Below are 115343 nucleotides of genomic sequence, written 5' to 3' on the forward strand. Positions count from 1 at the left end.
GTAAGAATTTAGAGAACCATATTGACGAACTCGGGCTGGTGAAAACCACAGACCCAGAGAATGAAAAGCCCGTCTTTCGACGCGAAGGGCTCAGCGGGACATCAAATTTTGAGGAGCTTGACGCTAAGTTGGGCGACGAGCTGCGCAAGTGTCGCCAGGCAAAAGGTCTGAGCAGGGCGGACGTCGCAACGCTTGTGGGGCTGAGCGAGCAGGTATATGGCCGCTATGAGCGGAGTTCCTCCAAAATGCAGGTGAGCAGGTTGATTCACCTGAGTGAGATTCTCGGGGTCTCGCCAATCGGAATGCTCTTCGCCGCCGCTCCACACCTATGGGGCAAGACTCAAGAGGAGTCGGAAGCCAGATTCCGCATGATTAAAATGTTAGACGAAATGCCGGCCCCGACGATGGCATCTATTGCCGCCCTGCTTCAGGCGATCTCCGTCCTCCAAGTCGGTGCTGGCAATTCAACACCGCCAGTCGAGTGATCCATTCGCTCAATGCACTGGAGATAAGTCCGGCTTTACCGAAGATGCTCAATTGAAGTCATCATCGTAGCCATCTCTTGTCCGTCTAATGAAATCTGCGCATTGGCGATGAAGTGCGCCATGTAGAGAAACTTGGTTTGCGCTTCGATCGCCGAATTTGGTCTCCAGCATATGACCGCGGAGCGCGCGATGCCTTCTTCGGCTTCCGCCTGATCGATTGCCGCGCAGACCTCTTGGTCGCCGCCGTCAACCATCTGGCGTACGCTTCTGACAGTGGAGACGGCCTTTGCGTGGGACTCAGCCAGATGCAAGAAATGAGTAAGAGAGTATTTATCCATCGCCTGTTTTCACTACGTTTTACGCTCGGGGATACCGGGATCCGGCGCCCCAAGCTTGAGCAATATTAGCGCCCCCGGGAAATGAGGCCGTTTAACGTCGGGGTGCTCGTATCTACGTTTCAATCAAACGTGGATGAGTTCACCGGCTACGGCTCGTCCGATTGCTTGGGGTGTCGTGGACACGCCAAGCTTTCGCTTCGCTGTTCGCATGTAGAGCCGAACGGCGCTTTCAGAAAGTTGGAGTTCCGCGGCGATTTGTTTTGGCAGTCGCCCGTTCGCGATCATGTTGATGCACTGGAGTTCGCGCCTTGACAATCTCTTCCCAGCTCGATCATCGCGCAACCCTGAGGTCGCAAGCGCTTTCTCATGCAGGTGGTGGGAGAGGATTTGCAGATCAACCATGCAATCCGCACACAGGTGGCGCCACTCGGTTTCACGCAAGTTGGAAGTTGCCGAAAACAACGAGCGCTCTCCTTGCGGACCGCGGACGGGAATCGTCAGGCCAAATCTGCCAACTCCGAACGAATGGGCCTGCCGGAAGAAACGGCTGGTCTCCCGGGAGGCGTGATCGAAAAGCGACCAGTCCACAGGCAAGAACCCGGTTCGGCTCAACTTCACAACCGGGTCAAGATCGAAGAAATTCTCGTGGTTATAGAAAGCCACCCACTCCTGAGAATATGTCAATAGGATCATTGGGTGCTTGGCCTTACCAGCCCCTAAGCCGACCACATGAAAGACAAGATGTGACAGGCGATAACAATCCCTGATGTGAGAAACAGCTTCCTCCAACTCGACCATGCTTGACGCCTCATCAAGGACGCTCTTCGCGTGGGTCAGTAAAGAACGCTTGGCCATTCCACGATCTCCTCCGTGCTCCGAACGCCTCCGTAGATGCTACCATAAGTGGAGTGATTACAAAAGCTCGCGATCATGCCTTATCGAGCACAATTTGCTTTCGGGTAGATGCGAACTGATTTGTTGTTGTGCAGAGACTGAAACTCGAGAGTTTCGAGGCCGAATTGTCTCACCTGATTGCGCAAGCGATCGCGGATCGTCGGAGTTACGTCCCACACGCCGTAGCAGATTTTACCAAATTGCGGCCAAGAAACGGAGAGCAAGCTGGGCGACCAACCGAGCCGCCTATAGACAGCCTGCATTGGCAGGTCATAGACGCCAATAATAGCCCCGATGTTAAACTCTAGCGCTAAGTCACACAAACCACATAAAAGTTGGACGGCGACATTCCTCGATTTCAGTATTTTGTTATCGGAACCGATGTGAACGCAAAATCGTGTGCATTCCCACACGGTGGGGCTCTCTCTGTTCACCGGTTCCTGAAACATGAACCCAAAGTCGCTCTTGAGCATCGTCGGGCCGGTAGTCGGAAGCACTCTCAATGACCCAACCACTTTTCCAGTATGGTCGAGGGATATCAGATAGATAGGATTTTCGTTTCGATCGTAAAAATCGAATTCCTTACCGTCAACAACCTCAACATTCCAGTTCAGCCTGTCACGGAAAACCGTGGCTCTCCCGCGCAGCATTTCTTCGTAGGCCGGATCGTGCCGATCACGCTTAGTCAATATTTTTAACATCGTGCCCCTCACCTTCAGCGGAGAGCGGCAAGGATGCCGATGTCTGTCACAATCGGCAATCTGACAACTTTGATAGATTGACTACGGGATTTCGGATTGACGCCCACGACGCTTAAAAACGTCCGTTTTTGCCCTCTTCTCAGTTTTTCAAGCACGAATTTATTGATCCAACGCGACCATTTCATCGTTGAACGTCAGGGCTGTGGTGTCAGGATTTCAGGTCAGTTCTTGCATATGATAACAATTTGCGTTCCTCAGCGAAGGGTTGTTGGGCCAACGGTGCAGAGTGGCCGATCGTTGCGCCGCATGGTTTCGGCGTTCACTGCCGCACTCTCAAGCTCCTTCTCAGTAGAGTGCGGCAATTGCGCTCGTAGACAACCTGGCAGTCGTCCCAAGCGTGAGAGCCGCCGCCCGGCTTCAGGCCGTCACACAGGGCATGCCATGAAGTTTTAAGCCGTCGATTTCCGCGCAGTGCAGCCCGCCTACATCTTCAGAAAGCCTGTGCTGTCGGATATCTGGATTTCCGTACCAAGTTTCGCCGATTGCTCTTGAAAACGCTGCAATATCCTCTCGGCATCGCCATCACGGGCAAGTTCCGGCGCGAGGCGTTGTTCTAACGCGTCAGACTTTGACGGTTCGGTGCCGCCAATAACGATCGGATGGAAGGACATCCCAACAAGCTTGCCATCCTCGCCGAACGAGCATAGGCCGATCACGCTCTCCCAGACCTCCCGAGCCATCCAAGGCGATTTCTCGGATTTTACGTGGAAGATGAAATTTCCAAGGCTATAGAAGATTGGCCGTTGACGGTATATTTCGACCGGCTGCAGAACGGGAGCGCCGTGGCTGACGAACATGGCCGCGCCTGCATCAATGCACTTTTTGGCAACTGCGCCTACCCAATCAGGAACCTGATACCAGTCCGAGGACCAATGGTGGTGATGCAGGTAGGCGATGACCAGGTACCCATCTTCGCCTGCAGACGTTATTGCGGCGAGGTTTCGTGCTATATCAACCTCGTCGACAGTGACGTTTCGGCGGACGCTATCAGAGCGCCGGAAAATGGCGCGGGAGAGACTGATCTCGGCTTCGAGCTCGACGTGGGGAGCGTCGTCTGGTTGGCTATCGTTGCCGAGATCCATCCTCGTGTAGCCGACCTTGTCACGGACCTTTCGCAACTCTTCAAAAGCGTTGTCGTCGACGTCGATAACCTTGGTCACCCTCAGCCGATTGACACCCGGACGCTCGGGACGACCTGAGGCGGCATCTCCAGCATACATGAAATCCGGTCCTGGTCCTCCATCCATGGCCACGAGCGCCACCTTTCTGCCGCCAAACGCGCCTTTGCCAGCACGGGCTGCTGCTGTGTGGTTGCGTCCGATACCAGCGTGCAGGAAGCCGCGCCTCTCTACTTCCTCACAGGTTGAGAGGATCCCTGAAGGTCCCAGGTCGAAAGCGTGATTGTTCGACAGCGAAAGTGCCTGAAATCCCAGAGCTTGAAGGGTGTCAAGGACAACCGGTTGGCTGCATCCGAAGAACGATCCTTTCATCGGCCATCCCCCATGGCTTCCAAGGATGGTGCTTTCGAAGTTGGTGAACGAGAGATCCGCTCGACCAAGGACGTCTCGCGCTCCTCTGAACCCTGGTGTCTCAACACCGCGAATGTCGTGTTTGATAAGAGATTGTCCGGTTACTGCGATCGTGAATGTGTTCGTCATGACAGACCTTTCCTTCGCAGCGGACAGCCGCCGCGCCAATTTGGATGAGTGCGTGGATTTCGACAGGCGGTCGGTTCGGCGACCCATGGTATTTGCCGTCGTCAGTGGGTAAATCGCCTGGGGCGAGCGTCAATCAGGCTTCGTGTGTATGGGTTCTGCGACTGTTTGAAGATGAACTCCGACGGGCCCGCGTCTTCGACCCTGCCGTCCTTGAAAATGTAGATCGAACTGCAGAGGTCCTGCACGAGGGCGAGATCGTGCGAGATGAAGAGCATGGAAATCCCCTGCTCCGTCACGTTCTCCTTCAAAAGCTGGACGATCTCTGCCTGTACCGACACGTCAAGGGCTGAGGTGGGTTCGTCGGCAACGATGATTCTCGGGCCTGCGAGAAGCGCACGCGCGATGCATATTCTCTGCTTCTGTCCGCCAGAGAGTTGGTGGGGATACCGGGGGAGGAGGCTTTGCGCCAACCCCAGCCGATCCATCATTGTCGCCACAACCGATAATTCGTCATCCTTGATGGCTCCGCCGAACCGTACACTTTCTCGCAATGTTTCGCCGACCGACATTCGCGGGTTCAACGACATCGCCGGATCCTGGAAGATCATCTGGACTCTTCCGAGCAGGCCGCTGCGCGCGCCGGACCGGGTAGGGTCGAAACAAATGCCATCGATGTCGAGCTTGCCCCCGCCTGCGGTTTCCAAACCCGCGATAATTCTTCCGATCGTGCTCTTGCCGCTGCCACTTTCGCCAACAATTCCGGTAATCGTCCCACGGTTCAATTGAACGCAAACATCTTGCAAGGCAGGTGTCTGGGAATTCTTGCGCAAGATCGCGAAGCCGCTTCCGAAGAAGCACTTCGTTATTCCTTGGGCGACGAGGATTGGCCAGCTGCCGGATTCAGCAGAACAAGGCTGCAAGCGCGGGTTTTCAACAGAGGCCTTTTCCTGTTCAGCGCCGGACACGCGAAGTCTCGGGACGGCGGCGAGAAGGCTTCGGGTATATTTCCGTTGAGGCGCGTCCAGGAGCGATGATGTGTCGCCCTGTTCCACGACCTCGCCATGTCTCATCACAACCACCCTGTCCGTGATTTCCGAGACGACGCCCATGTCATGTGTCACGAGGATGATCGATACATTGGTTTGATCCACGAGTTCGCGCAGGAGGGCGAGGATTTGCTTTTGAACGGTTGCGTCAAGCGCAGAGGTCGGCTCATCCGCGATGATGATATCGGGTGTCCCGGCAAGCGCGATAGCAATGACGGCGCGTTGGCGCTGCCCTCCGGAAAACTGGTGAGGGTAACTGTGATATCGTTCGCGAGCGCCCGAAATACCGACGCGGGTCAGCAATTGGATGGTACGGTCGCGTGCTTGCTGGCGTGAGACGCTGTCGTTCGTGGCGAGGATTGCCTCTTCGATTTGCGGACCTATCGCCATCAGCGGGTCAAGCGATGCGGTGTGATCTTGAAAGATCGCGGATATGCGGCGCCCTCGGATCGCGTCCCATTGCCGCGTGTTGCTAGCATCGAGCGGTTTGCCATCGAAGACGATAGTGCCGGCGGTCCTTTCGAAGTCGGGTGCGAGCAGGCCGAGAATGGCATTGCCGAGGGTCGACTTTCCAGCTCCGGATTCGCCGATCAGTCCAAGGACTTCACCGCGCTGCAGGTTCAGACTAACATCGCGCAGGATTGGGGTGCAGCCGGTCGTTGCGCGATGCATCAAGGTGAGATTTCTCACCGCCAGCAAGGGGGTGTTTGGGCTATCATGCTTCATGGGATCGGCTCCTTGGATCAAGGCTGCGTCGGACGCCTTCACCGACGAAATTGATGCTTGCGATGAGGCCAAACAGGGCGAGGCCGGGGAACAAGCTGATCCAATATTGACCGGTCATCAGGTACTGGAAGCCGTTTGCGACAGTTGAGCCAAGCGAAGGTTTGTCGACTGGCACGCCGAGCCCTAGAAATGACAGGGTTGCCTCGAGCGCCACGGCATGTCCCAATTCTATCGGGATCAAAGTAATGGCCGGCGCAACGCTGTTGGGAAGAAGATGCCGAAAGATAACCCTTCTCGCGGGTAGCCGCAGGAGGCGCGCTGCATCCAGATAGGGTTTGCCGATTTCGCTCAGCGCAACGCTTCGAATGACCCTGGCGTAGGTTGCCCACTGCACGATGATGATCGCCAGTATGATGCGATCGATCCCCGGTCCGAGTGTGACAATGGCGATCAGGGCCACCAGTATGGTTGGAAGGCTGAGCTGGAGGTCGACGATGCGCATAATGATGACATCGACCCACCCGCCGAAATACGCTGCACTGACCCCTGCTGTAAGTCCGATCAACGCCGCAAAGACGGTGCTGGTCATGGCGACGAAGAGGCTGATGCGCAGGCCGTAGAGAATGGTGCTCAATATATCGCGCCCCAGACCGTCGGTCCCGAGCAGATAAAAGTATCCGGCACCTCCCATGGTCGAAGGAGGCGACGACGCCTCCCATCCGTAGATCTGTAATGGATCGTACGGATTCTGGGTCGCGATGAATGGTGCGACCAACGCCAGCAGAACATAGGCTGCAAGGAGCAGCCCTGGCAGGTTAATACTGTTTCCTCTGTGGCGCTTCCAAAGCGTACGGATAGTTTTGGCGTTCATGGAATTTCCTTTCATGTGGAAAGGCGCACGCGCGGATCGAGCATGGCGTAGAACAGATCGACGAGCGCATTGAGCCCGACGAAGGTGAGGGAAACGAAGGTCAAGGTTGCCATCACGACTGGCCGGTCGAGCAGTTGGATGGAGTCGATCAACAGCTTGCCTATTCCCGGCCATGCGAAGATGGATTCCACCACGACGGCGAACGCAAGCATTCCGCCAAACTGCATCCCGACGATCGTTACGATGGGAATACTGATGTTCGGAAGTGTATGCCTGAACAGGATGCGCCTCGGTGAGAGGCCTTTTGCCCGGCAGAACCGGACGAAATCCTGGCTTTCCACCTCGATCGTTCCCGCACGTGCAAGCCGTGCGATAAGCGCGATGTTGGGAATGGCAAGCGCCAATGCCGGCAGTGTTAGCCGCCGCAGGCCCTCCGCCGTAAGAAAACTCCATCCCTGTCCGCCGAGTGATAAGGTTGGTCCGCGACCGCCTGACGGAAACCAGCCTAAAGTGATTGCGCCGGCCAGGATCAGCATCATGCTCAGCCAGAATGATGGAATGCTGAGAGCAAATACGCTCATCTTGAGAATGACGCGGTCGATGGAACCACCCTGTTTTCGGCCTGCCAGCAGCCCGAGCAAGATGCCGCACGGAGCTGCTATTAACATGGCAATCGAAGCCAGCTCCAGCGTAGCAGGAAGCTTGCTCATCACCAGACCAAAGGCTGGCAGATGGTAGATGTACGACGTTCCGAAATTTCCGGTGACGACATTGCCCAGGAAGAGGAGATACTGTCGCCAGAGCGGTTGATCCAAGCCGAGGGCGATCGTTGCGTTGCGAATATCCTCAACGGTGGCTGTTTCGATATTGACGATATTATAGACAGGGTTGCCGACGCTGTGGATGCCGGCAAACCCAATCAACGACATGACGAGGAGGAGGAGAAGCGCTTGTGAAAGCCTTCCAACGATTGTGGTCATCATCGCAGCGCCCTCACTCTTCCGAGGGAACGGCCTGCATGGCCGTCGTCCATCCGCGCGGGTGAACCGCGTAGGAACCCACCTTTTGCCCGTGCCCGACGATCAGATGAAAATGATAAAGCGGAAGCATCGGATAGTCGGCCATAGCCAGTTCCGTTGTTCGTGCGACCGCCTCGTTCCGATCGGGACCGTCTTCCATTGACATTGCCGTCTCCAGCATCGCGTCGAAGGACTGGTTCTCGTATTTTCCATAGTTGAGCGAACCGGCCCCGGATTCCGCATTCGGAGAGCCGAGAACCGCTCTGAGGCAGAAGGTCACAGCCTCGCCTGAGCAGCCGCCGTACCACACCGGGAAGGCGCCATTCGATCTCTGCGTGGCGAAGACCGAAAAAGGTGCGACGACAGGCTGGGCGCGAACACCAATTCTCGCCCAGTTCTGCGCGATCGCCTGCAACGATTCACTATCGCCGGGGTATCGGCCGGCTGGCCCGGCGAGCACGACATTGAAGCCGTCTGGAAAACCCGCCTCTGCGAGAAGGGCTTTTGCACCGTCATAGTCCGGCGGCGTTACCTTGAGATTCGCCGACGTGCCTGACAAACCGGGAGGAAAGAGCTGCGCTGCGGGCGTTCCGTACCCGAGGAGGATCTTGTCGGCGAGGAAGGCGCGGTCTGTCGCCATCGTCAAAGCCTGACGCACGCGCTTGTCCCGGAAGGGGTTATGGATAGCATTTCCCGATTTGTCGGTTACACCCGGCGGCATCTCGCGGCCGATATCAAACTGCAGGAAATTGGAACGGGCAGCGCTTGTATTTTCAACTGCCAAGCCGCGCTGCTCAAGTCCTTCGACGTCACGCGCCGGAATATAATCAGCAAGATCGACATCACCCGTGGTCAGCGCGGCAACACGCGCCGCAGGGTTTTCTATGACCTGGAAAGCAACCCCCGACCAGGCAGGTGCGCTGCCCCAATAGGCATCGTTGCGCACCAGATTGAGAACTTCACCCGATTGCCAGCTCTGAAATGTGTAAGGTCCGGTCCCGAAAGACTGTTTTCCGGAGTTGATATCCTGCGTGGTCGCAAAGTCTCCCGCTTTGTGCGCCATGATAAATATGGAGGTCAGCGAAAGCGGGAGCGTCGGGACATCGCTGATCGTCTCGATGACCACAGTCATTGGATCAGGAGCCGTTACGGATTTGATCGCCTGCGTATATGTCTGGAAACCCCCGCTTGGTGGTTTCAGAAAGTCCCGGATGCGCTTGATAGAGTAGATGACGTCCTGGGCAGTGAAGGGCGAGCCATCGTGAAATCGGACGCCATCGCGCAGCTTGAATTCCCATTGCGTCGTTGACAGCCGTTTCCAGGAGACTGCAAGACCGGGTCGGGGAGTTAACTGCGCGTCCTGGATAACGAGACGCTCGTAGATATGGGATAGCAGCGAGTTGTTCTCATTGAGATCCGCGTAGTGCGGATCGAGCGTCATCAGCTTGAGCTGGGTCCCGATGCGCAGATCCTCCGCCATGGCCGAGGTCCCGAGAAACCCCGCGGACACTGCCGTAGCGAGGCTCGCTACGAGTATGGACGTGCGGAGTCGATGCAGTGATTGCATTATGATGTTCCCTTCTTGTTTTTGTGAGCACGGCGCGGGGATAAACTCTTCACCTCGCACGATTTCGTGCCCGCGAAGAGATGGATCTATCGCTCAGACGGTGAGGTCTGCCCTACTCGGAAGTTGGGAAGAGTTTCTATGGATGATTGCAGGCAAAGTTCTGCTATTCTCAGAATCAGCCATGATCCGAGCTCCCAACAGCTTGATTGTGGTTAGGTCGAGCGGGTGTTTCCATCACCTACTCGGCCGCAGCATCAATGTTTCCTACAGAATGATAGAAGTCAATCAGAAAGTTTGCCTTGAGTAAAGATCATCTTACCGTTGAGCAGTGCCGCGGGGCACGGGCTATGTTGGGCTGGAGCCAGGCCCAGCTTGCGGAAGCAGCAAATGTGTCTCGCCAGACAATTGCTGACTTTGAACGCGGAGCGCACAAACCCATTGGCAATAATCTGGCAAGTATAATCGCAGCGTTTGTGAAGGCCGGGATTGATATCATTCCGGAAAACGGCGGCGGCGCGGGCGTTCGCTTCAGGGAATCGAAATAGCGGATAGATGACTTTCGTTTCGGGCAATGCCTCGAGCCAGTCTTAAGTGAGCGTCTCACCGCTAGCTCTTCTCGAAATCTGGCCGCCGGAGCTTCATTGCCGACTCTTACCCGGACCGACGACGGCCTACCTTAATGAACAGAGCAACGAGAGGCGTTGCACTCGTCCCTCCCTGCTCAGGCGCCGGACCAACGCCACTCATCGGACGCACGAGTGATCGCGCCGGCGGCGATATGTCCTGACAACTTCCTCCAGATCGGATCCGTCGTAAAGCTGGCAAGGTCGCCACTGGCATGTAGCAACGGCATCTCCGCGTAAGTTGCTAAAAGGGGCAACACGCTATGAGCGCGCTCGATCTCGTGAAAGGGATAGCCTCCGGATGGCCTCAGGACGCGATGACCCCATAGTCCGGGTCGATCGTCTTCCGTGAGTGCTTTCACGAGACTGAGATCGCCTGATCGTTCAATGCCTATCGACGCCAGATACCGCATGAGTGGAAAATAGACCGTTTGGCGGCATCCCCCGAGTACCCTCACGCCCGGTAGGATCGAGGTTACCAAAAACGCCGTGAACAAGCTGGGCAGGATCGTGCGCTGCCGAAGAGCCGTCGCAAGGCTACCCGGGTTGAATCCAACTTCGAAGCTTGTTGAGGACCGATCAGTTCGCAGCATACCGGCTTGCAGGCGCAACGGGACAACTCTGTTTTTTTCCATGCGCCAGAAGAAGTCGGTTGTTCGGCGGATCCAGCCTCCCCAGGCGCCAGCGTTCAGTCGGTCGATCTCACTCGATATTGATTCAGCGATGGCGCCGTCGCCTATCATATGCGCCGATATCCATGATCCCTCATCGCTAAGATGGTCGGCAATCAGGTCGGCAATGTCGAGGTCATCGAGTTGAAGCAGTTTTACCGACGCGGGGAACTTGTGGCGCCAGAGAGTTTGATTGGCCGTCCTGATCGCTTCGGCTGCCGACGGAAATGCAGCGGACGGCAATTCTTCAAGCAGGCGAACAGCAGAGGCGTTGGGTGCGGCTTCGCCTGTGGAGTTCGAAAGTGCGAAACGGTAGGAGCCATTCGAGCACGCAATGCTGCTGCCGTCCATTCGGCTTCGCGGAAGGCCGAACAGGTTGAGCGGCTCACCTTCAAGCTGCAGCCAGCCTGGCCCCTTTTTTGCCCTCTCCTTGAACGCCGATGTCGAGACAAAGTAGGTGATGTGCCATTGACGGCCATGGGCCATCAAACCGAGCAGACTGAACAAATGTGTGTAAAACGCGTCGGGTTCAAGAACCAGCAGGCAATGAGGGCCAGTCTGCAATACGGGTGATGCAAGTAGCTCAAGACTGGCGCTTCGAGCCTCCTCATCGTTATAGCCCGACCTGCGCGCCGCTCTCTCGATACAATTGCGAAGGAGATCCATCGCATGGTTTCGCGCAGCACTATCGGATTGATGATGTTCAATCTCATAGACGGCCGAAGCGTAGGAGCGCAGCGGCCGAACCCAGTAGGGGGTAAGATGCGGCATGAGGTAGGATAATGAGCGCCGTATATCGGCGACGCCACAATGTTCGCCTGGTTCAGCCGGCTGGCCCGTGCTCATCTCAAGATGCCGCAGATGGTTTCGGAGCGAGTGATGTCATCGTATTGGCCTTGCGCCACGAGAGATCAGCGGCGAGGGGGTCCGAATCCGTATCGATAAGCGTAGCTGGGAGCCTTTCGTAGCAATAGGCGGGAGGGATCGCCGGCTTCACCATCAAAGATACGAACTGCAGCATAGACGCCCGAGAATTCGAAGAGACGATCGTGTAGAAATTGCCGCTGTTCCAGGTCAGCGCGGAATAGCGGAAAAACAATCGCAGAGCGGACACTGTGGTCTTCAGATCGACTTGGCAACCCGTCATGGTGCTGAGGATCTCAGCCTTCTTTTCGGAGATCTGACCGGTCGTAAAGTACCGGCTTTTGAACAGGTCATCCTTCTGGCGCTCGCGCTCCTCATAGACGTCCTGGTCTTCATTTGCGAGTTTTTGAACCTGCACGAGGATGCCGCCGTGCCGAATGCGGGGTGCGATGAATGCCAGTTGCTGCGCTCTATCTCGATCGTACATCTGAAAGGTCGTGTCCTCGAGCAAGACGTCGAACCCACTGCGGAATTGCAGAAGATCCGGATCGGTTGCGTAGCGATTGCTGTCCAGCTCGAAAAACGGACCAAGAAAGAAATGGGCATGTTCGCTTCCCCGTTTGGCAAAAAAAGCGTGCCGATTGGCGGGCGTCGGGCTGCAGGCGAGCGTCTCGATACGTCCGTCGCCAAGAGCCGCCACCGAGCGTGCGAGGCAGCCCGTGCCGGCGCCCAAGGTATAAACCGTTGCCGGGACGCCGGTTCGGGCCCAGACTTGGAGCGAGAAAGTGAAAATGGCAGCGCCGAGACGGCACGTCTCTTCAAGCCGATAGGGTATGCTGGCGTGATAGTGGTTGTCAAAGTTCCCAAAAAGGCGGGTGTGCGTGTCACCATAGGCAGCACAGTCGAGATCGAAATCGAGTAGACTAAGATCCGGTTCAGGTCGCCCAAGGTCCGGGGCGCCTCCCTGTCCGCTCGCAGTTCTTTCGAAGAACGTGGAGAAAGTTGTTAGGCGCGGGGCGTTACGCCAGCGTTCGATTATTTGCGGGTCAACCATAATAGCATCCTCCAAAGTCGGCTGGTGGCGCAGTTTGTCTGACGATTCATCGACATGTTTTTTTCAGATTTCGCCGGTCCTGCCGTTCCTAGGCTCCGGGTCAACATCTATGGACGCAGCCGATTGTTCCGACAATCTAGCGATTTTGGCAGCTTGACCCACCCGCTGAACGACGTACGAGATAGGAATAAGCGCGGCCAGAATGCGACCGCCACTCCAGATATCGATCAACTCGAGGAGGTTTGTGTGTTGACTGGCAGAGGCACTGAGCCCTCGTCTTGCCAGCCAGAGATGCAGCCGCTCAGTCGGCTTTTCTGTTCCGCAGGACCGATGATGCCGCAATCTGACCGACACTGTTAATTGCAACGAAAAGGCATGTGAAATGTCTTCGTTGGCGCCGCCCTAATACTTACTGAAGTTGTTCCGCGACGTTCTGCAAGGAAGGTAAGTGGCGAGATGGGCGACAAAAAAACCAACCCCCATGCTGCCGTGTTTCTCGTTATCGGGGCGGGCCTCGTCACGATTGCCCGTGCGATGACGTTATCTTTTCTCGCAATAAAACTGCAAGAGACCTTCGGCCTTGGCCCGGCAATGATCGGCTTTCTGTTGGGCCTTGGCCCTTTGATTGGAGCTGTGACAGCGCCACTGGCAGGATCGATTTCGGACAGAGTTGGGCGCAGGGTTGTGCTTTCGCTAACCTTAGTTTGGATGGCGTTTGCCATGATTGGCATGGGGCTGGCCGAAACGGTGTTCGCGTTTTGCCTCGCGCAAAGCGCAGCCTCTGTCGCGATCTCGATTTACGGACCGATCTCGCGGGCGCTGATGAGCGACATTTGCGCCAAACCCGAGCGACTTAAATACTTCTCCTGGCGTTATACAGCCTCGAATGTCGGATGGGCCATTGGTCCGTTGATCGGTGTTTTGGCTGGCATTGCCTCGACCGGCCTCTTCATAACTGCTGGAACGGTTTACGCGGCGCTTGCAATCGCGTTGCAGTTTTTGAAGCTACCGCCGCGCCAACACGCCGATTGTCGAGCATCAGAGCAAGCGTCTCTGATCAAAAGCCTCGTCGCCGCGATGAGTGACCCACAATTGATCTATTTCGTTGGTGCCAGCACGTTGCTGATTGCCGTGTATGGTCAATGGACCTCTACGCTAGCTCCCTACCTAACGCAATCTATAGCGGGGGGCGCGGAAATTTTCGCCTACCTCGTGTCGATAAACGGAGTTGTTGTCCTGACCGGAAACCCGATCGCGCGGCGGTTTATTGAAAGCGCCGGCCCATTGCGCGCGCTTTGGGTCGGCTGCGTTCTTCTCGGTTTTGGCCAAGTGGGTTTCATGGTGTCCACGGGATTGCCAGAGTTCGCCCTCTCGATGGTCGTCTTCACAGCGGGCGAGATCCTCGTCGTGCCTTCAGAATACACCCTGGTTGATCGCATCTCGAATGTGCAGAACCGGGGCAGCTATTTTGGTGCGCATTCGCTCTCGACAGTCGGCGGTTTCCTTGGGCCGACCGTTGGCGGCGTCACACTCGGCATTTTTGGTGGCCCCGCCATGTTTCTCATGTTTGCAGGCTCTGCGGCCTTCGGCGCGTTGCTCTTTATTTTGGGAACACAAATCCAACCGCCGGGCGCTAAGGGTCGCAATGTGTCGCGGTCAGGGACTCATGACTGTTGAAAGACTAGTGAGGACCGAACGACATTCATCCACCTTCCCAAATGTGACGGTTGATGCAAACTCCGCAAGCGTTCGCGAACGAAGTCCAAAGCATAATCGCGGACACGATCGGCATCAAGTAACTCACTTGAAGACAGAAACCGCAGGCAGGGGCCGGTCCGGCATTGGTTCGGCTGGCCGAAACGGACCCCACCCTTTGTTGCCCCTCAACATCTCAAGGTGGCGCGGTGTCCCCGCCCCAGTCGTTGGAAAGCGATTGCGTTGACCCTTTGCATTTCGTAGCAGCAACAACTTCTTGCTGATCACTGGACGATACCGAACTGCTGACCTATCTGGTGACCGTCCGCAATACCGCCGATCGGGGTCCCATCACCATCATGACTGTTGCATTCGAAGAAAAGCTCGCGCCATGGCTTTACGCCCTGCTGGCGATCCTGGTAGCCGCTCCTTTTGTAGCTGATCTGCTTTTACCACTTGGAACGGCCGTATGGGTCGTTTATCTCCTCGCCATCGCATGTTCCTATCTCGCCGCGCGGCCCGCTGTGCCGCTTGCGATTGCAGCCGTCGCAACTGTGCTGATCGTCATCGGCTATTTCTTCGCTCCGGCGGGTGTCAGCGAAGAGCTGGCGCGGATCAACCGGACCTTGTGTGTGATCACCGCATGGATCATTGCGACAACAGGGTATCTGTTCATTCAGAACAAGCTGGCGATCCGCCGGCAGGAATGGTTGCAACTCGGTGAGATGGGCCTCGCCGGGGAAGTTGCAGGCGACCAATCGGTCGAGCAGGTGACAGACAAGATTCTCATCTTCCTGACGCGGTATCTCGGCGCGGCCAGTGGTGCATTTTTTGTCAGTCGCGACGGAAAATTCGAGCGTGCCGCGTCCTACGGCATTCCGAATGATGCGCCAGTGCCTATGCAATTCACCATCGGCGACGGCCTTTTGGGCCAGGTTGCGAAAGATGGCAAACTGATCTCGCTAAGCGAGGTACCGGACGACTACATCTATGTCGGCTCATCGCTTGGCAAGGCACTGCCGCGGCACCTGGTCATGGCGGCAGCCGTCAATGACGGCGTCGTCCAGGGCGTTCTCGAACTCGGCTATCTGGCACCGGCTCATGCCGACCATTCCGAGTTGCTCGATAGGGTATCCGCCGCCATGGCGGTCGCCTTGCGCTCTGCCGATTACCGGCAAACGTTGCGGCGGTTGCTTGATGAGACACAACAACAGGCGGCGGAGCTGCAGGCGCAGAGCGATGAGCTGCATGCCTCCAATGACGAGCTTGCAGCGCAGAGCCAATCACTGCAGCTTTCGCAGGAAAGGCTTGAGCTGCAACAGGCAGAGCTTGAGCAGAACAATGCCCAGCTCGAGGCGCAGACCCAGGAGCTTGAAGCGCAACGCGACGATCTGACCCGCACGCAATTGACGCTGCAGCAACAGGCCCGGGACCTGGAGCAGGCGAGCCGCTACAAGTCGGAATTTCTGTCCAACATGTCGCATGAATTGAGGACGCCGCTCAATTCATTGCTGATCCTGTCGCAGCTTCTGGCTGAGAACAAGGGCGGCAACCTGAGCGCGGAGCAGGTGAAGTTTGCAAAAACCATCGGCTCTTCCGGCAATGATCTGCTGACCCTCATCAACGACATCCTGGACATCTCCAAAATCGAGGCTGGACAGGTCGAAGTGCAGTTTCAGACAACCGGCATCATGGACGTGATCGGCAAGCTGAAGAACACGTTCGAACCTGCGATCGAACAGAAAGGGCTCACGTTTCGGATCGAGACTGCTGGAGATCTTCCCGCTTCGATCGTCACCGATAGTCTTCGGCTGGAGCAGGTCCTCAAAAACTTCCTGTCGAATGCTGTCAAGTTTACCCATGCCGGCGAAATCGGCCTTATGGTGGAGCGAGCAGGCCAGACCCAGATCGTCTTTACGGTTCGTGACAGCGGTATCGGCATTTCGACAAGTCAACTGCAGGCTATCTTCGAACCGTTCCGGCAGGCCGATGGAACGATCAGCCGCAAATATGGCGGCACTGGGCTTGGGCTTTCGATTTCCCGCGAGCTGAGCGGACTGCTCGGCGGCGAGATCAAGGTTAGCAGCAAGGAAGGAGAGGGGAGCGCGTTCTCGGTCATCCTCCCACTCGCACACGATCCTGCAACCGTTGCCCCTGTGCGGACTTTTGACAGACAGGCAACGGTGAGCCTCAATCGGGCAACGGCCGCAAGGGCTCTCGAAAAGTCAGGTACAGCGCTATCAGCGCCCGTGCCGACCCCGATTATCCCTGATGATCGCACTATGCTCACCGCTGGCAGCAGGCTTCTGCTTGCCGTCGAGGATGACGTGCATTTCGCGCAAATTCTTCTCGATCTGGCGCATGAGCTTGGCTTGCAATGTATTATCGCTGGCACGGCGGACGATGGCGTCAGCATGGCCAGGCAATATCTGCCGAATGCAATCGTTCTCGATATAGGTCTTCCGGATCACACCGGGCTCTTCGTCCTCGACCGGCTGAAACACGATTTGCGCACGCGCCATATCCCGATCCATGTTGTCTCTGCCGGTGACTATGTGCGCAAGGCACGCGCACTGGGTGCCGCCGGCTTTACGCTGAAACCCGTCAAGCGCGAGGAGCTTGCCCATGCACTTGAGGGCTTGGAAAACAACCTGTCCGAGCCCGTCCGGCGCGTCCTCGTGGTGGAAGACGATGCCACCCAGCTGGAAAGTGTCCGGTTGTTGCTCGGGTCACGCAATGTCAGCACAGTGGGTGCAGCCACGGCTGCCGAATGTGTTGATCGGCTAAGACAGGAGGCTTTTGATTGCATGGTGCTCGACCTCACGCTGCCCGACGCCTCCGGCCTGGACGTGTTGGACCATCTGAGCCTGGACAGTTCCGTGGCCGTCCCTCCGGTGATCGTCTACACTGGACGGGATCTGTCGGCCGACGACGAATTGCGCCTGCGAAAATATGCCAAGTCGATCATCATCAAGGGTGCCAAATCGCCCGAAAGACTGCTGGACGAGGTGACCTTGTTCCTGCATCAGGTGGTTTCGACGCTGCCTGATCAACAGCAGGAAATGCTCGTCAAATCACTCAACCGGGATGAAGCTGTTCAGGGCAGGCGGATCCTGATCGTCGAAGACGATGTCCGCAACGTCTACGCGTTGACCAGCATATTCGAGACCCATGGCGCGCTTGTCACGATCGCCCGAAACGGCCTTGAGGCGCTGAAGATCATCGACCAGAGAATGGCCGATGGTCCCTCACTGCCCTTCGACCTCGTCCTGATGGATGTGATGATGCCGGAGATGGACGGATTGACAGCGACGCGCGAAATCCGCAACCGCGCAAGGCTCAACAGCTTGCCGATCATCATGCTAACGGCCAAGGCCATGCCGCAGGATCAGGAAAACTGCCTTGCCGCCGGGGCCAACGATTATCTCGCCAAACCACTTGATGTCGATAAGCTGCTTTCGCTGGTGCGCGTCTGGATGTCGCGATGAGCGATCTTCCTCCAGTGCACCGGCCAGTTGACGAGATCGAACTGAGCCTCCTGCTTGAAGCGGTCTATCAAAAAAGCCACTATGACTTCCGTGGCTATTCACAAGCATCCCTTGCCCGGCGCATGGAGCAGGCACGCCAGCATTTCGGCTGCGACAGTCTTTCGATGTTGCAGCATCTGGTTCTGCACCAGCCGGCGATATTTCGGGAATTGCTCAATTTTCTGACCATCCAGGTCAGCGAGCTGTTTCGCGACCCAACCTACTACAAGGCCCTGCGCGAACAGGTTGTGCCACATCTGAGGACGTATCCGTCGCTCAAGGTCTGGGTCGCGGGATGCAGCGACGGCGAGGAGCTCTATTCTCTTGCCATCCTTTTTCGCGAAGAAGGGCTTGAGGCACGAACGATATTCTACGCAACAGATATCAACCCGGCTGCCTTGCAAAAAGCCGAAGCCGGAATCTATTCGGTCGAGCGCCTGCCGCAATTCACGGCAAACCACCAAGCGTCGGGCGGACGCTCCTCGCTGTCCGATTACTATACGGCGGCCTATGGTTCTGCGATCTTCGATAAATCGCTCCGCGCCAGAACTGTTTTTTCGCAGCATAGTCTCGTTACGGACCAAGTTTTTGCCGAAATGCACCTGATCTCCTGCAGAAACGTGCTGATTTATTTCGACAGGGAGTTGCAGAATCGGGCAATCGGCCTATTTGAGCATTCGCTTGTTCGAGGCGGCTTTCTCGGACTTGGTCTTCAGGAAACAATCGATTTTTCCGCTCACAAAGAAGGTTTCGATGCATTCGTCAGAAGCGAGAGGGTCTATCGCAAGCTTACGCGCCCGGCCGGGACAGGAGCCGCCAATGGTCTCGCGTGACACTGTGAAGTTTCTGCTTGTCGATGACCTCGACGAGAACCTGGTGGCGCTCGAGGCGCTGCTTCGGCGCGATGGCCTGGAACTGATCAAGGCGAAATCCGGTGCTGAAGCACTGGAGATGCTGCTCGTCAACGACATCGCGCTGGCACTGCTCGACGTGCAAATGCCGGGAATGGACGGATTTGAGCTGGCAGAATTGATGCGCGGGCTTGAACGAACCCGCCGCGTCCCGATCATTTTCGTAACTGCCCTATCAGCTGACGAGACCCGCCGCTTTCGCGGCTACGAGACCGGAGCGGTCGACTATCTGCAAAAGCCGATCGATCCTCAGGTCCTGGCCAACAAGGCGGGTGTATTTTTCGAGTTGGCGCGCCAGCGCCAGGAGTTGCGTGACAATGCCGCCAAGCTGCAGGAAGCATTGGACCAGGCACAAGCACACGCCGATAATTCTCCCCTTGCCTTGGTGCAGTTCGATAGCGCCTTTAGGATCACATCCTGGTCAGACGGCGCCCGCAAGCTGTTCGGATGGCACCCCCACGAGGTTCTTGGGCGCAGTTACAAGGATATCGACTGGCTGCGCGATACGGAATCAGATCGCTTCGATGCGACGGCTGCACCGCTCCTTCAAGGACAAGGCGCTGGCCGGGATATATGCGAACTGACATCCTACGCGCAGGATGGCACGTGTGTCTTCGCAGAGTGGTATGTGTCCGCGTTGTTCGACAGGTTTGGAAAGCTCTCCTCCCTCAGCGCTCAGATACTCGATATCACCGAGCGCAAGCGCGCCGAGGAAACGCAGCGGCTTCTGGTCGGCGAACTCAACCATCGCGTCAAGAACACATTGGCGACCGTCCAGGCGGTAGCCACCCAGACACTCCGGCATTCATCCGATGCGGCTACATTCGCAAAGACTTTCGGGGGACGAATTCAGTCCCTGGCAAAGGCCCATTCACTGCTCAGCGACGCAACGTGGAGCGGAGCCTGCGTTGCAAAGATAATCTCCGATCAGCTTGAGCTCGGCACGCTCGATTGTTCCCGGTTTCGCGCATCCGGCCCGGCTATCCAACTGAAGCCACAATCCGCCTTGCATCTTGCAATGATCGTTCACGAACTTGCCACCAATGCCGGCAAATATGGTGCGCATTCGACGCCGAGCGGCTTCGTTGATGTCGAGTGGACCGTACACGGCACTGTTTTACAGCTCTGTTGGAAGGAGCTCGGCGGGCCTGCCATCGATCCGGAACGGCCGAGGGGCTTCGGAACGAGGATGATCGAGCAGAGCGCAAAAGCGGAGGGCGGGCAGGCCACGATGCACGCGGGTTCGGATGGCCTGGCGTGGACGATCACCATGGAAATGGGATCCGTGATAGCGTTCGATGTGGCCAAAGCCCGCAATGCATTGCCACGCTCGGCACTTAGGGCGCCTCCGGTGCTGCAGTACCGCAACAGCGTGACCAAGCGGTTGCTCATTATCGAAGACGAACCGCTGGTCGCACTCGACATTGCCGACGTGCTTGAGAATGCAAAATTTGAAGTGGTTGGTACGGCAACGAGCGTGGAAGAAGCAATCCACATGATAGCCAACAACCAGCTTGATTGTGTTTTACTGGACGGAAACCTGCGCGGCGAACCGGTCGATGCGGTTGCGGGACTGCTTGAGCAAAAGGGTGTGCCGTTCATGTTCGTCAGCGGTTATGGGAAGGACAGCTTGCCGGAGACATCTGGTAATGTTGCGGTCCTGATGAAGCCATTCAACCCGGACCAATTGATCGCCGCAGTAGAGGCGTTGATCTCATCACCGTGAGGTCTGTGGACCAAGAGCCATGAAAAACGTGGCGCGGAGACAAGCCTGATGTCCCGCCATTATCGCAAGCATCCATGTTTAGCAGGAAAAGAAGCGGTTCACTGCGAGCTTAAAGACCATCGCACCACGCCATACCAAAAGCCTCTCTGGACCCCCGGATCGGCAACGACGAAGGGCCAGCTTTGACGCTGGCCCTGGAGTTCAATGGATCAAAACGTTACTTTTTGAATTTGGAGTAATCGAGCTTAGGGGCATTGGACAGGTCGTCCTTTGTCGTGTCGACATAAGCCTTCCAGGTTCCGTCATCTTCTGCCAGTGCAATCGATGCGGGATCAAGAACGACGTAGCTGTCGCCCATTCCAAGGAAGCCGCCGACACTCGCAACGATGCCAATCACCGATTTTCCGTCGCCGATGACAACGTCGGCAATCTCGCCGATGTCTTCATCCTGCTTGTTATAAATGTCGATGCCAATAAGCTTCGACGTGACCAGATCATTGTCCTGGATGTTGACATACTTGAGTGGGATCGTCGCGACCTTACCCATCGTGATGCCCGGACCGGAGAGAGCCGCATCTGCCCCAGTTGCAGCGGCGGTCTGCGCAAAGGCCGCACCGGACATGAGCGACAGTGCCACACCGGCAATGATTGGATTGAATTTCATAATATTCTCCTGAATTGTATCCGGCGGTGGAAGGCGCCGCCGCAGTTGCGGACACATAACCCTCTCAGCGGCCAAAGGTTCCAGACCCGATTTGCGATACTGGAGCACGAGCCGGACGTGCCGCCGATGGATGACGCAAAAGTCCCGGCACATGCCGCAATACCGTCGGTGGGATTCTGGCGTAACCGTAATTGGCCTGAAAAGGCCGTCAAAACGAAGCACTCTTAGACATTTATGAAAATGAGAATCTGAATTCTTCTATCAAGAATGCGAGTGAAAGGAAGCGCTTGGAATGATTTCCTCGTTTTTTGGTTCAAAAGAAGAACGGCGACGAGACCGAACATCATCCTGAGAGTATTAGGTTCCTTGAACAGTCACGTTGAAGTCCGCGGCCGGGTGACGTTTTGCCGGGTGACGTCTTGCAAGAGACGCAGACGGGATAAACGCTGCGTCGCGCTTTTATTCGCGCCTCTCATTCCCACTGGGAATTTGTCGTGCACTTTGACAAATCGTTTGCTGTTTTCGACGGCCGGATTACGCCCGGCCGAGCTGTAAAAAAAAGCCCGGCACAATGGCCGGGCTTTAACTTTAGTGGTGATGCTCGGGCATCTCCTTCAGTTGATCCTTCGTCCAGGTCGTCACGGCATGGACGTCGCCGTCTTCGTCCCGCATGAATTCGAGGTCGGTGAGCGGCACGCCGACCGGCTTTGCTCCGATTCCGAGAAAACCGCCGACATCGATCACCGCTGTGCTGCCAGTACCTGCACCGTGAATATGATCCAGCTTGCCTACCTTGTGGTCATCTGCGCCATAAATCGTCGCCCCTTCCAGGACGGAAGGCGTGAGTTCGGAAGATTCAAGGCGAACGTGATTGGTATGATCCATTTTCTACTCCTCGGGTGGGTTGAACTCAACTAACCCGAATCCAGATTATTTGTTCCCGCGCCGTCGCCCTGATGAGGACATTTCCTGCGAGAAGCTTTGCAGTTCGGTGACCAGCACCGTTGGTGTCGGCCGGGTTGGACTGTGGCGCCTTATATCGGTGCGGTAGGGTCATCAGGCGAACGATCCAGCCGCAAGTATCTCAATCGACATGGCTTTTCGGAATTTTACATGAACGAGGGGTTCATATGGCGTTCATGGTGGAACGTGCAGGGTCCATCGAAACGTTAAAAGGATGGATCATGAATAGAATTGTTTCAGCATTGAGCGGAGCCGCCATAGCGGTGGTTGTTGGATTGACATCATTTAATCCGGCGTCCGCTGGGCCGGTGGCGCGGGCACAGGTCACCTCAGATGTGCAACTCGCTCAGTATCGTCACCGCGACGACGATCAGCCTCGTTGGCGGGACCGTCAATATGACCGCCAGGACCGCGCGGGGCGTCATAGTAATCGCTACGATCGCGATAGGAGGGATTACCGTCGGGATGACCGCCGCGGATACTGGAATGGTCATCGTGGCTACCGCGAGCATCGCCGTGGGTACCGGCGCCACAGCGACGGCTACTACTACGCTCCGTCCGTCTTTGAACTCTTCCTTCGATAACAACAAAAAGCCGTCACCCCTCGGTGACGGCTTTTTGCCAGGTTGTGCCTGTGGCGGTGATGTTGAGTGTACTGCGGTTTTTAAGCACTGCAGGCCGGCAAAGACGGATCGGTTGCAAGCCAACGCACAGCTCACCGGAGGACGGCGACAGTTGACGACGTTGTCGCAAGCTGGCGCGCCCTCCGGCCGGCGGGTTCGTCATTGCCTTCTCGAGCAAATATTCGACTATCAAATCTCGCGCGGGTTCGAGTCGGCGCGGGAAAGTTCTCGTAATCTCTGACATCATTTGGGAAAGAATAGCTTCACCCGTTGTCCCCGAAGCAAGCGAAGCGGACAGCCTGTCATCAGGAGACGTCGTTAACGTCCTGACGTCACTGGACACATCGACAAAGCCCGGCGCGTTCGGCGCGCGTTTCCTATATCTCTGCCAAAACAAGTTTTTTGGAAAGAACGGGACTGAACTTGACTGCTATGCCGAGATCGTCGATTTCGTCCGAGCATATGCGGCCGACCCGCAGGCAGATTTCAGGGAGCTCTTCCTGCGTCTGACCTCTACGAACCATGCCATTGGACCCTTATGTCGGTGCGGGTCGCGGGCGGTTGTCGCCGGTCTTCGACGTCAATCCTGCGCCTGATTGTCATCGTCATCTTGAAACTGCGATCATGTAGTGGCGGTCACGCGCGATCCATCAGTATGCCCCTTGAGGCGGGCGGGTTTTTCGAGATCGGCGCAGAGAAAGCCGGCATTCTGATCAGGCCAACATCGAACAGGATATCAAATGGCATTGAGCGTTCCGGTCCAGCGGTGTCACTGGCAATCTTGCGCGCAACGGCGAGCCTGTCTTCCTCAACGAGGAAACGGAGATCACACGTGGTCTTGAACAGGTCATAGGTGACGCGCAAATGGGGATGTTATCTCAAATATAGAGATATAGCGCTGCCAATTGCAGCGACGCGGTCCGTTTCGCAACCCTACAATTTATCCAAGCGTCTTGGCGAAAGCGGTGTTCCTCAGGCGCCATTTGGCTGCAGGAAATTGCAGCCCGCACAGGTTACAAAACAGACCATTGTGCCTACATAGTCCAATGCCCTCATCGAACAATTCGAGCTCCATCATGCTCTCCCTTCGAAACGTCAGCAAATCCTACATCACCGCCGAGGGGCGGCTTGAGATATTGAAGAGCATCGACTTTGACCTCGACGCTGGCGAAAGTGTCGCGCTGACCGGAGAATCTGGCAGCGGTAAGAGTACCCTGCTTCATCTCGCAGGCGGACTTGATGATCCCGATGCGGGTCAAATTCTTTGTGCCGGGGACGATATTGCTGCTCTTGATGACCGGGGAAGGGCAGAATATCGCCGCCTTTCCGTGGGACTGGTGTTCCAGCAGTTCAATCTGATCCCATCGCTCGACGTTGCGGCCAATATTTCTTTTCACGCCAAACTTGCCCGCCGCCACGACCGGGAATGGGAACGGCAACTGGTGGAGCGGCTTGGGATCGACATGCTCTTGGCCCGATATCCCGAGCAACTTTCGGGGGGCCAGCAGCAGAGGGTGGCAATCGGCAGAACACTGGCCGCGCGGCCAAAGCTCTTTCTTGCCGACGAGCCAACCGGTAATCTCGATGAGGAAACGGGGGACGCCGTGCTTGATATTATGCTGTCGCTGACCAAGACAGCGGGCGCTGCACTTTTGATGGTAACCCATTCCTCCCGCCTGGCGCGAAAGCTTGACCGGACTGTGCACTTACACGCGGGAAAGATCACCTGATGCTCTGGACCGCCGGACTGGCTCTCCTATCGCACTGGAGGCGGCGTCCTCTGCAACTCGCGACCCTCATTCTCGGCCTCTCCCTGGCAACGGCCCTTTTCTCGGGTGTCCAGGCAATCAATGCGGAGGCGCGCGCAAGTTACGCGCGTGCCGCCTCGGTGCTTGATCAGAGCGCGCTGACGCAATTGGTGTCGCGCAACGGCAGTTCAATTGAGCAAAGCAGCTATGCCAGATTGAGACGGGCAGGCTGGGATGTCTCGCCTGTCATCGAAGGCGATTATCGTTTCGGCAATACGCGGTTGCGCCTGATCGGTGTTGATCCCCTGACGATGCCGGCGAAGGGAAGTGGTGCTGGCTCCGTTGGCCCGAAGGATCTTGCCGCTTTCCTCTCGCGGCCGGGCGTCCTGATGGTCTCCCCAGCCACGGCCCTTAAGCTTGAGGGACATACCGTGATGCAGATCAAGATTTTGCCCGACATGCCGGACGGAGCAGCCTTTACCGATATCAGCATGGCAGACCATGTTCTGGAAAAGCATGGTGGACTGAGCCGGCTTGTGGTTGCGCAGGTCCAGCGGCCGGACCTCCCTTCGCTCGTCACGCTCGCGCCCGATCTCGTCGTCAAGCCGGCAGGCGAACAGACGGACATCGCCCAACTGACTGACAGCTTCCACTTGAACCTGAGCGCGTTTGGCTTCCTCGCCTTTGCCGTCGGCCTGTTCATCGTCTATGCCACTATTGGTCTTGCCTTCGAGCAGCGCAGGGCAACATTCAGGACATTGCGCTCGCTGGGCTTGTCGCTGTCCTCGCTGACGCTGCTTTTGATGACGGAATTGCTGGTCTTGTCCTTTCTCGCCGGGATTGTCGGGGTGGTGATTGGATATGGCGTCGCATCCCTGTTGCTGCCAGGTGTGGCAGCGACCCTGCAAGGCCTCTATGGGGCGAGTGTTCCGGGCACGCTGACCGTGCGACCAGAATGGTGGGCAACTGGTCTTGGTATCGCAATTGCCGGAACGATGGGTTCGTCGGCTCAAAGTCTATGGCGCGTCCGGAATATGCCGCTTTTGATGGCAGCACAGCCACGCGCCTGGGTGCGGGCGACGGCGACGGGCATCAGGTTGCAGCTCCTGGCCGGACTGGCGTTGCTGACCTTGTCGGGCGTGCTGGCCAGTTTTGGACATGGGCTGGTGGCCGGCTTGGCTGTTCTCGGTTCCTTACTGCTCGGGTCGGCGCTGCTGTTGCCGGGCGTCCTGTCGGCATGCCTGGCGTTCCTGCAGAAGCGCTCATCGCGCGCGCTCGCCGTCTGGTTCTGGGCCGATACGCGACAGCAGTTACCCGGGCTCAGCCTGGCCCTGATGGCGCTGCTTCTTGCACTGGCTGCCAATGTCGGTGTTGGTACAATGGTCTCAAGCTTCCGGCTGACATTTATCGGCTGGCTCGATCAGAGGCTTGCCGCTGAACTGTATGTCACCGCGCGCGACGAGAATGAAGCGTCAAGGCTGCGGGCATGGCTGCCGGCCCATTCCACCGCCGTGCTACCGATCTGGAGCGTCGAGGGCGATGTGCTCGGAGACAGGCTGCAGATATTTGGCGCTTCTGCCAAGGATCCGACCTATCGCGAACACTGGCCGCTCCTGTCTGGTACAGTTGACGTGTGGGATCGCGTTGCAGCCGGGCAGGGCGTGCTTATCAACGAACAGCTTTGGCGCCGCAAAGGCCTGAGCCTTGGAAGCGATCTTGCTTTGCCCGGCAATTGGGTCCTGCCGATCGTCGGTGTCTATTCCGATTATGGTAATCCCAAAAAACAAGTTATTGTCGGCATCGACGCGCTGACATCCCATTATCCGGACGTTGCGAAACTGCGATATGGCGTGCGCATTTCACCGGCCGATGCGCCGGGGCTCAAGGATCGCCTGAGCTCCGAATTTGGCCTGCCACTTGGAAACGTCATTGACCAGGCCTCGCTGAAACGGCAATCACGCGCGGTCTTCGACCAGACGTTTGCGGTGACGGGCGCGCTGAATATCTTCACGCTCGGTGTTGCGGGTTTTGCGATGTTCGCAAGCCTGTTGACCCTGTCTTCCGTCCGGCTGCCGCAACTCGCACCCGTATGGGCCATGGGCGTGAGGCGCCGTGATCTCGTCGTCCTGGAGGTGCTGCGAACGCTGGCGTTGTGGGTGGCAACCTTTGTCACTGCGGTCCCTGTCGGATTGGCGCTGGCCTGGGTGCTGTTATCGATCGTCAACGTCGCGGCTTTCGGGTGGCGCTTGCCGATGCGGATTTTTCCGATGGACTTGGCTGTTCTCGCCCTGGTGGCTCTTGCTGCATCTGGCGTATCTATCTTCATCCCGCTGCGAAGATTGGCGACACTTCGTCCGGCGGACCTTCTCGGGGTCTTTGCAAATGAACGTTAGATATGTGCTGGCCCTTCTCCTCAGTATCAGTTGGCCATGGGCTCATCCGGTAGAGGCCACCGCCCAAGGGTTCGCTGGGCTGGGCTCCACCGCAGATGGATTCGCGATCCCCTCTCGGGACGTGCAACTCCGGTTTCCCCTCGATCACGGCGCGCATCCTGATTTTCGGATCGAATGGTGGTACGTGACGGCAAACCTTCAAAGTGAGGCAGGAACAAAGTATGGCGTTCAGTGGACGCTCTTTCGCTCGGCTCTGGCACCAGGGACCGGGAGCGGCTGGTCTGATCCACAAATCTGGATGGGTCACGCCGGTCTCACCACGAAAGACCGGCAGTTCGTCGCGGAAAAGCTCTCACGCGACGGCGTTGGCCAGGCAGGTGCCATTGCTCAACCTTTCTCTGCGTGGATTGACGACTGGGAAATGAAGGGTATGGCCAAACCGGGAGCCGATCAACTGGATATTGTTAGCCTGCGCGCAACCGGAAGGGATTTCGGTTACGAGCTCGCGCTGAGCGCCAACGGCCCACTCGTTCTCCAGGGCGAACAAGGCTACTCCATCAAATCGGCGAGTGCACAGGCGAGCTTCTACTACTCGCAGCCCTTCTACGATGTCTCAGGCTCGATTGACGCTGATGGAAAGACCGTTCGTGTCACTGGCAAGGCATGGCTCGACCGGGAGTGGTCCTCGCAGCCCTTGGCCAGCGACCAAACCGGATGGGAGTGGTTTTCGCTCCATCTCGATTCGGGTGAGAAGGTCATGGCGTTTCGCCTCCGCAACAGCCAGAACGGATACACGTCGGTAAACTGGATTTCGGCGGATGGAACGCCAACCCCGTTGCCGCCCGGATCGCTGGAAATAACCCCTGTCCGCACGGCGCGTGTTGGAACTCGCGAGATTCCCGTCGCATGGCGCGTGCGTATTCCCCAACGCAGGTTCGATGTGACAACGGCGCCGTTGAACGACCAGGCCTGGATGGCCACCACGACACCCTATTGGGAAGGTCCGATTGCGTTCAAGGGAAGTGCCGCTGGCCGGGGATATCTTGAAATGACCGGCTATTGATAGCGCGCAAATACGGTCCATCAAATTTGGTGGACGCCGCGCTCGACACAGAACGTCCAAATGCTTCAGCGCAGAACGCTCACTCTCGAAATCTTCAGCGAAAAATGTGAATTCGTTGGTGTTGGCACCGAGGGATATACGCGGAGCTATCGTCGCTGAATCCAAAAATTGTGCCGTCAATGATCCCGGCTTGATCAAAGTCAGGTTGGGTGAACGCCGCCGACTGGTTGACGTCCGCAATTAGGGCCGAAGCGTTGATGTGACAGCAGTCTGTGTATCAATGGTCAAATCGCGATGGTCACCGCTGCCTGGCCATCATCGGCAGATGCCGTCATCATCACAATGCGGTCACCGTTCGGGTATCACTTATCTATCCCCGGTGTGAGACCCATCTTGGGCACGACGCAGAACGGTATCGGCCAATACATGCTGCAGATCGCATTAGTGGTCGCTTCGGGCCTAAGAAAACGTCGTGTCGGCTATTCTCCGGACTGCAGATTGCCGGCGCGCCACCTCACCCAATCAACAGTGCGGTGGCTGGGGCGGGATCACGGGTTCGTCGAAGGTGCGCTGCAGTTTTCCCCAGCCTGGCTCGTGCAGGTGAGCCTGCAGTCCGGCACGCGCTGCCAGTGCCAACGCTTCTTCCTGTCCAAAGGCGATGGCAGCGTCGACATCGGTTGTCAGCACCTTGCCCCCCTCCATCAGGATCTTGCCGTCGACGATGACGGTGTCGACATCGCTTCCCAAGACCTGATGAACAAGCCGGTGAACCGGCATCCACATGGGCATGAGGTGCGGTTTGCGCATGTCGATGATGGCGATGTCAGCCTTCTTGCCGGTTTCCAGGGACCCGATCTCATGTTGCATGCCGATGGCGCGGGCGGCGTCGATTGTGATCATCTCGAAGATTTTTCCCGGCGGCAGCAGGTAGCGGTCGTGATTGTGGATGAGGTGTTGCGTGAACTGGGCCAAACGCGCGGTCTGCAGCATGTCGAAATGCCGGCTCGGAGCTGCGCCATCGGTGGTGATTGCGACCTTTATACCCCTGGCCATCATTTCCATGATCGGCGTCGAGCGCCCCGGAGGCGCATGGGTGACGTGCGTGCCGGTTTCAGCAAGGATATCGATTTCCTCATGCGAGATACCCCAGCAGTGCTGCAGGTGGATATCTGGTCCAAGAAGCGCATTTTCCTTGTCCTGAAAGGCCATGCGAATCTGGCCGGCAAAGGCGTCTGAATGCAGCCTCACCCCCCATTTTCTGGCAGTTTCGCGCACACGGCGCGCCTGATACCGGTCGTTCTCGGTCAGTTTGACCGCCTGATCCGGGGACGACGCGTTCGACGGCTCAACCGATGGGACGATGGTGAAGGGGGTCAGGAAGACGTTGATACGGCCATCGGCACTGCCGTGCAGCGCCTCGATGACGGCTTCGCTGCCCTCGATCATTTCTTCGAAGTCAATGTGCCGGCGCTCGGGCTTGCCGCTTTCCCAGCGCGTCACCGGATGCGGCCAGGGCAGCCCGGAGGGGCCGACGCAAATGATTTCGCGCAGCCCGATCTCGCTATAGGCGCGGGCATGATTGATGGCGAAGATCGGATCATCGGCCCGTGGCATCGACGTAATGATGCTGGCGCCGGTCGTCACGCCGGCACGAAGCCTTTCAAGACCCGAGACAAGTCCGTCTGCATACCAGTAGTCGCGCGTGACATAATGGTAATAGGTCGGCGTGACGACGCGCATCCACATCGCATTGGTGTCGGCGGCGACACTGCGGATGAGGGCATGCCCCGCGTGACCATGGGCGTCGATCAGGCCCGGGATGATCAGCTTGCCGCGGCAGTCGATGATTGTCTTACCGGCGTGACGAGGCTCAAGTTCTTCGGCTGTGCCGATGTCGACGATCCTGTCGGCTTCAATGGCAAGGCCGCCGTCCTCGATGATGCGGCGCTCCTGATCGACCGTGACAATCGTGCCATGAAGCAGCAGATAATTTCCCATCCCGTTTTCTCCCATTTTTCACAGTCCTGCGCGGCTGTCGAAGCAGCGTGAATTTTGGCTACGATAATTGTCAACAATATCATTGACAATAGAGAGGCGTAAAACAATACTCCCTTCTGCCTGAGGGCCTGGCCATGCAGGCTCGTAAACAATCAATAAGGGGGGAAACATGTCCCGTATGAAAAGCTTCATTCTTGCCGCATTGACTGCGGCTGCCATCGCTGCGCCTGCCAGCGCAGAAACGCTTCGCTGGGGCGGTCGGGCCGATATCTTCTCGCTTGATCCCTATTCCGTTCCGTCCACGTCCAACCTCGCCTTTCTCAATCATATCTACGAGGGCCTGGTACGGTACGACGCGGACTTCAAGATCGAACCGGCGCTTGCCACCGAGTGGAAGCTGGTCGATGACAAGCATTGGCGCTTTACCCTGCGCAAGGGCGTGAAATTCCACGATGGCGCCGAATTTACGGCAGACGACGTGGTCGCTTCCTTCAAGCGCGCCTCCGACGAGACGTCGCCGCTGCGTGGCAATATCCCGTTGTTCGCCGGCGTCAGCAAAGTTGATGATTATACCGTCGATATTGAAGTGAGCGCACCGACATCGTTGTTTCTCAACGACATCACCAACATCTTCATCTTCGATGCGACATGGTTGAAGGCCAACAACAGCGAAAAGCCGACCGATTTTGCATCCAAGGTCGAAGGCTACACCACGCAGCACACCAACGGCACTGGCCCGTTCAAGCTCGAAAGCCGCGTGCCGGACAGCAAGACCGTACTCGTCGTCAATGATGGCTGGTGGGACGAAAAGAAGCACAATCTCGATCGTATCGAGTTCATGCCGATCTCATCGGCCGCGACCCGTGTTGCAGCCGTTCTCTCCGGTGAAATCGACGTGATCGATTCCGCCCCGATCCAGGATCTGCCACGCCTGGAATCCTCGCCGGGGATTACGGTGAAGAAAAGAACCGAACTGCGGACCGTGTTCGTTGCGTTCAACCGCAAGGAAAAGCTGGAGGACGGCCGCGTCAACCCGTTCAATGACCTGCGGGTGCGCCAGGCGTTCGAAGCGTCCATCGACCGCGATCTGATCAACAAGAAGGTGATGCGTGGTTTGGCGCGTCCTTCCGGCTCGCTGATCGCTCCGGAAATTTCCGGTTATGCCAAGTCGCTCGATACCTACAGCCCCGCTGATCCGGCCCGCGCCCAGCAATTGCTGGCTGACGCCGGCATGAAGGATCTCGCCTTCAGCTACATGTGCATGAACGACGAAAGCATCAACGAAGAGGATATCTGCTCCGGTATCGTCAACATGTTGAAGCGTGGCGGCTTCCAGCCGACCATGGATATCGCTCCGCGCGCCGTCCAGACACCGAAGCGCAGCAACGGCAAGGCCGACGTGTTCAACCTGAGCTGGGCAAACGAGCCGACGCTCGACGCTTACTCGCTGCTGTCGCAGGTCCTTTCGACCCGCAAGGGCGCGATGGGCGTTTCCAACTACGGCAGCTGGTCAAATCCGGACATCGACACGCTGGTCGAGCAGGCAGCTCACGAGCCAGACAACACCAAGCGTCTTGCCCTCGAAGAGGCGGCCCTGAAGATCGCCAAGGATGAGACCATGCTCATTCCTCTGCATCAGCAGCCGATCGCCTGGGCTATGCTGAGCACGGTCAAGAGTGTCGATTTCCGCGCCGACAACAAGCCGCGCCACTGGCATACCATGATGGGCAAATAATCGTCCAAAGACCAGTTTGACAGGAAAAGAGCGTTTCATGGCCCCATGAGGCGCTCTTTTTATTTGAACCACACTCTCTTTAGTCGCTTCAGGACATGCCATGACATCCGATCCCCTACACACGCTGACGCTTGGCCGACGGCCGGCGGGCCGCACCCTCTTGACCGCAGACTGGGTTCTCGCCTGGCGTAACGGGACCCATCATCTCGTGCCGCGTGGCGAGATCGTCATGGAAGATGGTGCCGTCATTTTCGCTGGCCGCACATTTCCTGGCGAGGTGGCCCGCCGGATCGATTTCGGTACTGCCCTTATCAGCCCCGGCCTGGTCGATCTCGATGCACTCTCGGATCTCGACACCTATACCCTGGTTCATGACAACCAGCCTGGATGGGCGAGGGGGCGCATCTGGCCCCGGTCCTATGTCGAGCGCGGCCCTTATGAAATGTACAGTCAGCAAGAGCTTGCCTTCCAGAAGCGCTTCGCCTTCGGCCTTCTGCTTCTGAACGGCATCACCACCGCCGCACCGGTCGCCTCGCTCTATTACCGGGAATGGGGTGAGACGATCGCTGAATTTGAGGCGGCGGCGGATGCCGCTGGCGACCTTGGGCTTCGGGTTTTTCTCAGTCCGGCCTATCGCTCCGGCGGCATGATACTGGAGGCGCCGGGCAAGATGGTGCCTGTCTTCGATGAGGAGAAGGGACTGCAGGGTCTGCGCGACGCCGTTTCCTTCATCAAACATCAGCAAGGGCGTCACGGCGGCCTCGTCAATGGCTTGTTGACACCGGACCGGGTGGAGACATGCACGCTGGAACTGCTGAAGCAGACCATGGCGGCCGCCAGCGATCTGGATTGCCGGGCACGGCTGCATATGGCGCAGGGACCTCTCGAACTCGAGACCATGCAACGGCTGCACGGTGCAACAGGCCCGCAATGGATGGCGAACCACGGGCTTTTGAGCGAGCGGTTGATCGCGCCACACGCCACCTACGCGAGCAGGCGGGATCTAGAGCTGTACGCGGCCAACGGCGTGTCCATCGCCCATTCGCCACTGGTGTCGGCACGGATGGGCAGCATGCTCCATTCCTTTGCTGCCTGCCGTGAGCTCGGCATCACCATCGGCATGGCGACGGATACCGCGCCGCCCGACATGCTGATGAACCTTCTCATGGGCCTCGTCGCGTGCCGCATCAGTGAAAAGAGGTCCGATGCCGTGCTGTCCGCCGATCTGTTCGATGCAGCGACGGTCGGCGGCGCCAAGGCACTCGGCCGAACGGATATCGGCAGGCTTTCTGCCGGCGCGCGCGCCGATATTGCCGTCTTCCGGCTCGACGACCCGCATATGACGCCCAGCATCGATCCGATTACGACGCTGGTGCTCGGCGGTTCCGGCAAGGTGACCCAGGCAGTCTTTGTTGACGGTAGGCTCTCCATGCTCGACGGAAAGCTGGCCGGTTTCGATATGCACGATGCCCGCAAGCAAGCTCAGATCCAGTTCGAAGGCCTCATGGCCAAATATCCCGATCGCAGCTGGGAGCATCCGCCGCTGCAGGCATTGTTTTCCCCAAGCTATCCGTTGTTGGCAGAAGGGAGCGATAAGAATGTTGAGGAAACGGCGTCATAATTAGGGTAAATTGTCTACAATTACGTTGACAACTTTCGAAACCTTGTCTTAATGGGGTACGACGAGAACAGGGGAGGTTGTGCGTGAGGAGCGTACGTCTCGTGGTGGTGCTGAGATCGTGTGCTGTCTGTAAAGGACAGGTCACTCAAAGGCGCCTTCGTATTTGCCGACAAACGGTCATCCCTGCCTCTGAACGTCATTGATCGAACCGTCCCGGCAAGGTCTGCCGTGGGCCGGAGCGAAGCGGAGAGGCCATCATGTTAGTCTTCATCATCAAGCGCCTCGGAAATGCAGTCCTGGTGATGCTGTCCGTCGCCTTGCTCGCCTTTCTGATCTTCCGGCTCGCCGGCGATCCGGTCGAGCTGATGGTTGGCGAGCAGACGTCTCAAGCCGACCGGGCGGCTCTTCGCGAACGCCTTGGCCTGAACGATAGTCTGCCAACGCAATATGTCCGTTTCGTCACCAACGCGGTGCAGGGCGATTTCGGCGTCTCTTACCGCAATGGCCAAAAAGTTCTGCCCGTGATTGCCGAGCGGTTCCCGGCGACACTGGAACTGGTTCTGGTTGCGACCGTGCTTTCCTTGCTGTTCGGTCTTCCCTTGGGCATCCTGACCGCGATCAAGCGCGGCAAATGGTACACGGAAAGTCTGCAATTCCTGTCCATTGTCGGGGTATCCCTGCCGAGCTTCGTCGTCGGCATCCTCCTTATCCTCGTTTTCTCGGTGATACTGGGCTGGGCGCCCGCGTTTGGGCGCGGCGAAGTGGTGCAAATCGGATGGTGGTCCACGGGTTTCCTGACCTCATCTGGACTGGCGGCACTGATTTTGCCCTCGATCGCCCTGTCGCTCTATCAGATCACCCTGGTGATGCGGCTGGTGCGGGCGGAAATGCTCGAAGTGCTGCGCTCCGACTATGTTAAATTTGCCCGGGCACGCGGCATCCCGCGCTGGCGCATCTACTTCCGCCATGCGCTGCGCAACTGTCTCATGCCGGTCGTCACCATGACAGCCATGAATGTCGGCGCGCTGATTGCCTTCGCGCTGATCACCGAGACGGTCTTCCAATGGCCGGGCATGGGCATGCTCTTCATCCAGGCCGTGACCTTTCTCGATATCCCGGTCATGGCAGCTTACCTCTGCATTATTTCCTTCATCTTTGTTGTCCTCAACATGCTGGTTGATATCGCCTACGCGGTGATTGATCCCCGCCTGCGCAACGCACGTTAAGAAACGGGGCCGGTTCGATGACCACTGAACTTCCGCACATGGCCAAGGCCGCTCGTCCCTCGCTTTACAAGCGCATCCGCAACAGCGATCTCTGTTGGTCCTTCAGCCAGAGCAGATCAGCGCAGATCAGCGCCATTTTGCTGGCGATCCTCATCCTGACAGCAATCTTTGCACCGCTGATCGCGCCGCAAAATCCCTATGACGGCGCGCTCCTCGACATGTGGAAGGCCGAGCTACCGCCGATCTGGCAGGACGGCGGCGAGTGGCCTTATTTGCTGGGCACCGACACGCAAGGCCGCGACATGCTCTCGGCCATCCTCTACGGTACGCGCATTTCAATCGTCATCGGCATCGCGTCGGTGGCATTATCCCTGGTCATCGGTTTGACCGCTGGTCTGATTGCCGGATATTTTGGCGGGTTCATCGACAATCTTTTGATGCGCATTGGCGACATCATGCTCTCTATTCCGACGATCCTCGTTGCGATCCTCGTTTCAACCGTCGTGCGCCAGATGTTGCCTGAGAGCCTCCGCGAAATCGGTGCATCGGCCGTCCTTGTCCTTGCCATCGCTCTTTCGGCATGGGTGCAATATGCCCGCACCGTGCGGGCCCAGGCGATCGTCGAGAGCGGCAAGGACTATGTGCAGGCGGCCAAACTCATTGGCGTACCATCCCGGCGTATCATGGCCCACCATATTCTACCCAATACGCTGACACCGATCATGGTTGCTGCCACACTCAATTTTGGCATGGCTATTTTGACGGAGGCGACGCTGTCGTTCCTTGGGATCGGCATGCCACCAAGCCAGCCGTCACTGGGAACGCTGATCCGCATCGGCAATCAGTTCCTGTTTTCCGGTTCCTGGTGGATCGTCCTGTTCCCCGTCGTTCAGCTCTGCCTGCTGGTCGTCACCGTCAATGTGCTCGGCGACTGGCTGCGCGATGCGCTCAATCCGAAACTGAGGTAAGTTCCATGCACGATCTTTTGCTCCGCAATGTCAGGCCAATGGCTGGCGAAAACTGCGATATCCTGATCAAGGATGGGAAGATTGCCGGTTTCGGAACGTTTGAGCCCGAGCCTGGCATGGCCGTCGAAGACGGCGGCGGCGCCATTGCGGTGCCCGGTCTGATCGATGCCCATACCCATCTCGACAAGACCACCTGGGGCATGCCCTGGCATGTCAATAACCGCGCCGCAATCCTGCGCGGACGGATCGATTTCGAACGTGAAAACCGGCTTGAGCTCGGCATGGATCCGCATCGTCAATCGATGCGCCATGCCATCGGGCTTGCCGCCAACGGCGGCACGCATATCCGCAGCCATGTCGATATCGACCCCACACATGGGCTTTCGCTTGTCGAAGGCGTCTGGGAAACCCGCGAAAAACTGAAGGGCATCATCGATATCGAGATCGTCGCCTTTCCGCAGTCCGGCGTGATGGTCATGCCGGGAACCGTGGAATTGCTGGATGAAGCCCTGCGCCAGGGCTGTGAAGTGCTTGGTGGTATCGATCCCTGCGGTATTGACCGTGACCCGAAGGGTCAGCTCGACATCCTGTTTGCTCTCGCCATCAAGCATGGCGTTCCCATCGACATCCATTTGCATGAGGCCGCAGATCTCGGTGCCTTCACCATGGAGCTGATTTTCGAGCGCATTCGCGCCAACGGCATGGAAGGCAAGGTTGCGATCAGCCACGCCTTCGCCCTCGGCATGAATGACTATCTGCGGGTCGGCAAGCTGATCGAGCAAATTGCCCGCCTCGATGTCGCCATTCTGACGACCGGAGCACCATCGGCCAACGTTCCGTCGATCATGCGGCTGAAGGAAGCCGGCGTGCGGGTGGGCGGCGGCTGTGACGGTATCCGCGATACCTGGGGTCCATGGGGTCAGCCGGATATGCTGGACCGTGCAAAGGTGATCGGCATGAAAAACGGGCTGCGGTCGGATATCGAGCTCGCTCACGTCCTGCATGTCGTGTCCCAAGGCGGCGCCGATGTGATGCGTCTGGAAAACTACGGTCTTGAGGTCGGATGCGATGCCGACCTGACGCTGCTTGCCGGCGAGACGCTCGCCCATGCGGTGGTTGATATCACACCGCGGCCGCTTGTCCTGAAGGCAGGCCAAGTCACCGCCCGCCAGGGCAAAGCCGTGGTGGAGATGCCGTGATGAATGAAGCCTTCGCACCTCTCCCGCTTGGCCGCCGCCCCGAAGGCCGTACCCTCGTTACCGCAAGCTGGGTGGTTGGCCACAAGGATGGCAGTCACCGGCTTTTGCAGAACGGCGAGGTTGTCTTCGAGAACGGCGAAATCCTATTCGTCGGGCATCGGTTTTCAGGCGACGTGGCGCGCCGCATCGATTTCGGCAACGCCCTGATCAGTCCCGGCCTGATCGATCTCGATGCACTGTCCGATCTCGACACGACAATTCTGGGTATCGACAATCATCCCGGCTGGGCCAAGGGTCGCGTCTGGCCGCGCTCTTACGTCAAAGCAGGTCCCTATGAGATGTATAGCCAGGAAGAACTGGCTTTCCAGAAGCGCTTCGCCTTTGGCCAGCTCCTTTTGAACGGCATTACGACAGCGGCGCCCATCGCATCGCTGTTCTATCGCGAATGGGGCGAAACGGCCGCTGAATTCGATGCCGCTGCCGATGCCGCTGGCGAACTCGGCTTGCGGGTCTATCTGAGCCCCGCCTATCGCTCCGGTGGCATGGTTTTGGAAAAGCGCGGCGAGATCGTTCCCGTCTTCGACGAAGAGCGCGGCCTTCAAGGGCTTGCTGACGCCATCGCCTATATCGAGCGGCAGACCGGCCGCCATGGTGATCTCGTGCGCGGCGTGCTGGCGCCGGATCGGGTGGAGACATCGACGCTTCGGCTTTTGCAGCGCACCGACGCTGCGGCGCGCGATCTGGGTGTCAAGTTCCGCCTGCATATGGCGCAAGGCACCATGGAGGTTGATACGGTCCGCAAGCTGCACGGTTCGACCGCCCCAGTCTGGCTTGCCAAGGCAGGTCTACTCAGCGACCGGCTGATTGCGCCGCACGCCACCAATGCGACCGAGGAAGATCTGGCACTCTATGCCGCAAACGGAGTCTCGATCGTGCATTGCCCACTGGTCTCCAGCCGTGGCGGTAGTACGCTGAATTCCTTCTCCGCCTGCCGCAAGCGCGGCATCAACATCGCCATGGGCACCGACACGGCACCTGCTGACATGCTGATGAACCTGCTGGTCGGGCTCATCACGTGCCGCATCAACGACCGTGCACCGGACCAGGTGCGGTCGGCAGATCTCTTTGATGCCGCCACGCTCGGCGGTGCCCGAGCACTCGGACGCCCGGATCTCGGCCACCTTTCGCCGGGCGCCCGCGCCGACATCGCCGTCTTCGATCTCGACGATACCATCATGGCGCCGTCCATCGACCCCATCACCACGCTGGTGACCGGCGGTTCCGGCAAGGTTACCCGCGCCGTCTTCGTCGATGGCCGCGTCTCCATGCTCGACCGCAAGCTTGCCGGCATCGACATGGAAAAAGCCCGCGTACAGGCTCAGGCACAGTATGACCGGCTGATCGCCAAATATCCGGAACGAAGCTGGGCCAATGCGCCCGTTTCGGAAATCTTCTCGCCAAGCTATCCGATAGAGGTCGATGCCCATGGGTGAAGCAGAAAAAGCGGTCATCGATGTCCGCAATCTCAAGGTCGAGTTTCCCGGACGCCGGGGCACCGTGACGCCGCTTTCGGATATCAGCCTTTCCATCCAAGCCGGTGAAATCCTCGGCGTTGTCGGCGAATCCGGCGCTGGAAAATCGATGACGGGCCTCGCGATCCAGGGCCTGCTTGAGCGGCCGGGCCGCATCACCGGTGGAGAAATCTGGCTGGGCAACCGCCGGATAGACACGCTCGACGATCGCGCCATGGAGCAGATCAGAGGGCGCGAGATCGGCGCGATCTTCCAGGATCCGCTAACCTCGCTCAACCCACTGTTCACCGTCGGCTCGCAGCTGACGGAAACGATCCGTCTGCATCTGTCGCTGAGCAAGACAGAGGCGAGGGCGCGCGCTGTGCAGCTCTTGCGTGATGTCGGGATTCCCGCGCCTGAGGAACGGATTGATCATTACCCGCACCAGTTTTCGGGCGGTATGCGCCAGCGCGTCGTCATTGCGCTCGCACTCTCGGCTTCCCCCAAGTTGATCATCGCAGACGAGCCGACCACCGCGCTCGACGTATCGATCCAGGCGCAGATCATTTCGCTGCTTCGCCGGCTCTGCAAGGAAAAGCAGACGGCGGTCATGCTGGTAACCCATGACATGGGCGTGATTGCCGAGGCGGCGGACCGCGTCGCTGTCATGTATGCCGGTCGTCTCATCGAGATCGGCCCGGTGGAACAGGTACTGCATGCACCTCGCCACCCCTATACGCAGGGTTTGATGGCATCGATCCCGTCGCTCGGTGCGCGGGTGGAAAAACTCAACCAGATCGACGGCTCGATGCCACGTCTCGACGCTATTCCTACAGGTTGCGCCTTCAATCCGCGCTGTGTGTCTGCCGGCTCGCGCTGTCTGCGCGAAAGACCGGAACTTGTAACATTTGGCGACAGCGCCAATGCCTGCTGGCTCAACGCGGGAGGAACAGCATGACCGTATCTGCTCAGAAAAAGCCGGCCCTGACCGTCAAAGGTTTGGTCAAGACCTTTGACGTTTCGGCGCCATGGCTCAACCGGGTGATTGAGCGCAAGCCGCGCCAGTTCGTACAAGCGGTCAACGATATCGACTTCACCGTGCCCGCAGGCGGCTGCCTGAGCATCGTCGGTGAAAGTGGCTGCGGCAAATCCACGGTGGCCCGGCTTGTCACGGGACTGCACCGGGCGAGCGCCGGAGAGATCAGGTTTGCTCCGGGAAGGGCAGGGGCGCCGCTTTCCGCCCAGATGATCTTCCAGGATCCCTACGCCTCGCTCAATCCGCGCTGGCGCGTGAAGAACATCATCGCCGAGCCCTTGCGCGAGCTGAAACTACGCGACACCGCTGCCGAAGTTATCGAACGTGTCGAGGAGCTTCTGTTGACCGTCGGGCTTTCAGCCTCGGATGGAGAGAAATTTCCGCACGAGTTTTCCGGCGGTCAGCGCCAGCGCATCTCGATTGCACGCGCGCTGGCCAGCGAGCCGGAATTCCTCGTCTGCGACGAGCCGACCTCGGCGCTCGATGTTTCGGTTCAGGCGCAGGTTCTCAACCTCATGCGGCGGCTACAAGATGAATTGGGCTTGACGTACCTATTTATCAGCCACGACATGAGCGTGGTGCGCCATATGTCGGATCGCATCGCGGTCATGTATCTGGGGCGCATCGTCGAAGAGGGCGATACCGAAGAGCTTTTTGCCCGCCCGCGTCACCCCTATACGCAGCTTCTCTTGCAGACTATTCCCAATATCGCTGCGCCGCGCCGTGAAAGAGAACTGGCAACAGGCGAAGTCCCAAGCCCGCTCAAGCCGCCGTCCGGATGCACTTTTCACCCACGCTGCCCGCTTGCAACCGCACGCTGTTCGGCTGAGGTGCCGGCTGTCCGCGCACTCGCAAACGGCACGCGCGTCGCCTGCCATCTGGCGGTCGACGAACCGGTGAGCGCTTAAGTCTGTGGCTCAGCTCAGAGCTGCGCGCAAATCGTGGGAAAGGTCGCGGATTTCGGTGAGATCGAGTTCGGATTCCACATGGTCGAGATGATGGGCCATCAGGTGGGTGGCCTTCTCGACATTGTTGCTGGCGATCGCATCGACGATTTCAGCGTGCTCGTCCGGTCCGCAGTTGAAACGGTTGGTGTTGCGGTAAACGGCAGTGATCAGCGACGAGCGAGAGATCAAATCCCGCATGGTGGTGAACAGGAAGTCGGAGCCAACGGTTTCGGCAAGCAACAGGTGAAATCCGCCGGAGAGTTTGATGATATCGGTGGTAATATCCTGGGCGTTGGCGATGCGCTCCTTGGCGACATGATCGCGCAGGCGTTTCAGGTTGGGCTTGGAGACCGACACGCACAGCCGCTCGATGACGCAGCGCTCCACCGTCCTTCGTACAAAGAAGACGTCGCGCGCTTCCTCGACCGAAGGCTTGCAAATGAAAGCGCCGCGATTGGGAATGATAGTCACAAGCCCATCACGCTCAAGAACCGTCAGTGCTTGGCGGATTCGGGCCCGGCTGACATTGAAGATTGTTGCCAGCTGTTCTTCCTTGAGCTGGACTCCTGGACGAAGTCTGCGCTCTGCGATGGACAACCAGACTTTCTCGACAATTTGCTGTGTAGAAGGGCCGCTTTGTTCGGTCATCAAATTCACTCCCCATTGGGGTTAGACAAGCGTGAAACGGTGGAAAAAGTCAACCGTAACAACACGATTTTGATTGCAGGATTGTAGACAATATGAAATGATATTGTAGATTATTAAACTGGAGCGGCGCAATGGAATTCGACTTTACCCAGCTTGATCCGCAAAGCCGCTACAGACTGTTGACGAACTTCATCGGACCGCGCCCGATCGCCCTGGTGACGACACGTTCGCAGGCCGGCCACAACAACGCGGCGCCGATGAGCTTCTTCAACGTCTTTTCGCACGATCCGGCGATCGTGGTGCTTGGCATTCAGCCGCGCCTGAACGGCGAAGAGAAAGACACAATGGTGAATATTCGCCGCACGCAGGAATTTACCATCAACATGGTCGACATGCCGCTTTCGCAGCAGATGCTGGTTTGCGGTCTCGGTTTTGAGAGCGAGGTGGATGAGCTCTCCATGGCCGGCCTTACCGCCGCTGCCTGCACCAACATCGATGCAGCCTATGCCGCGGAATCGCCCTGCGTTTTCGAGTGCCGGGTAGAGCGCCTCATCGATTATCCGCGCCGCACGCTCGTTCTCGGCGAAGTCGTCCATATGCACGTCAAGCGCGAGTGCCTGGATGCTGACGGACATTACGTCGATCCCGAGCAGTATCAGCCGATCGCCCGGCTGCATGCCGATAACTACATCACCTCGGACCGTCAGTTCGTTTTGAAGGCTCCGCCCATTGCCGATTTCATCAAGCCGCAGGGCGATTGAGGGACGCTGAAAGGTTCCATTCCATGCACATCCGTCTCATCAATCCCAATTCCACCGCATCCATGACCGCCCACGCGCTGGCAAGCGCCTTGCGCGTCAAGCAAAGGGATACCGAACTCTCGGCCGTCAATCCGCTTGGCACGCCTGTCAGCATCGAAGGCGGCGCTGACGAAGCCCTGGCCGTGCCCGGCATGCTGGACGAAATCCGCAAGGGCGAACGTCTGGGGATCGATGCCTATGTGGTCGCCTGTTTCGACGATCCGGGGCTGCATGCTGCCCGCGAAGTGGCCCGTGGGCCGGTCATTGGTATCTGCCAGGCGGCCGTGCAGGTCGCCATGACGATCAGCCGCCGATTCTCGATCGTCACCACGCTACCGCGCTCCGTCCCCATCATCGAGGATCTGGTCAGCAACTATGGCGCGGAACGCCATTGCCGCCATGTCCGCGCCATCAACCTTCCCGTTCTCGGGCTGGAAGAGGATCCGGCCGAGGCGGAACGGCTGCTGATCCGCGAGATCGAGGCGGCCAAGCGCGAAGACCGGGCAGAGGCCATCATCCTCGGTTGCGCCGGCATGTCCACCCTCTGTGACCGGCTGCGTGAGGCAACCGGTGTACCGGTGATCGATGGGGTGACAGCGGCAATCAAGCTTGCTGAGGCACTGGTTGGCGCTGGCTATATCACTTCAAAGGTGAACACCTATGACTATCCTCGTGTGAAGGACGCCAAAGTCGCGGCTTGCGCTTGAGCGCGGGCTATCCAGTAGTCACCGATGAACGGCAAGGAACGGAACGTGCCGCTTCAAACAAACGGGAACCTTGCAAAACGGTTTCCTTCTTCTTTCTGGAGCATCATTGAAAATGAAACGCCGGAGGTACCTCGGGAGCTTGAAACGGCAGCGTCGCATTGAGTTCTTCGGCGTGGAAGCACCGTCACGTTCCCTCCGCCGCGGACTGAGCGAAACCGCGCAACACTACAAACGCCCTCTTTCCGCTGAGCTTGCGTGATGTGCAAGATCTGTTGACCGAGCACGGTATGGGCGCTTCGTTCCAAACTGTTGCGCAATAGGCTGCGACTTTCGGCCGGGCCACCCTTGCTCCATCCGGAGGCGTTTCCCGGGACGTTTTCGGGCGTCCTTCGCCAAAGTCAGCTTGGATTATTTGCGATCGGTCTGAAAAGAAATCCAGATAAATCCTAAAATCTTATGGCCGCTCTGTAAGCCGCACAACCCGAGCCATCATGTCAGCCATCGACCTTCGGCCAGGTCAGTGACCATGATCCAAATCAGTGACCTTGTTATTCTGCCGGCAGGCCTCCGATATCCTCGACGCGTAGACACGTCATGGCTCTCACACGTGCTCGTTAATCAGTAAGCGCCGTCTCCGCCCCATTGGATTGGGTGTATTTTGAGGCTTGCTGCGTATGCGAGAAGGTTTCCAGTTTTATCTGGAGATTTGCATGGCAGATGATGGATTTGTTGGTCGCTACGAAGTTGTCGAGCCGCGCCGCGGAAACCGGCGTTGGCCGGATGATGTGAAGGCGCGGATCGTTGCGGAAAGCTTTGAGCCTGGTGTTCGCGTTGTTGATGTCGCGCGCCGTCACGGCGTTATAGCAAACCAGCTTTCCGATTGGCGACGTCAAGTGCGCGACGGCATTCTGGTGCTGCCGTTTGCGGCGGCAACGACGCCGTCGGAGCACGATGGTGTCGAGCCGTCATTCGTGCCGCTGGCAATCGCTGCGGAGCCGCCTGAGCCTATCAATCGTTTGCCGCTGCCGAAGCTGGCCTCCGACGGGCCGAGGGTGCAGGTTTTGACGTTGCAGATTGGCTCAGACGTTGTGATGCGGGTTCCTAATGATGTGCCCGTTGAACGGGTCGCCGCTCTGGTTCGCGCTGTGCGAGGAGCGTCATGATCGTCGCGGGCCAACGACTGCCGATCCTGATCGCAACCCGTCCGGTTGACTTCCGTTGTGGGCATCAGGCGCTGGCTTTGATGGTGCAGACCGAGTTGAAGCTGGACCCGCATTCCGGGGTGACGGTGATCTTCCGGTCCAAACGCGGGGATCGTCTGAAGATCCTGGTGTGGGATGGCACCGGAATGGCGCTAATCTACAAGGTTCTTGAGCGCGGATACTTTCCCTGGCCGACGGCGAAAGAAGGCGTTGCGCACCTGACGCAGGCGCAGCTTTCGATGCTCGTGGAAGGGATCGACTGGCGCCGGCCGGCGTGGACTTCGGCTCCGTCGAGAACGGGCTAAAACGCTTATTTTGCAGGGAAATCCGGGCAAAATACTGGCTTTTTTGGCGCAAATCGGCTACGTTTACGGGCATGGAAACAACGCCTCTGCACAGTCAGGACGAGCTATCTGTTTTGCGCGCACTCGTCGCGGAACAGGCGGCGAAACTTGAGAGCCAGGAAGCCGAAGTCATCAAGCGCGACTCCATTATCGGGCTTCTTCGCGCGCAACTGGAGCTGCTCCGACATCGGCAGCATGGCGCCTCTTCGGAAAAGATCGACCGGAAGATAGAGCAGTTCGAGTTGATGCTGGAGGAGATCGAGGCCTCCCGTGCCGAGGCTGAACTGCGCTCCGGGAAAACTCCTCTGCCGGAGTTGGACGACACATCCGAGAAGCCGAAGCGCAAGCCATTGCCCGATGGTCTTCCAACTGAAGAGCTGATCTACGCCGCGCCCTGCAATTGCCCGACCTGCGGTGGCACCTCGTTCCTGAAGGCAGCCGACAGGGTGGTCCAGGTGCTGGAGCACGTGCCGGCGTCGGTGAAGATTGTCCGCCATGTCGAAAAGCGCATGATCTGCAGGGACTGCGATACAACGGTTGCAGGCGAAATGCCGACCCTGCCGATCGAGCGCGGCAAACCCGGGCCGGGATTGCTGGCCCATATCATGATCGCCAAGTTCGACGATCACATCCCCCTCTACCGCCTGTCCGAGATGTACGACCGGCTAGGGATAGATATCTCCCGATCCGTGATGGCCGACTGGGTCGGCCGCGTGTCCGTTCTGCTGGCGCCGCTCGTCTTCATGATCAGGGCTCATATTGCGGCGCTGGACCGAATACATACGGACGATACCCCGGTCGATGTTCTCGACCCGGGGCGAGGAAAGACAAAAACCGGGCGGGTCTGGGTCTATGTCTTCGATGGCAGCGGCTATCAAGATCCAACCCCGAGGGCCATCGCCTATTACTATAGCCCTGACCGGAAGGGTGCGCATCCGGCCGACCATCTCGCTGACTTCAGCGGCGTGATGCACGCGGATGGCTATGGTGGTTACAAGAAGCTCTACGGCAACCAGATCGTCGAGGCCGCCTGCATGGCGCATGTGCGCCGCAAGTTCCATGATGTGATCAAGCTGAAGCCATCTCCAATCGCCGACGAAGCGCTGTCGCGCATCGGTGCGCTCTACGATATTGAGGATCGCATCCGCGGCATGCCGGCTGACCAGCGGCGTACACTGCGCCAGGATCACGCCAAGCCCATTCTGTCGGACCTGAAGGGCTGGATCGAAGATACGCTTTCGACGCTGCCACAGAAGCAGAAGTTGGCCGAAGCGATGCGATATGCCCTCTCGCGGTGGGCAGCCCTGAGCGTTTACATCAACGATGGCCGTGTCGAAATCGATAACAATATCGCTGAGCGTGCCATGCGTCCCCTGGGCGGACCTGTGTCATTGTGCACTCCTTCTTTAAGTGTCTGTAAACATTGGAAGCGTCTCCGTGTCGACGATGCGACACGGGCGACACTTGCGGGGTATCGCGGCTTGAACCGTCGCAGAAGCCAGGTCGCTGCTCCGGATTTGATACGGCGCGCCGGGAACCACCTGCTCAGCAGACAGCACGTTTGTCTTGATCAGGTGGCGTATCCGATGATTAGTCACGCCCAAGGCAGCCGCAGCCTCTGTCATGGTTAGCCAGTCGCCGTCCTTGTCTGCTGATTTGTAAGCGTGGATTGCGCGCACACGCCTTACAGAAGAGACGCGGTGTGCGGTCCAGGTTTTTCCTTGTCCCGTAGGCATGCCCATTCGATTGAGCGACGCGGCGATATGTTCATCGGACCAGCGACCAGCCATGCTGCGCATCACTGCCAGGGCATCCTCCGTGGTGGCACAGCCGTGCTCTCCGCTCTGAGGTTTGCGCACTCGCAGCTCCGAATGCTGCCCTCCCTTCCAGTGGATCGTCAGCACCACGTCACGAACAGCATCGTCGACATCGACGACAATGTCGGCAATCAAGGTACGGAGCAATCCCTGGCGCACGCGCATGGTCACATCGGGCGAATCCCAGGCAGCCTGTAGATTATCGGCTAGGTTCGTGAAGGTGCCTGGGTCGACCTCGATGATCGAGGGAGTGTCGGCAGGCTTGCGCACTTCCAGATCCCGCACGCGGCGTAGCGCAGTCTCCCAATTCTTCTCGAGCTGCGCAGCAATCAGACGGTTGTCGGGATCGCATGCCGCGTAGCGACGTTCAGCCAGGCTGGCCTCGTAGCGAGCCTGTTGTAGCTCGAGGTCGTGAATGTGGCGCTGGTCTTCTTGCCGATCCTGGTGCATCCGCTCTGCTTCAAAGGTCGCTTCGATCGCTAACGGTTCTACAGCGCGCAACAACTCGCGCGCAACAGCCGCATCGACTTTCAGGCCGCCGAACGTCATGCACCGAGGCAAGCCCATCATCAGATTCTGCTTGTAGCAGCGATAGACAGGACTGTGTGGATTGCCTGTATAGGCAACACTCAGCCGCTGCCCACACCGTCCGCAGGTCAGGAGACCTGACAACAGCGCTTTGCCACCGCGGCTCGATTTAGTTCCGCCCGAACGGCCGTAATTGTTGAGCGCCAGTTGCTGTTGGTTACGCTCGTACTCATCCCAGGTGATGTAACCTTCGTGATGGTCCCTGATCATCACCTCCCATGTACCAACCGGCTTGCCATGCCCATAGCTGCGACGTGCTCGTCCATCAACGATGGCAGTCCGTTTCTCACTCTTCCCATAGACGTAGACGCCGGCGTAGAAGGGGTTTTTGAGGATGCCGATTACGTTGCGATAACGGACCGGTGTCCAGACGAAGTTGGTCATGCGCCCTTCATCCGATGGCCGTGGGAAGTAAATTTGTCTTTTGTCATCGACAGCAGCACCTGACGCGCGCTTCCAAGCTCATGGAAGCGGGCGAAGATGGATCGGATCACGTCTTGCAGACGCAGATCGGGGTCCAGTCCAAGCCCCGCATCCCGATGCCAAATGTAGCCGAACGGAACGGAAAGTCGCAATTCGCCGCGCCGCGCTTTCGATCTGGCGGCATCCAGATTGCCGTCGCTGGCCTTCCAGATTGGTCATAACCTGCGACTGCGTAGATTGCCGCACATAAACGATGGCTTTGCGCGCGAGCAGCGCTGTCGGAATCAAATCAGCGCTGGTCATCGTTGATCTCCTCGACGACCAGACCGGCTGCCTGCATTAACAGGCAAGCCAGAGTTGATACCGCCTTCTTGCGATCCTTGTCGCTCAGTCCGTCGAGCGTCCGGGGTTTGAATATCAGGTCGAGCTGCCGGGCTGACGCCGGCACCAGCGTATTGCGGGATCTCATCGTCTTCCTCCTGAGTGATTCTACGTCCACCCCGGAAGAGTGCAGGCTTGTCGGTGCTGGTGACCAGCCTGTTCAGTTCGACCAAGGCCGCAAGATCGACACGCGCAAGACCCATGGTCATGCCGCCGCACACCACAGGATCAACCATCCACCCCGAAATCGAGACCACGACACCTGCAGGTCCCAAAACTTTTAGAAATAACCCTGTCGCTCGCTGCTCGACGCGACGAATACAAACCTTCTGGCCGTAATAAGGATGCCAGCGATAATGAACCTCGACTTCATAGCCGACATGGGCAGAATGAACGGATGATGGCTATCGGCCGTAAGAACTCTTATGACCATTATCAAGGTTTGAGGCGCACTTTAAAACACCACCTGCGTGGCAGGCAGCGTTTAGCATGGTGTCACGGTCGGGATGGGTCAGAGCGCCGGGAATACTCGACGGTTGCTCAAACTCTTGTCCTGGGATTGGCTACCCAATGGTGACGATGCGTCGGAAGGCTGCCTCGATCTGGCTGCGGACATAGGATAAACCCGTCCAAATTTTTGCCCGAGGATTCCTTCTCCGCTCCCGACGCCCTGACCATTCCCGATCGTTGATTGTGGTTCAGCTTTCAAGCAGCAGGTGACGTCGTCTCGCTTTCAGATATGCGGGCAACGTCCCATAGGAACCCGACAAGCTCGCGAGCGACCGCGGTTATGGCCACGTTGCTCTTCTTACCTGATCCGACTAATTTGCGGTATCGAGAACTCAGCCGCACCTGGGCTTTCCAGGCGATGTCATTAATGGCCTGCGGCACGTCCGGGCGTCGCTTATGCATCCAGTTCCCAACCTTGGCCTGAACGCGGTAGGACCATGCAGCTTCAAAGAGCAAGGCGCGAAGGGCGGAGTTTCCTGCTTTCGTTATACCCCGTGGTCGAACTGAAGTCCCGCTTGAGTGCTCTCCGGGGACCAGTCCGAGGTATGCCATGAGCTTTCGTGGACTGTCGAAGCGAGAGAATATTCCGACCTCGGCGACCAGCGTTGCGGCAATGACCAGGCCTATGCCTTTGAAGGCCTGCAGATTAATCACCGTACGTGCCAGGGACCATGTTTGAGAAATGACAGCGATTTGATCCTCCAGCTCCTTTTTGCGGGCTTCGGCCTGTTCCAGTCGGTTCAGATAGCTTTGAAACGCGATCTGCTGCGCATGATGTTGGAAATGTCGGTTGCGTAGCCAGGTTCTGTGCCTCGAGGTCCATGACTTGGCGGAATACCGAAGGTCATGCTTTAACAAAAACAGTTGGATCAATGTTCGTGCTTTCCGCGCATCGTGAGACGCGACAGACCGGGCTCGCACTAGGTCACGCATCGCCTCGTGCACGACATCAGGAACCCAAACGAAAGTAAGTTCTCCGGCGCGCAACAGCCTTGCAAGCATCACGGCGTCGCGAGTGTCGTTCTTCTGCCGATTGCCCGGTCGGACAGGGGTATGGCTTGGCGCCACTACCCGGCAAACAAACCCCGACGCTTCAATTTGCCGAAAGACGTTGTATCCACACGGCCCTGCCTCGTAAACAAACTCTACCCGTCCGTGCCTGCTCGAAAGCTTCTTCACAAGTTTGGAGATCGCGTCTGGCTCATTCGGAATGGCTCCGAAGAGACGGACCTCACCAGAACGGCCAGCGTCTGCAATGGCAACGGAGATCGAGTCTTTGTGGACGTCCAACCCAATATATGCATCGTAGTCAGTCATGACGAATCCATCCTCCTATCGGCCGAAATGGCACCAGGCTATGCTGCGCTCAACGAACGACATGGCAAGGAGGAATGGTCATAGCATCTGGCTCTTCGCCGGCTCGGACAAGGGTGGCGACCGCATCGCCAATATCCTGACCATCATCGAAACGGTCAAGCTACATGGCCACAATCCGGAAGTCTATCTGACCGACGTCATGACCCGGATCCAGGATCACCCCAACGATCGCCTTGAAGAGCTGCTGCCGTGGCGGTGGGCGCTGGCAAAAATCCCGCAGGTGGTCATCCGCCAAGCCTAATCTACGCGCCCACTTCAGTAAAAAATGACTTCGCCGTACGCTTACCTTCGAAAGGTGAGGGGCGTGAATTTCAGGATCCGCATGGGCTGCCCGGATCATGGAGGATCCGACCGCTGCGTGGGACGAGATGATCGATATTGCACGATCCTTGGTCAGGCCGCCCAGACCGTAGGCAGCAGTGCATGCCGTGAGGGTTTAAAACCCTGTGTAGCGGCGATACGTGTCAAGCAAAAATCCGGGGCCATTCAAACGCTATTCAGACACAGGGAGACAATGGTGTCGCGTAATTCATTCCGCTTCAAGAGACGGCAACACATTGGGCCTCGATGCGCCGACACGGCCAATGCGGCCGATGATGCAATCGTTGACCAAGCGCTCGCGCTCTATGGCAGTGCAGCCGCCACCGCGATCGCCTACTGCGCGATCGACGCCTGGTTCGAGGATGAAAAGGACGAGTTCAATCGCTTCGCCGCAATGTTCCGCAGGCTCAGAAACTAGAACGCACCAAACCGCCTCCTGTTGGGTGAGCGCCCGTTATCTAAAACGATCGCTGGTTAGGTAGCAGAGACCGCCGGTAGCAAGCGCACTCATATGCCCTCGTTGGTGGGAAAACAGAAAGCAAATTCGGGCGCAGTTGGTCCCGATTGCCGTCGTACCGGCGTCGGCAGGGCTGATCCAAGTAATCTTAAAACGGAAAACTGGCGGCTTGGGCCAGAGGTTGCTGCCTAGATCGATCGGATCAAGGATGTTGCCAGGATGACAGACGTTGGAGCGTGCAGATGGTTACCGACCTGTAAGCACTTGTTCGAGAAGATACTTGCCGTACTGGCTCTTGCCGAGCTTCTTGCCAAGCACTTCGAGCTGGACCGCGTCGATAAAGCCCTGATTGAAGGCAATCTCCTCCGGGCAGGCAATCTTGAAGCCTTGGCGACGCTCAAGCGTCGCCACGAACTCGCCGGCTTCTAGCAGACTGTCTGGAGTGCCGGTGTCTAGCCAAGCATAGCCACGGCCCATTAGCTCAACATTCAGCTTTTTCCGGTCGAGATAGATACGGTTGACATCAGTGATCTCAAGTTCGCCGCGGGCCGAAGGCATGAGATTAGCTGCGATATCAACAACGCTTGAATCGTAGAAGTACAAACCTGTGACCGCCCAGTTCGAGCGCGGCGCAGCTGGCTTTTCCTCAATCGAGATCGCCTTCATCGTGTCGTCGAACTCAACGACGCCGTAACGTTCGGGATCGCTGACGTGGTAGGCGAACACGGTCGCGCCATCAACGTTCTCGCTGGCTCGATGGAACATGTCCGTAATGCCATGGCCGTAGAAAATATTGTCACCGAGAACCAGGCAGGACGCATCGGATCCGACGAAATCGGCGCCGATAATATAGGCTTGCGCGAGACCATCCGGGGAAGGCTGCTCCTTATAACTAAGGTTAATACCCCACTGCGTGCCGTCGCCCATCAGGCGCTGGAAATTCGGCAGGTCCTGTGGCGTCGATATGATCAGTATATCTCGAATGCCCGCGAGCATCAGCGTCGACAGCGGGTAATAGATCATCGGCTTATCGTAGACCGGCATCAACTGCTTCGAGGTCACTAATGTCATCGGGTGCAGGCGGGTGCCGCTGCCGCCGGCAAGGATAATGCCCTTCATATGATACAACCTCCAAAACAGTCGTCTGTAATAGTCAAAGCGATAGCGAGCGGGTCACTGTTTCGCGTGTTGAAACAGCCCAGTCGATTTTTGAAACACCATGAATAACCTGCAGCTTGTCGCAATTCAATTTGGAATTGGTGGGGCGGGTGGCGGGCGTCGGATAGGCACTGGTCGGGATACGATTGACCTGCGCGCGGGGGCCACCGAGATCCTTTGACTGGCGAAAGATTTCTTCTGCAAAATCCGCCCAACTGGCTCTGCCGTCATTGGTAAAATGGAACACTCCCCGCAAGGACGCATCGTCACTCGAAAGCAGATTACGCGCCACAGTGATGATGGCATCCGCGATGTCGAGCGCCGAGGTCGGCGTGCCGTACTGATCGGCAACAACGCCCAATGTATCGCGTGTTTCCGCCAGTTGCAGCATGGTCTTTACGAAATTCTTGCCGAACGGGCTGTGAACCCAGGCCGTTCGCAGGATGACATGGTTGGGCGTCGCCTGAGCCACCGCGCGTTCGCCAGCCAGTTTTGATCGCCCGTAGGCGCCCAGCGGCGACACGGCGTCGGTTTCTACATAGGCATCCGGCTTGCTGCCGTCGAACACATAATCCGTGGAAACTTGAACGATCGGCACATTCAGGAGCGCCGCGACACGCGCAAGTTCGCCTGCGGCCTTTCCGTTGACGAGCGTTGCCAGATCCTCGTCCGTTTCGGCCTTATCCACCGCCGTATAGGCCGCGGCGTTGACGATTACATCGGGCTTGATATTGCGGACGGCGGCTTCGATCGTCTCCGGCACGCTCAGATCTAGGGCCGGACGTCCGGTTGCAACAATTTCGATGTCTTCCTGAAGCGCTCCGCGCTCGAGCAGCGACCGTACAAGTTGCCCCTCATTGCCCGTTACCAGCAGCCGCAAACGTTTCGTCATGACGCAGCCTTCGGTGCCGCTGCCAACAGGCCGAGACGGGAACCGTCATAGCCGTCGCGCAACGGTTCCCACCACCAGCGATTGTCGAGATACCATTTGACTGTTTTTTCGATTCCGCTGTCGAAGTCTTCCTCTGCCTTCCAGCCCAGTTCGGTTTCCAGACGCGTCGCATCGATCGCATAGCGTGCATCGTGGCCCGGTCGGTCGGTGACATAGGTGATCAGTTGATTGTGAGGCGCGCCTTCGGGATGATGAATGTCCATCAGCGCGCATATTTTCTCGACAACATCGATATTCCGGCGCTCGTTGCGGCCGCCGACATTGTAGGTCTCGCCGACTTTACCGCTTTCCGCAATCAGATCGAGGGCGCGGGCATGATCCTCGACATAGAGCCAGTCGCGGATATTGGCGCCAGTGCCATAGACCGGCAACGGCTTACCCGACACCGCATTGAGGATGATCAGGGGAATGAGCTTTTCCGGAAAATGGAACGGCCCATAATTGTTGGAACAATTGGAAACGACCACCGGCAGGCCGTAGGTCCGCATCCAGGCTTTCGCCAGATGATCGGAGGCGGCCTTGGACGAGGAATAGGGCGAACTGGGATCATAAGGCGTTGTTTCGGTAAAAAGGCCGTCATCGCCGAGTGAACCGTAGACTTCGTCGGTAGAGACATGCAGAAAGCGAAAAGTCTCCTTGACGTCGCCTTGGAGCGACTGCCAGTACGCCCGCGCGCATTCCAGCATATTGAATGTTCCCATGACATTCGTCTGCACGAAATCGGCGGCGCCGGTGATCGAGCGATCAACATGGCTTTCGGCGGCCAGATGCATGACGCGATCGGGACGGAAGGTTTCGAAGGCTTCCGTGATCGCCTGCTTGTCGCAGATATCGGCTTTAAGGAAGGTGTGACCGCTTTTGTTGTCGAGGATCGACAGAGAGGTCATCGTCCCTGCATAGGTCAGTTTGTCGACGGTCAGAACATCATAGCCCTTGACCAGAACCAGATGCCGAACCACCGCCGACCCGATAAAGCCAGCTCCCCCAGTGACAATCACACGCATTAAAATCACTCGCTCTTAAAGAATGAATAGAACCAGGGCAGATACCCCTTACTCGGTTCAACATTATTGCTCGTAAACAAACCCGACTTCCAGATCGGCCAAAACGGGCTGTACCGTGTCTTTGACAGACAGCACGGCCTTGTTCACGTCGACCGGCCAGTCGATAGCAAGCACCGGATCGTTCCAGAGAAGGCCGCGATCGTGCTCTGGGCTATAGTAGTCGGTCACCTTGTAGCTGACCTCTGTGCAAGGCGCCAAAGTGCAAAAGCCATGGGCGAACCCGGGCGGCACCCAGAGCTGATGACCGTTCTCGCTCGTCAGTTCGGCAGAGACGTACTGGCCGTACGTGGGCGAACCGGTCCTTATATCGACGGCGACATCGAGGATAGAACCCGCAATGCAGCGCACGAGTTTCCCCTGCGCGCGTGGTGCCAACTGAAAGTGCAGACCGCGTACCGTACCGACCTCGGCCGATAGAGATTGATTGTCCTGAACGAACGCAAAATCGCCCACCTCCTCCTCGAACAGCGATTCCCGGAACGTTTCCATGAAGTACCCTCGGGCATCACCGTACTTCTTCGGCTTTATGAGGACGACGCACGGAATGGCAAGTTTTTCAAAAAACAAACGATCAAACCTTCTTAAGGGTAACCTTGGAATTCCGACGACTGATACACGCTTGGGTTCAAGGGTTCAATGGTAAGCGCATGGGCTACTGTCCCCGAACGTCTATCCCTATGATGTCGGATTGATCTTTCCCGTCTCGGATCATGGCCGTCCGCGCAAGAATCAGATCCCGGACACCCTTTCAGTCGCCGCAGAGAAGGACATGACTTCTTCACGTCGGAAGAGAGTAAGTTGTAGTCGCGGCACAAAAGGCCAGGCCGGCCGGCGGCACGCTTTGCCGCACCGCGCATCCTGATTGCCGACGGTACGCCGCAGTACATTCTCAATAAGGGAAAGCAACACATGCCGGGCGAGCAGGCCTTGGTTGGCGAGTGGCGCGCGAACGACGAGCACAAATACTATCTGTGCAATTTGCCAGCTATGCGACATTGAAAATGTTGGCGGCCGCCATCAAGGCGAGATGTTTGCGAGCAGGCGCATCAACAGATGAAAGAGGTACTCGCCCTCGACCACTTCGGAGGCCGATCATGGCAAGGACTTCATCCGCACGCCCTGATGACGATGATCGTCGTCGGCTGAAGAACGGTGTCTTTCATTCGGTCGTTGATCTTCAGGCAGCCATCAACCGCTTTATCAAGGAGCACAACGAAGAGCCAAAGCCGTTTATCTGGAAAGCAGACCCTGACGACATCACCGCAGCCGTCAAACGTGGTCGCCAAGTGTTGGAATCAAACCACTAGATGCTATATACGCTTATCTTTAAGTGCCGGGATCAAACGAGGCCATGACATCAGTGAGAGACAGACCATTGCATATTCTCGTCAGTAGCACCCGCCAATGGAACCCAGGAGACGAATTTATTGACTTGGGCGTCAGAAATATCCTCGCGCCATACCTAACTAGGAACGATAGTTGGCATCTTTGGAACAGGAATCCAGATTTGTCTGTACATCCTGACACCAACTGGCATTTCAGAGATGGTTTGGTTTCGAATGGCGTAATGCGACCTCTCCGTCAGTTGGTGGATATCGTTGTTTTTTCAGGAGGCCCAGAGTGGCTTGGACCTCGATGCGAACTGATCTATGAGTTTCTTGACCAGAACCCGGACGTTCCCACACTTCTGATCGGCATAGGCAGCGCTGCTCCGCTGAATGACATGCGCGATGTCGAGAAGCGCGTGCTCTCCCGAGAGAACACCTTAGTCATCACCCGCAGTCGAGAACTCGCGCTGCAAATTATTCACATTCTTGGGTTTCATAAATCTTCGTGGCTGCCGTGTCCTGCGGTTCTCTCAAGCGAGGCGATGCACCCTATGTCGAAAACCGCGAAGATAGCCGCGATACTTCAAATTCCTTATGGCCCGCAATCTATTCCCGAAGGCCATTTTTCCGAAATCCGTAACGCTCTAGACACTTGCAGCGCAGATATTGATATTATCGCCTTCCATGAAGTCGAGTGCGAATTTCTGGCTTCGACCTTTCCAGATAGAACGCTTAGGTATTCGGAAAAATCAAACGAGTATACGTCATGGTTTGGCCAATATGGCGCAGTAGTGTCCACGAGGCTGCACGGGGCCTTGGCCGCAATGAGTACCGGCGTGTGGTCGTGTATATTTCACAGAGACGATTTTCGAGTCAACTCAACTGCCGACCTGGTCTCGCCAGTTCCGATCCTTGAGCCAATTTCCGCAATCGATCGCGCGTTAATGGCTACTCGTCGGTCAGAAGCGAATAGATTAGAAATCTCATCGTTTAAACAGGAGACGATACGTCGATACCGAGACAAGCTGGATCCTTTCATGGCGTCATGTTTCAGAATGCCTCCGGATCTGCGATGAGGAAAGCCTTGGCGCATGATGTCGATCGTATACAGCAAATGGGCCAGTGAATTCTAGTCATCGAACATTGGTATTAGCACTACTGTGGCAGACTGGAGCAAGGCAGTTTTGAGATGATTTGTGCTCTCTTCGTTTGGGGGCGCAATATGGTAAATTGGTATACCGAGCTTTCAGCTTTTTTGCAGCCATTTGTGGACAAGCTCGGACACGAGAAGCGACGACAGATGTGTCCTTTTTTCGTATCCGGGCTCATCAGTCCCGGTGACGGAAAGAGTATTGACCGGTGGAAGAAAAGTTTGCTTCAGGCCAGTACGACCGCCTCCACCATTTCATTTCCGACGGTCTTTGGGATGCTGTTCCTCTTGAGACCGAGCTTGCTATCCAGGCGGACAGGATCGTTGGCGCATCCGTTGCATTTCTGGTGATCGATGATGCCAGCCTGCACAAGAGGGGCGACCACTCCGTCTGGGCGCGCGCCGCAATACGCTTCTAAGCTGGGAAAGAGAGAAAAATGTCAGACGCTGTTTACGGTGACGCTTGCGCCAGACGAGTTTCCTGTTCTGTTTGGCTTGCGTCTGATTTTGCCCGAGAGCGGGACCAGGGAGACGGAACAGCTGATAGAGGCCGGGGTTTCCGACGCCATGCGGACATTTCGCCGAAGCCGGAGATCGCCCTTGACGAGATTTCTCGTTGTTTTTTTATATCGCATCTTTTGCTTGATGAACCTTACAATTATTTTGCAGAATGGCTGAAATCGCGCTAGGTGACGACGATGAGAATCGAGCTGCAAAATGCCGACTCCGAACATGCAGCAAAGGACATAGCGGATGTGGAGTTTTTTCGAACGCTTCCGGAAATCATCGGATGATTTAGAGATGTCCGAAGTGTTCAATCAATACGAACGAAGCACGCCCGCTCACCAGAATGCAATCGATGCGCTCAAAGGGTGGAACAGCGCCTTTCCGCAAGAGCTTGGACTTGAAGCTGGTGAGCACCATCTTTATGCCGATGATCGCATTGATTGGGCGATGAGGACATTTGGCTCCATTGAAAACGCCACCGTTTTGGAAATAGGTCCAATGGAAGGTATGCATACGTATATGCTAAACCGCCAGCGCCCGGCCAAAATTGATGCGATCGAGGCGAACAAGCTCTGCTTTCTGCGGTGTTTGGTAACGAGGCAGATTTTAGATGTGGACCGTTCTATTTTCCGGCTTGGAGATATCGAGCACTGGCTGCGGGAGTGCGAGGAAACATATGACCTAGCGATAGCGTCCGGAGTTCTTTACCACATGGCGGACCCTGCCGGGCTCCTAGAACTACTAGCTTTGCGTAGTAAGTCACTGTTTTTGTGGACGCATTTTTTTCTCGACGAGGCAATGCCACTTGGTGACGTGCGACGTAACCCCTTTAGCGAGAAGATGGAGACCCGCGAAGTCTCCGGTATGAAGGTTCGCTACTACGAACGCAGCTATCAGCATGCCAACACCAATGCCTCATTTTGTGGGGGTATGAAGGACAGGCATTTCTGGATGCATAGGGACGACATCTTGGAACTGCTCGAAAGGCTCGGCTTTACGAACATCATCATCCGGGACGAAAACCTGACCCACTCGGGCGGGCCTAGCTTTTCGCTGCTGGCAAGCAAGCCCTGACTCAGTCCAGATAAACCAATATGGTATGTTACCCCGTTTATGGGGAAGATGGATGCGGCCGACGACTGCGCCTACTGGAGCCATGATCTTGCTGTTCAATGTAGAATCCGATCATGGTGATATAATAGAAGGCTACCTGATCCCAGATGGGTTTTCTGAGCAGGCACGAATAAAAGTCGTCGGAGCGGGACGCGAACTAGCGATCTTGCCTTGTTCTGTGATCAAGCAGGCGGTCCTTCACTCCGGACGTCACGAGAGCGGCCTCGTTGGTTTCAGGCTTGATGAAGATGTGATCCCGGACATCCGAACACAGGACCGGCTTGCGATCTATGACAATAAGACGGGCTTGCTCGTCTACCGTCGACCGGCGCCTGATCGGGCAAACTTCAAGCTGCTCCGGTTGGAAATGCAGTTGCTACCGATGAACAAGCTCGATCATGTCTGTGGCTCACGGTTTCAATACAATCTAGCTTCCGCAGAGCGGTTTGGCCACGAAACCGTTCTGCAGGCGTTCCACCTTCACGCGGTTGAGTCGATTTACATCAGCGGGCGTCTGCTGCTGCGCAACTATGAGGAATTTCTCGACAAGGGATTTCAAGCCGTTGCCATCTTGCCCGACCCCTATTATGAGATGGCTGCGCGCATTTTTATTCTGAAGCGCCTCCTCAATACCAATATGTCATTTATTGGAGATAGGGACAGGCTTATCCTTTCGCCGGCAGCCGAGCACTTCAAAGACATCAATCTGGACGATGAAAGCGCGCTTAAAAAAGCATTAAAAAAAGCACCGGCAAAGGTAAGTAGTGTGTTGGTGTCGCCAATTGTGCGCCAATTGGTCTGCACCTATCCCGAACAGGCGATTACCCGTCGCGATGTCGCGCCGGCAATTGATATCCTTTCACGCTTTACAATCGTAGGGCATAGCGATGACAGTCGGCATTTTCAGTCGGCGCTCGGGGAGTTGTTGTCCATTTCGCCGGACGACTTGCCCGTGTTACCATATCATCAGATACTTATGGAGATTGCCGACCGGCTGCGCGGTATTACAATTGCCGAATTAATGCTGGAGGAAGATCTTATTTTTGCCCACTATGTACGCAATGCCTTGGCTTGACACGTCGTTTCCGCGACTGTGGAAGGCCGAGTTTGTCAGCTTCACATATAAAGTGGTTTGAAGAGATAGAAGAGTGAAGCGGGACAGCAATGAGTAAAACAGACTTAGATAGAACCGGCGTCACCCTACGTTCTATGAAGTTGGCCACCCGTAAATGGCAACTGACCTTGAAGAAATCGGCCTCACTTGGATGGCAACGCAAGGAGGTTGACGCCTTCGAACTCAAGCCGGCCGATGATAGTGACGCCATAGGGACACAGGCTGGTGGAAAAATACCGTGGCGTTTCTTTTCCTTCCTGTTCATGGTGGCGCTTCCGTTCGCCGCTTCTCTGCTTTATTTCACCCTCGTTGCGTCGGATCAATATACTGCCGAAGCTCGTTTTGCTGTTCGCTCGCTTGCCGAAAATGCCCCGGGAGATAATGCCGACGCCGAAATTCTTAAAATGACTTCCGCCACTCAGGACGCCTATGTCGTCACTAGCTTCATTCACTCTACCGAAATACTTCGCCGCATGGGCACCTATTTGGATTATAGATCAGTATTCACGCTCGATAATGCGGATTTTTTATCAAGATTCGACAGTGAAGCATCACAAGAGAAATTTCTGCAATACTGGCGGAAAATGGTCACCGCCTACATTGACGGCCCATCTGGAATTGTAACCGTGCAGGTGAATAGCTTTCGACCTGAAGATTCGGTCATGTTGGCCAACTCGATTCTGAAGGAAAGTGAAAAACTGATCAATGAGATGTCAGAGCGGACGCGCAAAGACATCCTCAAGCAAGGGCAACAGGAAGTTGATAGGACCGGACGAATTTACCTGGATGCGCTGGCTGCGGTGAACAGGATGCAGCGAAAATCCGAATTTTTGAGCCCGGAAATGCAGGCCAAAGAGAAAGGTCAGTTACTGACCGGGCTTCTAGCTCAGAAACTTGAAATTGAAAATCGCCTATTCACGATGAAACAGTCCGAAGTAGTCGATTCTCCTGCTTATCGCCAACTTGAGGTGAGCAAGAAGGGAGTAGAAGACCAAATTGACAAAATGCGCGATGAAATGACTGGGCCGGACCACGCGTCAATTGTCCAATCCCTGCAGCAATTCACCCAGTTAGAAACAGATCGTGTAATCGCGGAGAAACTCTACGAGGCGGCCCGACACAATTACGATGCCGCACTTACTGAAAGTATGCGAAAAGCGCTATATCTCATAGTTTTCGTCAATCCATCATTGCCCGAAGAGGCACTTTATCCACGGCGGATCATGGCTCCCACTCTTATATTGCTTGGGCTGATTGTTCTCTGGGCAACGCTTTCCCTTGCGTGGGCTTCAGTTGAAGACCACCGCCTATAGGACCGGTATTTGATGATAGAATTCAAGAATGTAACTAAATTCTTCAAAACGCAACAACACCGAAAGACGATCCTGGATAGTGTCAGTGTTGAGTTCCAGTCAGGCTTCTCCTATGGATTGCTCGGCGTTAACGGCGCAGGCAAATCGACGACTATGAGGATGATTGCCGGTACGATTTTGCCTAATTCTGGGCGCATCTGGAAGGATGTTCGGGTCTCGTGGCCACTCGGTTTCGCAGGTGGATTTCATCAGGAGATGACGGGCAAGGAAAATCTCAATTTCGTTTCTCGCGCGTATGGTGAGGATGTGGTGCGTGTTGCCCGTTTCGTCGATGAATTTTCCGAACTCGGTGATTATATAAACGCGCCAGTCCGGACATATTCGTCGGGTATGATGGCGCGGCTCGCCTTTGGTCTTTCCATGGCCATAGAATTCGATTGTTACCTTGTCGATGAAATCACGGCGGTCGGTGATGCCCGTTTCCAAGAACGCTGTACAACAGCATTTAGCAACAGGCGTAAGAACTCAGATATCATCATGATTTCTCATGGAATGGGCACGATTAAGCAATATTGCGACAAAGGCATGGTTCTTGTTGATGGAAGGCTCATCGTATTTGACAATGTGGAGGACGCTATCCAAACCTACTACCGGCTTAACCGCTAGTTGATCTAGTGCAGAGTAAAATGAATTCGGATAAGAGCTGTTTCCGGAGACACTCACGATTGAGACAAGCACTGCTAGGAACAGGAAACCTTGGAACAAGTTAGTGAAAAAAACGGAGATGACAGCGGACGTGGCGCTCTTCAACGGAGCCGTGATGTTGCCGCGCGTCTTTCCGTGTCTGCTCGAAAACTTAGATTCTCCACCTCCAGCAGCAGCCAACTTTTCAAAGCCGTTGGATTGAAGAAGCGCCTTAGCGAGCGATTGTTCGCCGTCACATCGATTGTGTTGACCGTGATCATTCTGTTCGGCAGCAACTCCCTGTCCGTGGTTTACTACGGCTTTCTTGCGAGCGATCAGTACCAGTCTGAAGCGCGCTTTACCGTCCGCTCGGCGATGGCCGCCCTAGGAAAGGACCAGCTTGCCAAGGTGACAGGAATTCCTTCTGCGAAGATTGTCCAGGACACACAGATCGTTACTAATTACATTCACAGCCGTGAAATCATAGACTACCTAGAGAAGAAAATTTCGCTGCGCACGATTTATAGCAATCCGTCGATAGACTACCAATCGCGGCTAAAGGATGGGGCTAAAGCGGAAGAAATTCTTGAATACTGGGTGCACATGGTGACGGTAAAAGTCAGTCCTAGCAGCGGAATTATTACCGTCACGGTCAGAGCCTTTTCACCGGATGATGCCAAAAACATTCTTCAAGCAGTTATCAAAGCGTCCGAGAACACGGTGAATGATGTAAACAAACGGATGTGGCAAGATGTTATTGCAACTGCGGAAGCCAATCTTAATAACGCGACAGAAAACCTACAGTCAGCTCAGGCAAGTCTCCAGTCCGCTCGCCAGGCAGGCGGTATTCTCGATGTGGCAAGCGCAGCCCAGTTGCTCGGTAATTTGACCGTTAAGATCGAGGCGGAGAAAATGAAACTGGAGCAACGGTACGATTCCAATCTTGTCAACATTTCCTCGGAAGCCCCGCAAATGAAAGTATTGCGCAACGAGATTAGCAGCAAAGAAAAACAGCTTGCCGACCTCAGCAGTCAGCTCGCTGGCACCAGTGAGAGCAATAAAAGTCTTGCAAACATTTCCGTCGATCTTTCGCAGGCCGAGTTGAACCTATCACTCGGTCAGAAGCAATTTGCCTCTAGCGTGGGGACATTGGAGCAAGTTCAGTTCGTGAGCCGTCAACAGCTTCTCTATCTCGATGCATTCTTGCAGCCAACCTACGCCGATTCGTCCGAATATCCCAAAAGAGGCCTCTGGATTACTGCCATTGCTATTCTCAGCCTGCTGCTTTGGGCAACACTGCTTGGGGTTTTGTCCATGCTGCGGACCCATCTAATTCAATAGAGAAATGTCATTGATGCAAGCGAGTAAAGCATACAAACCCACCAGCATCATGTATGCTTTGAGGCAGAAGCGAAATGTGATGACCGCCGTTATGTTGCGGGATATGCGGACCCGGTATTTCAATCACGGTCTTGGCTTTCTCGTTGTCGCTTTGTGGCCACTTGCCCATATGCTAATTCTTATAATGATTTACACGATCGCAAATCGTACAACTCCGTTCGGAGAGAGCATCAGGGTCTTTTTTCTCACTGGCCTTATACCGACCCTGACATTCATGTACGTATCGCGCTTCATGTCTTTGTCGCTCGTCTTGAATCGGCCAATGCTTGCATTTCCCGTAGTCATGGTAACTGACATAATGGCAGCGCGCGCTTTACTAGAGATTGTAGCCGCCTTCCTAACCTTGTTTTTCGCACTCTCGATTCTTTGGTTTCTCGGTGACGATCCGTGGCCACGCGATGTATTCCAGGCGGCGTATGCCTACCTAGCCACAATTTTGTTGGCGGTTGGGGTTGGTGTTCTTGCCGGAGTGATGGTGATGTTTTTTAATTTTTTCGCAACTCTTTATGCCTTGGCGATGATCGTCATCTATATCTCATCCGGTACTTTGTTTGTTTCCACACAATTGCCAGACGCGATTTCGGGGCCTCTCTCATGGAATCCAGTCGTGCACGCTGTTGAGTGGATGCGTATCGCCTACTATGACGGCTACAGTGACAAATTGCTGAGTAGATCGTATCTCATCGGCTTCGGTTTGACGTCACTCTTCCTTGGGCTGACGCTGGAACGTATGTTGCGCCGCAAGATGCTTGAAGGATAATCTATGAAGCCGAAAATCGTTGAGATTAGTGACCTACGTAAACCGGATGATGGGTCCGACCATATTTGGGAGAGTACAGGCGACGATCCCGCATTCCTGATAACTTTTTCATGCTTCAGAGATCGCTATGTCCTCGTTTCGATAGAGGCTTTGGACGGTAATATAGATCCGAGGATTTACCTCAACGAGGGAGTCGGCTTTCGTGAAGCCAACTCTATCGCGTTGTCGTCGGGGCAGGCATTCTTGATCACTGCCGATATTGGCCACTACGGCTCAATCTGTTCGTTCCGCGTCGATCCGGCCAGCTTCGACACCCGTTTTCGTTTTAGGGTGCAGTCGTTTTCGTCTGCGCAAGCTATGCAGAATTGCATTGAAAGGGAAACCAGCACCAACATATCCTACCAACAGATCGCTCTCGGGCAAATTCCGCGATTCTGGAAAACCTTCTCTCGTATTTTCAAGAGCAAACGTAGGCGCAGCCAAGTTGAGCGATATGCCGAAGCAAACTATCGTCTGGCAAGCAAAACCCCAAACATCAATTCTATGCACCTCAGTGGTATTTGGATAAGTGTCATTGTGCCGGTCTATAACGCTCCACCACGCTATCTCGATGATCTTTTGCGATCGTTTGAAAGCCAGAATGACAAGAGCGCTCAGCTGATTTTAAGCGATGACGGCTCGACATCACCGGAAACGCAACGATGGTTTCAGAGCCAAAAACACCGAGAAAACGTTTTGTTGATCGTCAATGGTAGCAATGGCGGTATTGCCGCTGCGACCAATACCGGAATGCGGGCGGCTAAGGGGACCTGGATAGCATTTCTGGATCATGACGATGTCATCGCGCCGTATGCATTGAAGATGATGAGACAGGCTCTGGAGCAAAATCCTACGGCTGAGTTTCTCTACTCAGATGAACTGATTGTAGACGACAATCTGCGCATAACAGGGGCGCTGCTTAAACCGGCCTACGATCCGATATTGCTTGATGGTGTCAACTATATCAACCATTTTTCGGTCTACAGGCGTTCACGCCTGGAAGAGATCAATTACCTCCGTGAAGGCTTTGATGGATCACAGGACTACGATCTGCTACTGCGCTATCTCGAAGGAATATCACAGGAATATATCCTCCATCTGCCCTATCCAGCGTATTGGTGGCGTCGTAACGGCAAGACATTCTCTTGCACTTTTCTCGACAAAGCGACAGAAAATGCTAGGCGGGCACTTGATGAAAGATTTACGAGAATGGGGCAACAAGCATATGCCGGGCCAGCACTCACAGATACGCTGCACAGGATAACATTTTCCGCACCGCCGCAAGGATGGCCGAAAATATCGGTTATAATTCCAAATAGAAACAGCTACGCACTACTCTCTCAAATTCTTGGAGACCTTTTCCAGAAAACAGATTATCCAGACATGGAAGTTCTTATCATCGACAACGGCAGCACGGACGAAGACGTGGTTGCACTTTACGAGCGCTACGCTTCAGAGCGCGCCGATTTTTCCTTTCATATCAGCGACGAAGAGTTCAATTTTTCTCGTGCTGTCAATAAGGGTATAACGCTTGCGACGGGAGAACATTTCCTATTACTCAACAACGATATCGAGGTTATAGAACCGGGCTGGTTGAAGGAAATGGTCTCCTGCCTCGCCTACGAGAAGACTGGTATCGTTGGTGCAAAGCTGTTGTATCCCAATAACAAGGTGCAGCATGCGGGCGTAATCGCCGGATTTGGCGGCCTCGCGGGTCATTGGTATCTGAACAAGTCCGCCAACTATGGTGGACCGATGAATCGTCTTCATGTTCGCAATTCGATGACCTGCGTCACGGCGGCCGCAATGCTGATTTCAGGGGATTGCGCCAGGTCCATCGGTGAATGGGATGAGGAAAATTTCGTAATCGCCTATAATGATGTCGACTATTGCCTTCGCGCGTTTAAAATGGGCTTTCGCACCATCTGGACGCCATTTGCCTGCCTCTATCATCACGAATCTGCGTCCAGGGGAAGCGATATGGAGGGGGAGAAACGGAAACGTTTTGAGCGCGAAAAAAACAATCTACGCCGAATTCACCAGACCGGTGACTTCAGCGATCCTGTGCTCAACCCAGCTTATAGTCGTAACAAGTCCGATCCAGATCTTGTCGCTCCTAGCTCCATTGCGATGGCCCGGACATTCTGGCCAGCGACTTGAAGCTCTTACTCTACTGTCAATCGTGAGCGAAACGAATGGCCCACGGCTTTCTTGATTGACGGAATAGGTCTCGTGCGCTCGGTCAGAACTTCTGCTTTGCCCGCTTCGGCATAAAATAGGTTCGGATCTCGACGAGTGCTTCGGCGACATCAGCTGCATCCTGGCAGGTCGCTTTGCGTTTCGCCTCGCCGAGCTTTCGGATGGGTGCGATGCCGCTGACGTCGCCCGGTGATCACCTCTATCCGCCGGTAGACCCCGTCATGCCTGGCTTCATCCATGGCTTCAAGCATGGCATCAGCGCGATCTCCAATCATTCCGTTCCGCTCCTATAGATGAAGAAGCATATCTCGCGGCCTTGGTCAGAAAAGGAAAGGTGGGCTGTTCGTCGCGCTCACTGTCAATCGGCCCAAAATGTGGACCCCTTGGCGGCGTCCAAACGTGAATTTGAAGGAAGATCTTGGGCTCAGGTCGACGCAACCACATCACCTCTAGACATATCTAACTCTATTCGCAGCTTAGAATATATTTTGCAGCTCCGTCCAAATCCAAAAAATACCGGTGACCATGGTCCTGCGCCCATTTTTGATAGGATTTTCCAGAGCCCGTTAAGACGAGCAATCCCCGCATATTGGCCACTTGACCAAGCAATACATCCGAATCTCTATCACCGATCACGAACGAGCGCTGCTGATCAACCGGAAATATCTCTCTTGCTTGATCGATTAAGCCAGGAAGGGGCTTGCGACATCTACAATTTTCGCCCGGCGCATGAGGGCAGAAGAGCCAGTCATCGATCCAAACTCCGGCAAGGCTAAGCAATTCCGAGGCTCTTTGATTGCACTTTTCAACATCTCCAATGGAAAAGTAACCGCGGCCTACTCCAGATTGGTTTGTTACAACAACGAGGCGATAACCGCTGGATTGCAACAGAACGAGGCCATTTACAGACCCGTCAACTAATTCAACCTGATTAGGGTCCTTAAGGTAGTGCTTATCAACAATGATTGTCCCGTCGCGATCAAGGAATATGGTTTTTTGAATCGAGGTGCTCCTTAAACGATGCCCTAAAAGGACCCAGCTTCTTTCTATCAGACGATGGCTACAAAGGTGTCAACCGCACAAATTGCAAAATATATGTGGTAAAGAGTACTCGCGGGGATATCCTTGCGGATCGGCTGATCTTGATCATCCAATTGGTCTTGCCAACCTCCGCCGAATGATGGCTTACAATAAAGCGTCATAATGCGGCTCAGAATCGCAGCGATCGCCATCTTGTTTTCTCCGGCTTCCAAGACGTTTTGATTGTATGAGAGCGCTTTTAATGCTTCAGCGTGGGGCCAAGATCGGCTGGAGAGATTCACAGACCTTCCATCCTCGCGTATTTGATCGATAACTCTGCCTGTAGAAACGTCCAACCCGCTCCCTATCGCTAACCTCATCATTTGGTCGACGGTGCCAGAATGATGGCGATGAAACACAGCCTTGTAACGTGATATAAGCCATGACCATTCGAACAAATGTCCAGGCTCAACGCTTCCTTCCCCATTCGACGGCCATACACTCCAGTCAGCATGGAACGTTTCCCGTAACGCCCCACTCTCGGGAGCCAAGAAGCGTCTGACAGCTAAAGTATATAATTGATCGCAGCGATCCAAAAATTTTGCATCCCCGGTAGCCTCGTAAAGTGAGATAAAAGCTTCGAACAGATGCATGTGCGGGTTCTGCCGCCTAAGTTTATCCATTTTGGGCATTGAATCCCAATATCCGCCAGATATGGGGTCAGCCATCTGATCGTCTAAAAATGATAGCGTTCTATCAATTGCTTGCTTAAACGATTGGCGCGGTTCTAGTCGTAGCGCCCAGGATAGGCTGAACAAAACAAAAGCATGGGCGTACAAGTCGCGTTGAGCAAAGTCCACCGAACCGTTTCTATCGATTGCAAACACCCACCCGGGATTTCCGTCCGCCTGCTCGTATCGCGATATCATGTTTTCGGCAGCGCGAAGCGCAAGCCCGCCGCCCTCCGGGAAGCGCCCCGATACTGCAGCAGAAGCGAATACGGAGATTTGGCGCGCTTGGACCATCAAGCGAAGCGGGACATCTATGATGGGGCGCAGTGAGAAATCCAGAAGCTCTTGAAATGTACCCCTCTCACCATCAAAGCCCCGGTCCGCCCACAAAGGTAGCGCAATTTCTGTCAGCCAATTGGAGGCACGCTTTGCTTCATCAGCTAAAATGAGCTTGGGATTGGTCATGTATGCTTTCATATATTAAGTGCGGCAACGATACTGCCAGCAACAATCGATACCCACCGTCGCATTAATACCAGTGGTTTATGAAATGCCACGTGCGTTCGATCTACTGACAATCGATGTTGTACTATGGCCCTCCTCCAGAGGTACAAGAACGATTTTCCCACCGTGACTGACAACAAACTCGGAACCAACAACGGTTTCAATATTGTAATCTGCGCCCTTAATGAGCACATCCGGCACCAATTGTTGCACGAGGCTTAGCGGTGTGTCCTCAGCAAAAAAAGTCACCAGGTCCACGGCTGCCAGAGAAGCCATTACTGTGGCTCTTGCGATCTCGTTCTGAATCGGCCTCGTATCGCCTTTCAAGCGCCGGACCGAAGCGTCTGTGTTAAGCGCCACAACCAGTCGGTCACAGGCGGCTTTCGCTTTCTTCAGAAGTTGCACATGCCCAGGGTGAATTAGATCATAGCAACCATTGGTAAAACCAACTTTAAGGCCTTCGCGCTTCCAATTGGCGACCACTTGAATCGCATCTGTGCATTCGACGATCTTATCATCACTTGCGTGATCCTTTAAATTCATCGACCTTCGAATTTCATGAGGAAATACAACGGACGTTCCTCGCTTGGAAACAGAGATGCCGGCGGCTACGTTAGCTATTTCTGCAGCTTCTTCCAGGCCACAGTTGGATGCAACGGCCAAAGCAATGGCTGCCACAACCGTGTCTCCCGCGCCTGAAACATCATATACTTCATGCGCATTGGCGGAGATATGACGTGCCGCCGCTACAACCTCGTTTGATGCGAGTACGGTCATACCGTCTTGTCCGCGCGTTATGATTACAGAAGCAACATCGCTGCGTTCTATAATTATGCGCACGGCGCGCTCTGCTGCTTCATTAGAATTGCATTTAAAGCCAGTTATCATTTCCGCCTCAAGGGCGTTTGGTGTAATTACTGTCGCGCCTGCGAATCTACCTACCGCGCTGGTCTTTGGATCGACGATGACTGGCAGTCCAAGTCCGCGTGCTAATCGGATGATCTCGCGTACAAGTGTTTCAGATAGAACGCCCTTAGCATAATCAGATAGCACAACCGCATCGAGCCCGCTGGACACAGCTAGGAAGCGAGCGCGTAGTTCGCGTTCCAGACCGTCGTCCATAGACAACGGTGCCTCGACGTCAAGTCGCATGATCTGCTGGCCACCTGAAACAAACCGCGTTTTTACGGTCGTGGGAATACGTGAGGTCTGCACCAATTGCTCATGTATCCCCTCCCGCCCAACTAATTCGTTTCGTATTAAACGCCCAGTTTCGTCATCGCCGATAACGCCAGACAGAATTGCTTTTCCCCCTAATGCGACAACATTTCTGGCTACATTTGCCGAGCCACCCAACATCGGTTCCTCATTGCGGAAATGGAGAACGGGGATTGGTGCTTCCGGTGACACGCGTTCAACATTGCCATACACGAACTTGTCAAGCATTACGTCGCCAAGTACGAAAACCGTCTTATCTTTCCAATTGGTAATCGAAGATAGATTCATCAAAACGCTTTCCCGTTTTAGTTCTTGATATGCGCCAGCCGCTTCGGCTTATTTGGCAACTAGCCGCGCCCATGTTCCCATTTCAGGGTGATGCGCCCAAGTGGCGCCGATTTCTTGTTTGGATAAGCTTTTGATGAGGGGCAAATGGAAAAGGAACTGGCGCCCACGTCGTTAGCAAACTCAACTTCATCGGTTCACAACTCAGATGCTATTAAAATAGTCGCTTAAGACAGGCGCTTGAGAACTCCCTTGAGTCTGTCGGACGCTTTCGGTCTTGCCACCTCCTTAAGTGATTGGAGCATCGCGTCTCGATCCAAATCACCCAGGAACTTAACAGTCATTTTTGTATGTCCGGGGCCTTCCGAGGGATCAATACGGATATGTATTGGCCTATCGATAGGCCCCGAATACCACCAGACTCGAGACGACGAGTGTTCGGTCAAATCCATAGTGAAGCTATCGTCTTCCGTATAATCGGAATTTCCCGCTTTCCAATACAACTTAAGCGATCCGTGTGGGTGTGATTTGGCAGCGATCGATACGCCAAATCGAAGCCCCTTTACCCTAATAGGAAGGAACTCAACGTGAGGATCAATCTTAGTGCTATCGCAGATTATCTCACCCTTATCTTCATAAGCTGCACATCGCGTCCGCCGCCAGATTAACTCAGCCGCTGAATAAGAGTCCAACTTCTCAACCTCACGAGGTACTAGGGTCTTAACAGATTCATACGAGCCAATTTTCGTTTGGGCATCCAGCAGCAACCCTCTCATCCTATCATTCTCCTTCTGAAGTTGAGAGACAAATGATCCGGAGAGGTGGCGGCTATAAGTTTGAGATATCCGATCCGTTAATTCATATACAAGTTCACTAATTTGCTGATTAGGTATAACTGTATTATGCAGTTGCTCGCGCGATGTAGGATGGAATTTTTGATACTCTACAAATCGAGCAGTTTTCTTATTGAGCAGAATTTTTAGTCGCGTCCAATCGTATAGTGTGTTTTTGACCATGCCGAGAATGGCATTCTCGATATTGCTTTCAGAAACATCATATGTACACTGCTCATTCATCTTCATACAAAAGGGCGCGCCCGGTTCAATTTGATCATGGTAACAACCAAGGCAATCGAGCCCTGCCACGATTGGCCAAACCATATTCTCGTGGAGTACCCGTAAAATCGGGCTTACCGATCCAAAAAATGCGGCCGTTGGAACACGGGCAACTTGTGCGACATGGAAAGGGAAGGAATCGATTCCCAGCATATATTTCGCATTGGCTACGACCGATATAAGCTCACGAATGCTAGTCTTCCCTTGAAGATCAATTATTTCAAGATCAATAGTGGGGTGAAATTCGGGAGTTACTAATCTGTTTTTTCCAATCAAGACGATCTTACAGTTCAGAAGGCCCGCATTCGCCAGAATTGCCTTTATCAATTGGGGGGACGGCCCCCGGCCGTGGTGATTTTCACGTTCAAACTCCAGGTGAATTACACAATAATCGCCGTCAACTAGTTTTGTTGGCAGAACGCTCTTCAAGGCAGCGGCTGCTTCAGCGAGAGTTTTATCGTCGGCAAAGGGCAGGCTTAAGGCGCCCGAGAGCAAGGAATGGATATTGTAAGGCAAGGCATAGTTTATAGTGCGGCTGCTTCTTAAGCTTGCAACTTCATTGTTGGAGAGCTTGTTCCGCAAGACGTTGACGTCTCGCTCAGACGCTATGTTGGCGTGGTCAGGCAATAGGATTCTAGCGAGAGTTTCGTTTGCCACATTGACTACGATGTGGTCGTGCACCGTCCGGGGTAGCCGATCGAATTCGGCCTTGACGTGGAGGAGTGCGCAGAACATATCGCCTAAGCCGTCACTGAATATGTCTAGGACTTCATATTTCCCGGGAGTTCCCGTGTCGAAGGAGTTGCCCCATTTCGCCAACAGGCGAGCTCGATTGTGCTCAAGAACCGATGACTTTTGGTACTGTGGCAAGGAATTAAATGAAGTTGAGCGAAAGTGCCTATGCGGCATAGACAGCCAATCAATATAATATCCAGCTTGCTGAGCCTTAAATGATAGATCTGAGTCCTCACCCATTGCCCACGCAATTGTCTCGTCAAACATCCCTATTTCTTCAAATGCTGCCCCGCGCACCAATAGGATTGAAGCTTCCGCGTACCTCAATGTGAAGTTGCGATGCTGGTCAGGGAATGTGCCATTGGCAAAAAATGGATTGATTGCATTCGGATTGGAAACATCACCGATCATCGCCAGCTTTTTTTCCTCGCGCAGCCGACGAACCGCAATCCTCATCCAATCAAGGTGAGGCATGTCCAAATCGTCATTCAAAATGAAAAGATAATCGGCGGGGGAGGCGCGATAGTTGAGATTGTGGCCCCTACCAAAACCGCTGTTGGTCCCCTCGTCAACTAGCAAGAAACTAATCGCCTCGTTAGTCTCGTTGAGCGCGCGCAAAATCCCTTCCAGTTTGATCGTGTCAAGGTTCGGGTTGTTTTTGCGAATTATGACCTCAATTTCAAGGTTAAGATCACCACATGCGGATAACAAATTTTCAGGAAGCTTCGAAAGTAGGCGATCTATATTTTCAGTTCCACTGAAAATGAGAATAGATACTAATAGCTTTTCTTTGAAAATTTTATCTGCATCATTCATTATAAGTTCATTTCTTGTGTTAGTTCGTGATCGACGCTAGCCGATTTTCTCGATGAGAAGCCTAAATAGACAAAATCTAAGACATTGGCGAGAACATTTTAAGCTTGCGGCCTGCTGAAAAACCCTCTGGCCTTTTGGCTGTGATCCTGATTCAATCCTTTTGTGTTGATTGGCGACTCGCCATGACGTTTGAATAGTCCGCGTTCCGTAGGCACCCTCGGGTTAAGTTTGTGCTGCTTTGCGAACTCGCCGGGCGACAGGGTAATCCCCCCGTTTTTAGCGGGGCTCCGCGGTAGAATTCACGCGGCCAATTTTTGGTTTCTGTGCGGGTGTTATGCCGCCGATGCCCATATTGGGCCGCTCGTTGTTATAGGTCCATAGCCACTGCGTGGCGAATTCTTGCGCCTCCTCTACGCTTTCGATGACGTATTGGTCGAGCCATTCATGCCGAACGGTGCGGTTGTAGCGCTCGACATAAGCATTCTGTTGTGGCTTGCCGGGCTGGATATGTCTCAGGGCGATGCCCTGGTTGGCAGCCCACTCCATTAGTTTGCCACTGACGTATTCCGGCCCATTATCAACACGAATTGCGAACGGTTTGCCGCGCCATTCGATGATCTGGTTGAGGCTGCGGATAACGCGTTCAGCAGGCAGCGAGAAGTCTACCTCAATGCCCAACCCTTCGCGGTTGAAGTCGTCCAGGACGTTAAGCAGCCGGAATTGCCTTCCATCCTCAAGCCGGTCGGCCATGAAATCCATGGACCAGACCATGTTCGGCGCATCCGGTACTGTTAGAGCATCGGGCTTGTCCCGCTTCAACCGCTTGCGTGGCTTGATCTTGAGGTTCAATTCGAGTGACCTGAGACCCGAAACTTCCTCCAAATTTTTGTAGAGTCCGTAACTCTGAAGAGACGGACAGTATGAAGCATTCACGGTTCACGGATGAGCAGATCATTGGGATATTGAAAGAGGAGGAGGACGGCCTGAGGACGGCCGATGTCTGCCGCAAGCACGGGATATCCGAAGCGACCTTCCACAAATACAAGGCGAAGTTCGGTGGCATGGAGATTTCCGATGCCCGCAAGCTGAAGGCTTTGGAAAACGAGAACGCCAAGCTGAAGAAGCCGCTGGCCGAGACCATGCTGGACAACTCCCATTTTGAAGGATGTCGCCTCAAAAAAATGGTGACGCCCGATGTGAAGCGAGACGCTGATGGCTCATGTCTGCATGCAGCATGGGGTGAGCCAGCGTCGGGCGTGCGAGGTTTTGTCGATCGACCGGTCGAGCGTGCGATACCGCAGCGTCCGGCCTGATGACGCTGATATCCGTGAGGCTATGAAGCTGGTTGCGTCCGAGCGCCGTCGTTTTGGATATCGGCGTATTCACGTCATGCTGGATCGGCAGGGGATTGTCATGAACCTGAAGAAGCTTCGACGTCTTTATCGCGAGGAGAAGCTGACCGTGCGCAAGCGGGGCGGGCGCAAACGGGCTTTGGGAACGAGACGCCCTTTGGCACTGCCCTCGCGCGCCAACGAGCGCTGGAGCCTAGACTTTGTCAGCGACGCCTTCACGGATGGTCGTCGCTTTCGTGTGTTGGCGGTTGTCGACGACTTTACCCGCGAATGCCTGGCGCTGGTTGCCGACACGTCGCTCTCAGGTCGTCGGCTCGCACGGGAACTCGACACCGTCATCTCCCGGCGAGGAAAGCCACGAACGATTGTTTCCGACAATGGCACGGAGATGACAAGCATGGCCATTCTGGAATGGTGCCAAAACACTCACGTCGACTGGCATTACATCGCGCCGGGCAAGCCAATCCAGAACGGCTTCGTGGAAAGCTTCAATGGCAGCTTCCGCGACGAATGCCTCAACGAAACCCTGTTCTCGTCGTTGACGCAGGCCAGGACGGAAATCATCGCATGGAAGGAGGACTACAACCGAAACCGACCACATTCATCGCTAGGCAACACCACGCCCAGTGAATTTGCATCGCAAATCGCTCTGGAAAAACAGGCCGCATGAGGCCAAATTGAAAACCCAAGACTCGCCTGAAAACTGGAGGTAAGATGGGTCTCAGGTCACTATCATACGCGGTTGTCTGTCAGCACGTTGTCGTCTATTACCTTCGATGTTAGAGTTTAACAAGGGTGGACGGGACCAAATGACCGGAGAGAAATCATTTCCGCTTGATTACGACAGTGGCGGCGCGGAGGTGCGCAAATCATATAAGCATCGTGTAGAGAGTGGTTTTTTCGACAAATACTACAGTGGTGATGTTGTTCTTGACCTCGGGTTCAAAGGTAGCGACAATCCCGAGGAAAGGACCGTAGTTCCTCACGCTATTGGCGTTGACATGGACTATCCGGGTTACGACGGAACCCGCCTACCGTTCGAAGATGGCAGCGTTGATGTGGTTTCATCGAGCCACTGCATCGAACACATTTGGTACGTGCAATCGGCGGTCAGGGATTGGTATCGCGCGCTGAAGGTCGGCGGGTTCATCGTCTGTTTCGCGCCGCATCAATATCTCTACGAAAAGCGCAAGTTTCCACCCTCGGTCTACAATCCAGATCACAAGAGATTTCTTACGCCGTCAAAGCTGCTCGCGATTTTCGAGGAGGCCCTCGACCCGAACGGCTACCGTGTCCGCCATCTTTGTGATAACGATCGTTGGTACAACTACGACCTCGATCCCCATACTCACGCATTCGGCTGCTACGAAATCGAGCTTGTTATTGAGAAGATTCAAAAGCCGTCATGGGATCTGTTCGCGAATTGAGGACGAAAATGCCAAAGGGTTTGACCATGAACGTGACCCGTTTAAAACAGCGCTCAACGGGCTTTGCGTTGCCTGTGCTCGGGCATGGGCGGAAAGCCTTCAGGAACACATTACAGCTTAAATTTCAGTTCCAAACACGACGCTAAAAGGCCCACACTGGTGGGCTCGGCTTGCTGACAAACCCGGTCATTTTTGGCCGGGTTTTGTTTTTGTTGGTATTTTTTCGATTTGAATGCCGTGCGAATACGGTGTTTCGAATGGCTTTTTCATTTCATGCGGGCCTCGGTTGATGCGCCTTGGTCAGGAGCACGGCGATCTTCTTGATGTTCTGGGCGGCGGCGGCCATGAGGCACTAGCATGCGACGCGGATCAGAGTTCGGTACTTGGCATAGCGGTGGCCATGAAGCTGCTTGGCGTCGGCGAAGGACCGTTCGATAGTCTCTTTTCGTCGTTGTAGATTGGCTTTCCCCAAGGCTTCAGGCGATTGAGAATTGGCATCGGTCCGCCTGTGTCGCCCAGACGCAGTTTGAAGATCATCACTACGAGCGGATAGCGCGTGCCGCGCATTGCACCCGCCGCCATGATTTTTGTGCCTTGCAGAGATAGTTTGAGCCACAACAAGGCCGAGTATGTCGAACCCGGACATCGCGTTTCGGGCGCGCAGATGTTGCTCCAATCCACGCTGGAAGTGATGGGCAAGGTAGAGTTGACGCCGTTGATCGATTGAATGCCGGGTTCGCGGTGAAGGCGGGGTTGGCGGCAAGTCGCCGATTACGAGCTGCGGCGCCAGGTCCCCGGCGTGGTTCCAACGATGCTGGAGAAAACCCGGGTGAAATGGCTCTGATCGGCAAAACCGCACACGATGGCGATCTCGGCAAGCGGCGCATTCGAGGTTAAAAGCAATTCCCGGGCGCGATTTATTCGTTCGCTGAGAAGCCATTGATATGGCGTCATCCCTGTCGTTTCGCGAAAGGCGCGAATAAAGTAGCCACGTGACAGGTTGCAGGCCTCAGCGACATCCGAGATCAAGATGTCGCCTTCGAGGTTGTCGGAAAAAATGCCTTTCGCCAGTTTTTCATGCGCGCGTGACAGGACGCGGGTTCGGCTTTTGGCGACCGGCGGGCGTCCGCCGTAGCGCTGGACCAAATAGGTGCCGATGGCCGTCGTCATCTGGTCGACGAACAGCGCGCTGGCTTCCTCCGGTCTTTCCAGTGCCGGGATCAACGCGCGCGCAAGATTGGCAAGCACGATATCCTTTGAGGCGGCTTGCACTGACAGCGATGATACGCCTGAGAGTTCCGCGTCTTCAGCGAACTTGTTGAGCGATGCATCCGGAAGCTCGAAAAGCAGGAAGTCGAAACCACTGCTGAGATCCGCTTTGTAGTTTTCCGAGAGATCGCGGATATAGATCGAGTTCTCGGTGAAGTCGTGGGACGTTGCATGATGTTGGTGGAAAATGCGGCGCGTGTGCCCGCCGAGCAAGGAAACGCCAACGACAAAACCGCGATCGCTGGCGGGTGTCTTGACCTGGCTGAGCGGCGTGATGGTCGTTCCTTTGCGGAAAATCCCAATATCCGATGCGGTCAGGCTTTGGTCGATTGACAGTTGCTTCAAAGGGCACCCAAACCCATCTGTCACCTGTGGAGGGGAAGGTCGGGCTTTACTGTCGGAAACATGGACCATGACGCAACCTTCACATTGGGGACGGAAGGCCATGACGTTGGCCATCGTGTTGTTCAAGCATTCGGTGCAGTCCTCTCGCAATCTGCCGGTGCGCGTCGAAGAGGATGCTTTTCTACAAGATAGACAGTCTTATGCGATATAGAAACCACCAATAAGCAGATCTGAAGGGTTCACGTGCAATTCCCCGTTCAGATGCTCCAGGCAGATGTGAGTGAAGATTTGGCAGCCAGTGACAGAATTGCGGCGAGTTTCGGGGTTGAAGCATCAAAGGCACTGCTGATCAGGCCGCTTGGCGACGCCGCGCTTTCCGTCGTCTACCTTGATCGCTTTTACGAAGACGGCGCCGCCCCGGTCTTCCTGTCGCCCGACGACGCGTTTCTGGTCACGCTGTATCTCGTCGATGTCGATCATTTCGACGTCTGGCCCGATAGGCCCGCCGCACCATTGAAGAGGTATCCCAAGGGCTCGACCTGCCTGATCAATCTGAAGGATGGCGCCGCAATTTCGGTTCGCGGGCGTTTCGAAGCGCTGGCGTTCCATATCCCGAGCGCGCATCTTGCCGAGCTTACGGACGAAGCAGGCGAGCCGCTGGTCGATAATCTTGCAACCTGCCGCGGGATTGACGATCAGGTTATCCGCAATCTTGGTGCAGCTCTTATACCAATGTTCGATATGCCGGACGAGGTGCGGGATACGCTGCTTCCGCATATCGGGCTGGCGTTCAACGCGCATCTCGCGCATCGCTACGGGCGGTCGCCAATTCAGCGCCTCCCGGCTTCTGGCCGGCTATCTGCCACTCAGGAAAAGCGCGTCAAGGCGTACATGGCTGCAAATTTGTCACGCGACGTGCATCTCGATGAGATCGCCGATGCGAGCGGGCTTTCTACGGATGCGCTGATGACCGGTTTCAGGAAGACGACTGGGCAGTCGGTGGAAGAATGGCTTTCATCAAACCGGATGACGAGGGCGCGGTCTGTATTGATCAAGACCGATGAAAACATCGCCGGGGTGGCTGGAGCATGCGGTTTTCTGGACACGGGCGCATTCGTTGAATTTTTTTCAAAGGCTGCAGGAATGACGCCAGCCGAATGGCGCTTGCGCAACCGGCATTGAAACGCGCCTGGGGCGATCAGTCCGGCGCCGTCGCGATCACCGACGCGTCTACCGGCCATCGTCCCCCTCCAGACGCGCCGTGTCGGTGTCTTGTTTGGGATTGACGCTTGGGCCGAAACAATTCCCGGACGCGGCGGGATGACTGCCGCATCCGGGCTGCCAGCTCAGGCTTTGACGAAAGCGAGCAGATCAGCGTTCAAAACATCGGCATTGACTGTCAGCATGCCATGCGCGAAGCCGGGGTAGGTTTTCATCGTGCCGTTTTTCAACAGCTTGATGGCCTTGTGCGCAGCGTCTGCGATCGGCACGATCTGGTCGTCTTCACCATGCAGCACCAGCACCGGCACGCTGATCGCCTTCAGGTCTTCGGTCTGGTCGGTTTCCGAAAATGCCTTGATGCCATCGTAATGTGCCTTGGCGCTGCCCATCATGCCCTGACGCCACCAATTCTGGATAACGCCTTCCAGTACCGTGGCATCGTCGCGGTTGAAGCCGTAGAATGGCCCGGCTGGAACATCGCGAAAGAACTGCGCCCGGTTGGCGGCAAGCGCTGAACGGAAACCATCGAAGACCTCGATCGGCAGCCCTTCAGGATTGGCGGCGGTCTTCAGCATCAAAGGCGGTACGGCTGAGACGAGGACAGCCTTGGCGACGCGGCCTGCCGGTTCGCCGTGCTTGGCAACATAGCGTGCAACCTCGCCGCCGCCTGTCGAGTGCCCGATATGGACGGCATTCTTCAGGTCGAGCGCCTCGACGACAGCAAAGGCATCGGCGGCGTAATGGTCCATGTCGTGACCATCGGACACCTGCGCCGAACGGCCGTGCCCGCGGCGGTCGTGGGCAACGACGCGATAGCCCTTGGCCAGGAAAAACAGCATCTGCGCATCCCAGTCGTCGGATGAGAGCGGCCAGCCGTGATGGAACACGATCGGTTGCGCATCCTTCGGACCCCAGTCCTTATAAAAGATTTCGGTGCCGTCTGTGGTGGTGACGAAGCCCATGGTGTTGTCTCCTGTATGTGCCTGTGTGGCGGTTGCAGCGAAGGTGGAACGGATGGGAAGTGCGATGCCAGCGGCAAGGATTGCGCCGGCACGAAGCGTGTTGCGTCGGCTGATCGAAAAGGTCTTTTCAGTCATGGCGGCTCCTGCCAGGTTGAATGAGGTCGTTGCGGTAAGCGTCTGTCTGTGCAGTGATATTAAACCGGCCGTATCTACCAAGTAATTGCAATAAAAGTCTCTATTCAATTGCGAAATTCGCAATTCTCTGCTCTTGGGGCTTTTCGGTTCAGTTTGCCTTGCCGGGCTTGTTGATCGACAAAAGGTGCCGAACGACGGGTTTTTCTGCGCCGCTGTGAAAAGCCAGGACTTTGCTCTGCAGGTCGGCATCTGCATGCGAGACCCGCTTATGCTGCCGCAGGTGTTCTGCCCAGGATTCGACCATGAACCACTCGGTGATCTTTTCAGGATCGGCGGAATCCTCGGTAACACCCCAACCGTAGGCGCCATCGCGCCGTCGCTCGGATGACATGTCGTTGAGGGCATGCAGGAACTTCGTCCGGTTGTGCTTCTCCACATGGTAGTCGATCAGGATCAACACAGGTCCACGGTCGTTTGCCACCGGTTCGGCGAGGAGGGGCTCCGGCCAATGATTGGACGACACCAGATCGGCCTCGCCGGACGGAAGCTTGATCCGGTGCATGATGAAACCTGCGACAAGCAGTCCGGCTGCTCCGATCAGCAAAGTACTGGGTACGCCCACAGCTTCGCCGATTGCACCCCATCCAAGGCTGCCCGCTGTCATCGCGCCGTTAAAAACGGTCAGATAGACGGCAAGACCACGGCCACGGACCCAATTCGGCAGGACAGCTTGCGCTGCACCGTTGAGGGTGGTCAGCGCAGTGATCCACGACGCGCCGAGGAATAGAAGGATAACAACTGCCAGCCACTGCGGCGGCGCCTGCGATAACAAAGCCATGACAACGGCAGTCACGATAGCCGAGCCCAGAAGCAGCCCGTCAGAATCGAACCGCTGCCGGAGTTTGGGCATGATCAGCGCGCCACCGATGGCGCCCGCACCAACCGAGCCAAGCAGCAGTCCGTAAAAGCTTGCATCCCCGCCCAGGAGCTGACGGGCAACGAGCGGAAGAAGCGCCCAGACCGCGCTTGCAAAGGCAAAGAAGATCGCAGCCCGCAAAAGCACGACATGCAGCGGTTTGCTGGCGCGGGTGTATCGCAGTCCAGCCCGGAACGCGCCGAAAAAATTCTCCGACAATGCATCATCGGCATTTTTGGCACGCGGCCACCAGACCAGCGCCGCGATGACCAGAATGTAGCTGGCAACATCTGCACCGTAGGTAACGGCTGCGCCGAAAGCAGCCAGCAGCAGGCCGCCCACCGCAGGGCCGATCGAACGCGCGATATTGATGCCGAGGGAATTCAAGGCGACCGCCCCCTTCACGTCCTCACGCGGTACCAGCTCCGGCACGATCGCCTGCCATGTCGGCCCCATCAGGGCCGCTCCAATGCCGCCCAGAAACGTCAACCCGATCAATGCGCTGACCGAAAGCATACCCATGTAGGATAGTGTCATCAGCGATATGCTGACGCTTGCGAGCAGGAGCTGGATGGCGATCAGGAACTTGCGACGGTCAAGAATATCCGAGAGGACGCCCGCCGGGATCGCCAGAAGGAAGATCGGCAGGGTGCCCGCCGCTTGAACCATGGCGACGGCCGCCGGGGCGGCCGAAAGATCGGTCATCAACCACGAACTGGCCACGTCGCGCATGAAGCTACCGGTATTGCCGAGCACCGTTGCCGCCCAAAGGACAGCGAAGACAGGCTGGCGGAGCGGCGCGAAACTGCCGCCCGACGACTTTGCGGCACTCATTTGCCTGCTCCCTTGGTGAGGTCGATCGCTGCGACAATAACGAAGGCACCAGCAAGGCCGAGATGTTCGAAAAAGGCGTTGGTTGCCATCATCCGGTCCATGCCGGGCGGCAACTCCCAAAAGCGCAGTGCAATAAAGGTTGCCAGAAGTGTAAAGCCGGCAAGCGCAAGTGCCCCTGCCCAGCGGCCGATGCCGGAGACTACCATCGCCGAGGCTGTAAGTTCGAACACAATGACCGCAATGGCAAAGAAGGCGGTTGGATGAAGACCGAAATGGTCCATCTCGGCCATCGCGCCGGTGAAGTCGACGATCTTTGTCAGCGGCCCCTGAATATAGGCTGCACAAAGGGCGAGAAGCGCCACAGTCCGCGTGGCGGGCGCAGCAACGAGTTCTGTTAGAAACACGCGCCCGCGGTTCAGGGGGAGAGGGTGGTTGGTCATCTTTGCTCCTGCGATCTGAGCCGTATGGCTTGACTGGCTTCGAGTGGTTTGATGCGCGGATTGTGACCGGGATTCACAACGCCAACAATTGCATTAAAAATCCAGATTTAATTGCGATTTTCGCAACATTAAACGAGGCCGCTTTTGACGGAGGCGATTTTTTGATGTTGGACGGGCAGCCGAATTCTGCTGCCTGTCCAATATCAGTAAAGTCGGCTCTAGACCGCCCAGCACGAGCATCCGAGCGCGCCAAAAAAGCCTTTGAGATCGCCGATCGGCAGCGTCGATGTCCAGGCGCTGGCGTGGTCGTGGCTGTGGACACCGCAGGCGCTGGCACATCCGCATGTGGCAATCGCCGTGCGGCGCAGCGAATTCAATCCCGCCCCCTGGGGTTCCCCCCAAGCGGCATAGCCGCCAAAGGTGCGCACGGGTGACCAGTCCGGCATGGCGGGGGGGACGTCGTTCTCGTCAAGTGCCTTGAAATCCCCGGCACCGTAGACGATCTTGCCGCCGATCATGGTCAACTGCGAGGACAGGAACGAAATCTCGTCTTCTGCGCAGGCGAAGAAATCCCTGTCCGGCACCATCAGGTCAGCGAACTGGCCCTTTTCGATGCGGCCCTTCTTGCCTTCCTCGTTGGAGAACCAGGTGACTTTTTCCGTCCACATGCGCAGCGCCGTTTCGCGGTCGAGGCAGTTGGCGCGCGGATAGAGCTGCATGCCACCAACCGTCTTTCCGGTCACCATCCAGGCAAGGGAAACCCACGGATTGTAAGAGGCGACACGTGTCGCATCCGTACCTGCGGAGACGTTGACGCCCTTTTCAAGCATGCGCGCGATTGGCGGCGTGGCTTCAGCCACACCATGACCGTAACGCTCGACAAAATACTCGCCCTGATAGGCCATGCGGTGCTGTGTGGCGATGCCGCCGCCGAGCGCCGCGATCCGGTCGATCGAGCGGTCCGAGATGGTTTCGGCATGATCGAAGAACCAGTTGAGACCGTCGAGCGGGATATCCTTGTTGACCTTCTCGAACACGTCGAGCGAACGGGAGATGGTCTCGTCGTAGGTGGCGTGCATCCGCCAGGGCCAGCGGTTTTCGGCAAGCACGCGAACCACCTCCTCGAGTTCTCCTTCCATCTCAGGCGCCATCTCGGGCCTTGGCTGACGGAAATCCTCGAAGTCTGCGGCCGAAAAGACCAGCATTTCGCCAGCACCGTTGTGCCGGAAGTAGTCGTTGCCCTGCTTGTATTTGACCGACTGCGTCCAGTTGAGGAAGTCCTGCTTTTCTTCCTTCGGTTTCTGCGTGAAGAGATTGTAGGCGAGGCGCACCGTCAGCTGATCCTCGTCGGAAAGCTTCTGAATGACCGCATAGTCGTCCGGGTAGTTCTGGAAGCCGCCGCCCGCGTCGATCACGCCGGTGATGCCCAGCCGGTTGAGTTCGCGCATGAAGTGCCGGGTGGAATTGACCTGGTATTCGAACGGGAGCTTGGGTCCTTTGGACAGAGTCGAATAGAGGATGCCAGCATTCGGCTTGGCCAAGAGAAGGCCCGTCGGATTGCCGTTCGCATCACGGGTAATTTCACCACCCGGCGGGTTTGGCGTTTCCCTGGTATAACCGACGGCGCGAAGGGCGGCGCCATTCAAAAGCGCCCGGTCATAAAGGTGGAGCAGGAAGACCGGAGTGTCGGGCGCTATGGCATTGATCTCGTCGATCGTCGGCAGGCGTTTTTCAGCAAACTGGTGCTCGGTAAAGCCGCCGACCACACGAACCCACTGCGGTGCGGGCGTGATCGCGACCTGCCGCTTCAGCATGTCCATCGCATCGGCGAGCGAGCGGACGCCATCCCAGCGAAGTTCCATGTTGAAGTTGAGACCGCCGCGCACGACGTGGGTGTGGTTGTCTATCAGGCCAGGCAGGACGCGTTTGCCCTTGAGGTCGATGATTTTCGTGTCCGGCCCGGCAAGCGCCATGACGTCGCGGTCGGTCCCCACCTCCAGGAACAGGCCGTCTTTGACGGCGACTGCAGTGGCGTTCGGATTTGCGCGATCAAGCGTCGTGACCAGTCCGTTGTGAAAGACGATGTCTGCGTGCATGGAAGCGGCTCCGGTCGAGATTGGATCGGCGGCATTGGCCGTTGAAAACAGATTTGAAAAGGCGAGGCTCGATGCAGCGCCTAAGAATGTGCGGCGCGTCGCCATCAGATTTTCCTCGAGGTCGGATCTTCGGGGGAGGTGGTTGCTGCAACCGCCTTCACGCCGCCCTTCGGGAGGTGACCGAACACGTGAGGCTTGACCTGGTGAAGCCAGGAAATGGCAGCTGGTTCGCGGTTCCAGAGGGTCTTTGCCAGAGGCACGATCTGCTCGCCGAGTAGAATACCCAGCAGGCCGACCAGCGCGATGACGGGCGGAGCGGGTGAGCGAACGTTGAGAAGCCCGTAGATGATCCCGACGAGAAGGCCGACTGCAACGGAGAGAAGGTAAATTTTCATCTGGAGGTTCCTTGTCAAAAAGGTTGCCCCACCCGGTGTTCCGGGCAGGGCATCTTCAGATCAGATGGCGGCCGGGTTCGGGCCGATGCGCTTGCCGTGGCTGACGCGCTCAGAACCGCCGTGGACGTGGGTGACCGCGTAATCGATACCCATGCCGTAAGCGCCGGAATGTTCCTTCACCAGCGCGGTGACTGCATCATAGGTTTCCTTGCGTGCCCAGTCGCGCTGCCATTCGAGCAGAACCTGCTGCCAGGTGACCGGAACCACACCCGCCTGCACCATGCGGTCCATCGCATATTTGTGCGCATCGACAGACGTGCCGCCGGAGGCATCCGCAACCATATAGATTTCGTAGTCGGTGTCGTGCATGCAGGAGAGCGCAAAGGTCGTGTTGCACACCTCGGTCCAAAGGCCTGCAACGACGATCTTCTTGCGGCCGTCTGCTGCGTGCTTGGCAAGCGCATCGCGAACGTTCTGGTCATCCCACGAGTTCATCGAGGTGCGCTCGAGGATGTCGTTGCTGGGAACGACAGCCAGCAATTCCGGGAAGGTGTTGCCCGAGAAACTATCCGTCTCGACCGTGGTGATTGTGGTCGGGATGTTGAAGATCTTCGCGGCCTTGGCAAGACCGACGACGTTGTTCTTCAAAACCTGGCGGTCGATCGACTGAACGCCGAAGGCCATCTGTGGCTGCTGGTCGATGAAGATGATCTGGCTGTTCTGCGGGGTCAGGACCTGAAGCTTGTTGGACATCTCGTGTTTCCTTTGATTGGATTGAAGACAGGCAATGAAGGAGTGGGGGCGGCAGGTCTTGCACGTTATGCCGCCCTATTGTTGGAAAGTGACCTCAGGCAGCGAGCGGCGTCAGCCCGGCCTCGATCTGGTCACGATACGGCTCGTATCGGGCCGGCAGTTTCAGGACCTCGCCGAGGTGCGCTGTGTCTTCGTCGCGGTTAAAACCGGGTTCGTTCGTGGCGATTTCAAACAGCACGCCGCCAGGTGTCCGGAAGTAGATGGCCCAGAAATAGTCACGGTCGATGACAGGAGTGACCTGGTAACCGGTATCCATCAGGGCCTTGCGCACTTCGAGCTGCTTGGCGCGGTTCTCGACTGCAAACGCGATGTGATGCACCGACCCTGCGCCCTGCCTTGCGAAAGGAACCTTCGGGAGGGCCTCGAGATCGATGACGTCCGCACCATTGCCGCCGGGCATGACGAAGCGGGTGACAGTACCATCGGTCTCGGTGCGCTGGTAGCCCATGAACGCGAGCAGTTCGGACGTGGCAGCGATATCATGCAGCCGAAACGTGGCCCCTGAAAAACCCCGGATCCCGGCACTTTCGTCGATGCCGCCGCCAATCCAGGCCTTGCGGCCATCGTTTTGCGCTTCGATCAAGGCAAATCCTTCGCCGTCCGGGCCGCTGAACCGCAGGCGGTCGGCACCAAAGACGGTGTCGGCTTGCAGGTTGCCGGCTGCGTTTGACGACAGGCGGTCCTGCCAGAAGGTGAGGGAGCCTTTGGGAATTGCGAACTGCGTTTCGCTGACTTCGCCAACGCCTTTGCGGCCGCGCATCACATCGGGGAATGGGAAATAGGTCATCACGGTGCCGGGCGTTCCTGCCTCATCGCCGTAGTAAAGGTGGTAGACGTTGGGGTCGTCGAAGTTCACGGTCTTCTTCACACGGCGCAGGCCAAGAGTGTCCGTGAAGAACGTGTTGTTCTGGCGCGCATCCGATGCCATCGACGTGATGTGATGCAGTCCCTTGATATCCTTGATCATGATGTTTGCCTTCCGCGGCTGATTTCGTTTCTGCTGTGATTGGAAATTATGCCGATTGATACGACGTCACAATTGCAATAATAATTGCCAATGAATTGCTCAGGATGAAATAATAATGAACGACTACAAGGCCCTTCGAACCTTTCTGCTGGCCGCCGAAAAGCGGAACTTCGCGCAGGTCGCGCGTGAGTTGAACATGACGCCCGCAGCCGTTACGCGGGCGATTGCCGCCCTGGAGGAGGACCTTGGCGTGCAACTCTTTGTGCGAACCACGCGTCAGGTGTCGTTGACAACGGACGGTGCGATCTTTGCTGCCCAGGTCCAACCGGCGGTGAAAGCGATCGACGATGCGCGCAAAGACGCGATGAACACCCACAAGGCGGATCATGGCCGGCTGCGGATCAGTGCGCCGACCTGGTTCGGCCAGCAGGTCTTGCCACCCATTCTCTCTGCATTCAGGGACAGTCATCCGAAGATCAGCTTCGAAATCTCGCTGGCGGACGGGCTCGTGAACATCATCGAAGACGATTATGATCTGGCAATCCGCATTTCCGCAGAACCCTCCGACAAGTTCACGATCTGGCGCAAGATCAGCATCGTTGACCGTATTCTCGTCGCAGCACCGGGGAGCCGTTTTTCCGACATGACGCATCCGAACGCACTGAACCCTGACGATTGCCTTGCCTATAGCGGCCAAAGCAAACGGGAGCACTGGACGCTGTCGGACGGGAGTGGAAGCGCCAGCATCTCAGCCGGCCGCGCCTTCAGCGCCAACAGTGGCGAACTGCTGGCAAGCATGGCGGCCGACGGGGTTGGCGTTGCCATGTTGCCGAAGTTCCATGTGGCCGAACATCTGCGGACCGGAAGGCTCGTCCACGTCCTAAACGACTGGTCGCCGCCACCCTTGTGGTTGACGCTCTACTATCCTCCATATCAGGCGCTGCCGCCACGCATCGCCTCGTTCTCGAAGTTTTTCGAACAACAAGTCCCGGCGTTCATGTCGGCGATGGGGTGAGTTTTGCCGATAAAGCGCCGGTGCCGCTAACGTACAATTTTCTCCGAAAGGATAGACGGCACCTCGTGGCGCGGTTTCTTGGCGCGGTTTCTTGGGGCGTTTCAACGGCGTGGCAAACCGTGCGACCGTGGCCGCTCAGGTGAGGGCAGCCGCCAAACCGCGTGTGCGATGACCTCAGCCGGCAAGCGTTGGGGCTTGCTGTAGCTCGCGTTTGAGCGGTCGAAGCGGGAAAGCGCATCCCCAAACACGCAAGGGGCCGTGAAACACCTGTCCGGCGGCGAGGCGTGCGGCGCAAATCCACGCAGCACACCCCGGAGATCCCGAACTGCTGCGGCTGAATCCGAAGCAAGACGTGTTGCGCTTTGACTGCTGAGCGAGGCGCATATTTTTTGCCATCAGTCTTATGTATAAATCCTGTGTTGATTTTAGATCTGAGTTTTATCATACTGTATTCTAGGGTGTATATTTCAATATTTGAAGTATATTGTTGATTGTTGATTGCTGGGTGAATGTATGCGCGTCTTCTCAGATGATAACCTGGAGGTGATACATCGGCCAGGCTCATCTCCGTATCTTCTTATCACCTTTAACGAGATGGAAATGAAGGCGAACGGCAGCCGGTATTGGGGACAGCGGTTTTGCGATAAAGCTGACATTTCGGTGCTTGGCTTCATCAGCCGCCGGCCAAACTGGTTTCCGGCGGCGAGCATCGTCAAGGCTGTCGAGGCGGCAGCGCCTATCCTTCACGCTGCACCGGAGCGTGTCCTCTACGGGCACTCGCAAGGCGGCTATGCGGCGTTGCGCTACAGGCGGCGGTTCAACGCCAATGTTGCCATCGCTTTTTGCCCGCAGGTCTCGATCGATCCGAAGGCCGTTCCTTTCGACGGCCGGTTTGCACGCCATTTCTCGGCCGGCCTCCACGCCGGTATGGGGATCGCCCCGGATCACGCAGCCGGCCGCGCCTATCTCTTCTTCGATCCGTTCCATGCTGTCGATCACAGCCACGCGGTTCGCATCGCTGCCCTGCAGAACAAGACCCATCTTGTGCCGGTTCACATGACCGGTCATGGCACCGTTCGGGCCTTCACCGGGACGGCGCGCGCACTGTCGCTGATCGAGGCCTGCCGCGAAGACGACCGTCCCGGTCTGCGCGCTCTGGCCCGGGCTGCCCGGGTGACGGCGCCGATGCGCCCCTATCAGATCGCTGTCACGGCGATCGCCCGCCATCGGGGCTGGGCAGACCAATTTCATGCGCATTTCGGCTCGGCTTTCTCTTCGGTGGAGCGGGCGAACTTTCTCTACCATCGGGCCAACCGCCACATTCGCGACGGCGAACTCGCGGCCGCACGGACCTTGCTTTTGGACGCTATGACGTGCCAGCCGGACAATCTCGGCTTCGCCAGGCGGCTGGCAGAGCTGAACGGCCGCATCGCGCGTGTCCCCAAGGAGAATGGGACAACGCATGTGTGATTTGAATTTTTCCGAGCCTATCCGTGAATACGGCTTTTGACGGCGGCGGTCGGCCGCAAGTCTAACCTGCGGGGCTGGTTCGCCGCTCGCGCAGGCTCGCTAAGCGGGCACTGGTCCTGAATGCGAAGATCAAACCAGATCGCGTGATCGCTCTGACGCGATCTGGTTCGGGTGTAGTGTTCAGGCGTGCGCGCTGCGTGAAGCGGTGAGGGCTTCGATCTCCAGATTGACGTAAGGGGCAAGGTCGGCGCGGGCCATTGCCATGTGCAGGTTGGCATTCACGAACCCGGCGGGCGTTCCGCAATCGAAGGTGCGGCCACGGAACTCGAACGGCCTGATCGTCTGCTCGCCCATCAGCGCGATCATGGCATCGGTCAGCTGGATTTCGCCACCGGCGCCAGGAGACTGCTTTTCCAGCAGATCAAAGATTTCCGGCTGAAGGATGTAACGTCCGGAAATGAACAGGTTGCTCGGCGCTGTGCCCGGCGCCGGCTTTTCCACAAGACCCGTCACAACCGGTCCGTCACCCGTCGGCTTGAGGGACACGATACCGAATTTGTGGGCCTCTTCTGGCGCGCATCTTTCCACCGCGACCACGTTGCCCCCATGACGGTCATGGAGGTCCATCATCGATGTCAGGCATGGTACGTGATCAACCATCAGCATGTCGGGCAGCAGGACGGCAAAGGGCTCGTCACCGATCACCTGGCGCGCCGTCCATACCGCGTGTCCCAGGCCGCGCGCCTGCTGCTGGCGGACGAAGGAAATGCTGCCAGTGGCCGGTGTGCTCTGGGCCATACGCTCTGCCAAGGCATGCTTGCCGGCATTGCGCAGGCAGACGTCGATTTCAAAGGCGTGATCAAAATAGTCTTCGATCGCACCCTTCATCCGCCCGGTGACGATGACGATGTGCTCTATCCCGGATGCGAAGGCCTCCGCGACGATATAGTCGAGGATTGGCCGATCGACGATGGGCAGCAACTCCTTGGGAACGCTCTTGGTTGCCGGCAGCATCCGTGTTCCAAAACCGGCGGCGGGGATGATGGCCTTGCGGACTGTCGTGTGCATGTCGGGAGGCTCCAGTTCAAGCGATCTTGTGCGTGGGTTGTCATCGATAGGGTTGATCGACCCTGTTTTGGCCGAGGCCGTTTCCGCGTTCCTCAAGACGCGCCGTTAAAGCGCCTGCTCGAGAAGGGCGGGGCTCTCGGTCATCGCGGCATCGAGTTTCTTCCGCAAAAGCGCGCGATAGAGTTTGACATGTTCGCGCGCGCAACCGAGGTGATCGAAGGGTTGCCGCATGGATATCCTCAGCTGATCCCAGGTTTGGCTGTCGCTCAACGCCTCGACCATACGATCCGCGAGATCCTGGCCGCTGCCTGCGCGAAAATGCAGGCCGTCTTTTCCCTCACGCACCTTCTCGGCCATCCCGCCAATATCCGAGCAGATCATTGGCCTGCGATGGAGGAGGGCCTCCTGGATCACGATGGGTGAATTTTCCCACCAGACAGATGGCACAACCACCCAGTCGACAGAACGCATCAGCCGGGGCACGTCCGCATTCTGGTAGGCGCCATAGAAACGCACGCGGGGGCCAGCGTCTGAAATGAGTTTCCTCATCCGTTCCTGGAATGCCACCGGCTGCCGTTCGAGGTTGCCGCCGAAGATCATCAGGCAGGAATCCTCGCCCCATATCTCGTTGGGGATGCGCGAAACCGCGTCAATCAGGATGTCGACACCCTTGAACGGCGTCATCTGCCCGAAATAGGCAAAGCGGTTGCGGCGCGGGTTGAGACCGTGCAACTCCCGCGCGGGCACAGCCGCTTCCACGGCGATCCCGTTTTCGATCACGCAGAGCTTGTCCTTTTCGATGCCCCACGCCGCGTAGCGGTCCGCCAGAAACCGGCTGGGGGAGACGAAAGCGTCGGCCAGGCTCAGCATCCCGCGCGCAAACAACTCCCGCTTCAAGAAGCGCGAGACGGGAATATCGGGAAAACAGCCATGGCAGGCGACAGGGGATGCTGTTTCGCAGAGCTGGCCGGACGGCTTCACCATCTGCCCGTGATTGTGGCAGATCGACAGATATTCGTGGAACGTGACGAGTATGGCCGCGTGTGGAAATGCCTCTCTCAGCGCGTAGAGCGCTTCAAGGCCGATGCCGAGCACATGATGGAAATGCACGACATGGGGCCTGAGATCGCGCGCGAAACGCAAAAGGTCCCGGCTGAGCGCCTGTGTATCACCGTTGGACAAAAAGAAGTGGTCGTAGTCGTCCGCGTGGAACAGCAATTCGTCTTCGGCAAGTCGAAGGCTCATCAGCGCGGATGCGGCATGCCGCGGCACGGGATTGCCGATCCTTGCCAGATACACCGATTCCACGTTCGGCATTGCGTTCAGGCCACGATGCAGGTTGTGAGATGCGATTTCCGCTCCGCCGAGTGACAGTGTCGGGTGCGCATGCGAGATCACAAGGACACGAAGTTTCTCGTTCATGCGGGCCTCTTTTCCAGATTTTGTTCAACCGCAGGGACTGACAACCATTGGCTTTTGAAGATCTGCCGATCGATCTCGTCCACCAGTGCTGCCTGTGCCGGACTATCCCCGTCGCGGGCGTCGTCGCTGCCCCACATTTGCACCGATGGCAGCAAGTAGGCGTCGATGCCGGACCGGCTGAGACGCAGGCCGAGATCCAGGCCTTTTTCCTGGGTGCCCAGATAACCGGCGCAAAAGCCGCTGGCGCGCGACAGGACGGCGCGCGGCATGATGCAGCACTCCAGCGAGGCCGCGGCAATACGGGTCAGCTTCATACCGGTAACCGCTTTGAGCGGATATCCGGTGTAGCGGCCGACAACCGGTTGGTCGCAGTTGTCGTCATCGATCCAGCTTCCCGCCCAGCGAACGGAATGATCCTCGTAGGCCAGGACCGGAGAGACGATGCTTGCTTTCAGGGTCGCGGTCGTGGCCACCAGTTTGCCGTACCAGCCTGCCCCGTGCGGGATCAGCGCGGCGGAGAGCGACACGACCGTTTCACAGGTGAGTGCCTGCGTGCCGGCTTCGAGCATGTCGTAGACGTCGCCTGTTCCCTTCGCCGATACCAACCTCAACGAAAGCCGATAGAACCGCGCGATTTCCTTGAAGCGGGTGGCCTGCCTGCGAAACCGCTCAGCAGGCATGGCGATCACGATCGGTGCGTGCCGGGTTTCCGGATCAAGCGCGAGCAAGGCAAGCAGCGGGAAAATGTCCTCATCACTCTCCCCGGCGCCGATGATGATCGGCACACCGGTTTCCTGATCGAAAGGGCCGGCATCCAGGATTGTGTCTATGACCGGTGCTAGCCTGACGGAAACCTTGAGAAACGGGACAATTTGCGCGTCGACGATCGCCGGAAGCGCACAGGTGCCGGGATCAATGGAGCCGATCTGGCGCAACGCCGCCAAGCGTGCCGGCAGCCGCGCTGGTCTCACCGGGAAAAATGCACGGCGTGAATCGCGCAGTGTCAGTTCGACGTAAAGAGGGCTCCCATGATCTTCACTCCGCAGGTGGGCCTGGGCGATAAAGCCATGGGCGTGCTGTTCCCCCCGCAGGTTTGACGAAAAGTGCTGCTGGTCGTTGATACTGTCCGTCACATCGGGACGATCGAAGCGCGTCCAGCGTTCGTCGAGCCTTGCCATGGCATGGCGCCGACGCAGTGTGACCGTCGTGACGTGGCCCTCAGGGTCATAAAGCCAGCCGCAGATCAGCAGGTTTTCGCCGTCGGCCTCAAACGTCGTGTCTATTCCCATCCGGACGGGAAACGGCAGGCCGGAGACGGTTTCTTTGCCCTCAAAGCTGTTGGCGGCTGCTCGCAGCGACAAAAGCACATCCGGCGTCCCGTGGGTCCGCAGCAGGATCGAGCGGATGTGCTCGGGTGTTTCCAGTGGGGCTGCGATGCGCTTTCGCGGGTGCAGGGCAATATGGCGCCAACCGGCGCGCCCGCGAAAGACCAGACCTTCGATCTCGTGAGCGCGGGAAGCCTGGCCGGCCTCGAGAAGGCCGATAAACCCGGAAGCACCATCGGGAGCGTCCTGGCGGGCAAAGGTAGCGATGCCGCACTCCGCGACCACCGGTGTTGCACCGCCGACCACAAACATCCGGCAAGGGCCGGGTGCCATGCCGCGGCTCCAACCCTGCAGAAACGTCGCCCCATCATGGCTTTCACCAATCAATTCAATGAAGCCATCGCTTGCCTGGGCTGCCTGCAAAAGTGCTGTAACGGTCAGAAGTCTGCGGCGGCTCATGTCGCCGCCCATCAAAACGTCGACGAGCCGGTTGATGACGGAAGCTGACTGAGGGCCCGCCGTTTCAACCACCAGGGCGCCTGCTTCCTCCGCGCTGGCAAGCCGGGGCGCAAAGATGGAGCGTGCGCCCGTCTCCTCTTGTCCCAAACGCACCGTGGCCATGGCGAGGTCCATGCCCTCTATCGGCAGAAGCGCTGCGAATCCGTGCTTGGCCCGGGGCGAGGGCGCGCTCAATCGCCATTCAAAGACAAACGCGCTTCGCGTTCCCGCATCATCCTCACCGGCGGTGACCACCACGTCGCCGGCAGTGGCATGGCCGAGGCCGATGATCAGCATGGTTGCCTCGTCGACGCGGCAGCCGATCACTCGTCCGGAGCGCATCGCCCGGCTCGCCCCGTGTTTGCCGACCGTGGGGCTGGCACCTGTGGGAGATTGTTCTGTAACCAGCACGCCTTACCCTTTCTGGATCAGATCCTGATAATCGAAGCAAGGCTGGCGCCCGCGGTAAATCCCACAAGAACGAACAGCAGCAGCAGCAAGGGCTTCAAATCGCCGTTCGTCCGCTTTCGAAGCGTATTCAGGCTCTTCTCCATCCCTGCAACAACCCCATCCAGCCGCATCAGGTGAACATCGAGATCATTCAGCCGTTGGCCGATATCCACCCTGAGGCTTTCGACAGCGTTGCTGACGTCGGTCAGGCTGGTGGTTTCGGGCGTGTCGGCATCGACCTCTGATGTGCGCTGCAACGAGCGCTGGGAGACCTGCAATTGCCGTTGCGCCGCCATCAGCACGTCGAGCTTGTCTAGGACTTTCGCCAGCGGGGCGGCGATGAGAGCTTCGGCCGCCTGCTCGTTTGGCCGGGGAACGCGCAAGGCCTGCTCGATACCGCTTCCATTTCGCGCGACAACGACGATGTCGTTGGCACGCGACTGGACAGGATCCGGCAATGTGATTTCGAATGCGTGTTTGCCATCGCCAATACCGTTGCGCCGCAGGTCGGGACGATTGCGATCGGCAACAGCCTCTGCAATCACCTTGCCATCGAGCAGGGCACGGATCGTCAGCCGCTGGTCCGGCGTCATCGGGTCGAATGCCCAACCGAAAATTATCCCCATGTCGATAGCATCCACCCGGCCGTTCATCGGCTTAGCGTTGTCCTGTTCGGATGCGGCATCTGGTCGTTCCGCGGGATTGGCCATGAGGTCTCCTATGCCTGAACCTGTGCGGTTTCGAGCCGTTTGAGGTAGCGGCGGGCGGTTGTGTCGATGTCGTCGGGCTTGCGCGCATTTTCGGAGAATTGGCGCAGCAGTTTTGGCTGTTCCAATATGGTGCGCATCGCCGTGGCGAGCGCCCGGGCATCGTTGGGTGGTACAGTCAGGCCGTTGACACCGTGTTCGATCATTTCAGCCATTCCCCCGATATTGCTGGTGATGACCGGACGGCCCTGAGCCTGGGCCTCCTGAATGACCAAGGGCGCGTTTTCCCACCAGACGGAAGGAACGATGGTGCAATCGACTGCGGCCACCAGATCGCTGATATCCTCGCGTCGATAAGGCCCCCGGCGATGCACAGATGCCGAGGTTTCGGCAAACCGCCGATCGATCTCCTCGACGAAGGCCTCGCTCTGGAACGGCGCGCCGCCATGAACACGCAGCTCGAAATCAAGACCATCGGCGAGAAGCTGACGCGCAGCATCAAGCAATACGGTTATCCCCTTCCAGGGATTGAGATTTCCGAAATATCCGAAGACCGGCCTCCCGCTCTCGAGCAACGCTCTTCGAGCGCCGGTATCTCGGGCGGGGATACCATTGGGAATGACGCTGATCTTATCTGCGTCCAATCCCCACCGCACGAAGCGCTCCCGTAAAAAGGCGCTTGGCGAGACGAAGTGATCAACCGTGCTCAAGAGGGCCTTCAGATGGTTTTCGCGCAAGGCAAAGCGGTCGAGCGGAATGTCCTTGAAACAGCTGTGGCAGCGATCCGGGCTGGCCTGGTGACACAGTTCCTTGCTGCCGGTGCGCACCATCAGGCCGTCGTGATGGCAAATGGGGTAGTAGTCATGGAGCGTCATGACAATCTTGCAGTGGGGCAAGGTACGTCGGACAATGTGTGGGAACTCAGCGCCAAGCAGCAGCAGGTGGTGGAGGTGAACCACATCCGGCCGGAAATCGCGCAGCAACTCCGTTATGTCGGGGACAATGCCATAGAGGTCGATCTGGCTCATGAAGAAGTGATCGAAATGTCCGGACCACAAAAGGATCTCATCTCCAGCCGCACCGATGCTTTGAAAGCTCGTGCCCGGTCGGGCTTCGCGATGGATCTGGTTGGTGGCGCCGAGAAACAGGGCTTCATGCCCCGCCCGCTGATAGGCGCGAAACAGGTCATGGGCGAATATCTCCGTTCCACCCGGGTGGAGGGATGGATGGTTGTGGGCTGCAACCAGAATCCGCTTGCTCATCGACCATTTCCCCGGCGTTTCGCCACGATGAAGTCCTGATGGTGGCTCGCGTTGCTGCCGCGCCAATGGCCAAGCGACTTGAGGGCGATGGAGAGGCCCGCCCGTTCAAGCGCCTTGTTCAGAAAACCGTCTTCGAAGCCGATCGCGGCAAGCGGTGGCTGATTGGGGACGAACCAGCATGGACTTTCGCCATAGCGGCGGAAAGCCAGACGTGGATCGCGCCGCCCGTGTTCGTTTGCCGTCGCGATCCGGTCGACCACGAACGCGGTCATGAACAGGCGTCCGCCGGGCGACAGGATCCTGCGGACCTCGGCGAGATAGACAAGCACCTCCATGGGCGGCAGATGCGTGACCACGGATGTCATGATGACAAAGTCGAAATGATGATCGGGAAAGGGAAGCCTCAACGCCTTCCCGCTGATCTTGCCGTCCGGATTGTAGAGTTCGTGCGCGATGTCCAATCGCTGGAAGGCAAAATTGGGGTAGGCAGGCGTGATCGTCCGCCGGCACCAGTCGATGCCGTCCTCAACGGGATCGATACCGTCGTAGCGGCCGGTCTGCGGATCGAGATACTGGGTCAGCGGTACGGCCATCCGGCCGATGCCGCACCCAATGTCGAGCACGCGGCTGTCTTCGCGCAGGCCGCCGATGCGAATGAAGTGGCCGAGAAATTCCGCTCCTATCGCGCGGAAATCACCGTCTCCGACGAAGGCGTTGTTGGGTTCCGGTTGCGGCAGAAAACGATTGCCGTGCACGGATTCAAGGAGCCAGCGAACCCGGTCTTCATCAATCAACCGGGGCAACTTGGGCGCGCGCAGGAGGACCGCTTCCGTCACGCTGCGTTCCTTTTCCGGATTTTGACACCTGCGGAAGCGGGCCGATCCTGGTCTCTACCGCGTTGGTTTTCCATCAGGTCGGTGATGTCGCTCTCCCAGCGCTGTGTGTGCAACCATGAATTGTATTGACTTGCAACGCCGCGCATATAGTCCTGGCTGCGGCGGATCGAGCGCCGCTCGAAGTGATACAGGCTCGCTGCCGGCTCATAGGTTATCTGAAGCCCGAGGCGACGGATCTTGAGGCACAGGTCGCTGTCCTCATAGTCGCCGATCACGTAGTCTTCGGTGTACCCGCCAACGCGCTCATAGGTTTCCCTGCGTGTCACAAGACAGGCGCCGGTGACGCCTGGAACGTCGCGGGCAAGTTGGGCTGGCGCGTAGTCGCCAGGCATGCCCTTGTAAAAATGGTGGTTCAACCAGATTCCGCGCTGGTCGCGGCCGAAGTACAGTCCGGCATGTTGCAGCGATCCGTCTTCAAAGATCAGTTTCGGGCCGACGGCCCCCACCGTCTCGCTTTGAAGCAGCGTCCGAGACAACACTTGCAGCCAGCCTGGCGCTCTCGGCACGACATCCGAATTCAGCATGACCAGGACGGCGCCGCGTGCAAAACGTGCGCCGGCATTGCAGGCACGCGCATAGCCGCTGTTGCGGTTCATCACGACCAGCTTCATCGGCAGTCCATGCAAAAGGTGCAGGCCGCCCAGCAAATGTTCCGTCTCATCCTGGATTTCCGGAGAATCAAGGACGTAGATGACTTCCGCGTTGGCGACGAGCCACGGATCCGTGGCCATTCCCGACAGCTGGAAGCGCAGGAAATCGAGAACCTTGTAGAGGGGCACGACAATCGACACGAGGGGCGTGCTTTTGGGAAGGCTGTAGTCCTTGGTGCAGTCGACCTCTATGGTTTTTCCCAATCGCCGTTCGATGTCTTGCAAGGCGGGGGCGAGAATGGCGCGAAAGGCATCGTCGACGGCATGCTGTGGGGGCACAGCGCGCAGAACATGGTTTCGTTGTGCGGAGGGCTCGAAAGGCTGTGACTTGGGGATCAGCGGCCTGACCGCTCCCGAGGCAAGACGCATCTGAAAGCGCGGTTGCAACAGCGGTCCGGGGGATTGCGCCAGCGGAATAAACGCAATGAAACCGGTCACATCGGTCTTGCTCTTGTCATCCTTGCCTTGCGCCCATGCCGGGAATTTGTAGCTGTTTGCATCGAGCGGCACGGCCGTGCCGTCTTCCTTGACGTAGTCGATGCCGGCGAATGCTGACGTTGGCGCATGAAACCAGCCGCCGGCGAGAAGGCCGCCGTCGAGTGCCAGAGCCAGATCGACCTCTCCCGACGGGTGCATCGACGATTTCGCGATCCGGTTTGCCACCAGCGGCGCGCGAACTTGAAGGTCGATCGCCGTGGCGGCGCCGCTTTCGGGCAGGGTGGCCAGGCTCCGGATGACGACTTCGCGCAGTTCCACCGCCTCACGATTTTTGCTCCACCAACTCAAAAGGCTGGAATGGCGGGGCTTGGCGTCAGCAAGCTGGCGGATGGCGAGGCCATTCTTGCTCAAGAGGACCATGAGAAACAGCGGCGACGGCGCCTCGGCGATGAAATGGCACGATTGCAGGCCGTTTTTCGCGTTGCGTCCAAGGACAAGCCGCACAGTCATGCGCGTGATCGAAGCCGCACCGATTGCGTAAATCGATGTGATGTCGCCCAGGTCCGGATTGACAGCTGTCTCCAGGAGATGACGTCCGGGGGCAATCTGGCAGACGATGCTGGCGGCCTGCGGTTCGGGTACCAGCGCGTGAAGGGCGTCTTCCACCACCATGTTGAAAAGAGGGTCGCCGTTGATGCGAAAGGCGCTTCGCCAAACGGTCAGCAGAGTGTTGACGAACTTGATGCGGGCATCGGGCGCAAGATCCGCGAAAAGAAGGTCCACATCGAGCGGTGCAAGCATGCGCGCCGGCTGCATGACGACGGTCTCCGTGGCGCCGCTGTCCTTGGTGTCAATGCTCACATTCGCGGGCTGCTGTTTTGGTCTCATCGCCCAGAACATGCGTTGTCCTCCGTTGCCAAGCGGCAGCATCATGCTGACGAGCGGTACCGGCGACTGCTCCATCGACAATAAGGAGCGTGTCTTGGCGGGAAGGGCTGGGGGACGGTCCCAGATGATGACAGCCAGCTCAGCACCGAGCCGAAAAATCTTTGCGTTCCTGAAAACGCCGGTGGCGTCTATCGATAAGTCGAACGTCACAGCTGGCCCCTCTGGATCAAAATAGCGCGCCCCACGGGAGGAAGCAGGGCGCGCAGGATTCTGGTTCAATGAACGGTGAAGTAGTTCTCGGGATTGGCATGGATGTCGTTGGCATCGACATTGACCAATGTGAGTGTGTCGCCATGGCCGAGATCCACGATGACGTTTCCGCCAACCTGGGTGACACGCGAGGCCAGGTCTTCTGGCGACGTCACATCAAGACCATTGATGCCCTTGGAGATCTGCAACAGATCCTCGCCGGCCGTAAAGTCGAGGATGACGTCATTCCCGCCGCCGCCATCGAAGACAAAGACGTCATGGCCAGCACCGCCTGCCAGGATGTCATTGCCAGCACCGCCGTCGAGGATGTCGTTGCCGTCGCCGCCATACAGGATGTCGTTGCCCTTGCCGCCGGACAGAAGATCGCTTCCGTGTCCGCCGAACAGGATGTCATTGCCCTTGTCACCATACAGGAGGTCATCGCCCCAGCCGCCGACGAGGGTGTCGTCACCGTTTTCACCGTTCAGCAAGTCGCTGCCTTCGCCACCGAACAGGGTATCGTTTCCCTTTCCGCCAAACAGCAGGTCGTCACCGTCACCACCGAACACGATATCGTGCCCGTTGCCGCCGTTCACGAAATCATCGCCCCCATGGGCGCGAATGAAGTCGTTGAAACGGGAGCCGAACAATGCGTCGTCGTATGCTCCGCCTTCCAATGTGGCCATCTGCCTCTCCTCTTCAGATTGATATGCACGCGTTGTCGGCGCAGGGTGCGACGATCTCGCGCTTTAAATGTGCACTGCAAAAAAAAGTAACGCAAGCACATCTCTGGAGGCAATGGCAGATTTTAAGAAATATATTTCCCGAAATGAGTCTGTGTGGTGTTCCATTTTGGAAATCGCGGGTTTTATGAAGTAAATCCAACCATTTTTACTTTGAAATAACTTCAAAATTTGAAGTAAATTCATCTCAAACGGCTGCAGTGCAGCAATTTAATCCTCCCTGAACGCGCGGTTGAAGCTTTCGAGGACCGGCGAGGTAAGATAGTCGATCGCACGGCGTGACTGATGGATGATCAGCACCTCGGCTGGCATTCCGGGAGATAGGCGGACGTCGGGGTTTGCCTTGAGCGATGCCATGTCGAGTTTGGCGCGTGCGACGAAAAACGCACTGTTTGATTTTTCATCGACGGACTGGTCTGCGGCGACATAGGTGATCGTGCCCTCCATCGGCAGCCGGGAGCGCTGATTATAGGCCGTCAACCGGATTTGCGTATGCGACCCCACGGCGATGCTGTCGATATCGCGCGGATTGACGCGCATCTCGACCAGTAGCGGCTCATTTTCCGGAACGATCTCAAGCAATGGCTGGCCGGGCGTAACGGCGCTGCCAGGGGTGCGCACCAGAATATTGCTGATAATACCCTCCTGCGGAGAGCGGATCAAAAGGCGGCGCAGCACGTCGCGCGAAGCGGTGATCTGCTCTTCGACGTCCGCCAGTTCGATGCGTGCCGTTGTGATTTCTCCAGCAATGGTCGACTGAAACTCGCTTTCGATTCCGGTCAGCCCAAGCTGCGCGCCCGCGCGTGCTTTTTCGGCCTGGGCCTTGCCGCCAGCGAGTTCCCCCCTTTCCCTGGCAAGCTCGCTGAGCTTGGAGTCTATTTCGATAAGCCGCGTGCGCGATGCTGCGCCTTTTTGCACCAGGGTTCCGATCGCCGTCCGCTGTTCGTTGATCAGGCCGATCTGCTGATCGACCGCCTGGGTCTGAATGCTCAGTGATTTTGTCTGCTCGAGGTACTCTTCAATGGTCTTTTTCTGAACCTCGTTGCGGCCGTCTTTGGTCTCGCGCCGCTTTTCGAAAAATACCGTCTCGGCCATGATGGCCTCATCGACGGCAACGGTCTGGGCGTCGCCGAAATTGCTCGGAAAGCGGATGTGCGCCAGGTCGGCCTGCTCGGCTTTCAGTCGAGCCAGTTTCGCAATCAGGCCAATGCGCCGGATTTGCAGCGACTGCAGGCTGGAGCGGGCTCGCGTATCCTCAAGCTCGATCAAGGGCTGCCCGGCGGAAACCGTTTCGCCCTCCTGCACAAGCAGCCGGCTCATCACCCCGCCTTCAAAATGGCTGATGGTCTTACGCTTGGAATCGACGATCACCGTGCCGTTGGCGACGGTCGCGCTGCTGAGGTCAACCGAAAATGCCCAGGTAAAAAAACCACCGAAGGACAGGATGATCGTGGCGAGCCCCGCAATGACAAGACGGCGCAGCGGTGAGCGGCTATCAAATTGATCGAGCTCTACGTCCAAGGAGCCGGCATTCGGCGACACCGGCCGATGCTGCTGGAGACGGCGCTCGGAAAGATCGGGGCGGACCGCAAGGGGCTTTTTCTCCATCATATCGCGGCCACCTCGCGCGGGGATTCGCCCGGGATCGTGGCTGAAATCACAGCCGTTCGCGGTCCAAACTGTGTGATGCGGCCGTTTTCGAGCACGAGGATCTTGTCTGCGACCTGCATGATGGCTGGCCTGTGGGCGATCAGGATGACGATGGCGCCGTCTTCGCGTGCGTGCTGGATCGAGCGGATAAGGGCCCGCTCGCCAATCGCGTCCAGGTTCGCGTTCGGCTCGTCGAGCACGATGAGGCGCGGCTTGTTGTAGAGGCAACGCGCCAAAGCGATGCGTTGCCGCTGCCCTCCGGAAAGGGTCAGGTGTCCGTCTCCGACGGGTGTGTCATAACCGAGTGGCAGGCGTCCGATCATCTCGTGGATGTCGGCCAGCCGCGCCGCCTCCAGCACTTTGTACGGGTCGCCATCTGCCATTCGACCAATGTTTTCCCGTATCGTGCCTTCCAGCAGCGACACGGATTGCGGCAGATAGCCGACCACCTGGCCGAACGAACTGCGCTCCCACAGATAGGTGTTGTTGCCGTCGAGAAAGACGCCACCAGTCGTGGGACGCAAGACCCCGACCAAAAGGCGTGCAAGGGTCGATTTGCCGGCAGCGGATGGACCGGCCACGCCCAAGACTTCGCCCGGGGAGAGAGAGAAGGAAATGCCCTTGATAATGGGCACATCCAGCCCCGGGGCTGCGTAGACCAGCTTGTCGACCACGATGTCACCCGATGAATGCGGTGTGGGCATCGTTTGACGGATCGCAAGGTCCGTGGTGAGGGCGGCCTCAAGGCGACGCCATCCCGCGATCGCCAGCACCCATTGCCGCCAGTTGTCGATGAGGGAATCAAAAGGGATCAGCAGGCGCCCGACGAGGATGCTCGACGCCATCATTGCGCCAGGCGTGATGTCCTGCTGCAGCACCAGAAATGCTCCGGCTGCCAGTGTGAAGATCTGGATGGAATAGCGCAGGCTGCGCGTGATCGACGATATCGCCTTGCTCCTCGTCCCACTCGCTTCAAAGGCGCCCAGCGCTTGCAGTTGCAGGACGCGCCAACGGGCCGCAAGCGCCGGCAACATGCCCATAGCCTCGATGGCCTCGGCATGCCGCAGCGATGCACCAATCCTGGACACGGCCTCGATATTTGCCTGGTTCGCCTCCTTGGTGAGTTGGCGTGTCAACATGTCCGTGACCAGTCCGCCGCAAAGGAGCAGAGCGGCGGAGACGGCTCCGATAAGGCCAAAAAGCGGATGCAAAAGGAAAAGGGCGCCAAGGAAAATCGGTGACCAGGCCGCATCGAGGGGGGCACTCACCGCTGACGACGTCAGGAAGCTTCGCAATTCCGAGATGTCGCGCAGCGATTGGGTCGCCCGCGTCAGGCCCTGATCGACCGAAGCCTGAACGGCGGCGGCCAGAATGGGCAGATTGAGCCGGCGCACGAGTGCACCTCCGATCGCCTGAAACGACAGCGCACGGATGAATTCTAGGATGCCGAGCACCACGAGCGCGCCGACGGCCAGGATGGTGAGCATCGAAAGCGTTTCCATGCTCTGGCTATTGAGCACCCTGTCGTGCACTTGCAGCATGAACAGCGGCATCGTCAGTTGTAATATATTGAGACACACACTCAACCCCGCTGCGTAAAGCAATCCGAGCAAGAATACGCGCTTTGCTTGCAAGATAAGCAACCTTGGGTTGTTGTTATATTTGCTTTCGCCAACTTTTTCCTTGAGAAGTGTCCCATTTTGAACGGTATCACGCATGGCGATTTGCCTCGAGTTAACGTTATATCGATCTGTTCGATGGCAGATTCGTTTATAACTGTGCCGAAGTGTAGTATTGCTTCAGCCAATCTGGCACATAACGGAGTGCTTGTGCAAGATCATGGTAATTGAAGGCAATGAGCGTATTTAAATATTACTTCAATTTTTGAAGTAATTTCCGATGCGGAGAGTAAAATGAAAGAAGACAATATGCTCAATTTGCCTGTTGAGTTGAATGGTGACCTGAGAATTCGAGAAGATCTGACGGGGCAGGCAGGTCCTGGCCGCCCTCAGGATGCTGAGTTTGGTGACCTCCAGCAGGTGACATATTTCGAGCTTGCTCGCCTCATGGAGCGTGCGAGCCGACGGTTTTCGGGCCTCATTCGCGCGGAGCTGACCAAGCTGCGCGTCGACGATATTGGGCCGGCGCAGGCGATGATTCTGCTGGCCATCGGCGATTCCGAACTTTCCGTCGCCGAGCTTCTGGATCGTGGGCACTATGTCGGGTCTAACGTTTCCTATTATCTGAAGCAGCTTGGCGATGGAGACTACATTGATCGCGTTGCCTCCCAGCGTGACAAGCGGTCCGCGCGAATCAAATTGACAGAGAAGGGACGGCGGCTCAGGGCAAATCTGCGCGACGCGGCGACGGCCTATGAGCGTGCGGTCAATCGTGGCGACCAGGAGCAGCGGATGCTCGAGACAGCCTTCCAGACGCTACACCAGCTCGAACTGGCCTGGGGCAGCTCTTCGCGGTACGGCGGCTAAGCGGTGCGGGGTGCTGTAGGCCCGGAAATGGTGGACTAGACGCGATGCACGTTGCGTTTGTCCATAGACGGGGTTTTGGTCAGTTCGCTGCCTTGGCCGCTCAGCTCGCGCAGGCGGGCAATGAGGTCACCCTCATCACCGAAACCATAGACCAGAAGATCCCATCCGTTCGCGTCGTGCGGCATCGAGCGGAACCAGGTCCGCGCGCAAATCCGCATATGGCCCGGCACATGGGGACCCCCGATCACCATGTGCGTATCGGCCATCGCGTCGCCGAAACGATCGATGCCATGGTCCGGCAAGGGTTGGTGCCCGACGTCGTCGTTGGCCATATCGGTTGGGGAAGCATGATGTTCTTGAAGGACGTGCTGCCGCGGGTGCCCGCATTGGGATATTGCGAGTTCTTCTACCGGTCGCAAGGGGCTGATGTCGGCTTCTTACCCGACGATCAGCCCGATCTGGAGACGCGCAAGAGGCTGAGGCTGCGCAACATCGCGCAGCTCCTGTCTCTTGAGGCTCTTGAGGCCGGCATTAGCCCCACCCATTGGCAGAGAAGTCTCTACCCTGCAGACGCGCAGGAGCGCATCTCGGTGTGTCACGAAGGGATCGATACGGTGCGGTTTCGGCCCAACCCGGCAGCTTCGGTCGCGCTTGCGGACGGACGTGTTCTTCGTGCCGGTGGCCCGCCCATTGTCACCTTTGCCGCACGCGATCTTGAGCCGTATCGCGGATTTCCCCAGGTCTTGGAGGCTGCTGCCAAGGTTGTGCGCCAGCGACCCGATGCGTTGTTCGTTTTCGTCGGCGCAGATGGCGTCAGTTACGGTGTGCCGCCGCCCGGTGGTGGCGCGTGGAAGGATCATCTTCTCACATCGCTGGATATACCGCCGGACAATATCCTGTTTCCCGGCGCGGTGCCGCATTCGGTTTTGCGGCAGATTTTCCAGATTTCCGCCGCGCACCTTTACCTGACCTATCCGTTTGTCTTGTCCTGGTCGATGTTGGAGGCGATGGCATGCGGAGCCCTGATCATCGGATCGGATACCGCGCCTGTCCGGGAGGTTATACGCTCCGGCCGCAACGGCCTGTTGGTGCCGTTCTTCGACACGGACGCGCTTGCAGAGGCCGTTCTCGGCGCCCTGAACAATCCGGAAGGCCATTTGGCAATGCGCGCTGCGGCGCGCCGGACGGTCGAGAGGCGCTTCCGCCTGACGGATTGCCTTGAATATCAGCAAGGGCTGCTTGAAAAACTGGCTGGAAGACCGCTTCTCCGTAACAGTTCTATAAGTTGATGCATATTACTTCGTAATTTGAAGTATATGTGGACTATATTTATTTGAAATTATTAAAATTCCCCATTGTGCACCGCAATGTTAGTTGCTAGCCTTATCGTTGAGCGCGCCGAATGCTTAGATTAATCATTTGTTTAACCGGCGTATTTGTTTTTGTTTCGACATAATTCTTCAGGGGTCTTGCGTGCAAGGATTGATGTCTTCCGCCATTGGGAAACGACTGGTGACCAGAAAGCTGATCGCGGCATCGGACCGGGATCGATCCTGCTTCGAGGGAAGCGAAATCGAGCATCTGGTCCTGTACCCCGAGGTGATTGGTCATTCTGTTGCGACATTGCAGAATGCCTTTCCGTTGATCGCGGTCGCCTTTTCAGACGAAGGTGAAGCGGATCTTCAAGAGCGCCTGGCGGCTCTTGGGGCCCTGGGGACGGTTCCCCCGATTGCCGTTCAGCGCCTTGATCCCGCCAACACGTCGGACAGTTTCCCACTTCTTCGGTCATTGACCGAGGGCGGCGTCGGCCGGATCGCACGGTACAGTGCTTCCATTACCTCGGAGCTTGCCCTTTTGCGGCGCGAACGCGAGACGCTGCTGGAAAACTACCGGGCGCTCGAAGATGCGTTCCAGGCGAAAAGCTGGGAGCCGGTTTCCGAGATTTTTTCCCACGATCCTTATTCCGATCCCAAGGACGAGGGGATCGGACAGCTGCTTGCTACCGCTTTTGTCGAGCAACTGCTGCCGGTCTCCAGTCTTGGCGTGGCAGGCTTTGCGCTTCACCTGCACGCGGTGCCCAGGATCAGCGGCGAGCTTGTCGTCGCATTAAGCTACCTCGAGAGCGGCGAAGGGGTAGCCGAGTGGATCGTGCCCCATGCGCAACTCGTCGCGAACTGGAATTTCTTCTCGCTGCCACGGGCTTGTGGCGGCGGCGCGCGCACGCTTAGGCTGCGAATTTCCTCGGCAGGCCCAGAGACTGTCGGCCTTTCGCTCGGCTATCCGATCGCCGGCGCGCGCTATTCGGCGCGCTCGGAGCTTCCGCATCCGGATCTCGATCTGCGCCCGTTGGCATTCAAGGTGTTTACGGGGTTGCCGGGCGTGAAGCCCGCCATAACGCCCAACATGATCGCGCCGACCGGCCTGCTCGAAGGCCAGTACACTGTCGACTACCGCCTGCCAGTCGACGTGTTGAGCCAGATCGTGGACGTTTCGGTCACACCAATGGTTCCGGAATTCCAGACCGTGCGCTTTCTTGAGCACGAGCATGCCATCGCCTGTCACCCGTTGCAGAGCGGTATAACGGCAGGCGCGGTCAGTCGTGCTATTGAGCCCGGAACGATATCGTTTTCGGCGAATGCCGTTATCGATCATCCAGAGGGTCGGCCCGCGGCAGTCGCCTTTTTGCTTGCGCCCGCGAATTCGAATGCGCGCTCGGAAGTGGCCGAGCTTGCGCGAAAGGGGACTGCCAAACCATCGGCATTCTTCAGCGGATGGCGCGAAGTCACCTCCAGTCAGGTCGTCAACATCAATATCCAGATGGACGAGCCGGTGCGCGGCCCGATGGATCTGATCATCCTCAGCCGTGCAGTCACGGATTCAGTCGATTTTTCCTGGCTCAAGGTGTCCGGCTTCAGGCTGGTCAAACAATCGACGGAGGCCATTGATGTCCGCTAACAGGGAATCCATGGACCTGATCGCCGTGGCGATGCCGCTTTACGGTCACGCGGCACTCGCCCTGGAGGCGATCGAGTCGGTGCTTGCATCAAACCTGAGCACCTGCAGGCTCATCATCGTCGTATCGGTCGACGGCGATCCACGGCATGAGACATTCGATCAACTGTTGCTCTATGCAGCGGCCCATCCGTTTATCCATGTCCTGTTCGGTCAAAACGCCGGCCCGGGCGGCGCGCGCAATCGCGCCATCGATTTCGTTGTCGAACACTTCGCCGAGGCGAAGGCCGTTTATTTCCTCGACGCCGACAATCGCATTCTTCCCGGTACCATCGAGACGCTTTACCGGCAGCTCGTCTCCAGCGGTTGCGGCTGGGTCTATACGAACATCGACACCTTTTCGGTCAGTTGGCGCGCCCATTACGGCAACCAGTATTCGCGACTGGTCCACTGCATCACGGACAATATCTGCGATACGGGATCAATGATCTCGATCGACGTTTTTCACGATGGCGTCCGCTTCAACGATGACAGGCAGAACGGTTTCGAGGATTGGGAGTTCTGGCTGTCCTGCATAGAGCACGGTTTCGTCGGCACGCCTTGCCACGATACCGTCTTCGAATACAGATTGCGGGCCGAGAGCCGCTTCAAGGAAGCCAACCGCGACCGTGCCACGTCGGTAAGTTTCCTGCGCAAGCGCCACATGCCGTTGTTCCAACGCCCGATGCTGGTGGATTTCGAGCACGAGGACTGCCCGCGCTACCTGTTTGCGCGAACGGAAGATACGGCGATCTCGTTTTTTACCGATCCCACCAAGCAACCGGCGATGCTTCGCCTCGACGACATTATCCCGGCATTCTGGGGTAATATCGGCGAGCCCGACAATGAACATTTCCCGCCTTTCATGGTTGCCGGAAGTGGCGCGGCACTCGACCTTCTGCGGCGTTCACGCATGCTGCCGAACGTGCTTGCCCATCTCGAGCGCATGAGCGAGACCAGCAACGTCGTCTTCGTCCAGCTTGCCAACGATGCCGCCCAGCGGAAGATCGAGCCGATCGTTCATGGACCGGGTGCTCAAAAAATCGGCCCCGCCGATCTCGTTTTCCTGTCGACCCGGCTCGTCCAGGAGGTGGTCCAGAACAATGCCGTGGACTGGTTCGCCTCGATCGCAAGCCAGCAGGTGTGGCCGACATCGGCCGTTCTGAAAGTGCGCTTTCCTTTTCCAAGAAGCCTGCCGCGCCGCGCGCTGAGCACGCCCCAGCAGGTGATGATCAATTGCCTCAACGCGATTGCCACCAGCCCGCTTCGCGAGACGGCGGGCAGGCGGTGGACCTGGCGTCCCGCACGGCTCGTGCCCTACACGGAGCTGCACAAGGCGCTGCGCAAGGACGTCGGCGGATCGCCGGTCCTGCCGCTCGGGCATAACGATGGCAAACGGACGGTGGCACTGCTGGTGCCGAACGCATCGTTCGGCGGTGCCGAAAAAGTGGTTTACGCGGCTGCCCGGGAATTGAAGGCAGCGGGTTACGAGACCCATCTCTTCGTGCTCGGCACCTCCCGGATGGACGTGATCGATGAATTCGATTCCTGCTTCGACTACATTCACTTCTGGGAGGCGGGAATTCCGGCCTGGGGAGGATCGGGTTCTTTCCTCGGACAGGATTTTATCGCCGAGGGGCATTCGGTCGATTGGGAGGCGTTGAAGGGACAGCTTTCCGGCTTCGATCTCGTCATCAACAACCACGTGATGGCCGTGCATCCGCTCATCGCGCGACTGCGCTCCGAAGGGACGCGCACGGCCTGCTATCTTCACGTCGTGGACAATACGATCTTCAAGCGGCCGGCAGGCCAGCCGTTCGCAGCGATCGCCCACGAGCACTGCTACGATGCCTTCCTGACCTGCTCCGAGCAACTCAAGATCTATCTGCACAGCTACGGCGTCCCGCACGAAAAAGTCTTTGCCGTTCCCAACGGTGCAAGTTTCTCGGTACCGCCCAAGGCCCTGGCGGAGGTTCTCGCCGTCCGGCGGATCGAACGCAAGGATGACCGGTTGCGGCTTCTTTACATGGGCCGGCTCGATCAGCAGAAAGGGATCGACCGGCTGGCGGCAGCGCTCGCCATACTGCGGGCCTCCAATGTCGATTTTGACGCCCGGGCCATCGGAGGAGAAATCCTCGCCGATTCCAAGGGGTCCTGGAGCGAACGGCTGAAGGACCTGGGCGTCGACGTGCGCCCCCCCGTCTTTGCAAGCAAGGACCTGATCAAGGCGCTTGGCTGGGCAGACGTTCTTGTCATGCCCTCGCGGTGGGAAGGCGCGCCGCTGATGATTGCCGAGGCGCAGCAGCTCGGCTGCGTGCCCATCGCCACTGCGGTCGGGGCCGTGGATGAGCTTATTTCCGACGGCGAGGACGGCATCCTCATCCATGCGGCTTCCGATCCTCAGGTGGTGAGGGAGATGGCGCGCATCATCGAAGAGGTTGCGCGCAATCGCGAGATGCTCGCCCCGCTCATGGAGGGCTGCATCAGGACCGCTGCACACCGCTCATGGGCTGCGTCGTTCTCGGATTTCATCTCGTGGAGCGATCGGTCCGTGAAAAATTCGTCCCTGTCCCGCGCCGCGGTCTTTCGCGAGCAAGCGGTGGCAAATCCCGTGGTTGCGGCAATTGGCTGATTGCCGGGCCGCTCCTTTGAAACAGAAAGGTCTAGTCGAATGCGTCCGCGAATTCTCGTGACGGGTATCCCTGGTCACTACACACGTCTTGTCAATGGCGCCCAAGGCTTGTCCGTCTCCTATGCCGAGCGGCAGACGCAGCCGGAAACGAAAGACGAGTTTCTGCTGGAGATGCGCAACATCAGCAATACCGGGAACTACCTCATCGGCGAGGGTGCCCTGCGTGCGCTCGCGCCGCATGCAAAGCAGGTTCCCTTCTGGCACCTCTACAATTTAAGCAAGAGCGGCAGCGGGTTCGACGAATTCAACGCCAACTTCGACATCTGCGTCTTCACGTGCGCAAACCTCTTGCGCAAGGGGCTGTCCGCCGACGCCGAGGCGGATGTGCTGAGCCGGCTCAACATGCCGATCGTCATGCTGGGCATCGGCCTGCAGAACCGCAAGGACCTTGAAAACAATCTTCCCGAGGGAACGAAGCGGCTTTTGGCCGTCTTGAAGGAGCGTGAACACTATTTCCTCACACGCGGCTACGAGTCGGCCGGCTTCCTGAAGGACCAGGGCTTCTCCTTCGTGCGCCCGACCGGTTGCCCCTCCGTCTATTTCATGCCGGACAACATGCGCCGGTCGATGAAGAAGCTGCCGAACGTAGAGATCGGCAAGGCGCGGACCATATTTTCAGGCTATCTTGGCGGAAATCAGGATGCGATCCTCGATGCGAATGCACTGGCGCCGCGCGATACAGTGCCGCAATACGTGGTACAGGACGAGTTCCTCCACTTCGACATGAAGGTGGAGCCCAACGATGAGGGACGGGTCTATGATTCCTCATCGGGCCTGATGATCGGCGATGTCGCCTATCCCGGCACGGAGCGCGAAAAGCAGCGGTTCGAGGTGCGTACCTTCTTCGACAACAATCAGTGGCGCGCCTGGGCCTCGTCGATGGACTTCAATTTTGGCCGTCGTTTCCATGGCTCGATCATTGCCATGCAGGCAGCCGTGCCAAGCCTGATGGTGGCAGTGGACGACCGCATGCGCGAGATGCTGGGCTTCACCGGCCTGCCGGCCGTCGATATCACGGATGTCGATAAAGCCGAGAACCGCGCCGAGTTCGTGGCCGATCATCTGGCCAAGCTCAACACCACCGAACTTGTCGACCGGTATTCCGACCGTGAGCGCGCCTTCCGCACCACGCTTCGTGAAATCGGCATCGGTCTCTAGCGGCCGAACGGCCACCACTCTTCGGTTCAAAGGACAGTTATGCGTATCTTGCTCACAGGAATTCCATCCTACTTGCAGCGGACGATTGCGGACGTCTCCGGCACGACCGTTATCCATCGGCCGTATTTCGACGAAATCAGGACGAAAAAGGATCTGCTTTCGCAGGTCAGGAAGATTGCCAACACCGGTAACTATCTCATCGGCGAAGGAGCGGCTGCGAGCCTGCGCGGCCACGACGTCACCTATCTGCCGTTCTGGCATCTCGCCAACAATCGGGACTCGAACGCGCTCTACGAGCAAGTGAACCGCGAATTCGATCTATGCGTCTTTGCCGCCGCAAATCTGCTGCGTCCGGGCTATTCCGCCGATCTCGAAGCGGAAATCTTCGCGAAGCTGAACATGCCGGTTGTGGTGATGGGCATCGGCATCCAGCGGAAGGAAGGCCTCAAGGAGCACCTGCCGGCCGGCACGCTCAAGTTCCTGGAAGTGCTGCGCAGCAAGGAGAGTTTCTTCCTCACACGCGGCTATTTCACCGCCGAATTCCTCAGGGAACAGGGGATGAAGTTCGTCAAGCCGACGGGTTGCCCGTCGCTCTACTTCTCGCCGGACGACATGAAGCGCTCGCTTTCGGCGCTTGCCAATCCGGGACTTGCGGAAGCCCAGAAGATCGCCTTCGGCGGCTATCTCGGCAGCGTTGCCGATACAATCGTCGATGCCCATGCGCTGCTCAAGCCCGACAGCGTCGCAAGCTATGTCCTTCAGGACGAGGTGGTGGCCTACAACCTCTCTTTGACCGGAGACGACAATCAGGTCGTCTATGACCGGTCGAGCGCGCGCATTACGGGCGGGACGGACTACAAGCATTCGGAGAAATGGCAGCGCAAACACGAACTTCTGGTCTATTTCGATACCAATCAGTGGCGCGGAGCGATGTCCGGGCGCGATCTGTGTTTCGGCCGCCGCTTCCATGGCTGCATCATCGGCATGCAGGCCGGGACGCCTGCGCTCATGATCGCAGTCGACGACCGCATGCGGGAGATGCTGGAATTCGTTGGCTTCCCCTATATCGAGGCGTCCACCTGGAACAGGGAGGCGGACAAGCGCACCTATCTCGCCAACTTCCTCGGTAAGATCGACACGCAGGCCGTGATTGACCGCTATTGCGCCTGCGAGGCGAATTTCCGCAGCGCGTTGGGTCAGATCGGACTTTGAGCGGATGACGGCGGTGGCGCAGACACATGCGCCGCTTGCTTGCGTGCTGGCGGTGTTTTGGGCCTTTGTCCAAGCGCTGCCGGCGGGCGCCGACGATGTGCTCCCCGATCGCATCGGTATCAACCGGGTCAACCTGGCCTGGCTTTCGCGCGCCGATCAGGAGCGCGTCCTGACGGAAATCGCGGCAAGTGGCATCACCCATGTCCGGCTTTCGCTGTCGAGGCCGGTGGACAAAAGCATCGATGCGCTCGATATGGCGGACCGGCTGGGGCTAAAGATCCTTCTCGAAATTCAGCTCGGCAACAAGGATTATTACCCAGCGGATGCGCGTCCCCGCTCCGGTTTCGGCCGCATCTGGGATGTTCAGCGGCTTTCGGATCTTGACCTTGATCTTTACCGCGCGCAGCTGCGCTCGGCGCTTGCCCGTATTGATGGCATGGGGATCCGTATCGACGCCGTCGAGCCCGGAAACGAAATCAACTACAGCGCCTACAATGGCGACCTCGCCGTCTACGAAAAACCCGGGCGGCGGACACCGCGCACCGTTTCAGATGTTGCAAATCGCGCGGCCTTTGGGCACGGGCTCGACGCATATGTCGGCGCTGTTCGTATTACCCGGGAGGAATTGCAAGCGACGGCCCATAGCCGCGACGCGCTTTTGATCTCGGCAGGTCTCTCCGATGTCAGCACTGGCGAAGCCGACCACCGTGGCATGGAGCGGCTCGACCCTGGCGCGTTCCTTTCACTCTTGCGGCAGCGGGGGATGGATGCGCTGGTTGATGGCTACGGTATCCACGTCTACCCGGGGCGCAAGGATGAGGCCGCACTTGCGCGCTATGTGACAACGCTTCTCGACTTCTGCCAGCCTGAAGGAGAGGGCAAGCCATGCTGGGTTACCGAATGGGGCATTGCCAACACCGCAGTTTCCTGCCCGGTCGATGATCGCGAACGAGAAGTGGCGATCCGTGCCGTGCGCCGCACCTTCGCGGAGTTTGCGGATGCGGGAAGACTGAAAGCGGCCTTCTATTATGACTGGGACACGCAGCCGGTCTATAGCGTCTGGCGTTGCGGCGCCTTGAGCCCCGCCGGCGCCGCGGCCACCGATGCGAAGACCGTTGGTGGAGAAGCGAGATGATGGGGGTGGATATTCGTGTCCCCGTATCGAAGACCTGCGCGGCCGCAAAGCGCAAAGCGGTGACGGAAACAGGCGACGCCTGCCGTGGCCAGCTCTGGAGATCCAGAAAGCTCTTGCTTAGGAAAACAGCTCCCGGAACAGCAGGGGGCCAACGTCTTCCTGCGCGAGGGCTGCGCGGTTGGCAGCCCCGCGCAGTGCCTGAAAGTCGTCCTGGTCTCCGATCCTCGTGCCGCCAAGCCGCACCGTCACCAATATCTGGCGCTCTTGCCCAGCTGTGAATGTGGTTTCCTGTACCCGCTGGTGAATGCGCTTGCAGATGCTGCTGGCAATGTCCGGTGTTGTGCCTGGCAGATAGATACCGAGTTCGTCGGAGGCAAGACGGGCAACGAGATCACCGTAGCGCACCGAAGAATGTACAATTTGAACGAGTGATTGAAGCAGCGTATCTGACCATTGCGGACCATAGCGGCGGCCGATCTCGTCGAAATTCGCAACCCTGAGAACGAGCATGACGCCATCCGGGTTTTCCGCCGTGTTCTTGCACCTGCGGTCTATCGCCTGCTCGACCGAGTTCGCGAACGTGTTGGCGCGCAGTGTACCCGTGACCGGATCGTGATGGAGCGCGTGCTGAAGTTCTCTTTGGGTGTCACGAAGCGCTTCGTTGCGCAGGCCGAGGGCCAATTGAAACCGAAATGTAACCACCGCTGATACCAATGCCACTGCGGTTAATTCGAACCAAAACGCGCGTTCGGGAACCAGCAAGCTCAGCACCCAAACGATCGCTGCCGCTCCGGTCGCAGCGGCAAGGGCGCGAAGCGTTGCAATCTTGATATGCGGAACGATTACCGCTTGGTGCGCATGAACTTGCAGAGTCATCGGGATACAAGAGCTTTTTCAGTGGTCGCTATCTTTTGAGGGCCCCGGTGGAAATATCAGGTAAATAAATCGGGTGGCATTTTAGCGATGGCCACGAAGATTTTGATCGTCTCGTCAGCCAGATGGCGTGATATCAGGCTCACACCAATGCACTCGTGATAGGAGCTACCTGCACCTTTCGCGTTAACACTGGGTGAATTTGCTTCTGCCAAATCAAACCGGGGAGGCCGTAGGCTCATTTCCCGTCGGGTGAAAAAGTTACAGGTCACCGCGTAGCCAGGGCCTGGGAACCAACACTTGTGCAAGTCGCTGCGCCCCGACTAAATGCAGCGCTGGATACGTCATCAGCGCCAGCGTCCAAGCCGAAAGGGTAGCCTGGCGCAAGCGCAAAGGTGTGGTGGAAGCCAAGCCTGCAGAGGTTTTCAATCGAGACGCTGAAACAGTCTAGGCACGGAAGCGGTGTGAATTTGTACGCCGCAGGTTCCAATCGGCTGAAGGCGATGCTCGTTGCAATCAGACGGCCTTTCTACTTCAAAAGTCGATTCGGGGCGAAATAGTCCGCATCAAGCCCCAAATCCGTTAGGTCCTTTGGTGGATGCCCGTCGAGGAACACGCTGGCGGCCCAGGCGGAGAGGGCAGGCGAGGTGAGGATGCCGCTGCCTCCCTGGCCCGCCAGCCAGAAAAAAGCGGGATCGCGAGTATCGAAGCCCACGACCTGACGTTTATCAGGTGCAAAGCTGCGCAGCCCAGCCCATTTGTGGGCGACGGTGCGGACCGGAAGGATCGTCGATTGTTCGAGGAAGTGCGCAGTGTATGCGACATCGAGATCTTCCGGTTGGGCGTTACAGGGATCACTCGGCGTGGCGTCGGCAGGGGATACCATCAAGCGACCGGATTCCGGTTTGAAATAGTAGTCCTCCGCCACCTCTGCAACACCCGGTGTGGCGGGAAGATTGTACTCTGCCGGGACATCAACAGTAATCGCGGTACGGCGATGCGGGATAATGCCGAGCGGTGCCAAACCGGCCATCTGAGCCAGGCCGCCGGCCCAAGCGCCTGCGGTATTGACGATGACATGAGCATGGATTTCGCCGTTAGGAGTCGTCAAGCGGAAGCGGCTACCTGCGACGTTATGCTCAATCTCCTGCGGCGCCCTAGGACCAAAACCGCTGCGTGAATTTCCGAATAGTCGCGTTTCCGCCGCTATGCGCGGCGGTCCGATAAGCTCATCGCGTGGTGTACGTTAAGCGTGCTGGCGAAGTCTCTATTGCGGGGTCCGCTCAGCCCGTCCAACCGTTGCTGCGACGTTTAGCGGGGTCGCTTCCTATCTCGCTGAACGTTCAAGCGTGTCGAGAGCAGTGCGGCATCTGCATGGCTGCATTGCACAAAAAATGTTTTCCAAATGGTCAAAAATCGAGCATACTGCCTGCAGCTGATGCATATGGCGGCTTCCTCCCAGTTCCGCCGCAGCAGCTGTTCCCCTCTGGAGGTCAATGATCTCCACACTTTATGGGCCGCGGTTTTACCGTCGGCCCTTTTTTCTTGCTCAAATCAGAGCCTGTGTCTGCAGGGGGGAGTTAGACGGCTTGCTGGCGGTTGCCGACATCGTCAGCCTGCATTGCCCACTCACCAACGAAACCCGCAATCTGATCGATGCTGAAACGCTGTCGCAGATGAAGCCGGATGCTCTGCTGATCAATACTGCTCGCGGCGGCATCATCGATGAGGCCGCACTTTTCGAGGCGCTCCGGAAAAAGCGGATCGGCGGAGCGGCGCTGGACAGTTTCAGTGTCGAACCACCTCCATCCGAAAGCCCGCTTTGGTCGCTCGACAACCTGATCGTCACGCCACGTGTGGCCGGCGTTACCAAAGGTTCGGCCATCCAGATGGCGGAAACCGCTGCCAGACACATTATTTCCGTTCTCAACGGCAACCTGTCCGGTGACGGCGCGACTCAACGCTATCCATTTTCAGCAAAATGCGTCAAAAATTCAGATCCGTTCTGACCACGAAAATGCCCCCTAGAGCTCGTTTTGGCGAAAGTGGCGGCCGTCAGGCCGCCTTTCTCGATGCATCAAACGGAATTTCGACGTCGACGACCAGGGTTGAGACCTGGATACCGCGCTCCAGCTTTACGCTGACCTTGTCGCTATCGACCTGCATGTGCTTGGAGATCGCACGGAGGATTTCGTCGCGCAACTTGGTGACGAGGTCGGAATCGCCGGTCGAGGCGCGGTCATGCGCCAAAAGCACTTGAAGCCGCTCCCGCGCCGCCGGCGCGGATTGCGATTTGGAAAACAAACGGAAAAGATTCATGCCGCTTTCCTTCCGAAGATCTTGCCGAAGAAACCGCGCTTTTCGCCCGGAATGGTGACGGGCAGAACTTCGCCCTTGAGCCTCCGGGCGGCCTCGAAATAGGCCATTGCAGGCGCGCTGCGGCTGTCTGCGAGTGTGACGGGAGCGCCGACATTCGAGGCACGCAGGACATCCGTGCTTTCCGGAATGATGCCGAGAAGAGGGATGGAGAGAATTTCCAGGACGTCGTCGACTTTCAGCATGTCCCCGCGCTCCGCGCGGGCTGAATCATAACGTGTCAGAAGCAGGTGCTTCTCCATCAACTCGCCATTCTCGGCTTTCAGCGTCTTGGAATCAAGCAGACCAATGATGCGGTCGGAATCGCGCACCGAAGAGACCTCCGGATTGGTTACGACAATGGCGACGTCGGCATGACGCATGGCAAGTGTCGCCCCACGTTCGATACCGGCTGGGCTGTCACAGATCACCCAATCAAAGGCACTCTTGAGCGAAGCAATAACCTTTTCAACGCCTTCCGGGGTGAGGTTCTCTTTATCACGGGTCTGCGAAGCGGGGAGGAGGTAGAGCGTCTCTACGCGCTTGTCGCGGATGAGTGCCTGCGTCAATTTGGCTTCACCCTGAATAACATTGACGAGATCGTAGACCACTCGCCTTTCAGCCCCCATGACGAGGTCGAGATTGCGCAGGCCGACGTCAAAATCAACAACGACGACTTTATCGCCCGTCTGTGCGAGTGCAGCGCCCAACGCTGCGGTCGATGTCGTCTTGCCGACGCCGCCCTTGCCAGACGTAACCACGATTACCTTGCCCATATACCTCTCCTGTTTAATAGGAATACGTCTTTGAATTAGCTGAGCGCTTCAGCTTTGATGGTTTCGCCTTCGAGCCAGATCTGGACTGCTTTTCCACGCAACCCCGGCGCCATGTCTTCGGCAGTCAGATAGAAACCATCGATGGCGATCAACTCTGCCTCAAGCTTGCGGCAAAAGATGCGTGCCGAGGAATTGCCCATTGTGCCCGCCATCGCCCGCCCCCGCAGCGCGCCATAAACGTGGATCGATCCACCGGCGACCACTTCGGCGCCGGATGCAACCGAACCGACAATGGTGACGTCTCCCTCAGGATAGAGAAGGGACTGCCCGGAACGCACAGGCTGACTGACGACGATCGACGGCATTGACTTTGCCGGGGTCGGGACGCAGGCGACAATGCTCTCGGCAGGCGTCGCCTTTTCGGCCTGCTCGGCGGCCGGGATTTCGACGTCGGAAGCCGGGCGTCCATCCGTCATCCCGGGTGGCAGGTCCGGCCCGAGCAAGGAAGAGCGAGCGCCTTCGATCCCCATAATTCTCACGTTACGCACGGCCAGCTTACCGACGAGATCGCGCAGTTGTTCCCGAGTGATCTCGAGCGCCTGCACGTCGAGCACAATCGGCCGCCGCAGGAAAAAACCAGCGGACCGGGCAGCAAGATGATCGAGCTGGACAAGCCAGTCGTCGAGCGGCAGTTCAGGTGTCAATGCGAGCGCAAGGAAGGATCGTCCCTTGAGGCGGATCGGTCGGGGTTCGGTTAACACATCATTCAACTTGGTAAATTTTCTGTTGATGCGGTGTAGCGAGGAAATGGTTAATGAAACGTTAACGGCGTGTTGTGGATCATCGTATT

The 115343-nt window shown here is 57.1% G+C and carries 93 protein-coding genes and 10 pseudogenes (1 of these 103 cut by a window edge); 51 read left to right on the plus strand and 52 right to left on the minus strand.

The window, feature by feature from the left end; translation table 11 throughout:
• On the plus strand, nt 1–485 hold the 3' portion of the coding sequence (locus R6X40_RS17615; RefSeq protein ID WP_318415101.1) for a helix-turn-helix transcriptional regulator. The gene continues 4 nt to the left of window position 1, outside the view; only the last 485 of its 489 coding nucleotides appear in the window; its start codon lies beyond the left edge, outside the window; it ends in the stop codon at nt 483–485.
• A 35-nt stretch (nt 486–520) separates the two neighbouring features.
• Here R6X40_RS17615 and R6X40_RS17620 read toward each other — a convergent pair whose 3' ends face one another.
• From R6X40_RS17620 to R6X40_RS17655, 8 genes are all read right to left on the minus strand, one after another.
• Nucleotides 521–823, minus strand: a complete 303-nt coding sequence (locus tag R6X40_RS17620; protein ID WP_318415102.1) for a hypothetical protein — start codon at nt 821–823, stop codon at nt 521–523.
• Nucleotides 824–946: 123 nt separating this feature from the next.
• Complete coding sequence (locus R6X40_RS17625; RefSeq protein ID WP_318415103.1) at nt 947–1678, minus strand: LuxR family transcriptional regulator; 732 nt, start codon at nt 1676–1678, stop codon at nt 947–949.
• A gap of 80 nt (nt 1679–1758) precedes the next feature.
• Nucleotides 1759–2418: an acyl-homoserine-lactone synthase gene (locus R6X40_RS17630; protein ID WP_318415104.1), complete on the minus strand. Its 660-nt coding sequence runs from the start codon at nt 2416–2418 to the stop codon at nt 1759–1761.
• A gap of 482 nt (nt 2419–2900) precedes the next feature.
• Nucleotides 2901–4136: a CapA family protein gene (locus R6X40_RS17635; protein ID WP_318415105.1), complete on the minus strand. Its 1236-nt coding sequence runs from the start codon at nt 4134–4136 to the stop codon at nt 2901–2903.
• A 101-nt stretch (nt 4137–4237) separates the two neighbouring features.
• Entirely contained in the window at nt 4238–5908 is a 1671-nt protein-coding gene (locus R6X40_RS17640) for an ABC transporter ATP-binding protein (protein WP_318415106.1), read from the minus strand.
• Nucleotides 5898–6779, minus strand: coding sequence for an ABC transporter permease (locus tag R6X40_RS17645; protein WP_318415107.1), 882 nt, complete (start codon nt 6777–6779; stop codon nt 5898–5900). The genes R6X40_RS17640 and R6X40_RS17645 overlap by 11 nt, the downstream gene beginning before the upstream one ends.
• 11 nt (nt 6780–6790) lie before the next feature.
• Nucleotides 6791–7762 carry an ABC transporter permease gene (locus R6X40_RS17650; RefSeq protein ID WP_318415108.1) on the minus strand — a complete coding sequence of 324 codons (972 nt, stop codon included), beginning with the start codon at nt 7760–7762 and terminating at the stop codon, nt 6791–6793.
• Between the two features lie 10 nt (nt 7763–7772).
• Complete coding sequence (locus tag R6X40_RS17655) at nt 7773–9278, minus strand: ABC transporter substrate-binding protein (RefSeq protein ID WP_318415109.1); 1506 nt, start codon at nt 9276–9278, stop codon at nt 7773–7775.
• 386 nt (nt 9279–9664) lie between these two features.
• On the opposite strand from R6X40_RS17655, the gene R6X40_RS17660 reads away from it, so the two are divergent.
• Nucleotides 9665–9910, plus strand: a complete 246-nt coding sequence (locus R6X40_RS17660) for a helix-turn-helix transcriptional regulator (RefSeq protein ID WP_318415111.1) — start codon at nt 9665–9667, stop codon at nt 9908–9910.
• Between the two features lie 176 nt (nt 9911–10086).
• Here R6X40_RS17660 and R6X40_RS17665 read toward each other — a convergent pair whose 3' ends face one another.
• A complete protein-coding gene (locus R6X40_RS17665; protein ID WP_412178411.1) occupies nt 10087–11325 on the minus strand; it encodes a hypothetical protein in 1239 nt (412 codons plus the stop codon).
• Between the two features lie 181 nt (nt 11326–11506).
• Nucleotides 11507–12577: a class I SAM-dependent methyltransferase gene (locus R6X40_RS17670; protein WP_318415113.1), complete on the minus strand. Its 1071-nt coding sequence runs from the start codon at nt 12575–12577 to the stop codon at nt 11507–11509.
• Nucleotides 12578–13033: 456 nt separating this feature from the next.
• Between R6X40_RS17670 and R6X40_RS17675 the strand changes: the two genes are divergently transcribed.
• From R6X40_RS17675 to R6X40_RS17690, 4 genes are all read left to right on the plus strand, one after another.
• On the plus strand, nt 13034–14254 hold the full coding sequence (locus tag R6X40_RS17675; protein ID WP_318415114.1) for an MFS transporter: 1221 nt from the start codon (nt 13034–13036) through the stop codon (nt 14252–14254).
• Nucleotides 14255–14631: 377 nt separating this feature from the next.
• Nucleotides 14632–17760 (plus strand): response regulator, encoded by a 3129-nt coding sequence (locus R6X40_RS17680; protein WP_318415115.1) that lies wholly within the window; start codon nt 14632–14634, stop codon nt 17758–17760.
• On the plus strand, nt 17757–18632 hold the full coding sequence (locus R6X40_RS17685; RefSeq protein ID WP_318415116.1) for a protein-glutamate O-methyltransferase CheR: 876 nt from the start codon (nt 17757–17759) through the stop codon (nt 18630–18632). Before R6X40_RS17680 ends, R6X40_RS17685 begins: the two co-directional genes overlap by 4 nt.
• Nucleotides 18619–20436 (plus strand): response regulator, encoded by a 1818-nt coding sequence (locus R6X40_RS17690; RefSeq protein WP_318415117.1) that lies wholly within the window; start codon nt 18619–18621, stop codon nt 20434–20436. Before R6X40_RS17685 ends, R6X40_RS17690 begins: the two co-directional genes overlap by 14 nt.
• A 217-nt stretch (nt 20437–20653) precedes the next feature.
• Here R6X40_RS17690 and R6X40_RS17695 read toward each other — a convergent pair whose 3' ends face one another.
• Together R6X40_RS17695 and R6X40_RS17700 are read right to left on the minus strand one after the other, a co-directional pair.
• Nucleotides 20654–21100 carry a PRC-barrel domain-containing protein gene (locus tag R6X40_RS17695; protein WP_318415118.1) on the minus strand — a complete coding sequence of 149 codons (447 nt, stop codon included), beginning with the start codon at nt 21098–21100 and terminating at the stop codon, nt 20654–20656.
• 588 nt (nt 21101–21688) lie between these two features.
• The gene (locus tag R6X40_RS17700) at nt 21689–21985 is read right to left on the minus strand and encodes a PRC-barrel domain-containing protein (protein ID WP_318415119.1); all 297 of its coding nucleotides are present in this window, start codon (nt 21983–21985) and stop codon (nt 21689–21691) included.
• A 245-nt stretch (nt 21986–22230) separates the two neighbouring features.
• Here R6X40_RS17700 and R6X40_RS17705 point away from each other — a divergent pair, with 245 nt between their 5' ends.
• The 4 genes from R6X40_RS17705 to R6X40_RS17720 all read left to right on the plus strand — a co-directional run bounded on the left by R6X40_RS17705 (nt 22231) and on the right by R6X40_RS17720 (nt 27890).
• The gene (locus tag R6X40_RS17705; protein WP_318415120.1) at nt 22231–22647 is read left to right on the plus strand and encodes a hypothetical protein; all 417 of its coding nucleotides are present in this window, start codon (nt 22231–22233) and stop codon (nt 22645–22647) included.
• Nucleotides 22648–23759: 1112 nt separating this feature from the next.
• Nucleotides 23760–24416 (plus strand): ABC transporter ATP-binding protein, encoded by a 657-nt coding sequence (locus tag R6X40_RS17710; RefSeq protein ID WP_318415301.1) that lies wholly within the window; start codon nt 23760–23762, stop codon nt 24414–24416.
• Nucleotides 24416–26827 (plus strand): ABC transporter permease, encoded by a 2412-nt coding sequence (locus R6X40_RS17715; RefSeq protein ID WP_318415122.1) that lies wholly within the window; start codon nt 24416–24418, stop codon nt 26825–26827. The genes R6X40_RS17710 and R6X40_RS17715 overlap by 1 nt, the downstream gene beginning before the upstream one ends.
• On the plus strand, nt 26817–27890 hold the full coding sequence (locus tag R6X40_RS17720) for a lipocalin-like domain-containing protein (RefSeq protein ID WP_318415124.1): 1074 nt from the start codon (nt 26817–26819) through the stop codon (nt 27888–27890). Before R6X40_RS17715 ends, R6X40_RS17720 begins: the two co-directional genes overlap by 11 nt.
• A 522-nt stretch (nt 27891–28412) precedes the next feature.
• On the opposite strand, the gene R6X40_RS17725 is transcribed toward R6X40_RS17720, so the two are convergent.
• Nucleotides 28413–29888 carry an amidohydrolase family protein gene (locus R6X40_RS17725; RefSeq protein ID WP_318415126.1) on the minus strand — a complete coding sequence of 492 codons (1476 nt, stop codon included), beginning with the start codon at nt 29886–29888 and terminating at the stop codon, nt 28413–28415.
• A 169-nt stretch (nt 29889–30057) separates the two neighbouring features.
• On the opposite strand from R6X40_RS17725, the gene R6X40_RS17730 reads away from it, so the two are divergent.
• The 8 genes from R6X40_RS17730 (at nt 30058) to R6X40_RS17765 (ending at nt 40092) form a co-directional block, all read left to right on the plus strand.
• Nucleotides 30058–31623, plus strand: coding sequence for an ABC transporter substrate-binding protein (locus R6X40_RS17730; RefSeq protein ID WP_318415128.1), 1566 nt, complete (start codon nt 30058–30060; stop codon nt 31621–31623).
• A gap of 100 nt (nt 31624–31723) precedes the next feature.
• A complete protein-coding gene (locus R6X40_RS17735) occupies nt 31724–33244 on the plus strand; it encodes an amidohydrolase family protein (protein WP_318415130.1) in 1521 nt (506 codons plus the stop codon).
• 257 nt (nt 33245–33501) lie between these two features.
• On the plus strand, nt 33502–34470 hold the full coding sequence (locus R6X40_RS17740; RefSeq protein ID WP_318415132.1) for an ABC transporter permease: 969 nt from the start codon (nt 33502–33504) through the stop codon (nt 34468–34470).
• Between the two features lie 17 nt (nt 34471–34487).
• Nucleotides 34488–35438 carry an ABC transporter permease gene (locus tag R6X40_RS17745; RefSeq protein WP_318415134.1) on the plus strand — a complete coding sequence of 317 codons (951 nt, stop codon included), beginning with the start codon at nt 34488–34490 and terminating at the stop codon, nt 35436–35438.
• Nucleotides 35439–35443: 5 nt separating this feature from the next.
• On the plus strand, nt 35444–36637 hold the full coding sequence (locus R6X40_RS17750) for an amidohydrolase family protein (RefSeq protein ID WP_318415136.1): 1194 nt from the start codon (nt 35444–35446) through the stop codon (nt 36635–36637).
• The gene (locus R6X40_RS17755) at nt 36637–38130 is read left to right on the plus strand and encodes an amidohydrolase family protein (protein ID WP_318415137.1); all 1494 of its coding nucleotides are present in this window, start codon (nt 36637–36639) and stop codon (nt 38128–38130) included. The genes R6X40_RS17750 and R6X40_RS17755 overlap by 1 nt, the downstream gene beginning before the upstream one ends.
• A complete protein-coding gene (locus tag R6X40_RS17760; RefSeq protein WP_318415139.1) occupies nt 38123–39106 on the plus strand; it encodes an ABC transporter ATP-binding protein in 984 nt (327 codons plus the stop codon). The genes R6X40_RS17755 and R6X40_RS17760 overlap by 8 nt, the downstream gene beginning before the upstream one ends.
• A complete protein-coding gene (locus R6X40_RS17765; protein ID WP_318415140.1) occupies nt 39103–40092 on the plus strand; it encodes an oligopeptide/dipeptide ABC transporter ATP-binding protein in 990 nt (329 codons plus the stop codon). The genes R6X40_RS17760 and R6X40_RS17765 overlap by 4 nt, the downstream gene beginning before the upstream one ends.
• Before the next feature lie 9 nt (nt 40093–40101).
• On the opposite strand, the gene R6X40_RS17770 is transcribed toward R6X40_RS17765, so the two are convergent.
• Complete coding sequence (locus R6X40_RS17770) at nt 40102–40779, minus strand: GntR family transcriptional regulator (protein WP_318415141.1); 678 nt, start codon at nt 40777–40779, stop codon at nt 40102–40104.
• A 131-nt stretch (nt 40780–40910) separates the two neighbouring features.
• On the opposite strand from R6X40_RS17770, the gene R6X40_RS17775 reads away from it, so the two are divergent.
• The 5 genes and pseudogenes from R6X40_RS17775 to tnpC form a co-directional block, all read left to right on the plus strand.
• A complete protein-coding gene (locus tag R6X40_RS17775) occupies nt 40911–41540 on the plus strand; it encodes a flavin reductase family protein (RefSeq protein ID WP_318415142.1) in 630 nt (209 codons plus the stop codon).
• 23 nt (nt 41541–41563) lie between these two features.
• The gene (locus tag R6X40_RS17780) at nt 41564–42286 is read left to right on the plus strand and encodes an aspartate/glutamate racemase family protein (RefSeq protein WP_318415143.1); all 723 of its coding nucleotides are present in this window, start codon (nt 41564–41566) and stop codon (nt 42284–42286) included.
• 710 nt (nt 42287–42996) lie between these two features.
• Nucleotides 42997–43449 (plus strand): IS66-like element accessory protein TnpA, encoded by a 453-nt coding sequence (gene tnpA, locus R6X40_RS17785; RefSeq protein WP_318415144.1) that lies wholly within the window; start codon nt 42997–42999, stop codon nt 43447–43449.
• Nucleotides 43446–43793 carry an IS66 family insertion sequence element accessory protein TnpB gene (tnpB, locus tag R6X40_RS17790; RefSeq protein ID WP_318415145.1) on the plus strand — a complete coding sequence of 116 codons (348 nt, stop codon included), beginning with the start codon at nt 43446–43448 and terminating at the stop codon, nt 43791–43793. Before tnpA ends, tnpB begins: the two co-directional genes overlap by 4 nt.
• Nucleotides 43794–43864: 71 nt before the next feature.
• Nucleotides 43865–45211: pseudogene (gene tnpC / locus R6X40_RS17795) on the plus strand (IS66 family transposase); the annotation flags it as partial.
• A gap of 27 nt (nt 45212–45238) precedes the next feature.
• Here the strand turns inward: tnpC and R6X40_RS17800 are convergent.
• The 3 genes and pseudogenes from R6X40_RS17800 to R6X40_RS17810 all read right to left on the minus strand — a co-directional run bounded on the left by R6X40_RS17800 (nt 45239) and on the right by R6X40_RS17810 (nt 48868).
• Nucleotides 45239–46963, minus strand: a pseudogene (locus R6X40_RS17800) (recombinase family protein).
• Nucleotides 46950–47129, minus strand: a complete 180-nt coding sequence (locus R6X40_RS17805; protein ID WP_318415146.1) for a hypothetical protein — start codon at nt 47127–47129, stop codon at nt 46950–46952. Before R6X40_RS17805 ends, R6X40_RS17800 begins: the two are co-directional and overlap by 14 nt.
• 617 nt (nt 47130–47746) lie before the next feature.
• Nucleotides 47747–48868 carry an IS110 family transposase gene (locus R6X40_RS17810; RefSeq protein WP_318415147.1) on the minus strand — a complete coding sequence of 374 codons (1122 nt, stop codon included), beginning with the start codon at nt 48866–48868 and terminating at the stop codon, nt 47747–47749.
• 76 nt (nt 48869–48944) lie between these two features.
• On the opposite strand from R6X40_RS17810, the pseudogene R6X40_RS17815 reads away from it, so the two are divergent.
• Nucleotides 48945–49169, plus strand: a pseudogene (locus tag R6X40_RS17815) (transposase domain-containing protein); the annotation flags it as partial.
• Between the two features lie 63 nt (nt 49170–49232).
• Nucleotides 49233–49667 (plus strand): hypothetical protein, encoded by a 435-nt coding sequence (locus tag R6X40_RS17820; protein ID WP_318415148.1) that lies wholly within the window; start codon nt 49233–49235, stop codon nt 49665–49667.
• 285 nt (nt 49668–49952) lie between these two features.
• Here the strand turns inward: R6X40_RS17820 and rfbA are convergent, their stop codons facing one another.
• The 4 genes from rfbA to rfbC form a co-directional block, all read right to left on the minus strand.
• Nucleotides 49953–50825 carry a glucose-1-phosphate thymidylyltransferase RfbA gene (gene rfbA / locus R6X40_RS17825; RefSeq protein WP_318415149.1) on the minus strand — a complete coding sequence of 291 codons (873 nt, stop codon included), beginning with the start codon at nt 50823–50825 and terminating at the stop codon, nt 49953–49955.
• 34 nt (nt 50826–50859) lie between these two features.
• Complete coding sequence (gene rfbD, locus R6X40_RS17830; RefSeq protein ID WP_318415302.1) at nt 50860–51744, minus strand: dTDP-4-dehydrorhamnose reductase; 885 nt, start codon at nt 51742–51744, stop codon at nt 50860–50862.
• A gap of 8 nt (nt 51745–51752) precedes the next feature.
• Nucleotides 51753–52820, minus strand: a complete 1068-nt coding sequence (rfbB, locus tag R6X40_RS17835) for a dTDP-glucose 4,6-dehydratase (RefSeq protein WP_318415150.1) — start codon at nt 52818–52820, stop codon at nt 51753–51755.
• Nucleotides 52821–52883: 63 nt separating this feature from the next.
• A complete protein-coding gene (gene rfbC / locus R6X40_RS17840) occupies nt 52884–53447 on the minus strand; it encodes a dTDP-4-dehydrorhamnose 3,5-epimerase (protein WP_318415151.1) in 564 nt (187 codons plus the stop codon).
• A 100-nt stretch (nt 53448–53547) separates the two neighbouring features.
• On the opposite strand from rfbC, the pseudogene R6X40_RS17845 reads away from it, so the two are divergent.
• The 12 genes and pseudogenes from R6X40_RS17845 to R6X40_RS17895 form a co-directional block, all read left to right on the plus strand.
• Nucleotides 53548–54014: pseudogene (locus tag R6X40_RS17845) on the plus strand (IS701 family transposase); the annotation flags it as partial.
• Nucleotides 54014–54187 (plus strand): annotated as a pseudogene (locus R6X40_RS17850) (IS630 family transposase); the annotation flags it as partial. The pseudogenes R6X40_RS17845 and R6X40_RS17850, both read left to right, overlap by 1 nt.
• 44 nt (nt 54188–54231) lie before the next feature.
• The gene (locus R6X40_RS17855) at nt 54232–55284 is read left to right on the plus strand and encodes a polysaccharide pyruvyl transferase family protein (RefSeq protein ID WP_412178405.1); all 1053 of its coding nucleotides are present in this window, start codon (nt 54232–54234) and stop codon (nt 55282–55284) included.
• A 283-nt stretch (nt 55285–55567) separates the two neighbouring features.
• On the plus strand, nt 55568–55777 hold the full coding sequence (locus R6X40_RS31625) for a transposase (protein WP_412178406.1): 210 nt from the start codon (nt 55568–55570) through the stop codon (nt 55775–55777).
• Nucleotides 55716–56036 (plus strand): transposase, encoded by a 321-nt coding sequence (locus R6X40_RS31630; protein WP_412178412.1) that lies wholly within the window; start codon nt 55716–55718, stop codon nt 56034–56036. Before R6X40_RS31625 ends, R6X40_RS31630 begins: the two co-directional genes overlap by 62 nt.
• A 75-nt stretch (nt 56037–56111) precedes the next feature.
• Nucleotides 56112–56939: a class I SAM-dependent methyltransferase gene (locus tag R6X40_RS17865; RefSeq protein WP_318415153.1), complete on the plus strand. Its 828-nt coding sequence runs from the start codon at nt 56112–56114 to the stop codon at nt 56937–56939.
• Nucleotides 56940–57027: 88 nt separating this feature from the next.
• Nucleotides 57028–58053, plus strand: coding sequence for a hypothetical protein (locus R6X40_RS17870; protein ID WP_318415154.1), 1026 nt, complete (start codon nt 57028–57030; stop codon nt 58051–58053).
• Between the two features lie 89 nt (nt 58054–58142).
• Nucleotides 58143–59405: a capsule biosynthesis protein gene (locus tag R6X40_RS17875; protein WP_318415155.1), complete on the plus strand. Its 1263-nt coding sequence runs from the start codon at nt 58143–58145 to the stop codon at nt 59403–59405.
• A gap of 12 nt (nt 59406–59417) precedes the next feature.
• Nucleotides 59418–60071 carry an ABC transporter ATP-binding protein gene (locus R6X40_RS17880; RefSeq protein ID WP_318415156.1) on the plus strand — a complete coding sequence of 218 codons (654 nt, stop codon included), beginning with the start codon at nt 59418–59420 and terminating at the stop codon, nt 60069–60071.
• A 90-nt stretch (nt 60072–60161) separates the two neighbouring features.
• On the plus strand, nt 60162–61430 hold the full coding sequence (locus tag R6X40_RS17885) for a capsule biosynthesis protein (protein WP_318415157.1): 1269 nt from the start codon (nt 60162–60164) through the stop codon (nt 61428–61430).
• Between the two features lie 13 nt (nt 61431–61443).
• The gene (locus tag R6X40_RS17890; RefSeq protein WP_318415158.1) at nt 61444–62250 is read left to right on the plus strand and encodes an ABC transporter permease; all 807 of its coding nucleotides are present in this window, start codon (nt 61444–61446) and stop codon (nt 62248–62250) included.
• Nucleotides 62251–62253: 3 nt separating this feature from the next.
• Nucleotides 62254–64449 (plus strand): glycosyltransferase family 2 protein, encoded by a 2196-nt coding sequence (locus tag R6X40_RS17895; protein ID WP_318415159.1) that lies wholly within the window; start codon nt 62254–62256, stop codon nt 64447–64449.
• A gap of 82 nt (nt 64450–64531) precedes the next feature.
• Here the strand turns inward: R6X40_RS17895 and R6X40_RS17900 are convergent.
• The 7 genes and pseudogenes from R6X40_RS17900 to R6X40_RS17930 all read right to left on the minus strand — a co-directional run.
• Nucleotides 64532–64675, minus strand: a pseudogene (locus tag R6X40_RS17900) (YecA family protein); the annotation flags it as partial.
• Nucleotides 64662–64763: pseudogene (locus tag R6X40_RS17905) on the minus strand (IS66 family insertion sequence element accessory protein TnpB); the annotation flags it as partial. The pseudogenes R6X40_RS17905 and R6X40_RS17900, both read right to left, overlap by 14 nt.
• A gap of 190 nt (nt 64764–64953) precedes the next feature.
• Nucleotides 64954–65538 carry a D-glycero-alpha-D-manno-heptose-1,7-bisphosphate 7-phosphatase gene (locus tag R6X40_RS17910; protein ID WP_412178413.1) on the minus strand — a complete coding sequence of 195 codons (585 nt, stop codon included), beginning with the start codon at nt 65536–65538 and terminating at the stop codon, nt 64954–64956.
• On the minus strand, nt 65538–66704 hold the full coding sequence (locus R6X40_RS17915; protein ID WP_318415160.1) for an AGE family epimerase/isomerase: 1167 nt from the start codon (nt 66702–66704) through the stop codon (nt 65538–65540). Before R6X40_RS17915 ends, R6X40_RS17910 begins: the two co-directional genes overlap by 1 nt.
• Nucleotides 66705–66782: 78 nt before the next feature.
• Nucleotides 66783–68249 (minus strand): D-glycero-beta-D-manno-heptose 1-phosphate adenylyltransferase, encoded by a 1467-nt coding sequence (gene rfaE2 / locus R6X40_RS17920; RefSeq protein WP_318415304.1) that lies wholly within the window; start codon nt 68247–68249, stop codon nt 66783–66785.
• Between the two features lie 224 nt (nt 68250–68473).
• Entirely contained in the window at nt 68474–70912 is a 2439-nt protein-coding gene (locus tag R6X40_RS17925) for a glycosyltransferase family 9 protein (RefSeq protein WP_318415161.1), read from the minus strand.
• A 276-nt stretch (nt 70913–71188) separates the two neighbouring features.
• Nucleotides 71189–71773, minus strand: a pseudogene (locus R6X40_RS17930) (integrase core domain-containing protein); the annotation flags it as partial.
• 59 nt (nt 71774–71832) lie between these two features.
• Between R6X40_RS17930 and R6X40_RS17935 the strand changes: the two are divergent.
• A protein-coding gene (locus tag R6X40_RS17935) for an IS3 family transposase (protein ID WP_318415162.1) occupies nt 71833–72934 on the plus strand; the annotation gives its coding sequence in 2 pieces (ribosomal slippage) (nt 71833–72123 and nt 72125–72934; 1101 coding nt in all).
• Nucleotides 72935–73073: 139 nt separating this feature from the next.
• Nucleotides 73074–73691, plus strand: a complete 618-nt coding sequence (locus R6X40_RS17940) for a class I SAM-dependent methyltransferase (protein ID WP_318415163.1) — start codon at nt 73074–73076, stop codon at nt 73689–73691.
• Between the two features lie 271 nt (nt 73692–73962).
• Here R6X40_RS17940 and R6X40_RS17945 read toward each other — a convergent pair.
• Nucleotides 73963–74174 (minus strand): annotated as a pseudogene (locus R6X40_RS17945) (transposase); the annotation flags it as partial.
• A gap of 73 nt (nt 74175–74247) precedes the next feature.
• Between R6X40_RS17945 and R6X40_RS17955 the strand changes: the two are divergent.
• Nucleotides 74248–74418: pseudogene (locus R6X40_RS17955) on the plus strand (Zn-dependent hydrolase); the annotation flags it as partial.
• Nucleotides 74419–74462: 44 nt separating this feature from the next.
• On the opposite strand, the gene R6X40_RS17960 reads toward R6X40_RS17955, so the two are convergent.
• Nucleotides 74463–75296, minus strand: a complete 834-nt coding sequence (locus R6X40_RS17960; protein ID WP_318415305.1) for an AraC family transcriptional regulator — start codon at nt 75294–75296, stop codon at nt 74463–74465.
• A gap of 297 nt (nt 75297–75593) precedes the next feature.
• Between R6X40_RS17960 and R6X40_RS17965 the strand changes: the two genes are divergently transcribed.
• Nucleotides 75594–76487: an AraC family transcriptional regulator gene (locus R6X40_RS17965; protein WP_318415164.1), complete on the plus strand. Its 894-nt coding sequence runs from the start codon at nt 75594–75596 to the stop codon at nt 76485–76487.
• 164 nt (nt 76488–76651) lie between these two features.
• Here R6X40_RS17965 and R6X40_RS17970 read toward each other — a convergent pair whose 3' ends face one another.
• The 7 genes from R6X40_RS17970 to R6X40_RS18000 form a co-directional block, all read right to left on the minus strand.
• Entirely contained in the window at nt 76652–77488 is an 837-nt protein-coding gene (locus tag R6X40_RS17970) for an alpha/beta hydrolase (protein ID WP_318415306.1), read from the minus strand.
• 283 nt (nt 77489–77771) lie between these two features.
• Nucleotides 77772–79373: an MFS transporter gene (locus tag R6X40_RS17975; protein ID WP_318415165.1), complete on the minus strand. Its 1602-nt coding sequence runs from the start codon at nt 79371–79373 to the stop codon at nt 77772–77774.
• The gene (locus tag R6X40_RS17980; protein ID WP_318415166.1) at nt 79370–79813 is read right to left on the minus strand and encodes a DoxX family protein; all 444 of its coding nucleotides are present in this window, start codon (nt 79811–79813) and stop codon (nt 79370–79372) included. Before R6X40_RS17980 ends, R6X40_RS17975 begins: the two co-directional genes overlap by 4 nt.
• A gap of 218 nt (nt 79814–80031) precedes the next feature.
• A complete protein-coding gene (locus tag R6X40_RS17985) occupies nt 80032–82014 on the minus strand; it encodes an amidohydrolase (RefSeq protein WP_318415167.1) in 1983 nt (660 codons plus the stop codon).
• The gene (locus R6X40_RS17990) at nt 82014–82304 is read right to left on the minus strand and encodes a XapX domain-containing protein (RefSeq protein ID WP_318415168.1); all 291 of its coding nucleotides are present in this window, start codon (nt 82302–82304) and stop codon (nt 82014–82016) included. Before R6X40_RS17990 ends, R6X40_RS17985 begins: the two co-directional genes overlap by 1 nt.
• Before the next feature lie 60 nt (nt 82305–82364).
• On the minus strand, nt 82365–83057 hold the full coding sequence (locus R6X40_RS17995) for a hydrolase (protein WP_318415169.1): 693 nt from the start codon (nt 83055–83057) through the stop codon (nt 82365–82367).
• A gap of 94 nt (nt 83058–83151) precedes the next feature.
• A complete protein-coding gene (locus R6X40_RS18000) occupies nt 83152–84084 on the minus strand; it encodes a ring-cleaving dioxygenase (RefSeq protein ID WP_318415170.1) in 933 nt (310 codons plus the stop codon).
• 115 nt (nt 84085–84199) lie between these two features.
• Between R6X40_RS18000 and R6X40_RS18005 the strand changes: the two genes are divergently transcribed.
• Together R6X40_RS18005 and R6X40_RS18010 are read left to right on the plus strand one after the other, a co-directional pair.
• A complete protein-coding gene (locus tag R6X40_RS18005) occupies nt 84200–85099 on the plus strand; it encodes a LysR family transcriptional regulator (protein ID WP_318415171.1) in 900 nt (299 codons plus the stop codon).
• Nucleotides 85100–85612: 513 nt separating this feature from the next.
• A complete protein-coding gene (locus R6X40_RS18010; protein WP_318415172.1) occupies nt 85613–86569 on the plus strand; it encodes a hypothetical protein in 957 nt (318 codons plus the stop codon).
• 180 nt (nt 86570–86749) lie between these two features.
• On the opposite strand, the gene R6X40_RS18015 is transcribed toward R6X40_RS18010, so the two are convergent.
• The 10 genes from R6X40_RS18015 to R6X40_RS18060 form a co-directional block, all read right to left on the minus strand.
• A complete protein-coding gene (locus R6X40_RS18015) occupies nt 86750–87637 on the minus strand; it encodes a UTP--glucose-1-phosphate uridylyltransferase (protein ID WP_318415173.1) in 888 nt (295 codons plus the stop codon).
• 105 nt (nt 87638–87742) lie between these two features.
• Nucleotides 87743–89059, minus strand: a complete 1317-nt coding sequence (locus tag R6X40_RS18020; RefSeq protein ID WP_318415174.1) for a glycosyltransferase family 4 protein — start codon at nt 89057–89059, stop codon at nt 87743–87745.
• The gene (locus tag R6X40_RS18025) at nt 89056–91293 is read right to left on the minus strand and encodes a hypothetical protein (RefSeq protein WP_318415175.1); all 2238 of its coding nucleotides are present in this window, start codon (nt 91291–91293) and stop codon (nt 89056–89058) included. The genes R6X40_RS18020 and R6X40_RS18025 overlap by 4 nt, the downstream gene beginning before the upstream one ends.
• Before the next feature lie 17 nt (nt 91294–91310).
• Nucleotides 91311–92042 (minus strand): hypothetical protein, encoded by a 732-nt coding sequence (locus R6X40_RS18030; protein ID WP_318415176.1) that lies wholly within the window; start codon nt 92040–92042, stop codon nt 91311–91313.
• 8 nt (nt 92043–92050) lie between these two features.
• Nucleotides 92051–93301: a glycosyltransferase family 4 protein gene (locus R6X40_RS18035; RefSeq protein ID WP_318415177.1), complete on the minus strand. Its 1251-nt coding sequence runs from the start codon at nt 93299–93301 to the stop codon at nt 92051–92053.
• Nucleotides 93298–94137, minus strand: coding sequence for a class I SAM-dependent methyltransferase (locus R6X40_RS18040; RefSeq protein ID WP_318415178.1), 840 nt, complete (start codon nt 94135–94137; stop codon nt 93298–93300). Before R6X40_RS18040 ends, R6X40_RS18035 begins: the two co-directional genes overlap by 4 nt.
• Nucleotides 94134–96383, minus strand: a complete 2250-nt coding sequence (locus R6X40_RS18045; protein ID WP_318415179.1) for a glycosyltransferase family 2 protein — start codon at nt 96381–96383, stop codon at nt 94134–94136. The genes R6X40_RS18040 and R6X40_RS18045 overlap by 4 nt, the downstream gene beginning before the upstream one ends.
• A gap of 65 nt (nt 96384–96448) precedes the next feature.
• A complete protein-coding gene (locus R6X40_RS18050) occupies nt 96449–97108 on the minus strand; it encodes a calcium-binding protein (protein ID WP_318415180.1) in 660 nt (219 codons plus the stop codon).
• A gap of 267 nt (nt 97109–97375) precedes the next feature.
• The gene (locus tag R6X40_RS18055) at nt 97376–98776 is read right to left on the minus strand and encodes an HlyD family type I secretion periplasmic adaptor subunit (protein ID WP_318415181.1); all 1401 of its coding nucleotides are present in this window, start codon (nt 98774–98776) and stop codon (nt 97376–97378) included.
• Nucleotides 98773–100533 carry a type I secretion system permease/ATPase gene (locus R6X40_RS18060; RefSeq protein WP_318415182.1) on the minus strand — a complete coding sequence of 587 codons (1761 nt, stop codon included), beginning with the start codon at nt 100531–100533 and terminating at the stop codon, nt 98773–98775. Before R6X40_RS18060 ends, R6X40_RS18055 begins: the two co-directional genes overlap by 4 nt.
• Nucleotides 100534–100728: 195 nt before the next feature.
• On the opposite strand from R6X40_RS18060, the gene R6X40_RS18065 reads away from it, so the two are divergent.
• The 7 genes from R6X40_RS18065 to R6X40_RS18095 all read left to right on the plus strand — a co-directional run bounded on the left by R6X40_RS18065 (nt 100729) and on the right by R6X40_RS18095 (nt 110489).
• Nucleotides 100729–101301 carry a MarR family winged helix-turn-helix transcriptional regulator gene (locus R6X40_RS18065; protein WP_318415183.1) on the plus strand — a complete coding sequence of 191 codons (573 nt, stop codon included), beginning with the start codon at nt 100729–100731 and terminating at the stop codon, nt 101299–101301.
• Between the two features lie 44 nt (nt 101302–101345).
• Entirely contained in the window at nt 101346–102590 is a 1245-nt protein-coding gene (locus tag R6X40_RS18070) for a glycosyltransferase family 4 protein (RefSeq protein WP_318415184.1), read from the plus strand.
• A gap of 196 nt (nt 102591–102786) precedes the next feature.
• The gene (locus R6X40_RS18075; RefSeq protein ID WP_318415185.1) at nt 102787–104256 is read left to right on the plus strand and encodes a DUF6212 domain-containing protein; all 1470 of its coding nucleotides are present in this window, start codon (nt 102787–102789) and stop codon (nt 104254–104256) included.
• A complete protein-coding gene (locus R6X40_RS18080) occupies nt 104246–106924 on the plus strand; it encodes a glycosyltransferase (protein WP_318415186.1) in 2679 nt (892 codons plus the stop codon). Before R6X40_RS18075 ends, R6X40_RS18080 begins: the two co-directional genes overlap by 11 nt.
• 39 nt (nt 106925–106963) lie before the next feature.
• Nucleotides 106964–108142 carry a polysaccharide pyruvyl transferase family protein gene (locus R6X40_RS18085; RefSeq protein ID WP_318415187.1) on the plus strand — a complete coding sequence of 393 codons (1179 nt, stop codon included), beginning with the start codon at nt 106964–106966 and terminating at the stop codon, nt 108140–108142.
• A 39-nt stretch (nt 108143–108181) separates the two neighbouring features.
• A complete protein-coding gene (locus tag R6X40_RS18090; RefSeq protein WP_318415188.1) occupies nt 108182–109354 on the plus strand; it encodes a polysaccharide pyruvyl transferase family protein in 1173 nt (390 codons plus the stop codon).
• A gap of 4 nt (nt 109355–109358) precedes the next feature.
• The gene (locus tag R6X40_RS18095) at nt 109359–110489 is read left to right on the plus strand and encodes a glycoside hydrolase (protein ID WP_318415189.1); all 1131 of its coding nucleotides are present in this window, start codon (nt 109359–109361) and stop codon (nt 110487–110489) included.
• A gap of 117 nt (nt 110490–110606) precedes the next feature.
• On the opposite strand, the gene R6X40_RS18100 is transcribed toward R6X40_RS18095, so the two are convergent.
• The gene (locus tag R6X40_RS18100) at nt 110607–111365 is read right to left on the minus strand and encodes a GGDEF domain-containing protein (RefSeq protein WP_318415190.1); all 759 of its coding nucleotides are present in this window, start codon (nt 111363–111365) and stop codon (nt 110607–110609) included.
• A gap of 526 nt (nt 111366–111891) precedes the next feature.
• Entirely contained in the window at nt 111892–112587 is a 696-nt protein-coding gene (locus tag R6X40_RS18105) for an FAD-binding oxidoreductase (RefSeq protein WP_318415307.1), read from the minus strand.
• A gap of 271 nt (nt 112588–112858) precedes the next feature.
• Here R6X40_RS18105 and R6X40_RS18110 point away from each other — a divergent pair, with 271 nt between their 5' ends.
• The gene (locus R6X40_RS18110) at nt 112859–113371 is read left to right on the plus strand and encodes an NAD(P)-dependent oxidoreductase (protein ID WP_318415191.1); all 513 of its coding nucleotides are present in this window, start codon (nt 112859–112861) and stop codon (nt 113369–113371) included.
• 46 nt (nt 113372–113417) lie between these two features.
• Here the strand turns inward: R6X40_RS18110 and minE are convergent, their stop codons facing one another.
• The 3 genes from minE to minC are packed head-to-tail and all read right to left on the minus strand — an operon-like array spanning nt 113418 to nt 115263.
• Nucleotides 113418–113681, minus strand: coding sequence for a cell division topological specificity factor MinE (minE, locus tag R6X40_RS18115; RefSeq protein ID WP_318415192.1), 264 nt, complete (start codon nt 113679–113681; stop codon nt 113418–113420).
• Entirely contained in the window at nt 113678–114493 is an 816-nt protein-coding gene (minD, locus tag R6X40_RS18120; protein ID WP_318415193.1) for a septum site-determining protein MinD, read from the minus strand. The genes minE and minD overlap by 4 nt, the downstream gene beginning before the upstream one ends.
• Nucleotides 114494–114528: 35 nt before the next feature.
• Complete coding sequence (gene minC / locus R6X40_RS18125; protein ID WP_318415194.1) at nt 114529–115263, minus strand: septum site-determining protein MinC; 735 nt, start codon at nt 115261–115263, stop codon at nt 114529–114531.
• Between the last annotated feature and the right edge of the window lie 80 nt (nt 115264–115343).

The sequence above is a fragment of the Rhizobium sp. PL01 genome, from assembly GCF_033447125.1.
Lineage (GTDB): Bacteria > Pseudomonadota > Alphaproteobacteria > Rhizobiales > Rhizobiaceae > Pararhizobium.

Bases quoted from the DNA above. Each gene is read 5' to 3' on its own strand.
- R6X40_RS18055 (WP_318415181.1), bottom strand. From the start codon at position 98,776: ATGATGGAGAAAAAGCCCCTTGCGGTCCGCCCCGATCTTTCCGAGCGC.
- R6X40_RS17915 (WP_318415160.1), bottom strand. From the start codon at position 66,704: ATGACCAATCCCAAGCTCATTTTAGCTGATGAAGCAAAGCGTGCCTCC.
- R6X40_RS18100 (WP_318415190.1), bottom strand. From the start codon at position 111,365: ATGACTCTGCAAGTTCATGCGCACCAAGCGGTAATCGTTCCGCATATC.
- R6X40_RS17925 (WP_318415161.1), bottom strand. From the start codon at position 70,912: ATGAATGATGCAGATAAAATTTTCAAAGAAAAGCTATTAGTATCTATT.
- R6X40_RS17865 (WP_318415153.1), top strand. From the start codon at position 56,112: ATGTGGAGTTTTTTCGAACGCTTCCGGAAATCATCGGATGATTTAGAG.
- R6X40_RS18020 (WP_318415174.1), bottom strand. From the start codon at position 89,059: ATGAACGAGAAACTTCGTGTCCTTGTGATCTCGCATGCGCACCCGACA.
- rfbB (WP_318415150.1), bottom strand. From the start codon at position 52,820: ATGCGTGTGATTGTCACTGGGGGAGCTGGCTTTATCGGGTCGGCGGTG.
- R6X40_RS17895 (WP_318415159.1), top strand. From the start codon at position 62,254: ATGAAGCCGAAAATCGTTGAGATTAGTGACCTACGTAAACCGGATGAT.
- R6X40_RS18015 (WP_318415173.1), bottom strand. From the start codon at position 87,637: ATGCACACGACAGTCCGCAAGGCCATCATCCCCGCCGCCGGTTTTGGA.
- R6X40_RS17645 (WP_318415107.1), bottom strand. From the start codon at position 6,779: ATGAACGCCAAAACTATCCGTACGCTTTGGAAGCGCCACAGAGGAAAC.
- R6X40_RS18010 (WP_318415172.1), top strand. From the start codon at position 85,613: ATGCGCGTCTTCTCAGATGATAACCTGGAGGTGATACATCGGCCAGGC.
- R6X40_RS18070 (WP_318415184.1), top strand. From the start codon at position 101,346: ATGCACGTTGCGTTTGTCCATAGACGGGGTTTTGGTCAGTTCGCTGCC.
- R6X40_RS17690 (WP_318415117.1), top strand. From the start codon at position 18,619: ATGGTCTCGCGTGACACTGTGAAGTTTCTGCTTGTCGATGACCTCGAC.
- R6X40_RS17940 (WP_318415163.1), top strand. From the start codon at position 73,074: ATGACCGGAGAGAAATCATTTCCGCTTGATTACGACAGTGGCGGCGCG.
- R6X40_RS17730 (WP_318415128.1), top strand. From the start codon at position 30,058: ATGTCCCGTATGAAAAGCTTCATTCTTGCCGCATTGACTGCGGCTGCC.
- R6X40_RS18095 (WP_318415189.1), top strand. From the start codon at position 109,359: ATGACGGCGGTGGCGCAGACACATGCGCCGCTTGCTTGCGTGCTGGCG.
- R6X40_RS17810 (WP_318415147.1), bottom strand. From the start codon at position 48,868: ATGACTGACTACGATGCATATATTGGGTTGGACGTCCACAAAGACTCG.
- R6X40_RS17670 (WP_318415113.1), bottom strand. From the start codon at position 12,577: ATGGTTGACCCGCAAATAATCGAACGCTGGCGTAACGCCCCGCGCCTA.
- tnpB (WP_318415145.1), top strand. From the start codon at position 43,446: ATGATCGTCGCGGGCCAACGACTGCCGATCCTGATCGCAACCCGTCCG.
- R6X40_RS17995 (WP_318415169.1), bottom strand. From the start codon at position 83,057: ATGTCCAACAAGCTTCAGGTCCTGACCCCGCAGAACAGCCAGATCATC.
- R6X40_RS17855 (WP_412178405.1), top strand. From the start codon at position 54,232: ATGACATCAGTGAGAGACAGACCATTGCATATTCTCGTCAGTAGCACC.
- R6X40_RS17805 (WP_318415146.1), bottom strand. From the start codon at position 47,129: ATGAGATCCCGCAATACGCTGGTGCCGGCGTCAGCCCGGCAGCTCGAC.
- R6X40_RS17630 (WP_318415104.1), bottom strand. From the start codon at position 2,418: ATGTTAAAAATATTGACTAAGCGTGATCGGCACGATCCGGCCTACGAA.
- R6X40_RS17675 (WP_318415114.1), top strand. From the start codon at position 13,034: ATGGGCGACAAAAAAACCAACCCCCATGCTGCCGTGTTTCTCGTTATC.
- R6X40_RS18085 (WP_318415187.1), top strand. From the start codon at position 106,964: ATGCGTCCGCGAATTCTCGTGACGGGTATCCCTGGTCACTACACACGT.
- R6X40_RS17975 (WP_318415165.1), bottom strand. From the start codon at position 79,373: ATGAGTGCCGCAAAGTCGTCGGGCGGCAGTTTCGCGCCGCTCCGCCAG.
- minE (WP_318415192.1), bottom strand. From the start codon at position 113,681: ATGAATCTTTTCCGTTTGTTTTCCAAATCGCAATCCGCGCCGGCGGCG.
- R6X40_RS17650 (WP_318415108.1), bottom strand. From the start codon at position 7,762: ATGATGACCACAATCGTTGGAAGGCTTTCACAAGCGCTTCTCCTCCTC.
- R6X40_RS17880 (WP_318415156.1), top strand. From the start codon at position 59,418: ATGATAGAATTCAAGAATGTAACTAAATTCTTCAAAACGCAACAACAC.
- R6X40_RS17735 (WP_318415130.1), top strand. From the start codon at position 31,724: ATGACATCCGATCCCCTACACACGCTGACGCTTGGCCGACGGCCGGCG.
- R6X40_RS17715 (WP_318415122.1), top strand. From the start codon at position 24,416: ATGCTCTGGACCGCCGGACTGGCTCTCCTATCGCACTGGAGGCGGCGT.
- R6X40_RS17990 (WP_318415168.1), bottom strand. From the start codon at position 82,304: ATGAAAATTTACCTTCTCTCCGTTGCAGTCGGCCTTCTCGTCGGGATC.
- R6X40_RS18110 (WP_318415191.1), top strand. From the start codon at position 112,859: ATGATCTCCACACTTTATGGGCCGCGGTTTTACCGTCGGCCCTTTTTT.
- R6X40_RS17695 (WP_318415118.1), bottom strand. From the start codon at position 21,100: ATGAAATTCAATCCAATCATTGCCGGTGTGGCACTGTCGCTCATGTCC.
- R6X40_RS18005 (WP_318415171.1), top strand. From the start codon at position 84,200: ATGAACGACTACAAGGCCCTTCGAACCTTTCTGCTGGCCGCCGAAAAG.
- R6X40_RS18080 (WP_318415186.1), top strand. From the start codon at position 104,246: ATGTCCGCTAACAGGGAATCCATGGACCTGATCGCCGTGGCGATGCCG.
- R6X40_RS18075 (WP_318415185.1), top strand. From the start codon at position 102,787: ATGTCTTCCGCCATTGGGAAACGACTGGTGACCAGAAAGCTGATCGCG.
- R6X40_RS17875 (WP_318415155.1), top strand. From the start codon at position 58,143: ATGAGTAAAACAGACTTAGATAGAACCGGCGTCACCCTACGTTCTATG.
- R6X40_RS17635 (WP_318415105.1), bottom strand. From the start codon at position 4,136: ATGACGAACACATTCACGATCGCAGTAACCGGACAATCTCTTATCAAA.
- R6X40_RS17770 (WP_318415141.1), bottom strand. From the start codon at position 40,779: ATGACCGAACAAAGCGGCCCTTCTACACAGCAAATTGTCGAGAAAGTC.
- R6X40_RS17625 (WP_318415103.1), bottom strand. From the start codon at position 1,678: ATGGCCAAGCGTTCTTTACTGACCCACGCGAAGAGCGTCCTTGATGAG.
- R6X40_RS17700 (WP_318415119.1), bottom strand. From the start codon at position 21,985: ATGGATCATACCAATCACGTTCGCCTTGAATCTTCCGAACTCACGCCT.
- tnpA (WP_318415144.1), top strand. From the start codon at position 42,997: ATGGCAGATGATGGATTTGTTGGTCGCTACGAAGTTGTCGAGCCGCGC.
- R6X40_RS17665 (WP_412178411.1), bottom strand. From the start codon at position 11,325: ATGGATCTCCTTCGCAATTGTATCGAGAGAGCGGCGCGCAGGTCGGGC.
- R6X40_RS17775 (WP_318415142.1), top strand. From the start codon at position 40,911: ATGGAATTCGACTTTACCCAGCTTGATCCGCAAAGCCGCTACAGACTG.
- R6X40_RS17655 (WP_318415109.1), bottom strand. From the start codon at position 9,278: ATGGCGGAGGATCTGCGCATCGGGACCCAGCTCAAGCTGATGACGCTC.
- R6X40_RS31630 (WP_412178412.1), top strand. From the start codon at position 55,716: ATGCCAGCCTGCACAAGAGGGGCGACCACTCCGTCTGGGCGCGCGCCG.
- R6X40_RS17705 (WP_318415120.1), top strand. From the start codon at position 22,231: ATGGCGTTCATGGTGGAACGTGCAGGGTCCATCGAAACGTTAAAAGGA.
- R6X40_RS17750 (WP_318415136.1), top strand. From the start codon at position 35,444: ATGCACGATCTTTTGCTCCGCAATGTCAGGCCAATGGCTGGCGAAAAC.
- rfaE2 (WP_318415304.1), bottom strand. From the start codon at position 68,249: ATGAATCTATCTTCGATTACCAATTGGAAAGATAAGACGGTTTTCGTA.
- rfbA (WP_318415149.1), bottom strand. From the start codon at position 50,825: ATGAAGGGCATTATCCTTGCCGGCGGCAGCGGCACCCGCCTGCACCCG.
- R6X40_RS17725 (WP_318415126.1), bottom strand. From the start codon at position 29,888: ATGGGAAATTATCTGCTGCTTCATGGCACGATTGTCACGGTCGATCAG.
- R6X40_RS18000 (WP_318415170.1), bottom strand. From the start codon at position 84,084: ATGATCAAGGATATCAAGGGACTGCATCACATCACGTCGATGGCATCG.
- R6X40_RS18050 (WP_318415180.1), bottom strand. From the start codon at position 97,108: ATGGCCACATTGGAAGGCGGAGCATACGACGACGCATTGTTCGGCTCC.
- R6X40_RS17970 (WP_318415306.1), bottom strand. From the start codon at position 77,488: ATGGGCTTCGTCACCACCACAGACGGCACCGAAATCTTTTATAAGGAC.
- R6X40_RS17640 (WP_318415106.1), bottom strand. From the start codon at position 5,908: ATGAAGCATGATAGCCCAAACACCCCCTTGCTGGCGGTGAGAAATCTC.
- R6X40_RS18060 (WP_318415182.1), bottom strand. From the start codon at position 100,533: ATGCGTGATACCGTTCAAAATGGGACACTTCTCAAGGAAAAAGTTGGC.
- R6X40_RS17780 (WP_318415143.1), top strand. From the start codon at position 41,564: ATGCACATCCGTCTCATCAATCCCAATTCCACCGCATCCATGACCGCC.
- R6X40_RS17890 (WP_318415158.1), top strand. From the start codon at position 61,444: ATGCAAGCGAGTAAAGCATACAAACCCACCAGCATCATGTATGCTTTG.
- R6X40_RS17720 (WP_318415124.1), top strand. From the start codon at position 26,817: ATGAACGTTAGATATGTGCTGGCCCTTCTCCTCAGTATCAGTTGGCCA.
- R6X40_RS17985 (WP_318415167.1), bottom strand. From the start codon at position 82,014: ATGGCGACGCGCCGCACATTCTTAGGCGCTGCATCGAGCCTCGCCTTT.
- R6X40_RS17745 (WP_318415134.1), top strand. From the start codon at position 34,488: ATGACCACTGAACTTCCGCACATGGCCAAGGCCGCTCGTCCCTCGCTT.
- R6X40_RS17685 (WP_318415116.1), top strand. From the start codon at position 17,757: ATGAGCGATCTTCCTCCAGTGCACCGGCCAGTTGACGAGATCGAACTG.
- minD (WP_318415193.1), bottom strand. From the start codon at position 114,493: ATGGGCAAGGTAATCGTGGTTACGTCTGGCAAGGGCGGCGTCGGCAAG.
- R6X40_RS17680 (WP_318415115.1), top strand. From the start codon at position 14,632: ATGACTGTTGCATTCGAAGAAAAGCTCGCGCCATGGCTTTACGCCCTG.
- R6X40_RS17980 (WP_318415166.1), bottom strand. From the start codon at position 79,813: ATGACCAACCACCCTCTCCCCCTGAACCGCGGGCGCGTGTTTCTAACA.
- R6X40_RS18030 (WP_318415176.1), bottom strand. From the start codon at position 92,042: ATGGCCAATCCCGCGGAACGACCAGATGCCGCATCCGAACAGGACAAC.
- R6X40_RS18090 (WP_318415188.1), top strand. From the start codon at position 108,182: ATGCGTATCTTGCTCACAGGAATTCCATCCTACTTGCAGCGGACGATT.
- R6X40_RS17620 (WP_318415102.1), bottom strand. From the start codon at position 823: ATGGATAAATACTCTCTTACTCATTTCTTGCATCTGGCTGAGTCCCAC.
- R6X40_RS17760 (WP_318415139.1), top strand. From the start codon at position 38,123: ATGGGTGAAGCAGAAAAAGCGGTCATCGATGTCCGCAATCTCAAGGTC.
- R6X40_RS18065 (WP_318415183.1), top strand. From the start codon at position 100,729: ATGAAAGAAGACAATATGCTCAATTTGCCTGTTGAGTTGAATGGTGAC.
- R6X40_RS17755 (WP_318415137.1), top strand. From the start codon at position 36,637: ATGAATGAAGCCTTCGCACCTCTCCCGCTTGGCCGCCGCCCCGAAGGC.
- R6X40_RS17740 (WP_318415132.1), top strand. From the start codon at position 33,502: ATGTTAGTCTTCATCATCAAGCGCCTCGGAAATGCAGTCCTGGTGATG.
- R6X40_RS17765 (WP_318415140.1), top strand. From the start codon at position 39,103: ATGACCGTATCTGCTCAGAAAAAGCCGGCCCTGACCGTCAAAGGTTTG.
- R6X40_RS18035 (WP_318415177.1), bottom strand. From the start codon at position 93,301: ATGAGCAAGCGGATTCTGGTTGCAGCCCACAACCATCCATCCCTCCAC.